Origin of the sequence: Bacillus sp. RHFS10 (assembly GCF_016757475.1) — a bacterium.
Taxonomy (GTDB): Bacteria; Bacillota; Bacilli; order Bacillales; family Bacillaceae; genus Bacillus; species Bacillus subtilis_G.
The window spans coordinates 518621-633963 of the sequence record NZ_JAESPO010000002.1 but is presented as its reverse complement, the minus strand read 5'-3'; the positions used below and the strand labels follow the sequence as shown (position 1 = coordinate 633963).

105 protein-coding genes and 1 pseudogene (2 of these 106 running past the window's edge) are annotated in these 115343 nt (G+C 42.1%); 32 read left to right on the top strand and 74 right to left on the bottom strand.

Going from position 1 to position 115343, the window contains the following annotated elements; genetic code table 11:
• A protein-coding gene (locus JMN17_RS09860) for an MFS transporter (RefSeq protein ID WP_087991521.1) crosses the window boundary here: on the top strand, window positions 1–508 show its final stretch. The gene continues 704 nt to the left of window position 1, outside the view; only the last 508 of its 1212 coding nucleotides appear in the window; its start codon lies beyond the left edge, outside the window; its stop codon occupies window positions 506–508.
• A 27-nt stretch (window positions 509–535) separates the two neighbouring features.
• Here JMN17_RS09860 and JMN17_RS09855 read toward each other — a convergent pair whose 3' ends face one another.
• From JMN17_RS09855 to JMN17_RS09840, 4 genes are read right to left on the bottom strand one after another with little or no spacing between them, the layout of a single operon-like run.
• On the bottom strand, window positions 536–895 hold the full coding sequence (locus JMN17_RS09855) for a phage holin family protein (protein WP_087991522.1): 360 nt from the start codon (window positions 893–895) through the stop codon (window positions 536–538).
• A gap of 1 nt (window position 896) precedes the next feature.
• Window positions 897–1094 carry a PspC domain-containing protein gene (locus JMN17_RS09850; RefSeq protein WP_087991524.1) on the bottom strand — a complete coding sequence of 66 codons (198 nt, stop codon included), beginning with the start codon at window positions 1092–1094 and terminating at the stop codon, window positions 897–899.
• Between the two features lie 4 nt (window positions 1095–1098).
• Window positions 1099–2196 carry a DUF4097 family beta strand repeat-containing protein gene (locus tag JMN17_RS09845; protein WP_087991525.1) on the bottom strand — a complete coding sequence of 366 codons (1098 nt, stop codon included), beginning with the start codon at window positions 2194–2196 and terminating at the stop codon, window positions 1099–1101.
• Window positions 2197–2220: 24 nt separating this feature from the next.
• Window positions 2221–2547 carry a hypothetical protein gene (locus JMN17_RS09840; RefSeq protein WP_202327965.1) on the bottom strand — a complete coding sequence of 109 codons (327 nt, stop codon included), beginning with the start codon at window positions 2545–2547 and terminating at the stop codon, window positions 2221–2223.
• 217 nt (window positions 2548–2764) lie between these two features.
• On the opposite strand from JMN17_RS09840, the gene JMN17_RS09835 reads away from it, so the two are divergent.
• Window positions 2765–2995 carry a hypothetical protein gene (locus JMN17_RS09835; protein ID WP_087991528.1) on the top strand — a complete coding sequence of 77 codons (231 nt, stop codon included), beginning with the start codon at window positions 2765–2767 and terminating at the stop codon, window positions 2993–2995.
• Window positions 2996–3183: 188 nt separating this feature from the next.
• On the opposite strand, the gene hag (JMN17_RS09830) is transcribed toward JMN17_RS09835, so the two are convergent.
• The 4 genes from hag (JMN17_RS09830) to JMN17_RS09815 all read right to left on the bottom strand — a co-directional run bounded on the left by hag (JMN17_RS09830) (window position 3184) and on the right by JMN17_RS09815 (window position 9650).
• Window positions 3184–4008 carry a flagellin Hag gene (hag, locus tag JMN17_RS09830; protein ID WP_202327964.1) on the bottom strand — a complete coding sequence of 275 codons (825 nt, stop codon included), beginning with the start codon at window positions 4006–4008 and terminating at the stop codon, window positions 3184–3186.
• Window positions 4009–4369: 361 nt separating this feature from the next.
• Complete coding sequence (gene uvrA, locus JMN17_RS09825) at window positions 4370–7243, bottom strand: excinuclease ABC subunit UvrA (protein ID WP_202327963.1); 2874 nt, start codon at window positions 7241–7243, stop codon at window positions 4370–4372.
• A gap of 7 nt (window positions 7244–7250) precedes the next feature.
• On the bottom strand, window positions 7251–9236 hold the full coding sequence (gene uvrB, locus JMN17_RS09820; RefSeq protein WP_202327962.1) for an excinuclease ABC subunit UvrB: 1986 nt from the start codon (window positions 9234–9236) through the stop codon (window positions 7251–7253).
• A gap of 183 nt (window positions 9237–9419) precedes the next feature.
• Entirely contained in the window at window positions 9420–9650 is a 231-nt protein-coding gene (locus JMN17_RS09815) for a CsbA family protein (RefSeq protein WP_087991534.1), read from the bottom strand.
• A 417-nt stretch (window positions 9651–10067) separates the two neighbouring features.
• Between JMN17_RS09815 and JMN17_RS09810 the strand changes: the two genes are divergently transcribed.
• From JMN17_RS09810 to JMN17_RS09800, 3 genes are all read left to right on the top strand, one after another.
• Entirely contained in the window at window positions 10068–12560 is a 2493-nt protein-coding gene (locus tag JMN17_RS09810; protein ID WP_202327961.1) for a PEP/pyruvate-binding domain-containing protein, read from the top strand.
• A gap of 77 nt (window positions 12561–12637) precedes the next feature.
• Window positions 12638–13204: a TetR/AcrR family transcriptional regulator gene (locus tag JMN17_RS09805; RefSeq protein ID WP_087991536.1), complete on the top strand. Its 567-nt coding sequence runs from the start codon at window positions 12638–12640 to the stop codon at window positions 13202–13204.
• Between the two features lie 31 nt (window positions 13205–13235).
• The gene (locus JMN17_RS09800; protein ID WP_087991537.1) at window positions 13236–14570 is read left to right on the top strand and encodes an MFS transporter; all 1335 of its coding nucleotides are present in this window, start codon (window positions 13236–13238) and stop codon (window positions 14568–14570) included.
• Window positions 14571–14617: 47 nt separating this feature from the next.
• On the opposite strand, the gene JMN17_RS09795 is transcribed toward JMN17_RS09800, so the two are convergent.
• From JMN17_RS09795 to degS, 30 genes are all read right to left on the bottom strand, one after another.
• Window positions 14618–15814 (bottom strand): S1C family serine protease, encoded by a 1197-nt coding sequence (locus JMN17_RS09795; RefSeq protein ID WP_087991538.1) that lies wholly within the window; start codon window positions 15812–15814, stop codon window positions 14618–14620.
• Between the two features lie 80 nt (window positions 15815–15894).
• Window positions 15895–16248, bottom strand: a complete 354-nt coding sequence (swrA, locus tag JMN17_RS09790) for a swarming motility protein SwrAA (protein WP_052331638.1) — start codon at window positions 16246–16248, stop codon at window positions 15895–15897.
• A gap of 383 nt (window positions 16249–16631) precedes the next feature.
• Window positions 16632–18074 (bottom strand): carboxy-terminal processing protease CtpB, encoded by a 1443-nt coding sequence (gene ctpB, locus JMN17_RS09785; protein ID WP_087991539.1) that lies wholly within the window; start codon window positions 18072–18074, stop codon window positions 16632–16634.
• 139 nt (window positions 18075–18213) lie between these two features.
• The gene (ftsX, locus tag JMN17_RS09780; protein WP_087991579.1) at window positions 18214–19104 is read right to left on the bottom strand and encodes a permease-like cell division protein FtsX; all 891 of its coding nucleotides are present in this window, start codon (window positions 19102–19104) and stop codon (window positions 18214–18216) included.
• Window positions 19097–19783, bottom strand: a complete 687-nt coding sequence (ftsE, locus tag JMN17_RS09775) for a cell division ATP-binding protein FtsE (RefSeq protein WP_087991540.1) — start codon at window positions 19781–19783, stop codon at window positions 19097–19099. Before ftsE ends, ftsX begins: the two co-directional genes overlap by 8 nt.
• 234 nt (window positions 19784–20017) lie before the next feature.
• Window positions 20018–20356, bottom strand: coding sequence for a cytochrome c551 (cccB, locus tag JMN17_RS09770; protein WP_087991541.1), 339 nt, complete (start codon window positions 20354–20356; stop codon window positions 20018–20020).
• 48 nt (window positions 20357–20404) lie between these two features.
• Entirely contained in the window at window positions 20405–21247 is an 843-nt protein-coding gene (locus JMN17_RS09765) for a YitT family protein (RefSeq protein ID WP_087991542.1), read from the bottom strand.
• Window positions 21248–21413: 166 nt separating this feature from the next.
• Window positions 21414–22515 (bottom strand): peptide chain release factor 2 gene (gene prfB, locus JMN17_RS09760; protein ID WP_141113398.1). Its coding sequence is split into 2 segments (ribosomal slippage): window positions 21414–22442 and window positions 22444–22515, totalling 1101 coding nucleotides; the frame shifts between segments, so codons are not numbered across the junction.
• Between the two features lie 69 nt (window positions 22516–22584).
• The gene (gene secA, locus JMN17_RS09755; RefSeq protein ID WP_087991543.1) at window positions 22585–25110 is read right to left on the bottom strand and encodes a preprotein translocase subunit SecA; all 2526 of its coding nucleotides are present in this window, start codon (window positions 25108–25110) and stop codon (window positions 22585–22587) included.
• Between the two features lie 168 nt (window positions 25111–25278).
• On the bottom strand, window positions 25279–25848 hold the full coding sequence (gene hpf, locus JMN17_RS09750; RefSeq protein ID WP_087991544.1) for a ribosome hibernation promotion factor: 570 nt from the start codon (window positions 25846–25848) through the stop codon (window positions 25279–25281).
• Window positions 25849–26038: 190 nt separating this feature from the next.
• Window positions 26039–26416 carry a hypothetical protein gene (locus JMN17_RS09745; RefSeq protein ID WP_087991545.1) on the bottom strand — a complete coding sequence of 126 codons (378 nt, stop codon included), beginning with the start codon at window positions 26414–26416 and terminating at the stop codon, window positions 26039–26041.
• 9 nt (window positions 26417–26425) lie between these two features.
• Window positions 26426–26767 (bottom strand): flagellar protein FliT, encoded by a 342-nt coding sequence (locus tag JMN17_RS09740; RefSeq protein WP_087991546.1) that lies wholly within the window; start codon window positions 26765–26767, stop codon window positions 26426–26428.
• On the bottom strand, window positions 26764–27165 hold the full coding sequence (gene fliS / locus JMN17_RS09735; protein WP_087991547.1) for a flagellar export chaperone FliS: 402 nt from the start codon (window positions 27163–27165) through the stop codon (window positions 26764–26766). Before fliS ends, JMN17_RS09740 begins: the two co-directional genes overlap by 4 nt.
• Window positions 27166–27186: 21 nt before the next feature.
• Window positions 27187–28683: a flagellar hook-associated protein 2 gene (locus JMN17_RS09730; protein ID WP_087991548.1), complete on the bottom strand. Its 1497-nt coding sequence runs from the start codon at window positions 28681–28683 to the stop codon at window positions 27187–27189.
• A 17-nt stretch (window positions 28684–28700) separates the two neighbouring features.
• Window positions 28701–29030, bottom strand: a complete 330-nt coding sequence (gene flaG, locus JMN17_RS09725; RefSeq protein ID WP_202327960.1) for a flagellar protein FlaG — start codon at window positions 29028–29030, stop codon at window positions 28701–28703.
• A gap of 233 nt (window positions 29031–29263) precedes the next feature.
• Window positions 29264–30103: a flagellin Hag gene (gene hag, locus JMN17_RS09720; protein ID WP_087991550.1), complete on the bottom strand. Its 840-nt coding sequence runs from the start codon at window positions 30101–30103 to the stop codon at window positions 29264–29266.
• Window positions 30104–30247: 144 nt separating this feature from the next.
• On the bottom strand, window positions 30248–30472 hold the full coding sequence (csrA, locus tag JMN17_RS09715; RefSeq protein WP_202327959.1) for a carbon storage regulator CsrA: 225 nt from the start codon (window positions 30470–30472) through the stop codon (window positions 30248–30250).
• Window positions 30466–30897 carry a flagellar assembly protein FliW gene (gene fliW / locus JMN17_RS09710; protein WP_087991552.1) on the bottom strand — a complete coding sequence of 144 codons (432 nt, stop codon included), beginning with the start codon at window positions 30895–30897 and terminating at the stop codon, window positions 30466–30468. The genes csrA and fliW overlap by 7 nt, the downstream gene beginning before the upstream one ends.
• Before the next feature lie 20 nt (window positions 30898–30917).
• Entirely contained in the window at window positions 30918–31493 is a 576-nt protein-coding gene (locus tag JMN17_RS09705; RefSeq protein ID WP_202327958.1) for a DUF6470 family protein, read from the bottom strand.
• Between the two features lie 46 nt (window positions 31494–31539).
• Entirely contained in the window at window positions 31540–32436 is an 897-nt protein-coding gene (gene flgL / locus JMN17_RS09700) for a flagellar hook-associated protein FlgL (protein ID WP_202327957.1), read from the bottom strand.
• A 9-nt stretch (window positions 32437–32445) separates the two neighbouring features.
• Window positions 32446–33969: a flagellar hook-associated protein FlgK gene (flgK, locus tag JMN17_RS09695; protein WP_087991555.1), complete on the bottom strand. Its 1524-nt coding sequence runs from the start codon at window positions 33967–33969 to the stop codon at window positions 32446–32448.
• A gap of 18 nt (window positions 33970–33987) precedes the next feature.
• Window positions 33988–34470, bottom strand: a complete 483-nt coding sequence (gene flgN / locus JMN17_RS09690) for a flagellar protein FlgN (RefSeq protein WP_087991556.1) — start codon at window positions 34468–34470, stop codon at window positions 33988–33990.
• Between the two features lie 14 nt (window positions 34471–34484).
• Window positions 34485–34751 (bottom strand): flagellar biosynthesis anti-sigma factor FlgM, encoded by a 267-nt coding sequence (gene flgM / locus JMN17_RS09685; protein ID WP_087991557.1) that lies wholly within the window; start codon window positions 34749–34751, stop codon window positions 34485–34487.
• Between the two features lie 79 nt (window positions 34752–34830).
• Window positions 34831–35250, bottom strand: coding sequence for a TIGR03826 family flagellar region protein (locus JMN17_RS09680; RefSeq protein WP_148962628.1), 420 nt, complete (start codon window positions 35248–35250; stop codon window positions 34831–34833).
• Window positions 35251–35319: 69 nt separating this feature from the next.
• Window positions 35320–36042: a double zinc ribbon domain-containing protein gene (locus tag JMN17_RS09675; protein ID WP_202327956.1), complete on the bottom strand. Its 723-nt coding sequence runs from the start codon at window positions 36040–36042 to the stop codon at window positions 35320–35322.
• Window positions 36006–36302: a late competence development ComFB family protein gene (locus tag JMN17_RS09670; RefSeq protein ID WP_087991559.1), complete on the bottom strand. Its 297-nt coding sequence runs from the start codon at window positions 36300–36302 to the stop codon at window positions 36006–36008. The genes JMN17_RS09675 and JMN17_RS09670 overlap by 37 nt, the downstream gene beginning before the upstream one ends.
• Before the next feature lie 59 nt (window positions 36303–36361).
• The gene (comFA, locus tag JMN17_RS09665) at window positions 36362–37756 is read right to left on the bottom strand and encodes an ATP-dependent helicase ComFA (RefSeq protein WP_445291676.1); all 1395 of its coding nucleotides are present in this window, start codon (window positions 37754–37756) and stop codon (window positions 36362–36364) included.
• 104 nt (window positions 37757–37860) lie between these two features.
• Window positions 37861–38706, bottom strand: coding sequence for a DegV family protein (locus JMN17_RS09660; protein ID WP_087991560.1), 846 nt, complete (start codon window positions 38704–38706; stop codon window positions 37861–37863).
• 97 nt (window positions 38707–38803) lie between these two features.
• Entirely contained in the window at window positions 38804–39493 is a 690-nt protein-coding gene (gene degU / locus JMN17_RS09655) for a two-component system response regulator DegU (RefSeq protein ID WP_003219701.1), read from the bottom strand.
• Window positions 39494–39575: 82 nt separating this feature from the next.
• Window positions 39576–40733: a two-component sensor histidine kinase DegS gene (gene degS / locus JMN17_RS09650; RefSeq protein WP_087991561.1), complete on the bottom strand. Its 1158-nt coding sequence runs from the start codon at window positions 40731–40733 to the stop codon at window positions 39576–39578.
• A gap of 216 nt (window positions 40734–40949) precedes the next feature.
• Here degS and JMN17_RS09645 point away from each other — a divergent pair, with 216 nt between their 5' ends.
• Both JMN17_RS09645 and JMN17_RS09640 read left to right on the top strand, forming a co-directional pair.
• Window positions 40950–41600, top strand: coding sequence for a YigZ family protein (locus JMN17_RS09645; RefSeq protein WP_087991562.1), 651 nt, complete (start codon window positions 40950–40952; stop codon window positions 41598–41600).
• Window positions 41601–41602: 2 nt separating this feature from the next.
• Complete coding sequence (locus JMN17_RS09640) at window positions 41603–42715, top strand: LCP family protein (protein ID WP_087991563.1); 1113 nt, start codon at window positions 41603–41605, stop codon at window positions 42713–42715.
• A gap of 73 nt (window positions 42716–42788) precedes the next feature.
• Here JMN17_RS09640 and JMN17_RS09635 read toward each other — a convergent pair whose 3' ends face one another.
• From JMN17_RS09635 to JMN17_RS09575, 13 genes are all read right to left on the bottom strand, one after another.
• Window positions 42789–43865, bottom strand: a complete 1077-nt coding sequence (locus JMN17_RS09635; protein ID WP_202327955.1) for an MraY family glycosyltransferase — start codon at window positions 43863–43865, stop codon at window positions 42789–42791.
• Window positions 43866–44009: 144 nt separating this feature from the next.
• Window positions 44010–45203, bottom strand: a complete 1194-nt coding sequence (gene tuaH, locus JMN17_RS09630) for a teichuronic acid biosynthesis protein TuaH (RefSeq protein WP_087991582.1) — start codon at window positions 45201–45203, stop codon at window positions 44010–44012.
• A 28-nt stretch (window positions 45204–45231) separates the two neighbouring features.
• Window positions 45232–45990, bottom strand: a complete 759-nt coding sequence (gene tuaG, locus JMN17_RS09625; RefSeq protein ID WP_202327954.1) for a teichuronic acid biosynthesis protein TuaG — start codon at window positions 45988–45990, stop codon at window positions 45232–45234.
• A gap of 24 nt (window positions 45991–46014) precedes the next feature.
• Window positions 46015–46695 carry a teichuronic acid biosynthesis protein TuaF gene (gene tuaF / locus JMN17_RS09620; RefSeq protein ID WP_087991566.1) on the bottom strand — a complete coding sequence of 227 codons (681 nt, stop codon included), beginning with the start codon at window positions 46693–46695 and terminating at the stop codon, window positions 46015–46017.
• A gap of 28 nt (window positions 46696–46723) precedes the next feature.
• Window positions 46724–48190 (bottom strand): teichuronic acid biosynthesis protein TuaE, encoded by a 1467-nt coding sequence (gene tuaE, locus JMN17_RS09615; RefSeq protein WP_202327953.1) that lies wholly within the window; start codon window positions 48188–48190, stop codon window positions 46724–46726.
• A gap of 86 nt (window positions 48191–48276) precedes the next feature.
• The gene (tuaD, locus tag JMN17_RS09610) at window positions 48277–49662 is read right to left on the bottom strand and encodes a UDP-glucose 6-dehydrogenase TuaD (protein WP_087991583.1); all 1386 of its coding nucleotides are present in this window, start codon (window positions 49660–49662) and stop codon (window positions 48277–48279) included.
• A gap of 61 nt (window positions 49663–49723) precedes the next feature.
• Window positions 49724–50893, bottom strand: a complete 1170-nt coding sequence (tuaC, locus tag JMN17_RS09605) for a teichuronic acid biosynthesis protein TuaC (RefSeq protein WP_202327952.1) — start codon at window positions 50891–50893, stop codon at window positions 49724–49726.
• Window positions 50890–52341: a teichuronic acid biosynthesis protein TuaB gene (gene tuaB, locus JMN17_RS09600; RefSeq protein WP_087991568.1), complete on the bottom strand. Its 1452-nt coding sequence runs from the start codon at window positions 52339–52341 to the stop codon at window positions 50890–50892. The genes tuaC and tuaB overlap by 4 nt, the downstream gene beginning before the upstream one ends.
• Window positions 52342–52396: 55 nt before the next feature.
• Window positions 52397–53056, bottom strand: coding sequence for an exopolysaccharide biosynthesis polyprenyl glycosylphosphotransferase (locus JMN17_RS09595; protein WP_202327951.1), 660 nt, complete (start codon window positions 53054–53056; stop codon window positions 52397–52399).
• 234 nt (window positions 53057–53290) lie between these two features.
• Window positions 53291–55198, bottom strand: a complete 1908-nt coding sequence (locus JMN17_RS09590; protein ID WP_087991570.1) for a glycosyltransferase family 2 protein — start codon at window positions 55196–55198, stop codon at window positions 53291–53293.
• Window positions 55199–55410: 212 nt separating this feature from the next.
• Entirely contained in the window at window positions 55411–56898 is a 1488-nt protein-coding gene (locus JMN17_RS09585; protein WP_202327950.1) for an N-acetylmuramoyl-L-alanine amidase, read from the bottom strand.
• Between the two features lie 91 nt (window positions 56899–56989).
• Window positions 56990–59143 (bottom strand): SpoIID/LytB domain-containing protein, encoded by a 2154-nt coding sequence (locus JMN17_RS09580; protein WP_087991572.1) that lies wholly within the window; start codon window positions 59141–59143, stop codon window positions 56990–56992.
• 27 nt (window positions 59144–59170) lie between these two features.
• On the bottom strand, window positions 59171–59494 hold the full coding sequence (locus JMN17_RS09575) for a hypothetical protein (protein WP_087991573.1): 324 nt from the start codon (window positions 59492–59494) through the stop codon (window positions 59171–59173).
• Between the two features lie 212 nt (window positions 59495–59706).
• Here JMN17_RS09575 and tagU point away from each other — a divergent pair, with 212 nt between their 5' ends.
• Entirely contained in the window at window positions 59707–60627 is a 921-nt protein-coding gene (gene tagU / locus JMN17_RS09570) for a polyisoprenyl-teichoic acid--peptidoglycan teichoic acid transferase TagU (protein ID WP_087991574.1), read from the top strand.
• 39 nt (window positions 60628–60666) lie between these two features.
• On the opposite strand, the gene wecB is transcribed toward tagU, so the two are convergent.
• Genes wecB through JMN17_RS09550 form a run of 4 tightly spaced genes read right to left on the bottom strand, consistent with a single transcriptional unit; the run spans window position 60667 to window position 66736 of the window.
• Window positions 60667–61809, bottom strand: a complete 1143-nt coding sequence (wecB, locus tag JMN17_RS09565) for a non-hydrolyzing UDP-N-acetylglucosamine 2-epimerase (RefSeq protein WP_087991575.1) — start codon at window positions 61807–61809, stop codon at window positions 60667–60669.
• Window positions 61810–61831: 22 nt separating this feature from the next.
• Window positions 61832–63787: a glycosyltransferase gene (locus JMN17_RS09560; RefSeq protein WP_202328232.1), complete on the bottom strand. Its 1956-nt coding sequence runs from the start codon at window positions 63785–63787 to the stop codon at window positions 61832–61834.
• A 29-nt stretch (window positions 63788–63816) separates the two neighbouring features.
• Window positions 63817–65337, bottom strand: a complete 1521-nt coding sequence (locus JMN17_RS09555) for a glycosyltransferase (protein WP_087991576.1) — start codon at window positions 65335–65337, stop codon at window positions 63817–63819.
• A 34-nt stretch (window positions 65338–65371) separates the two neighbouring features.
• Window positions 65372–66736, bottom strand: a complete 1365-nt coding sequence (locus JMN17_RS09550) for an alpha-glucosyltransferase N-terminal domain-containing protein (protein ID WP_087991577.1) — start codon at window positions 66734–66736, stop codon at window positions 65372–65374.
• Window positions 66737–67079: 343 nt separating this feature from the next.
• Between JMN17_RS09550 and galU the strand changes: the two genes are divergently transcribed.
• Window positions 67080–67958: a UTP--glucose-1-phosphate uridylyltransferase GalU gene (gene galU, locus JMN17_RS09545; protein WP_202327949.1), complete on the top strand. Its 879-nt coding sequence runs from the start codon at window positions 67080–67082 to the stop codon at window positions 67956–67958.
• 38 nt (window positions 67959–67996) lie between these two features.
• Here galU and tagH read toward each other — a convergent pair whose 3' ends face one another.
• The 6 genes from tagH to tagD all read right to left on the bottom strand — a co-directional run bounded on the left by tagH (window position 67997) and on the right by tagD (window position 76810).
• The gene (tagH, locus tag JMN17_RS09540; protein ID WP_202327948.1) at window positions 67997–69580 is read right to left on the bottom strand and encodes a teichoic acids export ABC transporter ATP-binding subunit TagH; all 1584 of its coding nucleotides are present in this window, start codon (window positions 69578–69580) and stop codon (window positions 67997–67999) included.
• Between the two features lie 19 nt (window positions 69581–69599).
• Window positions 69600–70427 (bottom strand): teichoic acids export ABC transporter permease subunit TagG, encoded by an 828-nt coding sequence (gene tagG / locus JMN17_RS09535; protein ID WP_010328803.1) that lies wholly within the window; start codon window positions 70425–70427, stop codon window positions 69600–69602.
• 214 nt (window positions 70428–70641) lie between these two features.
• Window positions 70642–71856, bottom strand: a complete 1215-nt coding sequence (locus tag JMN17_RS09530; RefSeq protein ID WP_202327947.1) for a glycosyltransferase family 4 protein — start codon at window positions 71854–71856, stop codon at window positions 70642–70644.
• Between the two features lie 17 nt (window positions 71857–71873).
• Window positions 71874–75098, bottom strand: a complete 3225-nt coding sequence (locus JMN17_RS09525) for a CDP-glycerol glycerophosphotransferase family protein (protein WP_202327946.1) — start codon at window positions 75096–75098, stop codon at window positions 71874–71876.
• A gap of 35 nt (window positions 75099–75133) precedes the next feature.
• Window positions 75134–76324: a CDP-glycerol glycerophosphotransferase family protein gene (locus JMN17_RS09520; RefSeq protein WP_087991718.1), complete on the bottom strand. Its 1191-nt coding sequence runs from the start codon at window positions 76322–76324 to the stop codon at window positions 75134–75136.
• A 96-nt stretch (window positions 76325–76420) separates the two neighbouring features.
• A complete protein-coding gene (gene tagD, locus JMN17_RS09515; RefSeq protein WP_087991719.1) occupies window positions 76421–76810 on the bottom strand; it encodes a glycerol-3-phosphate cytidylyltransferase in 390 nt (129 codons plus the stop codon).
• 508 nt (window positions 76811–77318) lie between these two features.
• Here tagD and JMN17_RS09510 point away from each other — a divergent pair.
• The 6 genes from JMN17_RS09510 to JMN17_RS09485 all read left to right on the top strand — a co-directional run bounded on the left by JMN17_RS09510 (window position 77319) and on the right by JMN17_RS09485 (window position 84213).
• The gene (locus JMN17_RS09510) at window positions 77319–78092 is read left to right on the top strand and encodes a WecB/TagA/CpsF family glycosyltransferase (RefSeq protein ID WP_087991720.1); all 774 of its coding nucleotides are present in this window, start codon (window positions 77319–77321) and stop codon (window positions 78090–78092) included.
• Between the two features lie 94 nt (window positions 78093–78186).
• Window positions 78187–79338 carry a CDP-glycerol glycerophosphotransferase family protein gene (locus JMN17_RS09505; protein WP_087991721.1) on the top strand — a complete coding sequence of 384 codons (1152 nt, stop codon included), beginning with the start codon at window positions 78187–78189 and terminating at the stop codon, window positions 79336–79338.
• Window positions 79339–79426: 88 nt separating this feature from the next.
• On the top strand, window positions 79427–80140 hold the full coding sequence (locus tag JMN17_RS09500; protein ID WP_087991722.1) for an IspD/TarI family cytidylyltransferase: 714 nt from the start codon (window positions 79427–79429) through the stop codon (window positions 80138–80140).
• Window positions 80137–81162: a ribitol-5-phosphate dehydrogenase gene (locus JMN17_RS09495; RefSeq protein WP_087991723.1), complete on the top strand. Its 1026-nt coding sequence runs from the start codon at window positions 80137–80139 to the stop codon at window positions 81160–81162. The genes JMN17_RS09500 and JMN17_RS09495 overlap by 4 nt, the downstream gene beginning before the upstream one ends.
• Window positions 81163–81165: 3 nt before the next feature.
• The gene (locus JMN17_RS09490; RefSeq protein WP_087991724.1) at window positions 81166–82335 is read left to right on the top strand and encodes a CDP-glycerol glycerophosphotransferase family protein; all 1170 of its coding nucleotides are present in this window, start codon (window positions 81166–81168) and stop codon (window positions 82333–82335) included.
• Window positions 82336–82353: 18 nt separating this feature from the next.
• Window positions 82354–84213 (top strand): CDP-glycerol glycerophosphotransferase family protein, encoded by a 1860-nt coding sequence (locus tag JMN17_RS09485; RefSeq protein ID WP_202328231.1) that lies wholly within the window; start codon window positions 82354–82356, stop codon window positions 84211–84213.
• 37 nt (window positions 84214–84250) lie between these two features.
• On the opposite strand, the pseudogene JMN17_RS09480 reads toward JMN17_RS09485, so the two are convergent.
• Together JMN17_RS09480 and manA are read right to left on the bottom strand one after the other, a co-directional pair.
• Window positions 84251–86894, bottom strand: a pseudogene (locus JMN17_RS09480) (SPOR domain-containing protein).
• Window positions 86895–87024: 130 nt separating this feature from the next.
• Window positions 87025–87975: a mannose-6-phosphate isomerase, class I gene (gene manA / locus JMN17_RS09475; protein WP_087991726.1), complete on the bottom strand. Its 951-nt coding sequence runs from the start codon at window positions 87973–87975 to the stop codon at window positions 87025–87027.
• A 263-nt stretch (window positions 87976–88238) separates the two neighbouring features.
• Between manA and JMN17_RS09470 the strand changes: the two genes are divergently transcribed.
• From JMN17_RS09470 to JMN17_RS09460, 3 genes are read left to right on the top strand one after another with little or no spacing between them, the layout of a single operon-like run.
• Entirely contained in the window at window positions 88239–89690 is a 1452-nt protein-coding gene (locus JMN17_RS09470) for a spore germination protein (RefSeq protein ID WP_087991727.1), read from the top strand.
• A 5-nt stretch (window positions 89691–89695) separates the two neighbouring features.
• The gene (locus JMN17_RS09465; RefSeq protein WP_087991728.1) at window positions 89696–90802 is read left to right on the top strand and encodes a spore germination protein; all 1107 of its coding nucleotides are present in this window, start codon (window positions 89696–89698) and stop codon (window positions 90800–90802) included.
• Window positions 90799–91923 (top strand): Ger(x)C family spore germination protein, encoded by a 1125-nt coding sequence (locus JMN17_RS09460; protein ID WP_087991729.1) that lies wholly within the window; start codon window positions 90799–90801, stop codon window positions 91921–91923. Before JMN17_RS09465 ends, JMN17_RS09460 begins: the two co-directional genes overlap by 4 nt.
• A gap of 36 nt (window positions 91924–91959) precedes the next feature.
• Here the strand turns inward: JMN17_RS09460 and JMN17_RS09455 are convergent, their stop codons facing one another.
• The gene (locus JMN17_RS09455) at window positions 91960–93342 is read right to left on the bottom strand and encodes a sugar porter family MFS transporter (RefSeq protein WP_301272163.1); all 1383 of its coding nucleotides are present in this window, start codon (window positions 93340–93342) and stop codon (window positions 91960–91962) included.
• Window positions 93343–93666: 324 nt separating this feature from the next.
• Between JMN17_RS09455 and JMN17_RS09450 the strand changes: the two genes are divergently transcribed.
• Window positions 93667–94635: an LCP family protein gene (locus JMN17_RS09450; protein ID WP_087991731.1), complete on the top strand. Its 969-nt coding sequence runs from the start codon at window positions 93667–93669 to the stop codon at window positions 94633–94635.
• Window positions 94636–94790: 155 nt separating this feature from the next.
• Window positions 94791–95651 carry a 5-amino-6-(5-phospho-D-ribitylamino)uracil phosphatase YwtE gene (ywtE, locus tag JMN17_RS09445; protein WP_148962597.1) on the top strand — a complete coding sequence of 287 codons (861 nt, stop codon included), beginning with the start codon at window positions 94791–94793 and terminating at the stop codon, window positions 95649–95651.
• A 36-nt stretch (window positions 95652–95687) separates the two neighbouring features.
• Here ywtE and JMN17_RS09440 read toward each other — a convergent pair whose 3' ends face one another.
• The 5 genes from JMN17_RS09440 to pgsB all read right to left on the bottom strand — a co-directional run bounded on the left by JMN17_RS09440 (window position 95688) and on the right by pgsB (window position 100058).
• Complete coding sequence (locus JMN17_RS09440; RefSeq protein WP_202327944.1) at window positions 95688–96929, bottom strand: C40 family peptidase; 1242 nt, start codon at window positions 96927–96929, stop codon at window positions 95688–95690.
• 140 nt (window positions 96930–97069) lie between these two features.
• Window positions 97070–97237, bottom strand: coding sequence for an extrachromosomal elements maintenance protein EdmS (gene edmS / locus JMN17_RS09435; protein WP_087991733.1), 168 nt, complete (start codon window positions 97235–97237; stop codon window positions 97070–97072).
• A gap of 14 nt (window positions 97238–97251) precedes the next feature.
• Entirely contained in the window at window positions 97252–98394 is a 1143-nt protein-coding gene (pgsA, locus tag JMN17_RS09430) for a capsular polyglutamate synthetase PgsA (RefSeq protein WP_202327943.1), read from the bottom strand.
• An 18-nt stretch (window positions 98395–98412) separates the two neighbouring features.
• Window positions 98413–98862: a poly-gamma-glutamate biosynthesis protein PgsC gene (pgsC, locus tag JMN17_RS09425; protein WP_003227889.1), complete on the bottom strand. Its 450-nt coding sequence runs from the start codon at window positions 98860–98862 to the stop codon at window positions 98413–98415.
• Window positions 98863–98876: 14 nt separating this feature from the next.
• A complete protein-coding gene (pgsB, locus tag JMN17_RS09420) occupies window positions 98877–100058 on the bottom strand; it encodes a poly-gamma-glutamate synthase PgsB (protein ID WP_087991735.1) in 1182 nt (393 codons plus the stop codon).
• A gap of 782 nt (window positions 100059–100840) precedes the next feature.
• Between pgsB and JMN17_RS09415 the strand changes: the two genes are divergently transcribed.
• From JMN17_RS09415 to JMN17_RS09380, 8 genes are all read left to right on the top strand, one after another.
• Window positions 100841–101830, top strand: a complete 990-nt coding sequence (locus JMN17_RS09415; RefSeq protein ID WP_202327942.1) for a LacI family DNA-binding transcriptional regulator — start codon at window positions 100841–100843, stop codon at window positions 101828–101830.
• Window positions 101823–102701 (top strand): ribokinase, encoded by an 879-nt coding sequence (gene rbsK, locus JMN17_RS09410; protein ID WP_087991737.1) that lies wholly within the window; start codon window positions 101823–101825, stop codon window positions 102699–102701. The genes JMN17_RS09415 and rbsK overlap by 8 nt, the downstream gene beginning before the upstream one ends.
• Complete coding sequence (gene rbsD / locus JMN17_RS09405; protein ID WP_087991738.1) at window positions 102698–103093, top strand: D-ribose pyranase; 396 nt, start codon at window positions 102698–102700, stop codon at window positions 103091–103093. The genes rbsK and rbsD overlap by 4 nt, the downstream gene beginning before the upstream one ends.
• A 15-nt stretch (window positions 103094–103108) precedes the next feature.
• The gene (rbsA, locus tag JMN17_RS09400) at window positions 103109–104590 is read left to right on the top strand and encodes a ribose ABC transporter ATP-binding protein RbsA (protein WP_202327941.1); all 1482 of its coding nucleotides are present in this window, start codon (window positions 103109–103111) and stop codon (window positions 104588–104590) included.
• Window position 104591: 1 nt separating this feature from the next.
• Window positions 104592–105560: a ribose ABC transporter permease RbsC gene (rbsC, locus tag JMN17_RS09395; RefSeq protein WP_087991740.1), complete on the top strand. Its 969-nt coding sequence runs from the start codon at window positions 104592–104594 to the stop codon at window positions 105558–105560.
• A gap of 13 nt (window positions 105561–105573) precedes the next feature.
• Window positions 105574–106491, top strand: a complete 918-nt coding sequence (gene rbsB / locus JMN17_RS09390) for a ribose ABC transporter substrate-binding protein RbsB (protein ID WP_087991741.1) — start codon at window positions 105574–105576, stop codon at window positions 106489–106491.
• 108 nt (window positions 106492–106599) lie between these two features.
• Window positions 106600–107136: an SH3 domain-containing protein gene (locus JMN17_RS09385; protein WP_202327940.1), complete on the top strand. Its 537-nt coding sequence runs from the start codon at window positions 106600–106602 to the stop codon at window positions 107134–107136.
• Window positions 107137–107302: 166 nt separating this feature from the next.
• Complete coding sequence (locus tag JMN17_RS09380) at window positions 107303–107602, top strand: DUF3892 domain-containing protein (protein ID WP_202327939.1); 300 nt, start codon at window positions 107303–107305, stop codon at window positions 107600–107602.
• 40 nt (window positions 107603–107642) lie between these two features.
• Here JMN17_RS09380 and JMN17_RS09375 read toward each other — a convergent pair whose 3' ends face one another.
• The 3 genes from JMN17_RS09375 to alsS all read right to left on the bottom strand — a co-directional run bounded on the left by JMN17_RS09375 (window position 107643) and on the right by alsS (window position 110808).
• Complete coding sequence (locus JMN17_RS09375; RefSeq protein WP_148962585.1) at window positions 107643–108170, bottom strand: NAD(P)H-dependent oxidoreductase; 528 nt, start codon at window positions 108168–108170, stop codon at window positions 107643–107645.
• Between the two features lie 98 nt (window positions 108171–108268).
• Entirely contained in the window at window positions 108269–109036 is a 768-nt protein-coding gene (budA, locus tag JMN17_RS09370) for an acetolactate decarboxylase (RefSeq protein ID WP_202327938.1), read from the bottom strand.
• A gap of 59 nt (window positions 109037–109095) precedes the next feature.
• Window positions 109096–110808 (bottom strand): acetolactate synthase AlsS, encoded by a 1713-nt coding sequence (gene alsS / locus JMN17_RS09365; RefSeq protein ID WP_087991746.1) that lies wholly within the window; start codon window positions 110806–110808, stop codon window positions 109096–109098.
• Between the two features lie 158 nt (window positions 110809–110966).
• Between alsS and alsR the strand changes: the two genes are divergently transcribed.
• Complete coding sequence (gene alsR / locus JMN17_RS09360) at window positions 110967–111854, top strand: acetoin biosynthesis transcriptional regulator AlsR (protein ID WP_087991747.1); 888 nt, start codon at window positions 110967–110969, stop codon at window positions 111852–111854.
• A gap of 39 nt (window positions 111855–111893) precedes the next feature.
• Here alsR and cotH read toward each other — a convergent pair whose 3' ends face one another.
• The gene (cotH, locus tag JMN17_RS09355; protein WP_087991748.1) at window positions 111894–112985 is read right to left on the bottom strand and encodes a spore coat protein CotH; all 1092 of its coding nucleotides are present in this window, start codon (window positions 112983–112985) and stop codon (window positions 111894–111896) included.
• A gap of 142 nt (window positions 112986–113127) precedes the next feature.
• On the opposite strand from cotH, the gene cotG reads away from it, so the two are divergent.
• The 3 genes from cotG to JMN17_RS09340 all read left to right on the top strand — a co-directional run bounded on the left by cotG (window position 113128) and on the right by JMN17_RS09340 (window position 115100).
• Entirely contained in the window at window positions 113128–113811 is a 684-nt protein-coding gene (gene cotG, locus JMN17_RS09350) for a spore coat protein CotG (RefSeq protein WP_202327937.1), read from the top strand.
• Window positions 113812–113983: 172 nt separating this feature from the next.
• A complete protein-coding gene (locus JMN17_RS09345; RefSeq protein ID WP_087991750.1) occupies window positions 113984–114601 on the top strand; it encodes a flavin reductase family protein in 618 nt (205 codons plus the stop codon).
• Between the two features lie 154 nt (window positions 114602–114755).
• Window positions 114756–115100, top strand: a complete 345-nt coding sequence (locus JMN17_RS09340) for a DUF4181 domain-containing protein (RefSeq protein ID WP_087991751.1) — start codon at window positions 114756–114758, stop codon at window positions 115098–115100.
• A 4-nt stretch (window positions 115101–115104) separates the two neighbouring features.
• Here JMN17_RS09340 and ggt read toward each other — a convergent pair whose 3' ends face one another.
• Window positions 115105–115343: the end of a gamma-glutamyltransferase gene (gene ggt, locus JMN17_RS09335; RefSeq protein ID WP_202327936.1), read on the bottom strand. It continues 1339 nt past the right edge of the window; the window shows 239 of its 1578 coding nt (coding positions 1340–1578); its start codon lies beyond the right edge, outside the window; the stop codon is at window positions 115105–115107.

Genomic DNA, 115343 nt, shown 5'->3' with positions numbered 1-115343 from the left:
CCCGATATTACTGACGGAGCATTATCATATTGATGTGAGCATTGCAGGGCTGTTGTATTTGCCACTGGCCTTAAGTACAATCGCAGGTACGTTTCTGTTTAAAAGAATACAGGCAAAAGTCGCGCTGAACACCTTGTTTATCGGCAGCAATGTGATAGCTGCCTGCAGTATCATTTTGTTCGCCGTTACACATTCTGTTTCTCTCATTCTCATGGCACTCACACTGGCATTGTTTGGCATCTCAATGGGGGTCATCCCTCCCTTGTACTCCACAATGATCACCAATGAATTTGAACACAACAGAGGGAGCGCCATCGGAATGTTTAACTTTATCAGATACACAGGCATGGCGGCAGGTCCGATGATATCTGCTTATCTGCTCACAATGATACCGTCTGCCATGTCGTTTGGCCTCTTAGGCCTTATATTTGCCGCATTGAGCTTTTGCCTTCTGCCGCAACTGTATCCGCCGCAGAAGCGCATGAAGCAAAAAAAACACCACATGTAAAAAGCTGCCCTTTGATGGCAGCTTTTTTTATTTCTTTTGCAGAGGTTCTAAAATCCCTTTTTGAATCAGCAAATGGAACACCGATAGGATAACGGATGCCCATATCGCTGTGCCGAAGCCGCCAATTTGAAAACTGTCACCCATAATGGACGCGGTCATCATAAGCGTAATGGCGTTAATCACAAACAAGAAGAGACCAAACGTCACCATGGTGACTGGCAGTGTGAAGATAATCAACAGCGGTTTAATCAGCACGTTTAAGATCGATAATATGAAGCTGGCGATAACCGCTGCCCCGATGCTGCTGACATGGATGGAGTCAATGTATCCATCAATGACGATTAATAACAATGCATTGACTAAAATGCTGACTGCCCATTTTATCATGTCATTTCATTTCCCTTTCTGACGGGACGATAAAAATCCAAATGATATATATCAGCAAAACAGGTAAAACACTTGTCATAACCGCTAAAATGACAGTTATGACTCTTAGGAGTGATGCGTCCCAATTGAAATATTCCGCGAGACCGCCGATGACACCGGCCATTTTTTTGTTTTTCTCTGAACGATAAAGCCTATTCATTCGATCACCTCTGTGAGTACTTTAGTTTGATGGCGCCTGTTAATGATTCTGAGAAGACGGTGATGTTTTGATCATGTGCCTGATTTGAAGTGAACATCATTTCTTTTTGAATGGTATCATTTTTTTCTTTCAGCATCTCAACATCCATTAATTCATGAGACAGCGAACCAAGATTGCTTTTCAGCTCTGCCTTCACGGCAAGATCGTCCGGAATCGCAAGCTCCACATTTCCAGTCGTCGTTTTTGCATAAATGGAGCGGCAATCCGATTCTGTTACGTTCATCGCAATATTTCCGTTAAAGCTTTGAACGTCAATCGATTCGCTTCTCCCGCGGAGATCGATCAATCCGTTAATGGTTTCCGCTTCTATCGTGCCGCAGTTGTGGCTTGCAAGCTTAATTTGCCCGTTGGCCGTTTCCGCTGTGGCTTTTTCAGCTGTTAAATGCGAGAACGACAGCACGCCGTTTGTCGTTTTCGCCGAGAACTCTTTTACATGTAAATGTTCCCCTCTGACAGGACCATTAAACAGCTTCACCCGAATCTTATCATACTCCTTCTGAGGAATATATAAAGTCACATTGGTTTTCATCGTTTTCTTCTCAGTACGGATAAAAAATTTATTACCTTTGATTTCACATTCAATATGCTGAAGAAATGCATGTCTCGCCGCATCCTGGCTGTCAACGCGATATACCTTCGCCTGACATTCCGCTCTGATATCCTCATCATCCCAAGGAACGATATTCACACTGCCATTGGCGATTTGCAAGTCAACACTGGAAAGGGCAGTATCTTTAAATTGAAAAATGTGCTGAACATCATACGCATGGCCAAAGTTCAAATCAAGGTCAACTTCCTTGACCTTTTTCACCGCAGAATCAATCCAGTCAAACAGCTTGGCTCCTAAAGACGGCTTGCCGCTTTCTTTTTTTGCTGCTGTAAACGGCTCTTCCTCATCATGTACATAAACTGAGAGCGCTGTGATTTTTTCTTCTTTTTCCTTGTAGTCGCTGTCAAGCTTTTCAATCAGTGTCAAAGCCTCTTGTGCTGTCAGTTTCCCTTCTTCCACAAGCTTAAGGATTCGTTCCTTTTCTTGCTTCATTGCGATCTCCTCCCCATTGTCTACTTATGCTGCGCGCAGCACCTTAATACCCTGAATCACATTCCAAATCATAATGCCAATGACAACTAAGAAATAAATAACCGCTCCACCAATCATCACAAATACAGGCAGCAGGCTGTCTCCATCAATTGCAATGGCTCCGTCCAGAAAAGCGATAAAAAGGACCAGCCAGCCAGCAAAAGGAACGATGTGAGAAATAAGAGAACGTATCGCATGACGTTTTGTTTCTCTCTCATCTACAACAAAATAAGCGACAATCGGCACAATGATCGGCGCGATGAACACACTGAAATAACAAAGTGATGCAATAATAGCTTGATTACGGTTCAATTCATTCCACACTCCTATAGTGAATTACCCATGACAAAAGGTCAGGGACGTTTTACTTATTCATACGTTTAAAACCTCTTCAGGTTTCACATTCATTCTTTAGACATGCTCCGATTTACGGAAATTGGATTTTAAAAAGTTTTAGAAGTAGAATCTTAGAGCTGTACCGATTACAATATGTAAAAAGCTTACGGCAATCAAGGAGGCTGGACAAGCAATGGATAAAGATCCCAGTGACTATACAGTAACACAAGAATCGGTGTTAAAGCTGATTCATGAACAAAAACGAATGAATCGTGAAATGATCGCTGAGCTTGAACAGATTCACGGACCCATTCCGATCTCTCACGATATTCAATATATAAAAGTGCTGCTCGACAGCAGTAATACGCATATTGTTCAAGATTTAATGAGTGTAAGCAAACAGTTGTATAAGAAGACGTTGTAATGGCAGAAAAAGCTGCAAATGATTATAACTGAAACAAAGAAAGGTTAGATGACAATATCTTGCCTTTTTTATTTTGAAGAAACAAGTGACACACAATGATTATAACAAAAAAAGCCTGCCGGCATATCCAAAGAATGGACACTGCCGGCAAGCTGTGACTACCAGAAAGAACGATAGCCGTTCAGAAATTAACGTAATAATTGAAGTACGTTTTGCGGCTGTTGGTTCGCTTGAGCAAGCATCGCTTGAGAAGCTTGAGAAAGAATGTTGTTCTTTGTGAACTCGCTCATCTCTTTCGCCATGTCAACGTCACGGATACGAGACTCAGCAGCTGTCAGGTTTTCACTAGAAGCGCCTAAGTTGTTGATTGTGTGCTCTAGACGGTTTTGTACCGCACCAAGTTTAGCACGTTGTTTAGATACGTTATTGATTGCAGTATCAATACTTTCAAGTTGAGTATCAAAAGGAGTAGTAGCAAAATCTTTTACATTAAGTGTGTCTACTCCTAAAGCATTTGCTGACATGCTGTCAATGTTAACTGTAAGCTGTTGGCTAGCATTTGCACCAATTTGGAAAGTGAAACCATCAGTTTCAGTTCCATCTAATAACTTTTTACCGTTGAATTCAGTACGGTTTGAAATGCCGTCAACTTCTTCAATAAGTGCATCCATTTCATCTTTAATCGCACCAAGATCTTCAGCTTGCTGTGTTCCTGTGTTTCCTGCTTGAACAGTAAGTTCACGCATACGTTGAAGGATTGCATGTGTTTCAGTCAATGCACCTTCAGCTGTTTGGATAAGAGAGATCCCGTCTTGAGAGTTTTTAGAAGCCATTTCAAGACCTCTGATTTGTCCTCTCATTTTTTCAGAGATCGCAAGACCTGCTGCGTCATCCCCCGCACGGTTGATACGAAGGCCTGAAGAAAGCTTCTCCATGTTCTTTTGGGCTGCATTGTTGTTTGAGCCTAAACGGTTTAATGTGTTAAGCGCTGCGATATTGTGGTTAATTCTCATGTGTAAAATACCTCCATGTATATATGTTTTTTGAAATCAAAGACTTCCTTTTCTTCGATTTCTGGCGCGTGATTCCAGTAAAGCGTCTGGCTGTTATATAGACCATCCATAAAGGATACCTTCAAATCCCTTCATATAAAGGACTTTTTTGTTTAATATGGAATACATTGTACGCCCTTCAATCCATATATCGGCAGTATTATGTAAATGTTTAGGCGTTTTCCCAAAGAAATTTTCCCCATTTGAAAAAATGCCTCTAAAGATCGCAAATTTTTTCTTTTCTCGTTATACCATAAAGTCAGCTTGCCCTGCTAAGTCCAATAATGGACTTGCTGACAAGCTTCCTCTGAAAAGAATATTGTTAAGATGTAGCCGTTTCTTTCGCTTCCAAGAGCGTTTTCATGCGTTTTTTGTCTCGCTCTATAACAGGCTTCAAATAGCGGCCTGTATATGATTCTTCGACTTCCGTGATTTCCTCAGGCGTTCCCGACGCAACAATGGTTCCGCCTCCGGCTCCGCCTTCCGGCCCCAGATCCACAATATAATCCGCCGTCTTAATGATATCAAGATTATGCTCAATGACGAGTACTGTATCTCCGTTGTCCACCAATCGCTGAAGCACGACAAGGAGTCTGGCGATATCGTCGACGTGTAAACCTGTCGTCGGCTCATCTAAAATGTAAAGCGTTCGCCCTGTGGACCGTTTGTGCAGCTCAGACGCAAGCTTCACGCGCTGCGCTTCTCCACCCGACAAGGTTGTTGCCGGCTGTCCGAGCGTAATGTAACCTAACCCAACATCATAGAGGGTTTGGAGCTTACGCTTGATTTTCGGGATATTTTCAAAGAAAGAAAGAGCGTCTTCAACCGTCATATCAAGCACATCAGAGATGCTTTTTCCTTTGTACGTCACTTCAAGCGTTTCCCGGTTGTAGCGTTTGCCGTGGCATACCTCGCATGGAACGTACACGTCAGGAAGGAAGTGCATTTCAATTTTAATAATTCCGTCGCCGCGGCACGCTTCACATCTGCCGCCCTTCACGTTAAAGCTGAAACGGCCTTTTTTATAGCCGCGGACCTTCGCTTCATTTGTCTGCGCGAATACATCGCGAATGTCGTCAAACACACCGGTGTATGTCGCGGGATTGGATCTCGGCGTTCTTCCGATTGGCGCCTGGTCAATGTCTATGACTTTGTCCAGGTGATCCAAGCCTTTAATCTCTTTATGGCTGCCAGGCTTCGCTTTTGCTTTATGGAGCTTTTGCGCCAGCGCCTTGTGCAAAATTTCATTGACGAGTGTGCTCTTTCCTGAGCCGGACACCCCTGTAACCGCTGTGAATGTTCCTAGCGGAAACTTGGCATTCGCCTTTTTCAGGTTGTTTTCTGTAGCGCCTTTAATCTCAATAAAACGTCCGTCCGGCTTTCTTCTTTCAGAAGGCAATGGGATGAACTTTTTCCCTGATAAATAGCTGCCCGTTAATGAGTTTGCATCTTCCATCACTTCATCCGGCGTACCCGCGGATGTCACCTGTCCGCCGTGGATGCCGGCGCCGGGTCCAATATCAATTAAATAATCCGCTGCCATCATCGTGTCCTCATCGTGTTCGACGACAATCAGCGTGTTCCCAAGGTCTCTCATATTTTTCAGGGCGCTGATCAAGCGGTCGTTATCACGCTGATGCAGGCCGATAGACGGCTCGTCTAAAATATAAAGCACACCCGATAAGCGCGAACCGATTTGAGTGGCCAACCTGATACGCTGCGCCTCTCCTCCGGACAATGTTCCCGCTGCCCTGCTCAGTGTCAGGTAATCAAGGCCGACTTTGTCCAGAAAGCTTAAACGCTCCACAATTTCACGCAAGATCAAATTGGCAATCTGCATATCTTTCTCAGAAAGGGTAAGGCCTTTGAAGAAATCAAGCGCGTCTCCTACAGACAGCTCGGTAATTTTGCCAATGTGGCGTCCGTCAATCAGCACGGCAAGCGCCTCTTTCTTTAACCGATAGCCTTTGCACGTCGGACAAGACTTCTGGGACATATACTGCTCCATTTGTTCACGAATGTAATCGGAGCTTGTCTCCTTATAGCGTCTTTCAATATTTCGCAATACGCCTTCAAATTGAATTTCGCCTTCACGTATTTGCCCAAAATCATTTTCATAACGGAAATAAATCAGGTCGTCTCCGCTGCCGTACAGCACTTTATCCAGCAGCTGCTTCGGCAGATCTTTTACAGGCACGTCCATATCAATGCCGTAGTGGGTGCAGACCGCCTCAAGCAGCTGCGGATAATATTGTGAGCTGATCGGTGTCCAAGGGGCGACCGCATTCTCCTTCAATGACAAATCTTGATTGGGGATGACGAGATCCGCATCCACTTCAAGCTTCATTCCGAGACCGTCACACGTCGGACAAGCTCCGAACGGGCTGTTGAATGAAAACAGCCGCGGCTCAAGCTCGCCGATTGAAAATCCGCAGTGCGGGCAGGCGTGATGCTCACTAAACATCAGCTCTTCCTCACCGATGACATCAATCATAACCCGTCCTTCACCTAAACGGAGCGCCGTTTCCAATGAATCTGACAGACGGGCCGCCACGCCTTCTTTCACCACAATCCGATCAATGACAACCTCAATCGAATGCTTTTTATTCTTTTCTAATTCAATATCATCAGAAAGCTCAGCCATTTCGCCGTCAATTCTGACTCTGACATAGCCTTGTTTTCTAATCTGTTCAAGCACTTTGACATGAGCGCCTTTCCGGCCAGAGACAATCGGGGCCAGCACCTGAAGCTTCGTCCGTTCCGGGTATTCCAGAATTCTGTCGACCATTTGCTCGATGGTTTGCGATGTAATCTCAATTCCGTGTTCCGGACAATGAGGCTTCCCTACTCTCGCATACAAAAGACGCAGATAATCATAAATCTCAGTTACCGTACCGACAGTTGACCTCGGGTTGCGGCTCGTTGTTTTCTGATCGATGCTGATGGCGGGAGACAGCCCCTCAATTGCATCAACATCCGGCTTATCCATTTGCCCTAAAAACTGGCGGGCATAGGCAGACAGCGACTCAACATACCGTCTCTGTCCTTCTGCATATATGGTGTCAAAGGCCAGAGAGGATTTCCCTGATCCGGACAAACCCGTAACAACGACAAGCTGATCTCTTGGAATCGTTACATCTATATTTTTCAGGTTATGCGCCCTGGCTCCCTTCACCTCTATCCGATCCATAGCCATGTGTTCATCATCCTTCCGCTTTTAGCTCTAAAAGTAAATCGCGAAGCTCCGCGGCTCTTTCAAAGTCAAGCGCCTTGGCGGCTTCTTTCATTTCGTGCTCCATCTGTTCAACGACTTTCTGGCGTTCTTTCTTCGTCATTTTCGACAGCTTCGGCGCGGCTTTTGTTTTGTATTCGGCTTTATCCTCAGCTGCTGCTGTGGCGCGAATGACATCGCGAATTTCTTTATTTATGGTTTTCGGCGTAATGCCGTGCTCTTCGTTAAACCGCTCCTGCTGCTCACGGCGGCGTTTTGTTTCATTCATCGCAATTTCCATAGACTTCGTCATTTTATCTGCGTACATAATGACGCGGCCTTCAGAGTTTCTCGCTGCCCGTCCGATGGTCTGAATCAGAGAACGCTCCGAACGAAGGAAGCCTTCCTTATCCGCATCCAAAATCGCAACGAGAGATACTTCGGGAATATCGAGGCCTTCCCTCAGCAGGTTGATGCCGACAAGCACATCATGCTTCCCAAGGCGCAGGTCGCGGATAATTTCAATCCGTTCAAGCGTCTTAATCTCCGAATGCAAATAGTTTATTTTAATGCCAATTTCCTTCAGATAATCCGTCAGGTCCTCTGACATTTTCTTCGTCAAGGTTGTCACGAGCACCCGTTCATCCCGTTCGACTCTTGCTTGAATTTCGCCGATCAAGTCATCAATCTGGCCTTCAATCGGACGCACATCAATAAGCGGGTCAAGAAGCCCCGTCGGACGGATGATCTGCTCGATCATTTCATCCGTATGCTCAATCTCATACGGTCCTGGCGTTGCTGATACATACACGATGTTGTGCATGTGCTTTTCAAACTCTTCAAAACGGAGCGGACGGTTATCAAGTGCTGACGGAAGACGGAAGCCGTGATCCACGAGCACCTGTTTCCGCGCCTGGTCCCCATTAAACATGCCGCGCACCTGAGGAATCGTCACATGCGACTCATCTACCACGATCATAAAATCGTCAGGGAAATAATCAAGAAGCGTATACGGCGTTGAACCCGGAGGCCGAAGCGTCAAATGTCTTGAATAGTTCTCAATGCCGGAGCAGAAACCCATTTCCCGCATCATCTCAAGATCATATCTTGTCCGCTGCTCTAAACGCTGCGCTTCAAGCAACTTGCCATTTTCGTGCATGACCTTCAGCTGCTCCTCAAGCTCCTTCTCGATATTTTGAATCGCTTTCTCCATTTTCTCGGCCCGCGTTACGAAGTGGGACGCCGGGAAAATCGCAACATGATCGCGGTCGCCGAGAATTTCTCCTGTCAGGGCGTCCACTTCCCGGATCCGTTCGATTTCATCACCGAAAAACTCGACTCTAATACAGTGTTCATCACGAGAGGCAGGGAAGATTTCCACTACATCTCCGCGCACACGAAATGTCCCGCGCTGAAAGTCGATATCATTGCGGGCATATTGGATGTCTACAAGTTTTCTGAGCAGCTCATTTCTCTCAATTTCCATTTCAGGCCGCAGTGACACGACCATTTCCCGGTATTCTTCAGGAGAACCGAGACCGTATATACAAGACACACTTGCGATAATAATGACATCTCTCCGCTCAAACAGAGACGATGTGGCAGAGTGTCTCAATTTATCAATTTCATCATTAATACTGGCGTCTTTTTCTATAAACGTATCCGTTTGAGGCACATACGCCTCCGGCTGATAATAATCATAATAACTGACAAAATACTCGACAGCGTTGTTCGGAAAAAACTCCTTGAACTCGCTGTAAAGCTGTCCGGCAAGGGTTTTGTTATGGGCAATCACGAGAGTCGGCTTATTGACTTCTTTAATCAAATTAGACACTGTAAATGTTTTACCCGTTCCTGTCGCACCCAGCAGAGTCTGATGCTTCTTGCCCTCCTGAATTCCTTTTACAAGTTTTTCAATGGCTTTCGGCTGATCTCCCTGGGGCTGGTATTTCGAGACTAACTCAAAGCGATCTTTCACAAAATAAGCCTCCGTTTCTTTAACGAAATCTTCCTATAGATATAGTAACACAATGGAATGTAAAATCACTAAAAATACGAACTAAAGTTCGGTGGTTTTTTATTTCCAGCTGTTTTCATGTATAAAAAACCTGCTTTTAAAACGTAAAAGCAGGAATTCGTCGTTATATTCATTATGTCCGTTTTACTCTTCTTTTTTCTCGGCAGTTTTTTTGGCCATGTACAGTCCGCCAGCCACAAGAGACACAACATCCAATCCTACAATAAAATACGTTTCTGTATAGCCTTTTAAATAAGAGGCAAACAGCAATGCAGCTGTCAGGGCGATCGCCACATAATGATTAAAAGTGACTCTTGAAAAAAGGACAACAAGCATAAAAGGGAAAAACAATGCAAAAACGGCTTTTGTAATCAACAAAAACCCTCCTCAGGGATTCTTCATCTGATCTGATTATAGTAAAAAATGAAGAATCGGACAATCGTGCAATCGTTCCCTCTTTCTACACCATACCCTTTTTCAGGCGACATCAATCACCATCTTTGCACTTTGCCCCGGCCGACAGAAGCATTTGCGGTACTTTTGTATGAAGGGCAGTAAGCCTTAGCTTGATATTGAAGCCCGCCGGCATAGAAGAGCGCCCCCGAGAATAAATAGGCGGACAGCACTAGTTAAGCTGCACTTTTGATGATATTTTATTTAGGACTTTCTGCTTTTGACATCATTTTCCTAAAAATCTACAATTGAGCGATAGTGTTCACTATCATTTTTTGACCACAGGCTCCGTCATAAAAGACTAGAGAGAAAAAAAGGAAGGAAAGAGGGGTTTCAAATATGTATTCTTTTTTATTTCGCCAAGCAGAAGCGTCCAGCCAGCTGGCTGGCGCAAAAGGCATGAATTTAATTAAACTGACCAAACACGGGCTTCCTGTTCCGGACGGCTTTATCATTCAGACGAATGCGCTCACCCGTTTTATGGAGGATAACCAACTTCATGAGACTAGCGAAAATATCGAAAACGAGATCATCGGCGGAACATTTTCTGAAGAACTGAAACATGAGCTGACAAGTTCCTTTTACAAGTTAAGAGAATCATATCGCTCCGTTGCCGTTCGCTCTTCGTCTGCCTCGGAAGATTTAGAAGGCGCTTCATTCGCGGGGCAATATGAAACCTATTTAAATATCAAAACAGAGGAAGAGTTTCTAGCTAAAGTGAAAGAATGCTGGGCTTCATTCTTCTCCGGCCGAGTCAGCAGTTATAAGAAAAAAATGAACAACCAGATCGCAGAGCCGTTAATGGGTGTTGTCGTTCAGGGCCTGATCGATTCAGACGTATCAGGTGTAATTTTCAGCCGCAATCCTGTTACCCACGATGATAGAGAGCTATTAATCAGCGCCAGCTATGGTTTGGGGGAAGCTGTTGTATCAGGAAGTGTTACCCCAGACACATTTATAGTCAATAAATCTTCGTTTGAGATTCAGAAAGAAATAGGTGCAAAAGAAATCTACATAGAGTCCGCGGCAGAAGGAATTGCTGAAAGAGAAACGAGCGAAGACATGCGCAGCCGTTTTTGCCTTACAGATGAACAAGTGTTTGAACTGACTGAAATCACAAAAAAAACCGAAGACCTGTACGGGTATCCAGTCGATCTAGAATTCGGAATCGCAGATCATCAAGTATACCTTCTGCAGGCTCGCCCGATTACAACGATTGAACAGGACAAAAAAGCGGCAGAGGAAGAACGCAGCTTCATGATTACCGACGCTGATATGAATGATTTTTGGCTCAACATGGAGTCAAATATTGAAGGTCCGGTGAGTCCGCTATTTTCTTCGATCATTGTACCGGCCATGGAATACGGCTTGAAGAAAAACATGCAAAAGTTTCCGATCGGGGCAGTTACAGAAGAAGTGAAGCTTTATCGCGGGCACATTTATTCCAAAAACCAAGGCGGGCAGCAGCCTGATGAGGACTGCGGCAAAGAGCTTTTTCCGATATTATCGGAGCGTATGTATGACATCATCAAACACACGTACCTTCCATTTTACGAGATACTGGATCAGCTCGCACAAACTGATCATACTGCTGAAAGCGCACTTGATGCTTTTCGGAAATTAAAAGCCTTTTATCTCACGGCTTATGATGAGCATTTCAATATTGTTTTCCCGCAAATGCTTCTGACAAACAAATTGCAAGCGATGTACCAGCACATTCAAGGCGAGTCCGAAACCGCTCATTTTTACGAGATGCTGACAGGCAAAATGAACAAATCACTGGAAACTGACCGCTGCCTGTGGCTCTATTCCGTTAAAGTGCAGGAAAACCCGAACCTGCTGTTCATTTTTGAAAACACTGAGCCGGAACAGCTTCAGGAAAAATTGGAACAAACTGATGAGGGCAGACACTTCCTGAGGAACATCCATGAATTTTTACAGGACTACGGGTGGAGGTCTGTAAAGAGCCATGATCTGATTGAACAGATCTGGGCAGAAAATCCGTATTTTGCTCTGGCCAATATTCAAAATTACGTCCGCAATGGCTATCATTTTGACAATGAATTTCAGAAAACGAAAGAAAAACGAGAGAAATTATACCATGACTTCTTGAAAAATATAGAGGATCCCAATTTACAAGAGGAATTCAACCGTTATTATCAGTGGACGCTGAACGCTGCAAATATAATGGATGACCACCACTTTTATATTGACGCCATGCTGGATGCCAAGGCGAGGGTCTTTTTGCTGAAGGTCGGTGAGTTACTGGCGGAAAACGGTGTCATTCAAGATCGTGAAGACCTTTGGTTCCTATATGATGATGAAGTGGAAAACGCGCTACTTCACCCTGTATCCCTGCAAGAAAAGGCTGAAAAACGCAGACAGGCCTTTCACGAGTATGAGCTTGCCAAAGCCCCTGCCTACCTCGGTACTCCGACAAAAGAACAGCTCGAAGTCGCTGAAGAAATTGTCGGCGCTGTGATAGAGGATGAAAAAAACACGGAGGATCATATCTTTGGCATTGCGGCATCAAGCGGCATGGCAACAGGTCCGGTGAAAATGATTCGGGACGCCAGTGAATTTTCTCAATTCGCTTCTGGTGAAGTGCTCGTTTGCAAAATGACCACACCGCTATGGACCAGCCTGTTTCAAGACGCCAAAGCGATTATTACAGATACAGGCGGCATATTGTCTCACGCTGCGATTATCGCTCGCGAATACGGCATTCCCGCCGTTCTCGGCACACGCACTGCAACAGAAAGACTTCGAGACGGAGACATCATCACTGTTGACGGGAGCAGCGGCAAAATCACAGTTGTCAGCCGGGCCTAACGCCTTCTCCCCCCTTTCTTATGCAAGCGGGGCAGGTGTATACTTGTCCTGCCAGTATATTCGCGAGGTGAAACGTATTGAGACCGACAAACAAGAGAATCCTTGACGCTGCCATGCAGCTGCTCGTCAAAAAAGGATATCGCGCAACGACTACAAAAGAAATCGCAGAAAAAGCAAATGTCAGTGAAGCGACGATTTTCAGGAATTTTAAAAACAAACAGGGGCTAGTCCAGGCTTTGCTTTCTCAGCCTTCTCCAAACAGGAGCCGCATTTTGGAGCAAACAGAAGGCGATTTGCACAAAGACCTGCTGCATATCGGAACCTGTCTCTTGGAGGAGCTCGAACATAGAAAAGATTTGATTAAAATCAGCTTTCGTGAACCGGCCATGTTTCAGGATGTCATCAACCACGTAACTGAATATCCCCAATCTATGAAACAGCTATTGGTTGATTATCTCAAAGAAATGGGTGAAAAAGGGGTTATTCAGACAGGAAATGAAGCGGAGCATGCGGACGTGTTCATGTCGCTCATTTTCGGTTATTTTATTCACCGCCTCCATTTAGGAGACCGGGTGATTTCAATGCCTCAGGAAAAAATGCTGGAGCATAGCACTGCTTTATTTGTCAAAGGAATCTCTCGATGAACTCCTTGGCATAACAAAAAGGAGGATCCCAATGAGTTCAAGAAAAGAATGGGCGCTGATCGTCTCGTTATTATTGGGGGCCATCCTGGTTCCCATTAACTCAACGATGATCGCGGTCGCGCTCTCATCTATATCCCATACGTATAACGAGTCCATCACAAGCATCACCTGGGTGGTTACCGTTTATTTAATCATAATGGCAGTCACACAGCCGATCGCTGGAAAACTCGGTGACATGTACGGCAACAAAACAATGTATTTATGGGGCGTCGGTCTATTTCTTATCGCATCTCTAGGCTGCGCCCTCTCACCGAGCCTGCTGCTGCTGATTGTCTTTCGGGCATTGCAGGCTGTCGGCGGCGCACTGCTTACGCCAAACAGCATTGCCATTATCCGTCACGTTGTTTCAGAAAAACGTCTTCCGAAAGTATTTGGATTTTTCGGGCTTGGCGCGGGACTTGGAGCAGCACTCGGGCCTTTCATCGGCTCTATGCTGATTGACAGCTTCAGCTGGCATTCGATTTTTTGGGTCAACATCCCGTTTCTCGCCATTGCTTTATTTACGGCATTAATCATGTTCCCTCAATATAAAGAAAATAAATCTGAAGCGCCGCTGGATATTATCGGGTCTGTCTTGCTTGCGGGCAGTATCGTTTCAATTATCCTGCTGACGAAAAATGAGGCTTCATGGGGCTATGCGGTATACAGTGTATTGATACTTCTTTTTGTTCCGCTTTTTTTCAGAAGAGAAAAACGCACACAGCACCCAATTATCGATTTTACACTGTTTAAAAGCTCAACCTTTACAAATGCCAATCTATCAGTCTTGTTGAGCAATCTAATGATGTATGCCATCTTATTGATTATGCCATTGTTCATGACGAACCAATTTGGGCTTAATACGTCTAACAGCGGCATGGCGCTTTCTGTATTTTCGATCTTTATGTCGGCGAGCAACTGGGCGGGCGCACAGCTCCATCACAAATGGGGAGCAAAGAAAATCATCTTTCTTTCATTTGCCATGATGGCTGCAGCCAATTTATTATTTATGCTGTTAAGCAGCTCGCATTCCGTCTTGTTCCTCATGCTCTCTCTTATCCTGGGCGGGCTGGCGTCCGGAGTCGGACTGACCAGCATGCAGGTGTCATCGCTTGCCACAGTAGATCCTGACATGTCAGGAGCGGCGTCCGGAATTTTCTCGACCTTCCGTTATTTCGGAAGCATCATTTCATCAGCCTTAATAGGCCTGGTATCGGGATATCACACCCTATTTATCATTCTCTTTGCTGTGTCCATCATTGGCGTTTTTGTTTCATTAGGCATCAAATCTGATGAAACGGCACGGTTGGAGAAAAACTCAGCGTAATTCAAAACAGCCCGGCACCGCATCTTCTTGCGGTGCCGGGCTGTCTTTTACGATCCAGACAAAGCGGCTGCTTCGTCTTCACGTTCATCCTTTACGAAAAGGATACCTAATTCATGATGTTCTCCCTCATAAGAAGCTCGCTGATCAAAACGAATTTCCCCGTTCAAACCGATAATTTCAAGCTTCACATACGCACGGTTATGCTGGAGCGCTTCATAAAAATCGGATACATTCTTAACGGGTGTGCCATTAACTTTCGTAATGATTTCACCAATTTTCAATTCCAGATCCTCAGCTGGCGTATTTGGTATAATACCAAGCACCATTAAGCCTTGATCACGTTTTGAGAAATAAAACGGTGCCGCGTTATCGTTCGCTCTTTGCTTAATAGACAGAAAGATACGTCCTAACAAAGCTGCACAGACGGCTGCTCCCGCAAGCGGCGCCCACAGTAAGCTCGCTGCACCGAGAGCTGTGACGGCAAGGCCCAGAATACAAATGCGTTTCGCTGTGATCCTTATGCTCGTTTCAGGCAGCGACCCCTGCACCCGTTGCCCAAACCCGACAAAATAAGGAATCCATAGAAAATGGAATGACCCGCCGGGAACAGTAAACACCGGCCACCAGCTGAGATGCGATTCTAATCCGTTCCCGGGCACGAGAAGGAACAGCGGCAAGAGCCATATCCGGTTTGCCAGCTGCTGGCCGATAGGCAAACCGCGGCTGCTCACGACAAGTGCCGGTGATGTTCTCACGTGTGCAGATCGATAAGCTACTACTCCTTCAATGATAACCAACAAGCCCAAAAACACAGCCATAGCCGGCCAAACGACCGCAAACCCTTGCGGAAATCTCTCTAGAAAAGGTTCCGCTTGATTCATTTGCAGTCCAAAACCTATCAGCATACTCATACTGACGATATATGCAGCAGACATCCAGTTGGCGCGAAGAGTGAGCGCTGCCGCCGCAGTGATAACGGCAATAATTGCAAGTACACCGAGAGGAATCGAGATGCCGAGTACGCCTAAAACAACTGACAAAAGGAGTCCGGGAATCAATCCCTTTGTATAAGTGAATTTTAGATCATCATAAATATCCGCTATTTTTGTATGAAAGGTTCTTCGTTCCCGTTTGATTCTCACATAGCCGAAAGCAAGGCTTATGATGATAAAAAACCAGAAAAGCGGGTGTAAGAAGAACAGGCCCGCACTTTTTAACAGTTCAAATCCCCATTGAACAGACACTATCTTTTTCACCGCCTCAAGCCAAACATATTACTCATATTCTATCAAATATTAAATGACTTGGATATCCTCAGGATGGTTTATCCCTCCTGCGTCATCCACAGCGTGACATTCGATAGTGAAAAATCCTTTAAATAATGGTTCACATCCACATCCAATAAACCGCTGATCAGGTGCATCGACCTTTTGATATCTGTCAGATTGATTCCTAATCGCTTATGATTTTTCATTAAATAATTAAAATAATGTTTGGCACACTCTTCATCGATTTCATTTACTGTTTCGACATTGGTGTAATTGACCAAATACCTGCTGAACAGCATAAGAAGACTTAGTGCTTTTGTAGCCGAAAATGTTACATCTTGTGTTCTGTCTTTTAATTGTTCCACTAATTCATAATATTTTTTTTCACGCACAATACTTGCCCTCTTCAATTGTGAACCCCCATTTTCTTTATACAGATAAGCACGGGCCAGTATAAGCAGCAGTACTGGAGTGCTAACAAGCATTCTCGCTAACGTTACTCTTTAAATACCTGTCGTTCAGCTGCCTTAAACCTGATTACTGTTCTTTTTAGAACCTTCTTATATTGTATGAAGTAAACAAAGACTAGGCAACTTGCAAAAGTTTCATTTTAAATACATATTATCTCGTTAGAAAGTCTCTCTCTTCTATTGATATCGGGTAATACAAGTCCTTTATAAATGTTTATTTGTGAAAATTTTTTTAATTTCTTGTTAAAAACTCATTTTTTATGTGACTTATGATTCACTTTCTCGTTAAGTATAAAGAAATAGGAGATGGAACACCATCTCCTTTAATTGACAAATAATGATTTCAGCGCTGTTTGGAGCTGCAAATCATTTTTTTCATCGGATTTTTTCTTTTCTATCTGCTGATTTAATGACTCTGCAGTGCGCGTGTCGATTACGCCCGTTTTAACCAGCTTATTTTGTTCCTGAAAGGCCATAACCGCTTTTTTCATATCTTTGCTGAAATAGCCATCTTCACGTCCCGGATCAAAGCTGAGACCTTTTAATAAAACCTGAGCATGCTTGACATCCTCATTGTTCATATCCGCTTTAAGCGGCTCCTTCAGCTGCAAGGGGCCAGCGGAAAAATAATCAGGCTGCTTAATGGCAATGGTCGGCTCAATTCCTTTCTTATGAATCCAATTTCCCTTTGGCGTCAGCCACTTGTAAAGGGTTAATTTAATGTTGCTGCCGTCTCCCATCGGAACAGCCTGCTGAACCGTTCCCTTACCAAAAGACGTATCGCCTACAACATCATAATGGGCCGCTTCTTTTAATGCGCCGGCAAGAATTTCTGATGCGGAGGCGCTCCCTTTATCCGTGATCACATTGACAGGATACGCTTTTTTACGGGTCAATGTTGAAAAATAACGTTTTTTATCTCCATTACGTTCAGCAATCTGAATATACGGCTGATCCTTTGTGACGAAGTGTTTAAGAATTTCTTCTACACTTTGCAGATAACCGCCCGGGTTGCCGCGTACATCAATGACAAGCCCTTCAATTCCTTTTTTCTCAAGGTCGCCCAGCGCTTTTGCGAAGTCCTCCGCGGTATGCTCTGAAAAAGTAGAGATGGCGATATGGCCGACAGTATGCCCTTGCACTTTTTTCTCTGAAACAAAAACCGTTTCGAGCGGAATTTCAGCTCTCTTGATCCGGAATGACAGCTGCTTCTTCGTCCCCGGCCGCTGAATCTTCATTGAAACACTGGAGCCTTTCTTTCCTCTTATTTTTAGTACAGCTTGGTTTAAATCCTTACCGGCCATTGATTCTCCATTGATGCTGATAATTTCATCATTGGGCTTGAGTCCGGCTTTCTCCGCCGGCGATTGCTTAAATGGAGAAACAATAATAATTTTGCCGTCTTCCATACCAACTTCAGCTCCGATGCCTTCAAACGAGGAATCAAGAGAATCAGAAAATTGCTTAGCCGTCTGCTTGTCCATGTAGACAGAATAAGGATCATTTAGCGTTGACAGCATTCCTTGGATGGCTCCCTCGAGCAGCTTTTCTCTATCAACTTTTTCTACGTACTCATTCGAAATTAACTCATACGCTTTTTCGATTTTTTCCATGGCCTTATCCCGTTCAGAGTCAGCTTGTGCGGTCGCAGGAACAGCTGCAGTCTGGGGCTTATCCATCTCAAGCAGGTTCATTCCCGCATATACACCGGCGCCTCCGAAGAGCATGCTCCCCGCTGCTATCACAGCCATTATTTTTTGATTCATCCTATACTCCTCCTGTATGCCAGACTGTCTTTATCAAAACCTAGAGATAGTATATGTAAAGGATGGAGATTTCATGTAATCATAGAAGAAAAAGAAGGCAAAAGAAAAGCCGCCCCGGAAGCGGGACAGCTTTTTTTCTTTATACTCGCAGAAACTTGCGGATGGAAGTCAGACTTCCCCATACCCCAATCACTGCGCCGATTGCAACCAGCACTAACGAAACTTGGAATACAAATGGGTTATAAGGAAGAAGAGAGACAAATGATCCTTGAACTTTCGGAACGACCCATCCGATGACGTATTGATAAGTGCTCAGCACCAGTGCGATCGGAATCACTGAGCCGAATACACCAAGCAGCAATCCTTCAAGGAAAAACGGCCAGCGGATAAACCAGTTCGTCGCGCCGACAAGCTTCATGATTTCAATTTCTTTTCTTCTTGCGAAAATTGTAATTTTAATGGTATTGGAAATTAAGAACATCGCCGTAAATACCAAGCCGATAATTAAAGCGATTCCGATGTTGCGGGAAACGCCAACCACTTTAAACAAACGGCTGACCTCTTCTTTTCCGTAAGTGACTTTATAGACATGATCCATTTTTTCAATCTTTTTAGCCACGTTCGGCGTATCATGCGGATCTGTCGTTTTGATGACAAACGCATCATTAAGCGGGTTTTCCTGATCCTGCATTGTCAGGGATTCTCCGCTGTCACCAAAGCTGTCAACCAGCTGGTCAAGCTCTTTTTCTTTTGATGAAAAATTGACGCTCTGAATGCCCTTTAGTTCTTTAATATCGTTCTGCAGCTTGTCCTGCGCCTTCTGATCTGCAGTCAGATCAACCAAAACTTTGATTTCGACTTGTTTTTCAGCATTCGAAGCCATGTTATTCAAATTCAGCATAATCACTAAAAACACGCCGACTAAAATCAGCGTAACGGTTACAGCACTAATGGATGCAAACGTCATCCATGTGTTTCTCCCGAGAGATTTAAAACTCTCACGCAAGTGGCGCCCGAGAATTTTAATCATATGAACCATACTCCCCTCTTGACTCATCACGCACAATGATACCATCTTCGATTGCAATGACACGTTTCTTAATGGTGTTTACGATTTCTTTATTATGTGTCGCCATCACGACTGTTGTCCCGCGGTTATTAATTTCCTCGAGCGTCTTCATGACTTCCCAGGACGTATCCGGATCAAGGTTTCCTGTAGGTTCATCAGCAATGACAACATCAGGGTTGTTCACAATTGATCTGGCAATAGAAACACGCTGCTGCTCCCCGCCTGAAAGCTGGTCAGGAAATTGTCTCGCTTTATGTTTCAGCTGAACAAGATCAAGCACTTCAAGCACCCGTTTCTTAATGACAGACGGCTGTTCTCCAATTACTTCAAGGGCAAACGCCACATTTTCAAAAACAGTAAGTTTCGGCAGAAGCTTAAAATCTTGGAAGACAACACCTATTTTACGGCGCACGAAAGGAATCTCTTTTTCTTTAATGGTAGCAAGATCTTTATGATTAATTAAAATCTGTCCTTTTGTCGGTTTTTCTTCTCTGTATATCATTTTAATAAAAGTAGATTTACCCGCTCCGCTCGGACCGACAACATAAACAAACTCGCCCGGATGAATGGCAACAGACACACCATTGAGCGCTTTTACGCCATTCTGATAGGCTTTGTATACTTCCTTCATTTCTATCATGAAATCACCTAATCTTTTATATCATTTTATCTATCACACGGTCATACTCTTCGAATGCATTCGACAATTTATGACTCATTCATTTGTAAAAAGACGAAAAATCTGAAAGTTTCATTTTTCAACACACTTCATTATACGTCAAATTTAGACATAATACTATTACAGTTTCTTTTCATTCAAATTGTCATGGCATAAAAAAATCCTTGCCTGCACTGAGGCAAAGATTTTCTCAACTTACTTTTTTTCTGACAGCCATTTGGCAATAACAGCGGCTTCGTTATCATCTACAAGCCCTTTCGGCATATTGCCGCGTCCGTTTTTAATAATGCTTTCAATTTTGTCTTCGTCATATTTGCCTCCTACCTCTTGGAGATTAGGCCCTGACATACCTTCTAAATCCTTGCCGTGGCAGCCTACGCAACTTTGCTGATATAATTCTTCCCCTTCAGATGCAGAGGCTTCAGTCTTGCTGCCGGTGTCTGTCTTCTCTTCTTTTGCATCATTTGAACCGCAGGCAGCCAACAGAACAGAAAGCGCAAATACAAGCATTAGTATCGATAACTTTGATTTCATGTTGAGAAGCACAACTCCTTTACGATCTCTTCCATATTATAACCTCGTTTAAGCGCGTTTGAAACCCTCGCCCAGTACCTCACTTGCATCCGCCACAATCACAAAAGCTGACTCATCAATCTGTTTGACGATTTGTTTCAATTTGGTGAATTCAGTTTGCCCAACAACGCACATTAAAATCGGACGGTCATCGTCAGTATATCCGCCGACCGCGGAAATTCTCGTCACGCCTCTGTCAATCTTCTGTAAAACGGCTTCCTTGACCGCCTGCTCCTGCTTTGTAATAATGAGCGCCATTTTTGAACGATTAAAGCCGACTTGAACAACATCAATAGTTTTGCTGGATACAAAGACGCCAAGCATAGCATATAAGCCTTGCTCAATATTAAATACGATCATAGCCGTAACGACAATCAAGCCGTCAATGATGGCAAGGCACGTTCCCAATGACAGACCGGAGTACTTATGAATGATCTGCGCAGCCAAGGCCGTTCCTCCCGTCGACCCTTTCCCTAAATACACAATGCCAATTCCGACACCGATACCGACGCCGCCAAAAATCGCCGCTAAGAGCTCATGATGGGTGACCGGCTGAATATCTCTTGTCAAAAACACAACAAGCGGCAAAAAAACAGAACCCGCAAGTGTCTTAAGCCCAAATTTTCCGCCGAGTAAAATGATACCGGCAATAAATAAAGGAATATTAATAATCCACTGTACATAAGCTGCTTCAAAACCATATGACTGCAAAATCGTGCTGATTCCGCTGACACCGCCGGCAGCAATCTTGTTTGGAAGCAAAAATATATTAAAGGACACACCTGTAATCGCTGCTCCTATCAGTATGTATACATAATCCCGTAAAACCCGAAGTGTTTGATTCCGATCCATTGTATATCCTCCGTTTCTTCCAATGCTCTCCGATAGCATTTTAATCCTTCCCTGACCAGATGTAAATAACACCAAAATACAGTGGTAATATGCTAAAGCATCAGTGGAATCAAGGATATGAAAGAATGAAAAAACACACCTGCGTACATCAGGTGTGTTTTTCTGCTTATGAAAGCTTAGAACGCAGGTAGGCATCAATAAATGTATCAATGTCTCCGTCCATTACCGCTTGAACGTTCCCCATTTCTGTATTGGTGCGATGGTCTTTTACCATAGAATACGGATGGAATACGTAAGAGCGGATTTGGCTGCCCCAGCCGATTTCTTTTTGTTCACCGCGAATTTCATCCAGCTCTGCCTGCTGTTCTTCAATTCTGCGCTGATACAGCTTGGCCTTCAGCATTTTCATGGCTCTTTCACGGTTTTTAATTTGTGAGCGCTCCGTTTGGCACGTCACAACCACATTCGTCGGCAAGTGAGTAATCCGAACGGCTGAATCGGTCGTATTGACGTGCTGTCCGCCCGCTCCGCTTGCGCGATACGTATCAACTTTAATATCCTCCGTACGAATATCAATATCAATCTCATCGTTAAATTCAGGCATGATTTCACATGAAACGAAAGACGTGTGGCGGCGGCCTGATGAATCAAACGGCGAAATCCGCACGAGACGATGGACACCTTTTTCTGCTTTGAGATAACCGTAAGCGTTGTGTCCTTTAATCAGTAATGTGACTGATTTAATTCCAGCCTCATCACCTGGAAGGTAATCGAGCGTTTCCACCTTAAAGCCGCGGCGCTCTCCCCATCTGGTATACATTCTAAGAAGCATAGAGCCCCAGTCCTGTGACTCTGTACCGCCAGCACCAGGGTGCAATTCTAAAATCGCGTTATTTTTATCATACGGCTCACTGAGAAGAAGCTGAAGCTCAAACTCATTGAACTCTTTTGTTAATGATTTTAGTTCTTTTTCAAGCTCAAGGTGCAGGTCTGGATCCGGCTCTTCTTTCAAAAGATCATGAGTCATTTGCAATTCCTCATGGGAGTCACTCAATTTTTTATATGAATTGACATAATCCTTTAAACCGTTTGCTTCATTTATGACTGTTTGGGCTTTCTGCTGATCATTCCAGAATTCCGGATCAGACATCTGTTCATCTAGCTCAGCAATGCGGTCCTCCTTTGATTCGAGGTCAAAGAGACCCCCTAAAGTCCGCTAAACGAGAAGCCATATTTTCGAGCTCTGCTCTGATTTCTGATAATTCCATTCCATTCACCTCATTAAAAGATCCGCAGGCGCCTGCTGGCGCCGCGGTCAGTAACCTTGCCCGAACGAACTATTCAGCCCGGCCGCAGCAATTTTTATATTTTTTCCCGCTTCCGCAGTGGCATGGGGCATTTCGGCCGATATCAACCACTTTGCGAACCGGTGCTTTTTTTGCTTTTTTGTTATCGTCGCCTTCTTGCTGCTGATGAGCCGTTGTCTGGCCCTGTACAACCTCTTCACGCTCCAGATTGTTTTCAATCTCAGCTTTCATCACAAATTTTGCAACCTCGTCCTCGATCGATTCAATCATATGCTCAAACATCGCAAAGCCTTCCATTTGATACTCACGAAGCGGATTTGTCTGCGCGTAAGCTCGAAGGTGAATCCCTTGGCGAAGCTGATCCATTGCGTCGATGTGATCCATCCATTTTGAATCAACGGCGCGAAGGACGATGACTTTTTCGAATTCACGCATTTGCTCTTCGCCGAATTTCTCTTCTTTTTCATTATATTTGGTCATGATGCGATCCATAATGAGCTCATGCATTTCATCCGGCTCTTTCCCGAAGATATCGCTCTTCTCAAGCTTGCCTTCATCAAGATAAGTCGTGTTGACAAGCTCAACAAGACCGTCAAGCTTCCACTCCTCAGGAAGCTCTTCTCTTGGCGTATAGGCTGCAATTGCACGTTCGAGAGAAGACTTGATCATATTCTCAACGATTTCACGCAGGTTTTCAGAGTCAATGACTTCAAAGCGTTGCTTATAAATGACCTCACGCTGCTGGCGGAGAACGTCATCGTATTGCAGAAGCTGTTTACGTGAATCGAAGTTATTGCCTTCGACGCGTTTTTGTGACGATTCAACCGCGCGGGATACCATTTTACTTTGAATTGGAGTAGAGTCGTCCATGCCGAAACGGTCAAGCATCGCCATTGTCCGCTCAGCTCCGAATCTGCGCATCAATTCATCTTCCATAGAAAGATAAAATTGGGTAATCCCCGGGTCTCCCTGACGTCCAGAACGCCCTCGCAGCTGATTGTCAATCCGGCGAGATTCATGTCGTTCAGTTCCGACAACAGCAAGGCCGCCAAGCTCTTTTACGCCTTCGCCAAGCTTAATGTCCGTTCCGCGCCCCGCCATGTTTGTCGCAATTGTAATTGCTCCTTTTTGGCCGGCCTCTTCAATAATCTGCGCTTCACGTTCATGGTTTTTGGCGTTTAACACTTGATGCGGGATTCCTTTGTTTTTGAGCAGCTTAGAAATCAGTTCAGACGTTTCAACCGCAACCGTACCGACAAGAACAGGCTGTCCCGTCATGTAACGCTGTGCGACATCCTCTGCAACCGCCTTAAACTTCCCTTCCATCGAACGGTAAATTAAATCCGGACGGTCGTCACGGACAACAGGCTTGTTAGTAGGGATCGTGACAACCTGCATGTTATAGATGTTGCGGAATTCTTCTTCCTCTGTCTTAGCCGTACCTGTCATACCGGCAAGTTTCTCATACATCCGGAAGTAGTTTTGGAACGTAATTGTCGCCAAGGTCATGCTTTCGTTCTGAATTTCAAGCCCTTCCTTCGCTTCAATCGCTTGGTGAAGACCTTCGCTGTAGCGGCGGCCTTTCATCAGGCGCCCCGTAAACGAATCAACAATAACAACCTGATCGTCTTCCACAACATAGTCAACGTCCTTCTGCATCGCAGCGTGTGCTTTTAGAGACTGGTTGATATGGTGGTTAAGCGCGACATGTTTCACATCAAACAGGTTATCAATGCCGAACGCTTTTTCCGCCTTCGTCATTCCTTCCTCAGTCAGCTGTACACCTTTTGTTTTGATATCATACGTATAATCCTTCTCTGCTTTTAACGTGCGGACAAAAGCATTTGCCTGTACGTACAGCTTAGTGGATTTTGCAGCTTGTCCAGAAATGATAAGCGGCGTTCTCGCTTCATCAATTAAAATAGAGTCAACTTCATCTATTACCGCAAAATGAAGCGGGCGCTGAACCATCTGCTCTTTATAAAGAACCATATTGTCACGCAAATAGTCGAAGCCAAGCTCGTTGTTTGTGGAGTAAGTAATGTCTGCGGCATAAGCTTCCCGCTTTTCGTCTTTTGACAATGAGTTTAAATTCAATCCGACGGTCAAACCGAGAAACTCGAAAATTTCCCCCATTTGCTCAGCATCACGGCTCGCCAAGTATTCGTTGACAGTCACGATGTGCACGCCTTTACCTGTTAACGCATTTAAATAAACAGGCAGAGTAGACGTTAACGTTTTCCCTTCCCCTGTTTTCATTTCCGCGATATTTCCGTCATGAAGCGCCACGCCCCCCATGAGCTGGACTTTGAACGGAAACATGCCGGTTACGCGGCGCGAAGCTTCCCGAACAACGGCAAATGCTTCAACAAGAAGATCATCGGTTGTCGCCCCTTTTTCAAGGCGCTCTTTAAATTCAATCGTTTTATGTTTCAGATCATCGTCAGAGAGATTTTCATAGTCTCCGCGAATCGCATCAATATCGTTAGCTACTTTTTCGTATCTATTCAGCGTACGTTTTGTTGGATCAAACATTTTATTTAAAATTCCAAGCATTTATAACGCTCCTCTATCTTCACATGCCTGATTTGCAGGCATGTATAAATAATTTACTAGCCCATGTATACCTCTCATTATCATATCATACCTTGTGTTATTTCCAAAGAATTTGCAAATAAGAAAAAACAAAAACCTTCCGTGTAGATCACGGAAGGCTGCGCTTCATTATTCAGTCGGTTCAATCAAGCCATATTTCCCATCATTTCTGCGGTATACGACATTTGTAAGGTTTGTTTCTGCATTGGTGAAAACAAAGAAATTATGGCCGAGCATATTCATTTGCAAGATCGCTTCTTCACTATCCATCGGCTTTAAATTAAAGCGTTTCTGACGGACAATGTCCAAGCTATCCTCATCTTCTATTTCATCCTGAACCGCAATATCTGTATCAGAGCCGAGACCATTCGCTAATAGATATTTCGGAGAGCCCTGCTCACGGAATTTGCGGTTTACTTTCGTTTTATGCTTACGGATTTGACGTTCCAGTTTGTTTGTTGCGAGATCAATTGCGTTGTACATATCCTCGTTATGCACCTCGGACCGAAGCGCCAGATCTGTCATCGGAATCGTAACCTCAACTTTAGACTCCTTGTCATTGTAAAACTTCAAGTTGACGTTCACATCGGCATTCACGTTATGGTCAAAATAACGCTCCAGCTTGCCGATCTTCTTCTCGACATGATCCTTCAACGCGGGTGTCACTTCAATATTTTCTCCTCTGATGTTATAGTTCATCAAAGAACGCCTCCCTTTTATTAAGGATATGTATCTATTTCTCCTTTACCCTTCACAATTCCTGCTGAAACGTAAACTTTTTGTGAAAATTCAGTGAACTTTGTCGAATTGTGTTTTATATGCTGTTGTTATTGGCGGTTCGGAGGTATATGTATATGCCGATTGTAAGAAACAAATACCTCACCCTCGCCTAATTGATTACAAAGGGCTCCATACATTGATGAATGGACTGCATCCATTTTCTATAATGAATCAGAAAATGTTCTTTTAAATACTCGCAAAACTCTTGAGAGGGAAAAGAGAAAGAAACCAATTGGTCAAACTCCGCAAAAATTTCGTCAAATGCTTTAATACACAATTCAGCACACCCGGTATTCATAATAAAAAGAAGTGTTGAATGTGTTGAATCCAAATAAAAAAAGGCTTGGATCAGATCTTGGTAGATCCGATCCCCTTCTGTTTTTGATAAATTTTGTTCAGCCTCTATCAAATAACACAGCCCTTCCTCAATGGTAAAAAGAAGATGATAATAAGCTGATAAAAGCGTATAATCTTCAATGCTCTTCACGGCACTCACCTATTTACGCTTGTCATAATATCTGCCGTCAATCGTGATGTTGTTATAAGGGTTTAAATACGTCGTATGCATCGCGCGTTTTCTTTTTACCTGCTGAAGCTCGCCTGCAATTGACTGCTTCAGTCTTTCCATTTCCTTCACAATAAGCTGATCCCATGTCAGGACAAGCCTCATCTGCTTTTGTTCCTCTTCTGAAAGCGGCAGAGATATCTTCTGAATAAGTTCAGACCGTTTAGCCACAAAGTCTTCAATTTGCGCTAAAAGTTCATCGCTTTCCGGTGTATCTTGTATGTGTGACAGCATACTCTTCGTCTCAGTGTATAGTCGATCTATGTTATTCATGCCATCCCGCCTGATCCGTGCCGATCCTTCCGTTCAGTTTGAATGGCTTGTTTCCATGCATCGCGAAAATCTGTTACATAGCCTTCAACCTCAGCCAGCATACTCGTATCACTTTTGATATTTGCCTGCACCAATCTTCGATACATATAGTCGTACATCGCACCCATGGAATTGGAAAGCTCAATGTTACGGTTCAGTGTAAAATTTAATTCCTGAATGATATTTTGCGCCTTAATCAAATTTTCATTTTTACGTTCCATATCATCATTCTCAATGGCCTGGGATGCAAGTCTTATAAATTTCAAACAGCCATTATACAGCATAAGCGTCAGTTCACCAGGTGTAGCGGTATTCACTGAATTTTGCTGATAAGCTGTATAAGGATTTTGGATCGCCATGTGTCATCCTCCAAATTACTTTTATTGTACAAGAAGCTGTGATAAATAGGACGATTGTTCGTTCATTTTTTGAATCGCAGACTCCATTGCACTGAATTTTTTATAGTAGCGGTTTTCAACTGTATTCAATCGGTCCTGCATTTTAGTGATATCAGTGTTGATCGTGTTTAAATTTTTACCGATTGAGTAGTTATCAGTTCCCATTGTCGAGTTGCCGGCTTTTGCTTCTATGCTTTTCACTGTGCTTTTCAGTGTATCACCGATGCGTTTCATAATCCCTTTTTCACTATAAGGGCTGCTGTTCGTTCCGTTTGTGAATAGAGCGGCAACACTTTGCGGATCTTCTTGTATTTTCGCTTTCAGTTTATCTTCATTAATCTCTAAATGTCCCCGTAATTGGTAAGCGCTTGAGGTTGTGATGCCAAATTCAGTTAACTGATGATTTTTCCCATCAACTGTTACTTGAGAGTAAAAATCAGTTCTCATTTGGTTCGTACCCGTGCTGATACTGGTATCATTTCTCAGCAAACCGCTTTTCGCCTTCTCTTCCCAGAGTTCTACCTCTTTATCGGACATTGCTTCTTTTTGTTCACTTGTCAGCGGCGTATAGTCTCTGTATTTTTCTTCCTGAAGCTTTTCATTCAGGCTGTCAACCAATTCATTGTATTTATCTACAAACTCTTTAATTTGGTTATAAATTCCGTCAACATCAGTAGAAACAGATGTGGTAACAGGGCCTGTGGTTGCTGTTGTATTTTTGAGCGAGTAGGTAACGCCATTCACGGTAAAGTTGTTTGTCAGCTTCTCCATTTCAAAGCCATTAATTGTGACTTTTGCATTGGTTCCTTCTTTGTAAGCAGTAAGCTTATTGTCTGCGTCTAAAGAAAAACCAAGCTGGCCGGACACAAAGTCGGCAGTAGCAGAATCCGCTGCCTGAATGCTGCCTCCTGAGCCTGTTGCTTTAGAAGAAAACGCAATCGTTTCTACATACTCGGTACCATTCCAAATTTTATCTTTAAATGCTGATACTCCGAGATCGGAGGTGTTAATTTTAGAAATCACATTATCAATCGTCTCAGCGCTCGTCACACTAATGTTGACGGTTTTTGCCGTTGTCTCGCCAGGCGCCACAACGTTAAACGCCAAATTATAGTCGCCTTGTGTGTATCCCGCATAATTATCGGCCTTATACGTTGCCGCCGTTGCCAAGCTTGCTACTTCAATCGTAGAAGAAGAGTTTGGCGCAGTTGAGCTTCCTGTAGCAGTTAACACAGACTCATTGGAGCTTGTCACTGTTTTGCTCTGATACGTACTTGGATATGTCAGCGTATTTTTAGACATAAAATCTTGCAATTCTTTTATTTTTGAGTTTGCTTCACGATAGCTGTCACGCTGCCATTCAAGTGTCTGCTTTCTTTGCGTCAGCTTGTCAAGCGGGGCTTTTTCTGTCTGCATCAGTTTTGAGACAATATCATCTATATCCATTCCTGACGCTAAACCTGTTATTCTCATGACCATTTCAAACCACTCCTCATCTACTTTTTTTCATCTACAAATAACCCAAGAAATTCAGTCATAGCCGCATAAAAATCAAGCCACTGCTTCGGCGGAATTTCACGAATGACTTCATTTGTAGAGTCCTCTATTACCTTTACATAGTATTCATTTAACTTTTCATGGAGCTCAAACTTCAGGTGAACTTGCGAAGGTTCCAAACGCTTGTTCATTTCCCCTACCATTTCAGCGAGATGGGCAGATGAAACCTGCTGAACAGGCACCTCACCCTCATGATCTTTTTGATTATGTATTTGAGTCTCATAACGATCCCAAACAGGTTGTAACGTAGTGAGCCTTTCAATGTTCAATTGATCATCCCCTATGCCCCAATCTAAAGTTTATATCGACTGAGTAGAGAGAAGATTACACATATTTTTTGGAAAAAAAATCATTCGTTTTATATTTCTTATTTAGATATACTTTCACCAAGTTAACGGAGAATCCGATTATTATATCATGAGTTAACGATATATAGCAGGGGAATCATTCGGAGTTAAACATATAAAAAAAGGACCCGGCAACGCCAAGGTCCTTTTTAAAATTAACGTAACAATTGAAGTACGTTTTGCGGCTGTTGGTTCGCTTGAGCAAGCATCGCTTGAGAAGCTTGAGAAAGAATGTTGTTCTTTGTGAACTCGCTCATCTCTTTCGCCATGTCAACGTCACGGATACGAGACTCAGCAGCAGTTAAGTTTTCAGAAGAAGCACCAAGGTTATTGATTGTGTGCTCTAGACGGTTTTGTACCGCACCAAGTTTACCACGCTCAGAAGATACTTTGTTAATGGCAGAATCAACTTTGTCTAAAAGTGCATCTGTGTTAGCTGCTGTAGCTGTTGTAACAACGTAATCTGCTTTTAACATATCAAGGCCTGTAGCAGCAGTACTCATATCACCAATGTTAACTGTTAGTTGTTGAGTTTTGTTGGCACCAATTTGGAAAGTGAATCCCGCTGTTTCAGTTCCATCAAGAAGTTTTTTACCGTTAAACGCTGTACGTTGAGAAATTCCATCTACCTCATCAAGAAGGTTGTTAATTTCATCTTGAATTGCTACAAGGTCTGTCGTTGCGTCTTGAGTACCAGTGTTACCCGCTTGAACAGTTAACTCACGAACACGTTGAAGGATTGAGTGAGTTTCAGTCAATGCACCCTCAGCTGTTTGGATAAGAGAGATTCCGTCTTGAGAGTTTTTAGAAGCCATTTCTAAACCTCTGATTTGCCCTCTCATTTTTTCAGAAATCGCAAGACCTGCTGCGTCATCTCCCGCACGGTTAATACGAAGACCTGAAGAAAGCTTTTCCATGTTCTTTTGGCTCGCACTGTTGTTTGAAGACAAACGGTTCAGTGTGTTAAGCGCTGCGATATTGTGGTTAATTCTCATTGTTTTGTTCCTCCCTGAATATGTTTTTGGCACGTCCTTGTGCCTCACTTTTTTTATAGCTGGAGGAGTCTTTACGCCTCCTCCCGGCTACATCATTAATATCGGATTGTCTCTGATTTTGTTAATAGAAAAACAAAAAAATCCTCACTTTTTTTGTGAGGATAATGCGGAGATCACATCGCTGGATAACGCTGCCGCACGGTTGTTTTCTTCCTGAATGATCAAGTATATTTCTTTTCGGTGAATATCAATATGCTTTGGGGCGTCAATTCCCAGTTTCACTTGATCACCTTCAACCGAAATGACTTTCACTTCAATATCAGCACCTATTTGAATCGCTTCGTTTATTTTCCGCGATAAAACTAGCATGATTCTCCTCCAATCGGATGCTTTGTCGTATATGAGGAGTCGTGTAAAACGACTTGCTTTGCCTTCATGTTCTTGCGATTCACAATAATGGGAGCCAATAAATTGGCAGTCGATTTTTCGAACGGCTCCGCCATGGTCAATATGGTCATGACTTCCACATCTTCAATATTATCGATATCCAAAAGTTCAGCTGTTGATTCATCAAGGTCAAATTCATAATTCTTAAAAAAGATGAACGGACTGACAACAATGAACGCAAGATTTTCTGTAGTGACGGACTGCAGCGCCACGAATGGAGAATCCTCTGAAAGCGGAAGAATGACGAACTGTTTTTCTTCTAAAAAGCCTGGAATCCCGTTATCAAAAAGAATAATTTGTTCTTCTTTTACGTTCATTTGGCCATGGTACTTCGTATGAATGATCATTGTTCACGATCCTTTTCTGTTTACTTTTCGGATGATTCTTTCGGGTATTCTACATCTATTTTTAAATCAGGATATTGCAGCATGTCAACCTTAACGTTCCCCGGCGTATATTGAACAATTGGCTTATTCGGTTCAGCCTGAATGACAGGCTTTTGCGGCGTAATCTGAATATCAAGCTCTGACGGGGTGTATTGTATTTTCACTCTTGAAAGAGACGGAGCATAATGTTCACCTAATTGAATTTGTTGCATTTCAGAGTTCCTCTTTGCTTGTGAAGCAATTGGATTCCCTTTATTTTCAATCCTCATAAGCTCGTCTCCTTCTTCTACAGTTCGGGCTATCCCCTCCATTACATCCTCATGCCCTTGTTGGGCGGCTTCTTCAATTCTCTTGAAAACATGTTTTCTGTCTAATTCTTCCCATGCTTGCGTTTGGTCAATCGTGAGTTTTCCGTTAATTACCGATATTTCCATTTCCGCGCTTGGCTGTTCAATTTCTAGATCGGCTTGCGGCTGCTCCATTTTTAGGGTGGCGGGCGTCGTCGTTAAACCGATTTTCCCTTGAACACTGTGCATAGTCAATCTGGGAATTTGCATCACTCTACCTCCTAAACTATAAAAAAAGCGAACTCCTGAGAGCCGCTTACTTTAAAAAGTCAATCAATGTAGGCTGAACAATTTGCGCATTTACAGCAAGAGTAGCCCTATGCACGCTTTGCTGCGCAATAAATTCTGTTATTACTTTTTCCAGTTCTACATCTTCATTGTCAGACAACACTTTTGTAGATGTTTCTTCTTGAGCTGAAAGCCTAGTATTAATCAGTTCAAGACGATTATATCTTGCACCGAGATCAGAACGTTCAGCGCTCATGCCGTTAGAAAATTGATCAATATCCTCTAAAAGATTGTCCATGCCATCGAGTGAGTCGGAACTAAGTGCTTGCTCAAATGAGTCAAGCATTTCAAATACATTTTGTCCGCTTTCAGACGTACCCCCAAAGGCTGACTTTGGATCTGAATTCACTTTTAAGTTCATATTATTTGATATATTGACCACAACATCAGCAGTATCGGAAATGGTATAAGTTCCGTCTCCGTTATCAGTAACCGGAGGCGTGTCTGAATTCGTTCCATTAAAGATATATCTGCCGTTCACTTGTGTATTCGCAATTTTTAAAAGCTGATCCTTTAACTGCTTTACTTCTACGCCAATCGCTTGCCGCTCATCTTCACCATTTGTATCATTTTCAGCCTTAATAGCTAAATCTTTGACTTTCGCTAAAATGTCAATTCCTTCAGTAATGTTTGTTTCTGTATTTTCAAGCCAGGTAAAAGCTTGAGAAGCATTACTTTGATATTGCTGAACCTGAGATAATTGCGTATGGTATTTTAAGCTCTTCATAGCTACGACAGGATCGTCAGAAGCTTTTGAGATTTTTTTCCCTGAAGAAATCTGTGATTGAAGTTTATCCAGCTTCGAGTAGCTTGAACCGATATATCTCAATGAGTTTTGCTGAATCATGCCTTGTGTTACTCTCATTTGATCTACCTACCTTCCTCCGACACCCATGCCATTGATCACTTTATCGAGTATTTCGTCTTGTAAAGTCACCATTCTCGCAGCAGCATTGTATGCGTGTTGGAATTGAATCATATTCGTCATTTCTTCGTCTAAAGAAACTGCGCTCATTTGCTGACGGTTGATGTCGGCGTCATTAAGCTGTGTTTCAGTATTAGACGCGAGCCGATTCGCTTCTTGTGCATTAATTCCAAGCTCGCCAATCAGTCCTGCATAGTAATCTAGCACACTTGTATTTTTTCCATTAATGGTGATATCGCCGGTTAAAACATTCGCTAGCTTTGTTGCATTTGCATTATCATTGGCTGCGCCAGTCAGTGAGAAAGCAATGTTCGCGCCTTTTGAATCTAAGATGCTGTCAGCAATTTTAATCTTGCCTGCTGCTCCTTTTGCCGGCTCCGTTTCACCGCCGGTAAAATCAAAAAAGTCCCCGCCTTGCTCGCCGCTTTTGGTCAAACCATTTCTATGCACTTCATTGAAAGCTTTTGCGAATTCAAGCACCATATCATCAAGGTCAGAAAGCATATCAGGGTATGCGCCCTTTTCTTCGCCGCCTGCTGTTACATATCCGTAAGACTCTATAAATCCTAAAAGGGATCCCTTACTGCTGAATGACTCAGCCTGTACAGCAGCGCCTCCGATTGAAATACTTGATACTAAACCCGTTTCATTATCATAATTGGCTGCAAGTTCTGAAACCTCATAATTCTTACCGTCCAAAACAGTTCCCAGCGACTGTTTATTTTTATCGAGGATATCAATTGATACAGTTCCTTCAGCAGAAGCAAGTGCATTCCCGCCTGATTTGTTATAGCTGAGTTTGATATCAACCATTGAGGATAATTTATCGATCAGCAAATCCCGCTGGTCATATAAACCATTCGGAAGAAGCCCGACCGGCTCTACTTGCGCAATTTGCTTATTTAAACTGTTTAATTGAGAAAGCAGAGAATTGACATCTAATACAGTAGTATCTAGCTCCGCTTTTAAGTTTGATTGAACATTTGTTAGTGATTCAGAAAGATAATTAAACGTTTCTGCTAAAGCTTTTCCTTTTTCAGCAACAACAGAACGCGCGCTGTCTTCGTTTGTATTGTTTGATAACTCCTGAAGGGAATTCCAAAACGAATTGAGCACACTGTTTAAGCCGCTTTCATCCGTCTCATTTAAGATGCCTTCCATTTGGGACAAAGCTTTGGCTTTGGTGTCGTAGTAACCCGCACTGTTGTTTTGAAGACGGTATTGGTAGTCAAGAAAGATATCTCTTATTCTCTCAACTGACTTGCCTTGAACACCCGTTCCCATTTGTCCCGCGGTTTTTTCTGCGTTTTTTGATACAGCAGGAAAATAGTCAGTTGCTTCCAATGAGACCCGCTGTCTTGTATAACCGTCTGTATTGGCATTTGCCACGTTATTTGCGGTAGTGCTTAACGCTGCCTGCTGAGCGCTTAACGCCCGCCTTGCAGTTTCAAGCCCCATAAAGGTAGATGTCATATTCTGAATTCCTTTCTGCTAAGCTTTTGAATCAAATAGTTTCATTCGGCTGCTCTTCGGGAGCTCAGCTTTAATTGATTTGCTGTAATTGAAGTTATTTTCCTTAGGAACCAGCATATCGTACGAAATTGAAATGAATTGCAGCGCGTCTCTCGTCAGCTGCCTATTCATCTCATTCACTTCCTTCAGACGTCCGATAGCGTTAGAAAGAGACTCATATAGTTGTTCCAGCGCTTCCTTTTCACTGCCTGAAGTTTTGGCGATACATGCGGAAATGGTGTTGTTTTCACTGTATCCGAGAAAGGCGGAAGTTGCTTTGATCCGGTCATCTTCTGTCTGTCCGATTGCTTGTATATATTTTTGCTCTTTTGTCAAAATGTTAGAAAGCTCTTTTGTTTTGCCGGCCTTGAGCGCTTCCGTCTTTTCCTGAGACAGCGTGAGCAGGTGCTCATGCAGAACGCAAAGTCGCTTCAATTGGTCAATAATTGGCTTTGCTGACATGGGCTTTCTCCTTTTTATTGCTTTTTATAAAAATTAACAATATTTTTCGCTATATGATTTGCGTCCACTTTGTATGACCCGTTTTCAATTTGCGCTTTAAGCTGCGCAATTTTTTCCTGGCGTGAACCAGTGACTGCATCAGATGCATTTTGCATTTCTTTAGCCTGTGATGAAATTTCAATTTTATCTTTAGGCTGTGCAGCAGTTTTTTGCACCGCTTGCTTTTCATAATTTTTTTGGTATGGATTAACGGATTGTGTTCCAAATTGATTGATTTTCATAGGATTCCTCTCGCTTTCCGTTGCAGTCTTTAAACAATCTAACCCTTTTATCGACTGCGGTTTCAGTTAGTTTAGGGAATCAGCTGTTTTTGGTATTATAGGCATAGTACGTGTCTTTTTTACTATTTTCCCTCTCGGTTTTCAAGGTATCCTCATGGTCCAAATGATCCATTTGAGCCTTTATATCTGACTGACAAGCCTTGCAGAATTTGCCTTCCCGAATCGATGTCCCGCACCTCTCACATGGGTATGCCAAATTAGGAAGATGAGTGATTTGAATCCGTTTCTGACTGATGAATTTTAATATCAGCTCTTCTTCTACACCTGTTTCCTCTGTTATGTGGTTCAAAGTTGATTGCCGGTTTTCCTGTTTCCTTAAAAACTTATATACAATCTCAAATGATTTTTCTTCTTCCTTAATACACGCCTGACATATGGTTTGCAGCTTTGTTTTTAAAAATAAAGCATTGCATTTCGGACAATTAGCCAGTTCTCCCATCTTTTTTCTCCTTCTCGATAATATATCTGTTAATTTCTAGTGATTATATCGGCATAAAAACAGAATCATTTAGCTTCTGATCAAGGTAAAAGATGCCACTGAACCGGCTTTTCCTTTCTCTAATAAACAGCGGGCTGCAAAATGCAAGGTAGCGCCTGTTGTATAAAGATCGTCTATTAAAATGATATTCATACCTTCAACTGAGTTATTTTTTGTATCAAAAATACGCTCTGAAAGAAGGCGTTCTTTTTTCTTTTTCTTAGACTGTTTCTCATTATTCAAGCGAACGAGGGCATGGCGGATAGGCTGGTCTAAGCATTCTGCGAGGAGCTGTGCCTGGTTAAATCCACGCTCTTTTTCCCGTTCCTTGCTCAGCGGAATAGGAACGAGAACAACATGCTTATCGGGGTAAACCTCTGAGAAAGTTGAAGAGAAATCACTTTTAAACGCATTTATGATTTCTGCATCTCCTCTAAATTTAAAACGGGAGAGTGTTTCTTTCATCATTTCATTATATGTGTAAACTGAACGGTTTTGGCGCAGCAGCAAGCTGTCACTGACCCTTGATTTCCACGCCTCGCAATCCCTGCATAGCGCATGAATGGATTGAGGCCTGCCGCACAGCGAGCAGATATGTCCTGTGATTTTCTTTAATTTGCTTCTGCAGGAATGACAGACCTTTTCGTCAGTCTTTAATAAAAAAAGAGCTTTCCATGTAACAGCTTGAGAAAATTGCGAATCGCATAATAGACAGATCAGTTTATGAATTCCTCCTCCTGCTTCGTTTGGCATAAATCGTTTGGACTTTCTGATACCACAGCAGCAGATTCAGCCAAAATCACAAGCATAGCCGTGTTTTTTTGTTTATCTACCAGCTCAGCTTTCGTATATGCGATCTTTTTAAGATCAGTGACATAGGATGGTCTTACTTTATTTAAAGAAAGTGCCAACACATCGTTTTTGCATACTTGGCAAGTACAGGTCATATGAAGCTGGTCCATATATCGGTCGAGCAGTTCTTTCATTACGATTTCTTTGGAATTGACAAGCATTTTTACAGCTCCTCATCATCGGTTATATGAGTATACTGTACCATGTTTTCAAATAATAACTAGTCTGTTCTTTCATTTTTTGCCGCCAATGCATTCATTTCTTTTATATGCTTTTTTGCATCCAGCATGCTCTTTGTTTTTCCGTAGTGAAAGAAAATAACATCGCCGTTCGCGTATTCTTTATGCCGGCCGGTTCTTCCTGCGATTTGCACAAGTGCGCTTTCCGTAAAGATAGGCGATTCGGCCCCTAATATCCCTGTTTGTACCTTGGGGACAGTGACACCTCTCTCTAATATTGTTGTTGTGATTAAAAGATCAAACTGACCGTCTCTAAATTGCTTTACTTTTTCTTTTCTGTCCTTATCTTCCGCATGAACAGACGCTGTTCGGCAATGAACATCTTTAAAGCAGGCAGCTGCCTTTTCCAAAACAGAAACGGAGGGAACAAATAAAAACACAGACCTCCCTTCTTTCACATGAAACGCTATCCATCTTTTTACCGCTGGCGGAATTTTGTTTCCGTTTAATTTCTTTTTCCAATTTCCGCACCATAGAAAGCGCGGTTCTGGCAAAGGTTTCTGGTGGTGTCTTGCTGGAATGCGAACTGAATGCAGCTGTCCGTTCAGTGTTTTTCTTTTTAATTCTTTAGAGGGTGTTGCACTTAAATAAACAAGGGTGCTGTTTTTCTTTTTAGCTTTTTGAACAGCGAATTGAAGAGTTTGATCAGCGGAATACGGAAAAGCATCAACTTCATCAACGATGATAACATCGAACGCGTCTTTATATCGCAAAAGCTGATGTGTGGTGGAAATCATAAGCGGAGATAAACACCCTTTGTCCTCGCCGCCTCCGTAAAGTGCCGCAATGTCAGCGCCCTGAAAGGCGGCCTTGAGTCTCGGAGCAAGCTCTAATACAACATCGGTGCGGGGTGTTGCAATACATACTCGCAATCCTTCGTTTAACGCTGATTCTATACCGGGAAATAACATCTCTGTTTTGCCAGCGCCGCAAACCGCCCAGATGAGAAGCTCTTCTTTTTTTGATATTGCTTCAATTAAGACATTGGCAGCTTTTTGCTGTCCGCTTGAGAGCTTGCCATTCCAAGTCAGCTTGATAGGCTTCCAACGAGATTCATCTTCCTCTTTCCATGAATATAAAAGCACATCCTCGCTCACTCTGCCCATCATGACACAGGAACGGCAATACAGCTGCTTCTTTCTAGATAAGTAATAAAAAGAAAAATACCGCTGATCATTTTGGCCGCACCTATTACACCTATACTCCCGTTTATTTTTGGATATAGAGTATTGAGCGCAGATATAGCCGTTCTTGATATGCCATTCAATCATCTCATCGGAAAAGGGGAGTTCAGTTCTGAGCAAATGACGGCCTTGGAGCGTCTGCTGTAATTCTTTTGAGAAAGTAATGTTCTTTTCATCTGGCTCAACCAGCATAGCACCGCCTCCTTTCGAGACAGTATGCCTGAATGGAAATTTTCTGTCCAGCGGTGAAAATAAGAATATAAAAAAATCTCCGCTGCTAAAACGGAGATTTTACGTTATTGAAAACACCAGCAAATTCCCAGCGCGCCCTCACCCAAATGAGTGCCGATTACCGCGCCAAAATAACTGTTATAAAATTCAACATGAGGGTATTTCGCAGAAAGCTCTTCAATGATTTTCGCTGCTTCTTCTTCTCGATTAGCGTGGATAACCGCAGCACGCATAGGCAATCTTTTACTCGCATCTTCGTCTAAAAGCTCATAAATTCGTGAAATTGCTTTTTTACGTGTGCGAATCTTCTCAAAAGGCACAATTACCTCATTGTCAAAGTGAAGAATAGGCTTTACCTTTAGAAGACTCCCAATAAAGGCTTGGGCGCTGCTTAATCGTCCGCCCCGCTGAAGATGCGCTAAATCATCTACCATAAAATACGCCCGAACTGTCTTTTTCATTTCTTCTAGTTCTTTTATGATATCTTCCGGTGATGAGGCTCCATTTTTGATTAATTCAGCAGCTTTAAGAGCATAAAAGCCTTGAGCCAAACAGCTGATCTCTGAATCAAATGGATACACTTCAACATTGTCAACCATTGCGTCAGCCGCTGCCGCACTGCTGAATGTTCCGCTGATCCCACTGGAAAGATGGATACTGATAACCGCATCATAAGACTTGCCAAGCTCTTCATACAAAGCAGCCAGCTCGCCGATTGGCGGCTGAGAAGTCGTCGGAAGCTCAGTATGTTTCTTTACTTCCTCGTAAAAGCTTTTCCAGTCCAATTCGATTTCTTCACGATAAGTTTCCTCCCCAAACACAACCTGGAGTGGGATCATATGTATTTGATGTTGTTCACGTATTTCTTTCGGGATATATGCTGTGCTGTCTGTTACGACTGCAATATTCATAGCTTCGATACCTGCCTTATTGCTTTATAACTCTATTGTAAGCGAAACGGCAGCCTAAAAAAAGACCTGCCTAATAAAAGGCAAGTCTCGTATTATACTATCTCATTTCTACCCAGCCATTTTTAATGGCGACCACAACGGCTTGCGTCCGGTCGTTTACATTCATTTTTTGCAAAATATTGCTCACATGGTTTTTGACGGTTTTCTCACTGATAAACAATGATTCACCGATACCGCGGTTGCTTTTTCCGTCTGCAAGCATCTGCAGCACTTCACATTCCCGTCTAGTTAAGATATGTAATGGTCTGCGGATTTCAGGGTAGACCTCATGCTGAGGGTGTGCAGAAACTCCGCTTGTTGCAAGACGACGGAATTCGTTAACGAGATTGTGAGTAACCTTCGGATGAAGGTAAGAACCTCCCTCGGCAACTACTTTAACCGCTTCAATTAATGTATCAGCATCCATCTCTTTCAGCAGATAACCTCTCGCGCCGGTTTTCAGGGCATGTGTTACATAATTTTCATCATCGTGAATTGATAGAATAATTACTTTAGATTCAGGATACAGCTCTACAAGCTGTTTTGTAGCTTCCACGCCATTTACGTTTGGCATATTGATATCCATGATCACAACATCAGGATGATAGTGCTCGACAATACGAGCCGCTTCATCTCCGTCGTCCCCTTCGGCTACCACTTCAAAGGTAGGTTCAAAATCCAATATTCGTTTAACACCTTCACGAAATAACTGATGGTCGTCGATAATAACAATGTTTACTTTAGTCACAAGCCACGCCTCCTTGTATTATTGTTCTATATACTCTAGCTTTCGGTCAATATGCCTTTTGGCTCTATTTTACAAATCATAGTCAAAGAGATAACGGAACCTTGATCATAATAAATGTCCCAAGACCTATTTTCGAATCTATTGTTATGGTTCCTTCCAATAAATCTACTCTTTCTTTCATGCCCAGCAAGCCGAATGATTTGTTTTTCTTCTCTTTCGCTTCCTTCAGGTCAAACCCTTTGCCGTTATCTTTTATCATTAAAATCACAAAGTCCTTTGTGATTTCAACTTTGACAGTAATTTCTTCAGATTCGGAATGCTTTAGCGCATTAGACACAGCTTCCTGTGCGAGCCTGAAGAGCGCCACTTCAAACTGGGGCGCAAGCCGCCTATCCTCTGTGTCACCGATACACTGAAAATGTATTTTGACATTACCGTTATATTCCTCTGTTGTATATAGATATTTTCTCAAAGTTGGAATCAGGCCTAGGTCATCAAGGGCCATCGGTCTTAAATCATATATAATCCTTCTCACTTCGTAAAGGGCATTCCGCACATTTTGACGGAGATTTTTAATTTCTTGGAAACCGTCCTCAGTGCCGCGGTCACGGAAAATCCGCTCGATTAATTCCGATCTCATCATCACATTTGCCAGCATTTGAGCAGGTCCGTCATGAATTTCTCTGGAGACCCTTTTTCTTTCTTCTTCCTGCGCCTCAATAATTCTTAAGCCAAAATCCTGTTTTGCCTGAGCATCAGCAAGAAGCATTCCGACTTCGCGCAAATCTTGATTCAAGTAGTTGAGCACAACTGTAATTTGGCTTACTAATGATTCAGACCGTTCAATGATTTCCTGAAGGCCTAACAATCTGCGCTCTAAATCATCCCGGCGTTCGCGCAGCTGCTTCTCACGCTGCTGGATCATCGTCAATTCTACCTGCAGCTTATGGGCTTTTTCGTAAGCATTGCGAATTTCTTCTTCACTGAATCTATGAAAATTGCGGCTGACCTCGGATAAACGGTTTCTCGCATGACGGGTTTGCACTTCAAGTTTATCGCCAAGCTCGATGACTTCATAAACCTGCTGTTTAATTTGTTTCAGTTCTTCAACCAGCTGTTCATACTGCTGGCGTGACTGTTCCCCGATTTGAAAAACCTCATCCTTGCTCCCGTCAACGGTTTTCAGCATCTTCATCAAAATAGAATCCAGAACTTTGGAATCCATCTTTGTTTTATTCATAATTTCCCTCCGTCACGGCGTTGTTATATATTTTTATTATAAATGTAATTGATCTGCAATTTATGTCGAATTATAATGAAAGAATGCGTATATTCTAGAAAAAAACAATTTTATATACCTTCTATTCTTTATGATACCAAAATACGCACAAAAATTCTAAAGACTGTACGAATTTGTATAGGCAGTCTTTTATGCTTAGCAGGAGGGTCAGCAAGCATGCTGCACAGCTATTTTACTGTGAAAGAAACAGGAGAACACGAGATTGTTATAGAAAAATCGCGTTTTATCTGTCATTTAAGCCGTGTTTCTACTGAACAAGAGGCACAGGAATTTATACAGAAAATAAAGAAACAGCACTGGAATGCGACTCATAATTGCTCGGCTTACGTCATTGGCGAGAACGATCATATCCAAAAAGCCAATGATGATGGAGAACCAAGCGGTACAGCGGGAGTGCCGATGCTTGAGGTATTAAAAAAACGCGGCCTTAAGGATACTTGCGCCGTCGTTACACGATATTTCGGAGGCATTAAACTTGGGGCCGGCGGATTAATTCGCGCTTATGGAAAATCAGTGTCTGAAGGATTAAATCATATAGGTGTTGTAGAACGAAAGCTTATGCGCGTCATGCACACTTCCGCGGATTACACGTGGCTTGGCAAGATTGAAAATGAACTAAGAGAATCACAATTTCTGTTAAAGGAAATCCATTATGCCGAAAATGTTGTATTCGAAACATACGTCGAAGAAAAAGAAACAAACGCATTTTCTGAGTGGATGACAGAACTGACAAATGGAAAGAGTGATATTAAAGAGGGAGAGTTGACGTATCTTGAAAAAGCCGTCAATCACATAAAGGAGACTTAATAATGGCTGAACGCGTTAGAGTGCGTGTGCGAAAAAAGAAAAAGAGCAAACGCAGGAAAATTTTAAAAAGAATGATGTTATTGTTCGCCCTTGCATTATTGGTGGTCGTAGGGCTTGGAGGATATAAACTTTATAAAACCATTAGCGCTGCGGATGATTCATATGATGCTCTTTCCCGCGGAAATAAATCAAATCTTCGCAGCGAAGTTGTAGATATGAAGAAAAAACCGTTTTCTATTTTATTTATGGGAATAGAGGATTACGCGACCAAAGGACAAAAAGGGAGATCAGACTCTCTTATTGTCGTTACCCTTGATCCCAAAAATAAAACCATGAAAATGCTGAGCATTCCGCGTGATACACGAGTGCAGTTAGCCAGTGACACAACCGGAAGCAAAACAAAGATTAATGCTGCTTACAGCAAAGGCGGAAAAGATGAGACAGTTGAAACTGTTGAAAACTTCTTGCAAATCCCGATCGATAAATATGTCACAGTTGATTTTGACGGTTTTAAAGATGTCATTAATGAAGTCGGCGGCATTGATGTAGATGTGCCTTTCGATTTTGATGAAAAAAGTGATGTAAACGAAAGCAAACGGATTTACTTCAAAAAAGGCGAGATGCATTTAAACGGCGAAGAAGCCTTGGCGTATGCCCGTATGAGAAAACAGGATAAACGCGGAGACTTTGGCCGTAATGACAGACAGAAACAAATCTTAAATGCGCTGATTGACCAAATGTCAAGCGCAAGCAACATTGCTAAGATTGATAAAATCGCAGAAAAAGCAAGCGAAAACGTTGAAACCAATATTCGCATTACTGAAGGTTTAGCGCTGCAGCAGATTTACAGCGGCTTTACCAGCAAGAAAATCGACACGTTGAGCATTACAGGATCCGATTTATATTTAGGGGCGAACAACACGTATTATTTTGAACCAGATGCCACAAATCTGGAGACTGTCCGAAAAACGCTCCAAGAGCATTTAGATTATTCTTCAGATACAAGCAGCACCGGCACAGATGAAAGCACAACAACTGACGGTACAACGTATTCGAATGACAGCAGCACAAGCTCAAACAGTACAACGAATTCAACAACTGATTCATCCTATTAAAAAAATGCCCGGTCCTATAAAGATCGGGCATTTTTGCGCAGAAAAAAAACTCCGGCGTCTTCAGCCGGAGTTTTTAATTTCTCTTCACCAGCCGTTTATAAAATTTCGTAAACGGCTTAAATTTTTCATTCACGAGTCCTGTCACTTCTGCTATGATTTGCATAAAAATAATTAAAACGAAGATAATAAACAAAGAGAGCCAAATTGTGGCACTTTTAAGCACGATTGCACTGATGCTGAAAATGAATCCAATGAGATAAATCACAATGACCGACATCCGGTGTGATAGGCCAAAGGCCATCAGTCTGTGGTGGATATGGGACTTATCGGGTGCCGAAATCGGCTGTTTGTTTAAAATTCTTCTGACGATAGCAAATGTTGTGTCAAAAATCGGCACGCCTAATATAATAACCGGGATAACGATACTGAACAATGTTACGCTTTTATACAGGCCTAATAATGAAAGAATCGAAATACAATACCCTAAAAAAAGTGATCCTGTATCACCCATAAAGATTTTGGCCGGATGAAAGTTATGGAACAAAAATCCAAGCGTACTGGCGATAACCACCAGTGAGAGTGACAGAATGAGTACTTTTCCGCCGGATAGCGCCATAACGGCGATCGTTGACAGGCCGATAACAGAGAGACCGGCAGCAAGGCCATCCAATCCGTCAATCAGGTTAATCGCGTTTGTGATACCGACAATCCATAATACTGTCAGCGGATAAGCCAGCCAGCCTAACTCAAATCGTTCTGCTAAAAAAGGCACTGAGAAAAAGTCCATTTTTAAACCGGTGCTTACAATCATAATGGCTACACCTAATTGAATCAAAAACTTAATTTTTGCACTTAATTGATATTTATCGTCAAGAATACCTAACACAATAATGATGAATGCTCCGACTGTAATAGCCGTCATTTTTGTTTCTGTGTAAATACCGGATGCAAGCACGCCTGCAACCACTCCGATAAATATGGCCAGCCCGCCCATCCGGGGCATGATTTTGTCATGTACTTTTCGGTTGCTGGGCTGGTCAACTGCACCTATTTTAATCGCAATCCTTTTTACGATTGGGGTTATGATTAAAACTGTCAGCAGCGAGACAATAAACGCAACAACAATGCGAATCATGCGTTCGTCAAGCATAAAGAAGTCTCCTTTGGGATTAAATAAAGTCTTTATTTATATAGAGAACCGTTCCTTCCATTATACCTTCTCCCTAGTTATTATAACAAGCTTCATCAAAAAGAAACACGTATAATCAAAAAACGCGCATCCCAATTTATAGGACTACGCATGTTTTTGAATCCCTGTATATTTCATGATTTTTTTAAATAAGCAATTCCAATCTTTTGCGCGGGCGATGTTTCGGCGCATTTCTTTATACGTTTCATCCCCGTGTTGGCCAAGCACTTTTTCGCACGCGGCGATAAAATCAAGCGGATGATCGCCTTCTACATATTCGTATACATAAGGCTTCTGCATTTTTGAAGTCGATGGAAGATTAGAGCCGACGACAGGCTTTCCAGCCGCTAAAAATTCAAATAGTTTTAACGGAAAAACGGCTTGATTATACGATGAGTTTTTATATGGCATAATGCCGATGTCGATAAGCTCCATATAATGCGGAACTTCTTTTGGCTCCGCCGGACCGGTCCATATCACATTGGGAAGCCTCAGCAGCTCTTGAAACGAGTCATCGCCATTAGTGGCATCAGGACCAACCCATAAAAATGTCCAATCAGGCTTTTGGAGCGCTGCTTCTTCAATCATTTTAAAATCCAGTTTAGGTTTAATTCCGCCGATAAAACCTAATACGATTCCTTCTCTTCCCTGCAATATGCTCCGATCGGGAGCCGCTTTATTCTCAGAAAACAGCTCATATTCCACACCGTTTTCAACAGTATGCACCTTTTCTCGTCCCGCAGTCAGTTTTTTGTCTACTTCTTGGTGGAGATAATCCGATGAACAGGTTATGGAATCTGCACGATGTATAATTCTCAGCTCTGCCGATTTAATGACTTTTCGCCGGAGTTCAGACAGCAGATTTGAACGTCCGCTGATCGGCGCCGCCCATAAGTCACTGCAATCATAAATCACTTGATCCCAAGAATACAGCGAAGACAGCAGCGGGAAACCGGGAAACGTGTACCATAAACAGCAGCGTTCACCGTTTGCAGAAGCAGAAGTCAGCTTATCAAGTAATGGTGATAGCTTATGTCTGTAAAAAACATCTGTATATCGTCCGAAACGAAACATTTTTTTCTGGAGCAAGTCTTTAACAGCGAATTGCCTGATGCCTGAATGAACTTGCTGAAATTCATTCCCTTGGGTTCGCGGAGCCGGACAAACCCAAATGACTTCCTTCGTTTCCTCCTGAGCAGCTAAAAATTCCGCCAGCCGGTGCCGCCTGTATCTCAATTGGTCTTTTCCCCATTCAGCAGTGGCAACGATGACATGAATGATTGCTTCTTTTGTTTCCACCTTCATCACCTTTTCTCTCTGTTTGCGGCTATAATCTTTTTTTCACCGCGTTTTTTGCATATTGAACAAAACACCATGTTGCTTTGATGAGATGAAGCCGTTCGATCTCTCTATAGACAAACCACGTTTTTTTCGCAGCCTTCCATTTGTTGCTGGATATCGAGTTATTTACAAGCCGATATTCAGCCAGGCATTCATTCATCCCATAAGCGGTAAACCCTTTTTTTAAAAGAGACAGCCATGTGGCCAAGTCCTGCCGCGTTCTGATATTCGGCATTTGGATTTGTCCCGTTTGTTCCCTGTCAATCATGACCGTCAAGCAGCCGATAATCGTATTTTTCAAGGCGTCATCGTACGTCAGCCTTTCCGGGGCATCAATATATTTATCGAGCGGGGTTCCGTCCTGCGCCATTAAGCTGTAGCCTGTGAAAGAAAACGCACAGGAGCGCTCCATCATAAAATCAAGCTGCTTTTCGAGTTTGTCTTTTTTCCATGTGTCATCACTGTCCAAAAATGCTACAAATCGTCCTTGAGCACGCTCCAATGCTTTGTTGCGGGCAACCGCAGCTCCGCTGTTCTCTTCCAGATACACCACATGAATTCTTTCATCTCTTTCTTCATACTGCTTCAAAATGCCGCGTGTCCCATCCGTTGAGCAATCATCCACGATAATCATTTCCCAATGGGAGTGGCTCTGATCTAACACTGAATGAATCGCGTCTTCAATATAGTCACGCGCATTATAAGAAGGTGTAATGACAGATACAAGAGGTTTCCAATAAGTCATGATCACATCTCCATCGGTATGATTTTAAAAGGACTCTCTAAAAAATTCAGGAATGACAACGAACATAAAGGCAATTGTGAGACCGATCATAACGCCAAGAACCGCTTTCTTTTTCGGGGACATTCCGCCGCCAGCCGCCTCACTTACGGTTTCAGAATCAGTGACACTGGCCGCTTTCAGATTAAGCTGCGTATTTTGCAGCTCATACAAAAATCTCTCTTTATCCACTTTGGAATCCTCACTCACCGTCTCGCCTTCGAGCGCGTCTATACTGCGGCGGATGACGGCTTCTCTTTCTGCGTACAGTTTTTGATCGTTTTTGAGAAAGGTGGAGGAAATGGCGTTTAAGACGGATTCCGTTTTACCCTTATCCTCGTCGCTATAGCCCAAGGTCAGTAAAGATTTGGATTCGGCTTTGATGGTAAGCTTCTCCTTAATCTCAGCCAAATCTTCAGCCTTTTCATCAGGAAGGGCCTCCTTCAAAAAAGAGTCGCTCTTGAGCAAAAGGGGAATCTCCTCTATGTTGTTATAAACCGGATGATCATAACTCCCCACAGCTAAAGTGTCTTCAGCTGTATAGCGCTTTTGGTCAGCGATCTGGGACGGCAGGATATACCCCGCCGCACCTAATATAATTGGCACCGCTATGATCCAAATGATATTTTTTTTCATCCGACGGGCTATTTTTATCAATATATCGTTCATATAAGTCTCCCTGCTTTTTGTAGTCTGTTTATCTGTACACCGGTTCAGGCATCTGTCTGGATCGTCTTAACACATTCACAGCGGCGATGACGAGGGCCAGAAACACCCAATGGAAAAATAAATTTGAAACAGAGCTTGGGCTGATACTTGATGCCAAGAAACTGACCAGAGCAGTAATAAGCCCTTCTATGATCAGTTTTGACTGCTTTTCTAATTTTCTTTCATAAAATTTATAAAGCACCCATATAAGGTAGGCATAAACGGCGAGATATCCCAGCATAATGAACAAGCCAAAGTTAGCAAGGATTTCAACGAGCCAGTTGTGCACCTCTGTCACATCGTCAGTATCATATAAAGCATAGTGCTCAAGATAATAGGATACATTCCCTGCTCCGACTCCGAATCCGTATGAATCAAGGAAAAAATGCCACGCGTTTTTCAGCAGATTGGCCCGGCCCACATTGGATGGAAGCCTGTCATGAAATGAATGCAGCGTCTGCGGAGCCATAAACAGCTCCCAAAACTTTGAATAAATCCGGCTGGCGAATAGAACTGCAAAAATGGCAGCCCCTGCCGCTGACACCCATATGGCCATTTTCTTGAGAACAGGCGGCAAAACAATGAAAATGTAGACAGCAATGCCTGCAAAAATGCCGAGAAGGCTTGCCCTTGAACCGGTAGCAAAAATTAAATACAGCGCACAGAGCGAGAGCACAAGGCCAATCGCCTTGAGGTATCCATTCTTTATGTTTTTCATCATCGTGATGTAAAAAAAGAAACTGATCGATAAAAAGGTCGCAAAGTCATTTTGATTAAAAAAGACAGATGTCGGATAATGCTGCTTATATTCCGGTCCGCTGTACAGTGTTGAACTCGGGAGATGGTGATGGGTCATGTGATTGTAAAAACCGATGATCATCAGAAACACTGTCATGACAAGCCATATCCAATAAACCATCATCAGCTGCTCCATTTTTTGCACGTACATGACAATGAGGTAAATGAAGAAGATACCCATAGCCAATAAAGCCAAATATTTGATGCCGGCTGTCACCGACTTGGCCCACAGCAGGGAAACAAGGCCGTATATAAACCAAAAGGCGAAAAAGAGCAAGATCCCTTTCACTTGCAGTCCGTTCCATTTTTCAATATGTGTCCGGTTCCGAATCATACCGATCACATGGAGGCATCCCGCTGCAAGGAGCAGAAGCCTGTAAAGGAACAAACTGAAAAAACCAAGATGAATCGCGAAAAATGCATTATTTAAAAAAGTGCAGGCGATCAAAATATAGATGACAGCCATAAAGAGCCGTTCTTTTGTTGTAAATGCGGTTGCAAGCGCTAGCGCAAACAGCCCGATCACCAGTACCGCGAGCACGGCAGCCATCTGCATGAAACCTGTATGTGTGCGATTGGCTCCCAGCAATAGGATGATCCCAAATATAGCAGCGGCCAATAATGTAAGCGTATGGACCGCTGAACGTTTGATACTCACATGTTTAACCCCTTTCCTGATGTTTCAGGAGCCGGCGGCCGAGCCTAAGCAGCCGACAGTTTCAACCCAAGTAACACTTTTTCTTTTTATAAATTGACACTCCCAAAGTCTTTAGCCAATTCCTCGAGCGACAAGCCCGGAAAATACCTGTCAGAAGGTTCCGTTCCCCGAACAGCGGGACGGCCGATGGAGTGGTAAATGTATCCGGCTGCCTGCATCTCCTCAAGTGAGAATAAATTTCTCCCATCGATGATGATTGGCTGTTTTAAGATAGTTTTCACTTTTACGAGCTCCATTTCTTTTACTTCCGGCCAATCCGTTAAAACCAGGCATGCATCTGTGTCCTCAATCGCATCATACACATCTGTGTAATACTCGACCTGTTCGCCAAGGATTGCTGAAGCTTCAGGAATCGCAATCGGGTCGTATGCTTTTACATGTGCGCCCAGCTGCTGCAGCATCGGGATAATATCTAGAGCAGGAGCAGATCTCACATCATTTGTATTCGGCTTGAAGGCCAATCCGAGGACGGAAATGGTTCTTCCTTTGATGCTTCCCATAACAGTTAAGAGTTTATCTACAATATGAACGCGCTGCTTTTCGTTCGTTTCAATGACAGCTTCAATGAGCTTGAATGGATAGCCAGCTGATTTTGCGATTTGAAGCAGTGCGGTTGTATCCTTTGGAAAACACGAGCCGCCAAATCCAATACCTGCTTTTAGGAACTTCTTGCCGATACGGCTGTCAAGCCCTACGCCATCAGCAACTTTCGAAACATCTGCGCCGACTCGCTCACAAATGTTTGCGATATCGTTGATAAAGGAAATCTTTGTCGCCAGAAACGCATTTGCGGCGTATTTAATCATTTCTGCACTTTCTAAGTTTGTTTTAATGACAGGAGTGTGGAAAGGCTTGTGCAGATCCTCAATAATGGCAGAGGCTTTATGGCTTGTTGAGCCAATCACGGCACGCTCCATATTCATCGTGTCATGAATCGCTGAGCCCTCCCGAAGGAATTCAGGGTTAGATACAACATCAAAGGAGTATCTTCCTTTTGAAGCTTTTTGAACGATAGATTGAACCAGTTTTCCTGTGCCAACCGGGACTGTGCTTTTATTTACGATAACTTTATAGCCGTTCAGGTGCTCACCGATCGTTTTCGCCGCCGCTTTGACGTATGTTAGATCAGCTTCACCTGTTTTGGACATTGGGGTTCCGACTGCAATATAAATAATGTCAGATGCCCGAATGGCGGACGGGATATCGTTAGTAAAGGACAGACGCTGATCCAGCACATTTTTTTCAACTAAGTCCGCAAGCCCTGGCTCATAGATCGGGATTACCCCATTTTTCAGACTTCTGATTTTTGATTCATCTATATCACAGCAAGCAACTTTATTGCCGATCTCCGCAAAGCAAGTGCCTGATACGAGTCCTACATAACCTGTTCCAATGACAGCTATTCTTTTCACAGCGATCATCCCTCTCCTGTAAAATGATTGTCCTCTTTATATTGGTCGCAGTTTCTTACGATTAAACGGACGTTTTCGCGACCGTCTGATACTGATGATGCAAGGCCTTGGCATTTTTTCCGGCGTCAAATTGTGCCTGCACGATTTCATACAAATCATCTGCTATTTCCGGTTTCCACATTTGCTCATGTTCATACAGAGCGATCGCTTCCGCCAAGGCTTGAGCAGACCTCGGTTTAATCAGCAAATGCCGATGCTTACCGAATAACGATGCAACTCCGCCAACATCCGTACAGATGACAGGAACCCTTAGCGCGAGCGCCTCAATCACGACAGTCGGCATCCCTTCACTGTAAGAAGGAAGCACGAACATGTCTGCGGCAAGCAAATAGTCTCTCACCTTATGATTCGGCACTTGGCCTGTGACGATATGGCCCTTTTGCATCAACATGGACTTTGCAGGACCGTCCCCGACAAAGACTGCCTTAGGAGGTTGCTTCAATGACTCGATGGCGTCAGACAGTTCAAAAATGCCTTTCTCCCTGACGAGCCGGCCCACATAGATGGCCAGACGCTGATCGAGCGGGAGCCCGAGTTTTTTTCTGGTTTCTTCTTTTGTCTGCTCATTCTCCTGAAAGCGGCTGAGCTGTATGCCGATCGGCAGAACCGAGCTGTCAAAGCCGGAAAGCTTTTTGGTTTCTTCCTGAAGCTTGTGGCTGACTGCTAAAACAGCTGACGCGGAACCTACCGCATGATTGAAGGCTTTAAACGCCCCTTTGCTGTAATGCGGATAGACATTCACATCACTGCCGTGCAAGGTCAGGACATAAGGAATTCGCTCTGACTCCGACACGACTGCCGCAGCCCCGCCCGATGGCATGGCAAAGTGCGCATGAATCAGATCCGGATGTAAGTCGCGCTGTTTCATCATTTTTAAAACGGCTGTTGCGATTCTCCGATGAGGCTGCGCCCACTTCAGCTGGCCGGGAACCGCTCGATAGAAAGGCCGATAAACCGGTATCCCCTTCCTAATCTCATACTCCGGTCTGGCATCCTTTTTTCGATATGTCTTTTTCAACATGCGGACAGGCGCGGAATGAAAAGGCCGCGGGCATATCACGGTGATATCAAGCCCAAGTTTTTGCAGCTCTTGGACCTGTGTCTCATGAAACACACCCTCACCGGGTTTCAGACTGCTCGGATATACGCTTGTGATCCACAAAATCTTCATGACAAACGTCCTTTTCTTAGTAGTTTACTTTTCATTTGAGGGTACGCTTTTACCAAAAGAAAAAGATAGCACAGCGCCCCGGCCGCCACTGAAATGGCCAGCCGCATTTCTGCCTGCAGACTGAAGTGTTCCGTACCTAGGCTTACACCAAACGCGATGATAGCCATCACGACTGTGATCAGAAACGGCTTTATAATCGACTGGAAGTAGGCCGAAAGATTAAGCTTGATGACATATGCCAGCAGCCAGCGGCCGATCAGGAAATTGAAAACACTGATGATGGCATATACCCATGCGACAGTCAGCAGACTTCCCGTCTGAACGGCTGCAAACAGTGACAATCCGTACAGCAGCAGCACACCGGAATCCCAATAAAATGCTAAGTCCGCTCTTCCTTTAGCAAGCAGCACAGATCCATTTGGATTCATGAGCACTCTTAGTATCCCGACAATGGCCAGAACATTGAGAACCGGTACAGCAGCGAGCCATTTTTCTCCGAAAACCGCTGCGATAAAGGCGTCTGACACAGACACGAGCCCGATTAACAGCGGAAACGAAACAATCGCCAGCATCTTTGTCATATTCAGAAAGCCTTCTCTGATCACGCTGTTTTCATATTTGTTTTTTGCGAAAACAGGGAATGCCACCCGTGTCACAATCGGATTGATTTTCAATACCGGAATGGTGACAATCTGGTAAGCAAGGTTATAAATCCCCAACGCTTCAGCACCGATAAACCGTCCGATCAAAATCATATCGATATTCGCTCCCAGCCTGTTCACAAGACGGGATGAAAGCTGAAAAGCTCCAAAGGAAAAGAAGGCCTTCATTCCCCTTAAGTCAAAAACAAAAGCGGGGTGCCATTTTTTTCGGTATACGGCCCAATACAAAATCCCTTTACTGGACTGCAGCAGCACTTGAGAAATGACGTACGCTAAAATCGCGTCCATCATAAAAACCGCAATCGCTAAATATCCGAAGGACAATGTGTTTGAAAAAATCTCAATTTTGCTTAACGTATTAAAATGCAGCTGCTTTTGCAGCATATACTGGTACTGCTGTCCGATTGGCGCAATCAAAAACATAATCGCTAAAATCCGAATCAGAAACACCAGCTCTTCTCTTTGATAAAATCCCGCAATGGCGGGACTGCTCACATATAAAAGAACAAACAGCAAAACGCCGGTCATAATGTTAAGCCAATACAAGGTTGACAGCTGGCGCTCTGTTGCGTCATCCCTTTGAATTAACGCCGCGCCAAATCCCATATCAAGCACAATCTGGGCGAACACTGTAACCGTTGTGATCATGCCTACGAGTCCAAATTCCGTTAAGGTCATCATATTTCCTAGCAGGGCAAACTGAACAATTTGTATGACTGTAATGCACATCGTCGAAATACTTGTCCACTTTGCGCCGCTTATGATCTGTTTTGTAATACTTGGCATCATATTCCCTACTTCGTTTTAAGCTCAGGTTGATGGTAAATGCAGGTGTTCAGTTTTATCTTGCACCATCACCTGTCCACACTACTTTACAAGTTTTTAACATAATTTTTAATTCTAAAGTGAAAGTCAGGTTGCGAATGTAATATAAATCAAATATCAGTTTTTCCTTCGGCGTCATATCATAACCGCCGTTCACCTGAGCCCAGCCGCTCAATCCCGGTTTAACAGCCAAACGCTGTGTAAAGTCTGGAATCTCATTCTGAAACTTTTCTGTAAACACTGGACGTTCCGGACGAGGGCCTATCATACTCATATCGCCTTTCAGCACATTAAATAGCTGAGGCAGCTCGTCAATTCTCGTTCTTCTGATAAAAGCTCCGATCCTTGTCACCCGCGGATCTTGCTTCTGCGCCCAAACAGCCCCAGACTTCTCGGCATCTATTTTCATGGAACGAAGCTTATAAAGCTTAAATCGTTTCCCGCCTTTCCCTACGCGTTCCTGCGTATAAATGGCAGGCCCCGGCGTCTCCAAACAAATCAGTATTGAAAATACCGCAATCATTGGCAGCGCCATCGCCAATCCAATGAGCGCAAACCAAATATCCATTACGCGCTTTACTGCTAAATAACGAGCCGTCTTTTCAGATAATGTAAAAGAATGTATTTGCTGAACTGAGAATTCACGACTCACATTCATGCTTTTCTCTGCACTCACTGACACACACCTCACGATTTGTTTGGGATGTTATGATGACCTATGCCAGTCAGTTTAGCAGACGGATGTTAATTGGATGTAAATGGTATGTTAAGAAGTGTGAATTTGTTATTTTTTCTGACATTTAACTGTGAACTTTTTATTGTTTTAGACACTTTTTTTAAAAATTAAGCATATTGTATAAAAAAAGAGACAAACCATTTTTCAGATTTGTCTCTTTTCTCTGCGAAGCATTTAATATTGAAAATAAAATTTTGATTTAGAGGTTAACAGCTTATATTGAACCTCAACTGTTTTACGAAAGACTAACATGGATTTTCGTTCCACGTTCTTTGAGTCGAGGATAATTTCTTGGTTATCCACTTTTGCACTGATTTTATTTTGAGAAGTGTTTATCGCAAAATCAATTAATCGATGTTCTTTCTGGACATGAGCTAGCTGCTCAAGCAAACTCTGCACGTTAACCGTCAATTTCGTACAATTAGGCTCTAAATCAATACGTTTTACCGGCAATGAAATTTCAGCCTGACCGGTATTGACAATGATTTTTGAATGATTTGGCAACCAGATTTGCTTATCTTTAAAAAGAAATGATAAATCTTTTGATCCTGTATCATAGGAAAGTTCAGCTTCTGTATATGCATGTTTCTTGATATCAATCGAAAGATTATCATAGTTCATTGTGAAGTATGGTCTGGCGCTGTAGACAAACAAAGCGTTATGACCTAAATACATCGTTTTCGTAGAATACTTGTACGCTGCACGCTTGTTTCCTATTCTTGCCCTTAATTTGTAGCCATCTATTGACGATTCAATAAAGAAATCCCAAACGCCTAAATCTTCTTCAGCAGATGCCAGTTCATCAAACTTACACTCAAATGTAAACGCGGAATTTTCATTTAAAGCCGGCGAAATGTATTTTTCCGCCTTTGTATCACGATGAACAAACACTCCTGTCAGGGATTGATTATTATTCGTTTCATCATCCAACAATTTGTGTTTCATGGTTCCTTGAATGCTGAGGCTGCGATCATTAAATTCAATATTCTGCAGATAATGTTCAAGTTTATTTTTATAATTTACTTTTAGTAGTTCTTCAGAAACGGGATACCGCTCTAAGCTCGGATAACGCGCAATTAACTCCCCGTTATGTACAGTACAGAACTTTTTAATGTCTTGTTCTTCCCGCTCATACTGGGTTAATCCTTTCAAATCATTATTGCGAATAAACAGCAGCCGCAATTTGATATGCGGAAGCAAAAATTGATCCGCCTCTTCAGGCACTGCATGAATAAACGATGACAAATATTTAAACCATTCAGCTCTTTCTTCATCGGTTTTCATTTTTATTGTGACATTTTTTGTCCGTGAAAAATCAAAATGCCTGTTTAAAAATACTGCCATCAACTTAATTTTTCTGGCTTCTTCCAGGTCACTTGCCTTAATGGCGGAGACAATATCTTCCATCGCTCCATAAAAGTTCTCTGGGGGAACATAAGCAACACTCATATGTTCGCCGTCTCTTTTGACCAAATAGTAATAATCATAGTCAGCTGAAACAGAAATCTTCTTTGCTTTCAAATAAGCATTCATTGTAAAGACTTGATCTTCCGCTGCTTTGATGTGAGTAGGGAAGGTTATTTGATTTTCTTTTAAAAGTGAGGCTTTAAACAGTTTTTGAGGTCCCAATGTAAAAACAATTTTGGAATCAACTAAATCAACATCCAGGTTCGTTTCTTTAAACATCGATTTGGGAACGCCTCTGCCGTTTACCCCTTTTAATTTCCCTAAAGTAATATCTGATTGATTCTCTTTTGAAAAATTATACCATCTCAACAATGCTTCATTTCCTAGATAATCATCGGAATCAACAAACAGGATATATTCACCTTTGGAAATTTTTATTGCATCATTGCGCGGAGCACCTGGACCGCCTGAATTTTCCGTTCTTTCAATAACAACAATATTTTCATACTTCTTTTTATATTGCTTCAAAATGTCTAAAGATGAATCCGTAGATTTATCATCGACACATATAATCTCATAATCCTCTGTTGGCATTGTTTGATTAACTAAGCTGTCAAGACATTCGGAAATAAGATCTTCTGAATTATATACAGGGATAACAATGCTTATCTTCATCGATTACCTCACTACCCTAATGGATCGGTTATATTTTTGCCTGATCATTATATCAAAAACATCTGTCAATAAGAATAGGCCTAATCTTAATTTTTGCTAAACTTTTACATAGCATGTATACTTTTTAAATTTTACTCATTTTATCGTATAAAAAACTTGCCGGCAATTCCTGATAGGTTTTGCCGGCAAGCTGCTTTCAATATATACAAATCCTAATAATAGCCTATGATTCCTTCATATATTGATTGAGCTGCTTTTTCTTGGTACAAAGCACTCTTTAACTTACTTGCATCGTTCGCATTTGAAATAAATGCCAGTTCCACTAAACTGCTCGGCATCGTTGATTCTCTGATCACATGGAAATTACCGATTTTCACGCCGCGGTTTTGAGTATTGAGCGCTTTGTAGAGCCTGTTTTGGATTTCTGTCGCGAGACGTTTGCTGTTTGCTGACTCATACTTTGTATAATAGTATGTTTCGGTACCGGTTGCAGAAGAGGTTGCTGAGTTGGCATGAATACTTACAAACAGATTTGCACGATTGCTTTTGGCTTTTGCAACCCGCTCAGAAAGCTCTAAGAAGAAATCTGTAGATCTAGCCATAACCGGAACAGCCCCGCCCTTAGACAGTTTGCTGTTTACAAGCTTTGCTACGGCAAGGTTCACGTCTTTCTCCTTTAAACCATTACCGACCGCTCCGCTGTCGTATCCCCCGTGTCCGGCGTCCACAAAAATCTTTTTGCCTACAATGACATTTTTCAGCTGGTTCGTGACATTGCCTGTAACTGAAATGGTTCCTCCAAGTACAGTGAATGTGTTCTTGCTATTTGATCCGATGACTGTTCTTGTGGCAGTTGGCAGTGAACGGGCATCCGTAAACAGCATTGGACGATTTTGCTTCGCAGCCAGCACAGAGCCCGATAAGGCATCGGCATATTTATAGCCATTGCTGACAAATGCAGCCTTTGATGAAGAATAGTACTTCTTCGCTATGTTCGCAGCCACTTCAAAACGGCTGTTTCCGCCGATTCTTGTTGGTGAAGGAAGCTGGCTGTAAACACTTTTAGAAACACTGATTTCTCCTCCGACCACGATCGTCGATGTTGTTCTTTTTCCGCTCATCGCATTTTTTGTCGGTGTGGGAACTGAGCTTGCCGTTGTTAACAGAATCGGAATACCGTTGCGAGCGGCATAAGAACCGATCGCCAGACTGTCAGCATATGCCGTTCCATTTGCGATGACCGCTCTTGAATTCGAAGACAATTTTTTTGAAATATTTTGGGCAACTTCGTAGCGGCTTCTTCCGCCGATCCGTTCCACAGTGGAAACACCCAATTTTTTAATGTCACTTACAACGTTGCTGGAAACACTGATTGTTCCGCCAATGACGATGACCTTGCTCGGTTTGAGCTGGCTGATTCTGTCTTTGGTCGGTGTTGTCAGCTTAGATGATTCCGTCAATAGAATTGGAGCATTGTATTTATAAGCCAGAGGAGCAGCTGTTAATACATCGGCATATGCTGTTCCATTCGCCACAATAACTGTGCTCGCACTGCTCCAGCCTTGTTTTGAAACATTCACAGCAACCTCATATCTGCTTGCTCCATCCAGCCTTGTGACAGAGTTGGCTGCAAAAGCATTTGGTACAAACAACACGACTCCCAATATCAGAATTGGTAAGCTTTTAAGAAAGATCCGCAAAGATAGTCCCTCCAAAGATTGATAATGATTCATAAATCAAATAACGAACGAAGGAGGCAGAACTGCGCCTCCCTGAACTTCTACCAATCTTTTAATAGCTTGATAGAGTCGTTCCCGGATAATAAAAACTTAATATTGTTGTATATGACTGCCCGGCAGCCGCTCTGGCATTCGCTCCATATTGGCTCATGCCTATGCCGTGCCCATATCCCTTACCGCTTATGATAAAGGCGTTTGTATTGCTGGAGACAGAAGCGTATGCACTCTTCATATTTGAAGCGCCAAGCATCGTTCTCAGCTGTGTCGCAGGTACAGAAATTGTTGCTGTTTTTTCACTCAGGCTGCCATTTGAAAGAATGTAGCCATTTGATTTTTCCTTCACGAAATAAGAGAATGTCACACTTGCTGTTTCCGGCCGCTGACCGGCAGTTTTTGCCGTGCTGAATTTCACACTGGATATTTTCGTGATTTTGATAGACTCGGCAGTGCTGTATTTATTTTTGATAAACCAGCTTTTCAAACCGTTCAAATATACGGAGTTGATTTCATTTTTAGTGCTCCACCAAGATCCCGGACTTTTGAGATTCAAGCTGCTTTTATCGAGCTGGGTTTTATTTAATGACAGAGACCAGCTTCTCTGCGGGTCATAGGAGTCTTTTTTTGCGATTAAATAAGGAAGCTGGCTGCTCCATACCTCACCGCTCGCTTCCGTGTAGCCGCCGTTACTTGAGGAATATGTAGCTGAAATCAAATTGCCATTGTATTTTAAAACTTTTCCTTTTGTGGCTTCTACAACCTCTGAAGTTCTCGAATTCCAGTCATATCCGCCATATACCTGAAAAGCGGTGGTGTCTTGTACTTCTTTTCCGGCCGATCTGATGGAATAAGTTCTGGCAGCGACAGCTTGAGCTTTAAGCGCTTCTTTTTGCCAGCTAGCCGGCATCTCATGGGGTACAACACCCTTCAAATAATCTTCAAAAGGGATATCCACATTAATCGGACGAACATATTTGCCTGACTCAATCGTGAATTTCATATTTCCAAGATACGGCGTTCCATTGAGACTGATAGAATTTGTCGTTGCATATTTTTTAGGATTTGCTGTGAAAGAAGTTCCAAGCGTCTTGATAGCAGTGCTGTTTTTATAAAGCACCAGGTTTCCGCCGGATAACTTAACTGAATAGCCAGATCCTGAAAAAGTATCTGCCAGTTTGTTCTTTAGCGTATCACTCACGGAGATGCTTCCTCCAAGCAGTGCAAATGACTGAGTTCCTTTTGATGTCACCACATCAGCGACTGGTGACGGGAGGCTGTCGGATTCAACCAACAGTAAAGGACTTCCCTGCTTCGCTGCAAGAACAGATCCTGTCAAAGCATCCGCAAAGGTTTTGCCATTTGACATGAAGACCTTTGTCGCTTTCATATTTAATTGTTTGACGATGTTGGCAGATACCTCATACCGGGAAACCCCGCCAATCCGTTTTACAACTGCCTGCTTTTTTAAAGTGGCTTCTACACCAGTGCTGACACTCAACGGACCTCCGACAATTGTAACGTTGCTCGGAATTCTGTAATCGCTGCGGATGTTATTGTCTCCCGCAAGTAAAATCGGATAACCGTTCATTGCAGCATATGGCGCGATTGACAGGGCATCTGTAAAGACCATGCCTGTAGCCACTACTGCCTGGCTGTAATTCCCCATTCGGTCGGCTATGTTTTTGGAAACCTCGTAACGGGTTGCACCGCCAATCCGATCGATAGAACCATATTTTTTCAATGTATTTTCTACATTTTTAGAAACACTGATCGTTCCGCCAATAATGAGAATATTGTCAGGATTTAGTTTTGCTATTTCACTTTCTGTTTTTGGTGTTAGCGAACCTGCGTCTGTTAATAAAATCGGTGCGTCGTATTTTTTGGCAAGCGGTGTTGCTGAGAGCGCATCTGCAAAAGCGTCTCGATTCACAATGACCACAGTCGTTGGATTTGTCCAGCCGGCTGAAGCTACATTATTGGCAACATCAAAACGGGTTGCCCCTCCGTATCGCTCTGTATCCGCAATTCTTGAACCCGGAATTTCATAGCCGCCTGTAATATCGACATTCAAGCTTGATTTGTTGCCTACATAATTGCTCAGCTTCACCGAAATGGTTTTATCAGCGGCTTTCGCAGACTGCATAAACGCCGGGCATGCAAGAGCCGCCGCAGTGACTGACGTAAGAAGCAAGAGCTTCATTTTTTTCAAAACATAGAACCCCCTAAGAAGTTTTTATTACTTCGTCTCAAGATTCTTTAGCGTTAAGACGCCATTTGAATCTTTTGTGTATTCAACAACCACTTTTTGTCCTTCTGAAATGCTGTTCATTTTGTCCTGAAGGTCTGAACCAACCTGAATCATAGTCTCGTCACCATCAATATCGACGGCAATCGTATGGCTGTCCGCCAAACCGGCAAACGTGCCTTCCTTCGTTACACTCTCTTCAGCAGCAGCATCCTGGCTGTCTGTATTTGTTTCTGAACCTGATGAGTTCTCAGCTGTGCCGCATGCAGATAAAAGTAGCAGCATTGAGAACATTAGAATAGCAAGTTTTTTCATTCCTATATCACCTCTCCTGTTTTTATCGACAATTTTAAGCTTATTTTAAGATTTCTATCAAAACAACGAAAAGTTTTTGCGGATTTTCTTAAAATACCGAAACATTTGTTACAAGCAGCCGTCTATTGTAAAGAATCAGACAAATTTTAGTTGTTTTCAAATATTAAGAAACTTATAATCGTACTAGATTACAAAAAAGCGAGGACTTTATTATGAGAGCTGAAAAAAGAAAGAAAAAAAGAAAGGCATTACTTGTCATTTTAGCCATTGTGGCCGTTTTAGTGCTCGGAACAGGCGGCTATGCCTACTACTTATGGCATAAAGCTGCTTCAACTGTGGCAAGTATTCATGAGAGTATTGATAAATCTAAAAAAAGGGATAAAGAGGTCAACATCAATAAAAAAGATCCGTTTTCCGTCTTAATTATGGGTGTGGATGAACGCGACGGAGATGTAGGCCGTGCCGATACGCTCATTTATATGACCGTTAACCCAAAAACGAATACAACTGACATGGTCAGCATTCCGCGAGACACATATACAAAAATTATCGGAAAAGGCACAATGGATAAAATCAACCATTCATACGCATACGGCGGTACGCAGATGACAGTTGATACGGTTGAAAACTTCCTCGATGTTCCGGTTGATTATTTCATAAAAGTGAACATGGAAAGCTTTAGAGACGTTGTTGACACACTTGGCGGCATAACAGTTAACAGCACATTCGCGTTCAGCTATGACGGTTATTCATTCGGAAAAGGTGAAATCACGCTGAACGGCAAAGAGGCGCTCGCCTATAGCCGGATGAGAAAAGAAGATCCAAGAGGCGATTTTGGCCGTCAGGACCGCCAGCGCCAAGTCATCCAAGGAATCATTAATAAAGGCGCGAATATCTCTTCCATTACGAAATTTGGAGATATGTTCAAAGTGGTTGAAGATAATGTGAAAACGAACTTGACCTTTGATGACATGTGGGATATTCAGTCCGACTACAAGGGCGCGCGTAAAAAAATTGAGCAGCACGAACTGAAAGGTCAAGGCACAAAAATCAATGGAATCTACTACTACCAAGCTGATGAAACTGCCCTTTCCAATATCACAAAAGAGCTGAAGGAAAACCTCGATAGCTAAAACAAAAAGAAGCTTCGCACAGTGTGCAAAGCTTCTTTTTTATTTGCCTGTAAATGAATCCGGTTGCTCTTTCCGGTATCCGTAATGAAACAGCAATTCTTCCACAATCCGGCGGGAAGCCTCTCCATCGCCATACGGATTAGAAGCGTAGGACATTTTCTTGTACTCATCATCATCAGTTAACAGCTGTTTTGCCAGCTGATAAATGTTTTCTTCATCCGTCCCTGCAAGTTTCAGCGTTCCTGCTTCCACTCCTTCAGGGCGTTCCGTCGTATCGCGCAGCACAAGCACCGGTTTCCCGAGAGAAGGTGCTTCCTCCTGAACGCCGCCCGAATCTGTCAAAAAGAAATGTGATTTTGCCGCAAAGTTATGGAAATCAATGACTTCTAAAGGGTCAATCAGATGTACTCTGTCAGAATCGCCAAAATGCTTCTGAGCCGCTTCCCTGACAACAGGATTCAGGTGCACAGGGTAAACGACTTGTACATTTTTAAATTCCTCAACAATTCTGCGGATAGCCTTGAACATGTTTTCCATTGGCTCGCCCAGATTTTCCCGGCGATGCGCGGTCAGCAGAATCATTTTATCCTCGCCCACCTGATCGAGGACAGGATGTGAATAACCGTCCCTCACCGTTGTGCGAAGTGCGTCAATCGCTGTATTGCCCGTTACAAAAATCGCGTCTGCATTTTTATTTTCTTTTAATAAATTCTCTTTCGCCCGGCATGTCGGCGCAAAATGCAAATCAGCAATCGCCCCTGTCATCTGGCGGTTGAGCTCTTCCGGAAACGGGGAATACTTATTCCCTGTACGGAGCCCGGCCTCCACATGGCCGACAGCAATTTGATGATAAAAAGCGGCAAGGCTTCCGGCAAAGGTCGTTGTCGTATCACCATGGACAAGCACAATATCAGGCTTGATGTCTTTGAACAGTTCATCCAATTTCACAAGCGCGTTGGACGTAATCTCTGCCAGTGTCTGCCGCTCCTTCATGATGTTCAAATCGAAATCAGGCTTGATGTGAAACGCATCTAAAACCTGATCGAGCATCTGTCTATGCTGGGCAGTGACCGTCACATAGGAGTCTATTTCAGGATATTTTCTCAATTCAAGTACAAGCGGTGCCATCTTTATCGCTTCAGGCCTGGTCCCGAAGACGGTCATGACTTTTAGTTTTTTCATATTTGTCACCTTGTTTCTTTGTTTAACGGGCTGTCAGATAAAATTTTGATTGGTCTGATTGTATATATAGATCTACTTTCTTCTTTATTTTAAAGCACCATAGCTTTTTTTCAATATTTTTACTGCAAAAGTATACGCTGACATCCTTTTTTGGAACCAATGTCGTCTTATATGAGTTAATGGATAAAACGATATTGGTGTTGTGTAAATGAGCAGGGGCAAATTTTTGTTCAACAAGATTCCGGTCTACCTGGATCACTGTTCCATCAGCGGAACTGATTTGTTTTTTAATTGGAATTAAAAACTCTTGGTTATTGAATTCCAGCAATAATAAAGACTGATTTGGGAAAAACAATTGGCTTCCAGGGAATACGAGCGTTAGATCCCCATCAGAATCACTCGTTCTGATTTCGACTTTCAAATCTTCCTGTTCTCTGATATCGACTGACAGATTATCGTATGTTTTTGTAAAATAAGGCCTTGCGCTAAAAGCATATTTTCCGTTATTCCCAATATATTTAGCATGCTTTGGATAGGGATACTTTTCTCTGTTGCTGCCAATTCGGGCGCGTTTTTTATATCCGTCAATCTCTGATTCAATAAAGAAGTCCCAAACACCCATATCTTCTTCATGAACTGCCAAATCAGTAAACTTCGTGAGAAATTCAAATTCGCCGTCCTTAGCATACAACGGAGAAATGATTTTTTCAGTTTTTCTAGCACGATGCACCCAGATGCCAGATAAAGTTTGCATATCTTGATGCTCTTGTTTTAAAGCCGAGTGGGTAACCGTTCCTTTTAATAATAAAGTGTTGTTCTTCATTTGAAATTCGCTCACGTAATGACTGATTTTATTTCTGTCATCAATGATCCGTTCGTTCTCTGTTAAATGATACCGTATAAGGCTTGGGTAGTTTGCTATGATATGACCATTTTGAACAGACGTAAATTGAGTCATATTTTCTTTATCAGCTTCAAATTGCTTCAAACCCTTTAGATCATTACGACGTACAAAATATAATTTTAGCCGTGTATGAGAATGAACAAGTCTGTCAATTTCGAGCGGAATATTTCGTTCTACAAAATGATGAAGCTCTGTCATCCAATCTTGTTGTTCCTGCTCATCTTCTATTGTTACGGTAAAGTCCGTTGTTCTGGAAAAGTCAAAATGGCGATTTAAAAACTTGGCCATAAACTGCTTTTTGCCGGTATGGGATAGACGGCTCTCACAAATCATATCTATGATTACCTTCATAGCACCGTAGTAGCTTTGGGGCGCCACATATGCAAATGTCATGTGCTCGCCGTCATGCTGTACAGCGTAGTAATAATCATAGTCGGCCAAGACAGAAATTTTGTCCGCTTCTAAATAAGCTTTCATGACAAACACCTGGTCCTCTGTGGCCTGTATATTTGAAGGAAAATATATGTCATGTTTTCTAAGCAGTGAAACTTTAAAAAGTTTTGTCGGGCCAATTGAGTAGACAAGCGGAGATTTAACAAGATCGGCCTCAGGTTTTGTTTCTTTAAAAATAGCTTGCGGAACCGCTCTGCCGTTTACACCGACCATTTTCCCAAGCACAATATCTGAATCGTGCTGCTGTGCAAATTGATACATTCTCTCAAACGCTTCAATTCCTAAATAATCATCGGAATCAATAAAAAAAATGTATTCACCATGAGCAGCACATATGGCTTGGTTTCTTGGTTCGCCTGGCCCTCCCGAGTTTTTCTTGCGTTCAATAACCGTTATATTAGAATACTGTTCACTGTATTTTTTCAATATGGAAACCGTGGCATCCTGAGAACAATCATCTACACAAATAATTTCGTACTCATGATTCGGCATGGTTTGTTGAACCAGACTATCCAGACAGCGGGAGATAAACTGTTCTGAGTTGTATGTGGGTACTGCTGCCGTAATTTTCAACCTGACACCTCTATCCTTATCCGCTTCTATTTTTTCACAAAAGCTCATATAATGAACAAACATGGTATAAAAATGTACTATTTCGTCATTTCAAATACTTCTTCCCATCTTTCAAACAATCGGTCTTCACTATATTCTGTATTCATTAAGTTCTTTGCATTTTTTCCATATTGAATGGCTTTCTCAGGGTTGTCGTACAAATAAATGATACTCTCAGCAAGCATTTCAATATGATCAGGCTCTACAAGCATGCCCGTTTCGTGTTCTTTTATGAGCTCTCTTGGGCTGTATTTCACATCAAAACTGATAACCGGGGTTGCGCATGAAAACGATTCACAAATAGCAAGGCTGAACCCCTCAAATTTTGATGTTAATAACGTCGCAAGCGCCTGCTGATAAAACGGAGCAGGATTTGCGATATAACCTTTTAAATGTACATTATCCAGCTTAAGATCATTGATCAATTGCTGGTATTGCTCGTGGCCGGGACCGCTGCCATAAATATTAAGGACAATTTCAGGGCGCGATTTTTTTACAATTTCCATTGCTTTTATAACCTTATCGATCCCTTTTTCCTCATGATATCTGGCCACCATGACAAATTCGTTTTTCTTTTTTTCATACGTTTTTAGCTTTTCAAGCCTTCTTGGAGCATGGGGAATAACAAAAATATTTTGATCCGACTCAAAATCCTTCATAATATCTTCTTTTTGTTCATTCGTTAATACGATCAGCCCGTCATAATCTTTAATATGCTCCATCGCGTATTGATGATTTTTCCGGACATTGCTGCCTAACATGTAGGGATAATCTAAATGATTTGAATGAACACAGTAATATCGTTTTGCCAATCCACCACGCATTTCATTCACTTTTGAAGCACTTCCGACACCATCACAGATGATAATCGGGGCCATTTCTTTTTCACATAGCTTCTCAAGCCAATGTGTATGAAACTTGTGCCTGTTTTTGAAAAAGACAGCTTCTTTTTCCTCTCGTTCAAACAGCATAACTCCCTGACTGGCTCCCGTATTAAAATGGTACCATTCTGTTAAATAACAAAAACCGTCCGGTGCTGTGTAGTGAATTTGATTGATTTTTCCGCTTCTCGTATCGAATAACACCGTTTTATTTACATAATCGCCATGAAAGAATTCACGCTTTGTCATCTGCATATTTTCATTGAAATGATCTACATATAAAAGGTTACTCGATTCATCCCACTTCTTCTTTTTCATATATAAACCATTCTTGAAGTATTCGGTTTCTAATTTTTCCTCATTATGATAAACAGCATATGGTTCTTCAAAGCGATTGCGATTTTGTTCATAATAGCTTTGCTGTGTATCCCCGACTTTTATATGATTATGCTGGTTTTTATAGTCGTCATAAATATTGAGGATATTTACATCAGCATGCAGTCTTCCAGCGTTCTTCAGCTCTTTCTCAATCTGATCATAATTCTCTTTATAATCAAGTGTGACCAAATCGATTTTATGGCCGCGCTCCGCAAATGTAAAAGATCTTGACATCATAGAACTTGTAATGCCGCCTTTTTCAATGTCTATTTCATATATTAGTGAAAAGATCCTTCTCATTTTCAAGCTCCTTCTTCTGGTAAAACTTTCTCGCCTATTTTTTCACAAACAGCCGCTTCATTAATTTTCTCCGAAATCCCTCGGCTGTATGAACACACAAATGATTTTTTTCTTCTTCCAATTTCAATCGCCAGCCTGAAATGCTTTGTTCTGCTGCTGGAAGTTTCTTCGGATCGGTTACTTCTACACTCGATGCAAAGAAGCTATTATCCCACTCGCAACAGAGATACAACTCTAACGCTGATAGCTGATCTACTACAGAAAGCACATGGAGCGTACCGTTTACAGTAAATATCAGCTCTTCCTCGCTGTTTACATTTGCGTTAAACGTAATTTCAGTGCCGCTCTTCTTATTTTTTAATTTCCAATACATTTTATGACGGCCAACAGAATGGGCAGGAACTTCGCCTTTACATTCGACCTTGGCTGACAAATATAAGTCGGATTTTGATTGCCACTCTGCAGCTAACAGCTTAACATGCATATCTTTCAATTGATTATGAAAAGGCACCTGATCAATAAGTTTGTCCACAAAGCCTTTCCAAGTAAATGAGCCTTCAGAAACGTTATAAATAGTTGTGCGAGGCCCCGTTTTTTCAATTGTGTCATGATACCTCTTCAAAGAAGGAACCACGAAAGCATGAAGGCAGCTTATTTCCTTTTCAGGATTGTCCAATACCTCATTCGTCTCTATAAAACCTAAATACATGGAAGAATATTCAGCAGAAATAGACTTCAATGTTTTATATACGCCCACTTCTGAGGTTAAGAATAAATATTCCGTCTCTTTTATCAAGCGGCTCAAAAATTCATAATAGAGTTCATTTTCTGAGTACAATACTTTGACTATATTGTCTTTTTCGTCAAAAATAATAATTTTTTCAGTTGTTCCGTTATTCTTATACCATTTGGTCATATAACAGGTGCCGTCTTTTCTTAAATAAAGATGCTGTTTCGGTTTGTTCGTTTCCAGATCCATGTATATTAAGCTGTGTACATAGCCGAATAAATCGTATTCTTCCCTTTTAAACCTTTGCCTGTTTTCATTAAAGTAATCAATGACAGCAAGTTCTCCTGTTGCTGTAAACCTTTGATATTTGATATAACGTCCATTGTCGTAATAGCGGTAAATGGGCTTGTTCGGTTCTTGAATATATGTGAAACCTTCTTGTTCTATCGGATGCTTTATTTTAACTTTCTCAGGTTCTGGTCCTTTAAAGTAGCTGTACAAATTAATAACAGCAGCATCTTTAAAAGAAGAAGGCCCATTAGGATCATGATGCAAAGTGACAATTTCCATTGGACAATTCCAATCAATTGTATTGATATTGAACTTTTTTGCAGTATGAAGTCCTGAACAAACATATGCTAATTGTGGGGTAGAAACCTTAATCGTCATCTCTATTATTACCTTTCGAAAAAATTCGTACAGTTACAATTTCAGAACTACATTATATCATTTTTGCTGAGCAGGCTCTAGAGATGGAGAAGCTGTTATATTTCTTGACTTATTCGGATCAGCGTAAACTGTTTTATCTACCAATTAATGTTATTTTTTGTATTTATTTGACCTCAAAGTCACTGAATTGACTCTTGTTTAATATTGGTTTTTCTTATATGATTAAATGTGTTTAACAGAATGAAAATAGGGTATTCATGAGAAAAGAAACTCAAACCTTTTAAATACTCAGCATTCAAAAAAGCTGAACCCTAAATCTGTTCTTAAGGAAGGTGCTTTGAAATTGAAAAAAGTACGTAAAGCCATCATCCCTGCCGCGGGTCTCGGAACGAGATTCTTGCCGGCTACGAAAGCAATGCCGAAAGAAATGCTTCCTATCGTTGATAAGCCTACCATTCAATATATAATTGAAGAAGCTGTTGAAGCCGGTATTGAGGATATTATTATCGTAACAGGAAAAAGCAAGCGTGCGATTGAGGATCATTTTGATTACTCTCCTGAGCTCGAAAGAAACCTGGAAGAAAAAGGAAAAACGGAACTCCTTGAAAAAGTGAAAAAAGCTACTAATCTGGCTGATATCCACTATATCCGCCAAAAAGAGCCTAAAGGACTCGGACACGCTGTATGGTGCGCGCGCAACTTTATCGGCGATGAGCCGTTTGCGGTCCTACTCGGAGACGATATTGTTCAGGCAGAAACACCAGGATTGCGTCAGTTAATGGACGAATACGATAAGACACTTTCTTCTATTATCGGTGTTCAGCAGGTGCCTGAAGAAGAAACACACCGCTACGGCATTATCGACCCGCTGACAAGCGAAGGCCGCCGTTATCAGGTGAAAAACTTCGTTGAGAAGCCGCCTAAAGGCACAGCACCTTCTAACCTTGCCATCTTAGGCCGTTACGTATTCACACCTGAGATTTTCATGTACTTAGAAGAGCAGCAAGTTGGTGCCGGCGGAGAAATCCAGCTGACAGACGCCATTCAAAAACTGAATGAAATTCAAAGAGTGTTTGCTTACGATTTTGAAGGCAAGCGTTATGATGTTGGTGAAAAGCTTGGCTTTATCACAACAACTCTTGAGTTTGCGATGCAGGATAAAGAGCTTCGCGATCAGCTCGTTCCATTTATGGAAGGTTTATTAAACAAAGAAGAAATTTAAGCAAAAAGGCTATTGGACATTCATCCAATAGCCTTTTTTCATTTCGACATCAGTGTCAGCGTACGCTCTTCGTTATCAACTGCAAAAACCTGGTCATCTGTATTCACAAGAAAACGATTTTTGCTGCTGTCATACAATACATCACTGTCACTTAAAGATAGTGACGCCGGAGTAACAGGAGAAATGTTGTGAAAGATAAGCTCAGATGCTTTATCATTCTCCAGCACATAGCTGATTTTTTCATAATCAAAATCCAGCGTCTTTCTGCCGTCAGCCGTATCTCCTACAGTATATCCATTCAATTTCGATTGGATGTTGGTGCTGCTGTCTCCCAGGAATTTCAGGAAGTATTCATAGGAAGAAGCCGCATTTTGCGGAACATAAGGCGTAAAGGCCGCTGCCTGCAACTCAGCATGTTTTACGTTTGTTGCAACAGCGCTCTGCTTTACAAAATAAGGCTGCCCGTTAAACTTTATTTTCACTGCTTGTTTTCCTTTTGCAGCTACCTTCACCTCGGTACCGAATGGCAGTGTAATGTCAGCCTTCTGTTTCAAAGGTTGATCCTTATAAACCGACGCTTTTTCATCTGCAATAAACCCTTGTTTATTGACTGCGGTTAATTGTTTCTCTGTCTTGCCCTTTGCATCACCATGATGGTTCTTCACTTCGTTTTGCGGAATAGCGCCAAACGAAGCAATGGTACGAAGCGGGGTGTTAAAAAACATTGTTCCTGCAGTAAAGACCGTCAAGATAGACAAAATAGCAATTTGAATTGCATTACCCAGTGATTTCGGCTTTTTCTTCTTTTTGCGGAAACGGGCAAACGCTTCAGGATCTTCTTTCTTCCGCTCTTCCGTTTGCTCTTTTTTATATGTTTCTTTTTCTTTTTTCGACAGCTTATTAAACCAGTCAATAAACGCTTTATACTCTTTGACAACCGTTTTTGTCTCATCAAACATACGAAGCTCGCCGTAGTGCATCCAAGCGACGCGGTCACACATCTTTTCAATCTGGCCGATGGAATGGCTGACAAAGAAAATGGTTTTTCCTTGCTTTTTAAACTCATTGATTCGATCTACACACTTCTGATAAAACGTTTGGTCCCCTACGGAGAGCGCTTCGTCAATAATTAAAATGTCAGGGTCGATATGCACGGAGATCGCGAAACCAAGACGCGATTTCATACCGCTGGAATAGTTTTTAACCGGCTGATTAATAAAATCGCCAATCTCGGCAAATTCCACAATACTGTCATACATATCATCAATTTCTTTATTGGTTAACCCCATCATCAAACACTTGAGCCGGACATTATCCCGGCCCGTCAATTGATTATTTAAACCGGCCGCAATCGCAATCAGCGACGGTTGGCCGTTCATTTCAATTTCACCGCTGGTCGGCGGAATAATTTTAGCCAGCAGGTTAGACATGGTCGATTTTCCTGACCCGTTTATCCCTACAAAGCCGATTGTCTCTCCCTCATACACGTCAAAGGAGACATTCCGCACAGCAAAAAAACCATTATCCTTAGCCGGAAAAAACAATCCTTTTATCTTGTCCGATTGTTTTTTATATAAATGATACTGCTTTGAAACATTTCGAAACGAAACTTTTAGTTTCATCGTACAATCTCCTTACGTATTAAAGAAAGTCAACAAACTTGTCTCTGAATTTCATATGCAGGATAGAACCTACTAACAATAAAAGGAAGGTGAACAGCCAGAAATAAAGTGTGTATTTCATGTCTTGGAAGAACCATTGCCCGTCTAAAAATGTATTCCGGAACCCTTCTATCAGATAATAAATCGGGTTCAGCTTAAGCACTGGCAGAAGGTTCGGGTGATTTTTCCCAAGCTGCTCCGAGATATTCCAAAAAACCGGAAGTAAAAAGAACAACAATCTTGTTACGGATTGCAGCAAAAATTGGTAGTCGCGTACCAGTACACTTATCGTCGAGTTAAACAAACTGAATGAAAACATAAAAATGATCATACAGGCTAAGTAGTAAATATATTGTATCCAATGTAAACTTGGATAAATTCCGTTAGTCAAAAGTACGATCAAAAAGATGCCCATCATCACAAAATAACTAAATAAATTTGAAGCAATCACAACAGAAGGCAGTGAACTGATCGGAAAATTCATCTTCGCGACCATATTAATCCGTTTAAACACACTGTTTGATCCATCAAGTATAGTTGGGCTAATAAAAAACCATGGAATCAAACCAGCCAGCATCCAAACAATAAAAGGCACTTCTCCGACACCCGTTAAAATTGGCTTACTGTTGCGAATCCCCATACCAAATACAAACCAGTACGCCAGCATTTGAATGAGAGGATTTAAAAACTGCCATAATACACCAAGATAATTCATCTGATACTGAGACTTTGTCTCATACGAAGCCAGGCGCAAAATTAAAGGAAACGATGTCACTTGCTCTTTTACGATTCTTACTAATGCATTCATTATTTATCTTCCTTAGACTTAAATGATTTTTTGGATCTTTCGGTTAAAGAAATTTGAAAGCACCGGTGAATATTGTAACAGATAATAAGTTTTTTTTCACATCATAGCAGGTTTAAGGTCAGTAAAAAAATTCACATTTCATTTTCATTTAATTATAGCTATAGTAAACAAAAAAGTATTTCGAGATATTTGTCTCGAAATACTAACTACTGCTTTATTGTACCTCAATTTGAGAATAGACCTTTTTTAAAGGAGTTTTGTTTTTTTTAAATTCTTGCTCATGCAAAAGATTTTCCCACTTTGATCCTACAACTTCAAATGAGTATCTTTTCACATTTTCCTTAGCATTCCTGCCCATTGATTTCCTCAAACTATCTTCTTTTATTATAGTAGTTAAAGATTCGGCTAGCTTGTCTACATCGTTTCTTTTGACTAATACCCCATCTTCACCATCTTTGATAATTTCAGCAGGACCAATACAAGAATAACTAACACAAGGAACCCCTACCGACATAGCTTCAATGATAACCATCCCAAATGATTCATTTCTTGAACTCAATGCATATATTGAGGAATTGGACATCTCCTTGATAATATTATCTGTTTTTGGCATTAAAAAAACATTATTATACAACTTCTTATCAAATATCATTTGACGTAATGAATCCTTCTCCACACCATCACCAAAAATCTTTAATTTCCATTCTGGATATTCTTGGGCCACTTTTTCAAATGCTTCAATCAATAGGTCAAACCCTTTTTCATGAACAAATCTCCCAGCAGCAATGACTGTTTTTTCGACAAGGTTTGAGCTCTCTTTTGGCATGTGTGTTGCATTCTCTATTTTATATAAATCTGTGGAATGGTTATTTAGAAGGCGCTTATAATCATTAATCTCTGCATCAGTTAAACATGTTAGAGCATCCAGCTGTTTATAATACTTTCTGATTTTCGTTTGAATTGACTTTTCATACCCGCCAAAGTACTTATGCTCTTGGCCAATTTTAATGACATTACGATTAACAAATTTAGCAGCCAAGAAATTAAAAGATGGAATAGTCGTTATAAGTACACCTTGATTAATTTCTGAAAGTTTTTTTAGAATTTTAAGATCTACAAATAAATTAAACATATGATATAGATCTTCATTTTTATCAATAAACACACTTGGTATCTTCATTAAAATTCTTTTAATGATTTTCTTGTATAAAGGAGTGTTTTTACCAAAGAGCTTTCCTCTTCTAGCATCAAATATTGGGTTTAGTTTAATCCTCTTGTCTATATCAAACATAGGTTTACCCCTAGTTCTTCTAACACTTATAATTTCAACATCATAGTTTTGGGCAGCTAAATAATTAGCTGTGTTGGCAACAGTCCTCACTGTACCACCCATGCCATAAATATTGTAAACCAAAAAAGTAATTTTCACTATATTTTCCTCCTTTCCTATTTAAGCATTTTTATTTGGTTATAAATACGTTCTGAATTTTGTTTATCCTGATACTTATAGAATTTCTTTGATTTCACTTTATATTTTTTCTCATACTTAAAATCATTTTCAATTTGCTTTTGAACGATTTCCAATAAGCTTTCATCTGTATAAGCTGTTTGACCGAATAGATCTGTTTTTAAATTGACATAAGACCCTCTGTAATGTAAATAGTCAGGTAAATCAAATTGATAGAAGACAACAGGCTTTTCCAGATAATTAAAATCAAAAGCTACGCTTGAATAATCCGTTATCATTAAAGAGCTTTCACTTACAAGACTTTTAACGCTCTCTTCTCCGACTTTTACTAATTTTATGTTTTTATGCAGATCTTTAAAATAATTACTATATTTTTTCTGCAGTTCTATATGCATAAAAAACTTCAATATAATATTCTTGTCTTCTAAAAGTTTATGCAATTTCTTATTATTTAAAAATCCACTGTAATTGAGATAGAATTCGGAACTTGTAAAGTCATCAATCCACTCTCTCCAAGTCGGAATAAGGAGTATTTGTTTGGAATTCACCATTTTACTGTTGTCAATCAATGTATCAAATCTCGATAGTCCTGTAACCATTATTTGATCTTTTTTAAAATTCATTTCCTTTACTAAAATGTGCTTTTCGTGATCAGATGAAACGACAAACTTTCTAATTTTACTGTTATATGATTTTCTATTAAAGCTCAATTTTTTCATTGCAATTATGCCATGCTGCAAATAGATGACTTCTTTTGGGTTTTCACTCATTTTATTATGAATGACACTGGGAATAACATCTCTTATACCATGACTTACAATTAAATATTTACTTAAATGATAAAATACGAGATGTTTAAAGCTGTCATAGGTTAAAATGTTTTTCGGATATTTCGAAATGTTATCAGGATTTTTATTATCTTTCTTACTTACATAATAGTATTTTTCTTGATTTTTATTTCGAACACAGTATTCAAAAAATGCAAACCCATTATCCTGCGCGACTTCTCCTAAATTCTCTCCAACAAACCACACTGGTTTATTAACAAAAGGTTTTAAAACTTTTGCAATTAGTCCTGCAATTAGAAACCTTATTTTTTCCGATTTCTTTTCAGTAGCCTTTATATCTCTCATTTCTAGCTTTAAAAGAGCGTTTCTTTTATCAATAAAAGCAGACAAAAAGAGAGACTTATTAATTTTAATTGCACCAGATTTAAATGTTGACTTACTATTTATTAGTTTTAAATCTTTTATTTTTATTGATGACTCAACATACTTATTATTAATTAATAAACACAGACCGATATCGTATTGCATTTGTTTTTCCAAGCCATAACTTTCAACTTCGTTTTCACTTAATAAAAACACAAATTCTTTATAGTCTTGCTGCTCCCGTTTTAACGAAGGTTCAAGCAGAACAGAGCGGCTATTCTTATCTTTTAACTTCAAATATATTTTTTCGTATATCAAATTCTTTTTTTCAATAGCCAAATGAATTTCTATTTCTTTATTTTTGCTGATTATATCTGTGCATTCAGCGTTAATATATGAAGAAAAAACAAATGATAATTCATTTAATTGATTAAATTTGGGCTGTATTGAGAACGGTTTTATATCTTTAATTACAAACTCCGGATAAACATGAGATTGTGATTTGTCTAAAATATCGTCTAAGTTCGACTTCAGTTTTACAGCATATTCTTGATCCTTTACAAGAATTGAAATATAAAAATCAAAAATAAAATAATGATTCATTGCCTCTATATCTGTTTTCTTTATGTTAAGCCTGCTCTCAAAATGCCAACAAGAAGAAGTTTTTTCTAGGTTATTAATAAAATGAATTTTCTGCTCACTTTCATTAGCTAAAAAAACGTTTTTAATTTCAAATTCCTTATCTAAAACCTCTATAGAACCTTTAACTATTAAATCAACACCATCATGATGTATATAAGATATTTCTCCATAAATTGCTGAATCTTTTATTAGAACCGCTAAGTTGTTATCTAAAGTAGCATACATACGTGCTCTTTTTATGAATCCATTAGAATTGTAAATGGTTTTTGGCAGACTGATAAATTTACCCGTAGATTTATCAATTTCTGAATCAAATGATAATCTTTGACTTACTGTTAATCCATTTGTATCGAACTCTAGATAAACATCCCATATTCCATCAGTTTCAAAAAAGCGTTGTGTTAATAAAGGAACACTTACCTGTAAAAAGCCGTTATTATAATCTTTTTCCTGCAGACGAATTATGTGCTTATCTTCAGTTTTTCTATTGAGAAAAACTAACTGTTTAATAAAAATCTGTTCGTCTTCATTTGGGGTAATCTTACAATTTAAATGAAGATCATTATTATCGATGCTTAAATGATGAATTTTAGTCTGAATTAACTGTTCATCAAATTGAGAAATGTGAATTAGCAATTCTTTATTTTGAGTCTGGAAAACATTATGAACAAAGAGTTGGCCATTTTCAGTAAACATCTCTTTTGTTTGTAATGCAGTATTAATATCAGTTTTTATTTTAACTGCAAACTGATATTTACCTACCTTAACTTCAGTATAAAAATACCAATTCCCTTGATATAAAGGATAATCCTTCAGTGTTAAGGATATTTCAAAACTTGAGTCTTCTGAAAGTACTAAAGAGCTCTTCGGTATTATTAATTGTTCTTTTGTTGCTTCGTTTTCTAAATAACAATTTATGGATTTGACTGTGCTATTTAAAAACAAAAATGTATGAGATCCAATAAAAGTCGTGCAATTTGCTGACATTTCGACATTTTCTATTACAAAAGCCGATTCGGAAAGGCTTGTTTTATTTACGATTAAATTTCCATCCACTTGAGGAGCCAACTCTAGCACAGACCCGTCAATAACCAGTTTAAAAGTATCATTTAACTGATTTAGGATATCAATAAAAATTTCATCTCTATCTAAAATAAGTTTTAATTTAAAAACTGTTTTATCAGAACAAGACTTAAGCTCATCTAATGGGATAACAACTTTCATAATGCCTTCATCGCTAAGTAAAGAGATGTTCGATAAGAGATCTATATGCCTGTTAGAAGTTGCAAGAACAACATTCTCTATCCTACTGAAAAAGTGATCATAAAAATCTTTTTTTTCACACTTCAGATCAAATAAGATATTTTCATTTTCAACTTTCACCTTTATTAAATATATGCCGTAGTCCATTAAGTCTCGCCTTTCTGTGCTTGCTGAATTATCTTTTATCCAAAAAGCGTTTTTACAACTCTCTTTGTTGACTCGCCTGCTTCTAAATAACAAAACTTGCTATGAAATTTCTGATATTTATCGTTAGTACTGTAAGCGAAATTTCCCACATCATCAACAGATTTAATAACTTCCTCTGTGGTCATCAATAACGGTCCAGGAGCTTCACTTTCAAAATTATAATAAAACCCTCTTAATTTATCTCTGTATATATCAATATCGGGAACAAAAAAGATAATAGGTTTCTTAAGTGACCCAAAATCAAAAAATACAGAAGAGTAATCAGTAATTAAGATATCTGAAACAAAATATAGTTCACGGATATCCTTATACATAGACAGGTCATATGCAAAGTTTTCTAAGCCCTCTAAGTCAATAACATCAGCTACTAAATAATGCATTCGAAGTATGACAACATATTCTTCACCTAGATGTTCTTTTAGTTTTTTCAAATTCAAATGTATATCGAACTTATAAGCGCCTTTTTTATGATATAAATTATCCCGCCAAGTAGGCGCATATAAAATAACTTTTTTATTTATATCCATACCAAGCTTTTGTTTTATATCATTTTTCTCGTCATTTGTTTTTGGCGAAAATAAATAATCATTTCTCGGATAACCAGTTTCTAAGATTTGTTTTTTAAATTGAAATGCTCGTTTAAAAATTTCAGTCGAATAGGCATTAGGAGAAATTAAAAAATCCCATTTATTTGCTTCCTGCAGAAAATTCTGTTTATACTTTTCAGTTGTCGTTCCGGGCATGTGCACTTCGTCCATATCATTGGCAAGTTTTTTTAACGGAGTGCCGTGCCACGTTTGTATATACAGTGTGTTTTTGGGTTTTGGAATCCATAAAGGAAGCCGGCTGTTTGTAATCCAATATTTCGCTGTAGCCATGTACCAAGTCCACTTAAGAGAAAACCTTTTGATATATGGAGCATCAACGCCGTCTAATGCCGATAAATACCGTTTATCAATACTCCATATCAATTTATAATCATATTGATCTTTATTTTCCTGTAAATATTCGTAGATTGCTCGGGGGTTGCAGCTAAACTGTTTTCCAGAATAGCTTTCAAATAAAATGAGTTTGTTGTTTCTTGGCAGAAGAGCAAAAATCTTAAAAAGGACTGAATAGACCCTAATTAATGAACTTCTGCATTTTTTTAAAATAAAAGATTTCATCATGAACTCCTTAAAGAGTGAAAAATTTATCCTTTGCGCAAACAAGAAAAAAAGAAGCAACTGAAATTTACTTCAAGCCTCTTTTAGTTAGTACTTCTATAAACTAGCCATGTCTTTTTTGATCTGGGTAGTTGAAATGCCTTCTGTTCTTGGAAGGTAAACGACCTCACAATATTCCTTTAAGAAGTCAAACTTCCCTTCCCAGTCATCGCCGATGACAAATGTGTCGATTTTATACTTTTGGATATCTGAGATTTTTTGTTCCCAGTTTTTTTCGGGAATGACTTCGTTAACAAAATCGATCGTTTCTAAAATGAACTTTCGATGTTCAAATGAATGATGCGATTTTTTTTGTTTTTGAAGATTAAATTCATCTGTAGATAATCCTACAATTAAATAGTCACCCAGATCTCTTGCTCTTTCCAGCAGCTTCATATGTCCGTAGTGAAATAAATCAAATGTTCCGTACGTTATCACTTTCTTCATTAGATAACATCACCTTCCAAGCGTTTTCAACTGAGAGTAACAGAAAAAAACCAAAACCTTTAACAGATTGTTTATAATTTCGACATAATTTTCACGTACCTTTAATATTGAACAATAATAGCATAAGTTCCTATAAAAGTTAAGGCACTTTAAAAATGTCAATCACCAGCATTTTTTGGTATTACCGTTGTATTGATGTATAAAATTCACAGGACTATTGTCTCAACTATCCCCATTATAACAAGTTTTCTTTTGCGGAAAAATTGATTCTTTTGTCACGTTTTTAAACGAAACGATTTTCTTTCTGCTGCGTCATTTATTCTGTACGCCCTCCTCATATTAATTCATCGTCAAAACGTGAAGGAATTGTAATGTGAATGTTAAAAGTTCCTAAAGATTTTTGTGGTAAGATAGAGTAAGATGTTTTCAGGCAAAGAGGCTTTAATGAAACTATACGAATGGCACGTGTTTTTTATAGACATATAGATGAAAAGGAGGGTTGGTTACGATGCAAACAAAACCCATTAATCAATTAGATTTTGTAGACGGTGAACTAACTTCATTTGTATCACATTTAGAAACGTCATATTTGGACCAAAATAGAGGTGCGTTCATCGTAACAGCGAATCCTGAAATCGGATTTGAAGCGATGCAGAATCCGCGTTATGAAGCGGTTCTTTCGTCTGCTGATTTTATTTTGCCGGATGGCATTGGTGTTGTGATGGTTTCGAAGTTAATCGGGAAGCCGCTTCAATCCAGAATTGCCGGTTATGATTTGTTTACGTCGCTGTTGGATAAAGCAAATCAAAAGAAAAAGCGGGTTTTCTTTTACGGTGCGGCTAAGCATGTCATTGCACAGACAATTGAGCGCGTCGAACGTGATTATCCAGGGATTGAAATTGCCGGATACTCTGACGGCTATGTGAAGGATCAACGTGAGGTGGCGGACCAGATTGCGGCCGCAAATCCAGATATGGTATTTGTTGCGTTAGGTTATCCTAATCAGGAGTTCTTTATCCATCAATACCGCCATTTATTCCCTCAGGCTGTTGCTGCAGGGCTGGGCGGAAGCTTTGATGTGTTCAGCGGCAATGTCAAAAGAGCGCCGTCATTTTTTATCCGTTTCCATCTTGAATGGATGTACAGGCTGATCACCAATCCTGCGCGCTGGAGAAGAATGCTGAGCATTCCTAAGTATGTTACAGCCGTGCTGAAGCATGAACGAGCTGCAGCAAAGCCGCAATATACGGGGCAGGTCAAAGATCAGTCACGCCATCTGTAATCGGCTTAAAGGAGCTATGGTATGTAATGAAATGCATGAATCTTTCGCTGAGCTCGAGGACAATCTGTGACAGCCCTTTTGAAGTGATGACAGATTGAAATCCTGGATTGCGTTATTTTATTATTTGTTCATCAAAACCATTGGCACATTGCTGTTTTGGGTCAAACCGGGCAATGAAGTGACGCTTCTGGTTTCCTTTCCTGATAATGCCCGTGCACTATTAAAGGAATACCAGAAGGGACACTTTTCATTTCCCATTCATGTGCTGCTGACCCAGCATGCCAAGTCGCTGGAAAAAGAATTTCCTTCACTTACTGTTTCGGTTATTAACGAAAAACACCCGCTTCATATATGTAAAGCGGTCTTTTCTATGCTGAGCAGTAAGACTGTGATTGTTGATAACTATTTTATTTTGACGACCGTTCTGGCCAGCAGGTCTGAGATCGAGTGTATCCAAGTTTGGCATGCAAACGGGGCATTTAAGAGATTTGGGTTAAAGGACATCAACACACAGAACCGTTCGCGGTCTGATATAAGCCGCTTTCGCAAAGTGTATGCTTCATTTGACCGGATTGTCGTCGGTTCTGAACATATGGCTGACATATTCAAGGAATCTTTCGACATAAAAGGTGATCCATTTCTTCGGTTTGGTGTGCCTTTAACTGATGCTTACAATGAGACGCGGGAAAGCAGCAATGATCTTAAAAGCAAATATCATCTGCCGGCGGAGAAAAAAATTATACTGTATGCGCCGACCTTTAGGGACCGACAGTTCGAAAGCTTTTCTCTGCCGTTTTCAGAAAAGCAGCTGCAGCATGAATTAAAAGAAGAATATTTACTTGCGGTAAAACTTCATCCTGTTATGAAGCAATCTGCTGAATTACCTGAAGATAGTGCGTGGATAAAAGATGTGTCAGCTCTCCCTCTTGCAGACCTTTTGAAAATGAGCGATCTGTTAATATCGGATTATTCTTCTGTCCCTTTTGAATTCGCATTGCTGGACAAACCCATTTTGTTTTATACGTATGATTTGGAGGATTACAACAGAACCCGCGGTTTAATTCGGAATTATGCAGAGGTGATCCCCGGGGTTCCTTGCTGTGATTCTGGAATGCTCTTGGACCAGCTGAAAGATATGGACAAGCTCCAATCAGAAGTAGAGCGCTTTTCACGTGAATGGAATGAATACTCTAGAGGGAATGCCAGTAAACAGCTTTTAAGCTATATAAACGAGAAATTATACTGATCCCTATATATAATAGAGATCGGTATTGCAAATAATATGAAAACCTTTTATAAAACATTATGAGTTGTAGTAAGGAAGGAGTCATTTTATGATTTATGCTGAGATTCTAGCCGGTGGAAAAGGTTCCCGCATGGGGAACGTCAATATGCCAAAACAGTTTTTGCCGTTAAATAAACGCCCTATTATCATTCATACGGTTGAAAAGTTTTTATTAAATGACCGTTTTGATAAGATTTTAATCGTTTCACCTAAAGAGTGGATTAACCATACAAAAGACATTTTAAAAAAATTCATGGGGCCTAATGATCGCCTGGTTGTCGTTGAAGGCGGCAGCGACCGTAATGAGTCTATTATGAGCGGCATCCGCTATATTGAAAAAGAATTCGGCATTCAGGATGATGACGTGATCATTACTCATGATTCTGTGCGTCCATTTCTGACTCATCGCATTATTGATGAAAATATTGATGCGGTTCTTCAATACGGTGCGGTGGATACTGTGATCTCTGCCATTGATACGATTATTGCTTCAGAAGACCAGGAATTCATTTCTGATATCCCTGTCCGCGATAACATGTACCAAGGGCAAACCCCGCAAAGCTTTCGGATCAGCAAATTGGTCGAGCTTTATAACAAGCTGTCAGATGAACAAAAAGCTGTCCTGACTGACGCATGTAAGATCTGTTCGTTAGCAGGTGAAAAAGTGAAGCTGGTCCGCGGTGAAGTCTTTAATATTAAAGTAACGACACCATATGACTTAAAAGTGGCTAATGCCATTTTACAGGAGCGAATTTCACAATGATTAATCAAACGTATCGTTTAGTTTCTGCCCGACAATTTGAAGTGACGTATAAAGATAAAGTTGTCCACTCAGATAAGGTCGTCATCCGGCCCACCCATTTATCCATCTGTGCTGCCGACCAGCGCTATTATACTGGTTCACGCGGCAAAGAAGCCATGGATAAAAAATTGCCGATGGCTCTCATCCATGAAGGAATCGGAAAAGTCATGTTTGATCCGACAGGCACATTTAAAGTCGGAACCCGGGTTGTTATGGTGCCGAATACACCGGTTGAAGAGCATGAGGTCATTGCGGAGAATTACCTGCGTTCCAGCAGGTTCCGTTCAAGCGGCTATGATGGATTTATGCAGGATTATATGTTCATGGCGCCGGATCGGCTCGTTGAACTTCCGGACAGCATTAATCCGCATGTCGCAGCTTTTACTGAGCTTATTACGATTGCAGTTCATGCGCTTTCCCGATTTGAGCGTATGGCGCATAAGAAGCGTGACACATTCGGTGTATGGGGAGACGGAAATCTCGGATTTATCATGACGCTTCTTCTGAAGAAGAAATATCCAGACAGCAAAGTGTTTATTTTCGGAAAAACGCCTTACAAGCTTGATCATTTTTCTTTTGTTGACGCAGCATATCAAATTAACGACATTCCTGAGGATGTCAAAATCGACCATGCCTTTGAATGTGTAGGCGGACGCGGCAGTGAAAGCGCAATTGATCAGATCATTGCCCAAGTTCATCCCGAAGCGTGTGTAGCGCTCTTAGGCGTGTCAGAATACCCTGTTGAAATTGAAACGAGAATGGTGCTTGAAAAAGGAATTACGCTGATCGGCAGCAGCCGCAGCGGACGCGAGGATTTTGCCCGTACTGTCGACTTTTTAGCTCAATACCCTGAAGTCGTTGATTATTTAGAAACATTAGTAGGCGGACGCTTCCCAGTACGCAGTATTGAGGAAATTACTAACGCGTTTGAAGCAGATTTGACTTCATCTTGGGGAAAAACTGTTATTGAATGGGACATTTAAACAGTGAAAACATTCCTTACACGAATCGTAAAAGGAGTATTCAGTACCTCTTATAAACTATTGAGCGCCTTATTGCCAGTACAGCACAACAAAGTTGTCATCGCTTCCTATCGTGAAGATCATTTAAGTGATAATTTTAAAGGTGTTTATGAAAAGCTGAAGCAAGATCCGTCTCTTCGCATCACCCTGCTTTTACGCAAGATGGATAAGGGGCTGATCGGACGAGCTGCATATTTGCTTCATCTTTTCAGCTCGTTATATCACCTTGCCACATGTCGTGTGCTTTTGTTAGATGATTATTATTTTCCTTTGTATGTTGTGCCAAAACGAAAGGAAACTGTCGCCATCCAGCTTTGGCATGCTTGCGGCGCGTTTAAAAAATTCGGCTACAGCATTGTGGACAAGCCGTTTGGTCCTTCTTCTGATTACCTGAAGATTGTTCCCGTGCATTCTAACTATGATTATGCTGTTGTCAGTGCACCTGATGCCGTGCCGCATTTTGCCGAAGCTTTTCAAATGGAGCAAAAGCAGATTTTGCCGCTTGGCATTCCAAGAACGGATTATTTTTATCATAAGGATCATATTCGCCATGTACTGGATGAGTTTCATCGGGTTTATCCGGAACTTAAGCATAAGAAAAAGCTTTTGTATGCTCCTACTTTTAGAGGCAGCGGACATCATCAAGAGGGTGACGCTACCCCGCTTGATCTGCTACAATTAAAATCGGCGCTAAACCATAAAGATTATGTCGTGATGCTCCATCTTCATCCGTATATGCGCAAGCATGCGCACACGGAAGAGGATGATTTTGTGCTGGATTTAACCGATTCGTACTCTTTGTACGATTTGATGGCAATCTCCGATGGGCTGATAACCGATTATTCTTCAGTCATTTTCGAATACAGCCTGCTGAAACGTCCGATGTATTTTTACTGCCCGGATTTAGAAGACTACTTGGAAGAACGTGATTTCTACTATCCGTTTGAATCGTTTGTTCCCGGGCCGATTTCGAAAGATGTTCCATCGCTTGTACACGATATCGAGAGTGATCACGAGGCTGATACGAAGCGGATTGAGGCTTTTTCGCAAACATTTATTACCCATCAGGACGGCAAATCTTCAGAGCGAGTAGCCGATTTTATTTCATCATTTTTAACATCTGGTGCCGATTAGGAGAAAGTGAGGTACAAAGTGAAGCTGGCCAGAAAGATTAAGAACAGACTTTTCAGATCAAAAAAGAGAACGAAAACAGAAGATACATCTGTCATTGTCCATTCGACAGATAACAGGGTTTTTTCTCTTTTCGATAAAACCAAGCGAATTGAAGAAAACCAGCAAGTCCCTGTCAGAAAAATTTCTGAGTTTTCTTGGAATGGATCAATTCTTAAAATTGCGGGTTATATGTACATCAAGGGCCTGCCTCTTCAAAAAGAGGATCAGGTTCGAAAACGTTTATTATTGGTGAACAACGGTGTTTTATTTACAGCTGTTTCACTGCGGGATGTTCCGGTAGATCAGCTGTCGATTGATACTTCAAATGTGCCTGGGGGCTATAAGTGGGCAGGATTTTCACAGCAGATTAACTTTTCTAAGCTGATGAATGACAAGCCGCTTCCGCAGGGCGAGTATAAGCTGTTTCTGGAAATTGAAGCTGTAGATGACCAAAATGTAAAACACCAGGAAGTGCATACGGTCGGAAACGTCAGCAATTTCCTCTCTAATGATGTATATGCCACAAAAATGGAATTTCATTCTGCTAAAAAGCTGATGAAATTCAATTTAATTGTTAACTATGATGAGGGCGAAAAGACGATTAACTTGTCTTGCAACAAGCTGCAGGAAATTGATCCGAGCCTTTTGGAGCTGGATACTGGAAAAGAAGCGAACCGATTTTTACGCAAGCTGAATACGAGCTTATTTCATTTTGCTTATGATGTGTTCCGCCTGCTGCCGATTAAGTCCAATAAGATCGTCTTTGCTTCTGACAGCCGGCTTGATTTGACAGGCAACTTCGAATTTGTTTATGAAGAACTGCTAAAGCGCGAAGAAAATTTTGATTTCAAATTTTTCTTAAAGAGCAGCATTCGAGACAGAAAAAGCCTGTCTGAATTAATGTCAATGGCCTATCATTTTGCGACAAGCAAAATCATTTTTATAGATGATTTTTATCCGATTATTTATCCGCTAAAAATCCGTAAAAATGCGGATCTTGTCCAGCTATGGCATGCTGTCGGCGCCTTTAAGACATTCGGCTACAGCCGAATCGGGTTGCCAGGAGGACCGTCGCCGCATTCGAAAAACCATAGAAACTACACCAAGGTGATTGTCAGCTCTGAGAATATACGAAAACATTATGCAGAGGGCTTCGGCGTAGATATAGAGAACGTCATCGCTACAGGCGTACCGCGAACAGACTTTTTCTTTGATGAAGCGAAGAAGGCATTTGTAAAAGAACGTCTTTATACGGAATATCCGTTTCTGAAGGACAAGAAGGTCATTCTTTTTGCACCAACCTTCCGCGGAAACGGTCAGCAATCCGCTCATTATCCTTTTGAAGTGCTTGATTTTGACCGTCTGTATCATGAGTTAAAGGATGAGTATATCTTCTTATTTAAGATTCATCCATTCGTTCGAAACGATGCCAATATTCCTTATCAGTACAGTGATTTCTTTTATGATTTCTCTTCGTTTAGGGAAATCAATGAGCTATTGCTCGTAACAGATGTTCTGATTACAGATTACTCTTCTGTGTGCTTTGAGTATGCTTTATTAAATAAACCGATGATCTTCTTTAGCTATGATGTAGATGATTATATTCGCAAACGTGATTTCTATTACGATTACTTTGACTTTATTCCTGGTCCGCTTGCGAAAACGTCTGATCAAATGATTTCGATCATAAAGGAAGAGAAGTATAACTTTGAGCAAATTGATTCATTTGTTCATTATTTCTTCGACGATCTTGACGGAAAAGCAAGTGAACGTGTGATCGATCAAATTGTCTTTCCTCAGGAAGAGGAGCCATTAGACGATAAAGTCCTTAAAAGATAAGCAAAACCACCTTTTGCAAACGCAAAAGGTGGTTTTTTTATTGGTATTCCGGAACATCAAAGTAAAGCGTATAACCGTCCAGCAATGAATACAGGCTGTACATGCGGTTTACTTGTTTGTACGCCCAGCCGATGTCGGTTGCGTATTGGTGTGCCGCTGTGGCTGACCATCTCATTTTGTATAGCGTCCTGGTTGTAGGCTGTGTTGTGAATATATGAAGAGCCTATGAATTTGGCCCCGCCGATAATGGCCGCTTCTGGTGTGAACCAGCCTTGTTCGTACGCGTATTTAGCGCCGTAGTAATTCGGATTTCTGTCGTATGCGCCTATTCCGTACATGTTATATACAGTTTTTCCGTTATAGGTTAAGCCGTTGGCTAAATCGGATGTTCCGTTTCCTGTTTCAAGAAGAGCGTGTGAGATTAAATAGAGCTCGTTGATGCCGTATTGTTTGGCGGCATCGATAAATGCCTTTGCTTTCCCTGTCAGAACGCCTTTACCCGCAAGCACTTTCTGATTGACTTCAGTGATGCTGAGCCCGGCTGCCTGTGACAGCTTGAGAAATTGGAAATAGTATTTGCTGTCTCTGGAAAATTTATTCGGATCCACGTATTGAACCACTTCATCACTGCTTGCGTTTCGCCAGCCCAAATTGATTTTGGCCCAGCCGTTTGTCTGGCCGATGATTTTCACCTTATCGCCTTTTTTAAATTGGCCAATTACGTTCGTCGGGATGACTGCCGGCGTTGACCGGATATTCAGTACGTCAGCTGTGACTGTTGAAGTTGCTGTATGAATATAAGTGAGCGATACGTAAGCCGCCCCGTCTGTTTGCGGGCTTACTGTCATTTGTTTTTGGACCATATCACGAAGCGAGAGATTGTAATTTGTTTTCATGATTTGCGGCCCGTTTTTGATTTTTACGATAGATGATGTCCATCCGTATAATTGTTTCAGCTTCGCTGCTGCCGCAGCAGCTGCATCGTTACCTGTGAACGGTTCGTTTAAGCTGATTTTATAAAGGCGATTGGTCTTGGTTGTGTAACTCGGGCTTAAGCTTTGGGCTTTCAGATAGGTTACCCCATTGTTTAATGCTGTTTTGCTGCTGATCTGGGCTGTTACGATTTTGTATTGTGTATATGCCGTCTCGCCTGTTTTAGCTGTTGTGCCGGCGGCATTATTTTGTTTGAAAAACGCTAAAACACGGTCAATATCTTCTTGGCTGATGATGGCTTCAGTTATCATTTGATAGCTGCTCGCTGTGGTCTGACCGGTTTTCTGGCTTGTTGCTGATATGTGATTCGATTGAAAGAATGTAAGTGCTTGATTGGCTTTGGCTGTACCAAGCAGAGATTCAGTTGTGATTGTAAACGTGTTAGCGATTTGTTTTTTGATTGTTTTCGCAGATACACTCAGCTGATGTTTTTTTAATATGTTCAAGCCCTTTGTCACTTTTACTTGATCTGATGTTTCTTCTGAGATGAGCTGATATTGGTTTTCTGCTGTTGTTCCAGTTGCTTTTTTCGCTGCCTTTACTTTTTTCTGAACAAAAAAGGCTGCGGCTTTGTTTGCCTGCTTCTCGCCTAAAATTTTTGCTGTCGTTATTTGATAGGCTGTAGATGTTGTCGTTTTTTTGATGCTGGATGATGTACAGCGCCACTTTTTCTTTTTAAAGAAGGTGTCCACTTTTTGCAGCTGCTGTTTCGTTAAACCCTTCATATTCACAATATATGATGTGCTTGTGCCAACCTTTTGATAACTGCCGGATACGCCGGTGTTTTTCTTGATTTGGCTGATGGCGTCCTTGACTGTATTCAGCCCTTTGAAATAAGCTGATTGGACATTATATGTCTCAGCAGTTGTTTTTTGATTGATTGGCTTGTAGCTTCCTGTAATACCGGTGGTTTGTTTCAATTGAGTTAATAGATTCTTGGCATTCGCTTCGCCTGATACGGCGGCTGTAGTGAATGTATAATAGGCTTGTCCTTTCACCGTTTCTTTTAATGAAGCCTTAAGCCCCGATTCCTTTTGGAAGGCATTTTTGATCTGCTCTGCTTTGCTGTCTCCAACGATTGCGCCTGACTGAATGGTTGTGACAGACACCGTATGTGAGACGGGCTGATACGAGCTTTTAATTCCCGTTTGCTTAGCCAGACTCTGGATAAGCGCCTTCACTTTTGTCTCATCAGGGATTTCTGATGTTATGACGTTCACATAGGGCTGGGCTGTTCCGGATGCTTTTACAGTGCCAGACACTCCCGTCTCTTGTTTAAGCTTGGCCAGCAATGTGTTTGCCTGCTTTTCACCCGAAATGGCGCCTGAGGTGATGGTGACATACGGCTGTTTGCTTCCGACAGGACTTGACTTGCCTGAAATCGCTGTCTGTTTGGCGAGTCCGCTCAGTATTGCTTTCGCTTCTGCTTCGCTATGAATGCCAGCAGTGGAAATTTGGTAGGTCGTTGTTGTGCCCGAAGCCTGATAAGAAGCATCCCAGCCAGTGTCTTTTTCCAGCTTGGCGGCTGCCTGTGCGGCTTGGCTTTCTGTACTGAACGTTTTAGCCGGTTCTATCTCATATATCGAGTAGTCCTTATAGGCTGCAGCCTGTGCGGCAGAACCGGATATGGAAAAAAAGGCAAGGGACGCGGCGGACAGAAGCATCGGTGCGATTAATCTCTTTTTCATTCCTTCTCCTCTTTCATATTCAATGAGTATATAAAACTAGTTTATTTATCGGCACGCGTACACTTCATTTACAGGTGAATCCCTTCCATTTTTTCATAAAAAAAAACTTAATCTCGAAGTGAGATTAAGTTTACATATGAGACACGATCAGTGTACAAGTTCCTTTAATCGTAAAATCGGGCATTTGAGCGGGCAAGATCAAGTGATTGCCTTTTTTGAGCGGACATGTTTCGTCTTCATACATCAGTGAACCGCTTCCTTCAATCACGCTGCAAAGCAAGAAGGCTTCATCCTGAGACAGCTCAGCCTCGCCATTTATGTCCCATTTATATACCGAAAAATATTCCCCTTGGACAAACGTTTTAATGGTAATTCCTTTTCTTGATTCGGTCGATTCATCTATATACCCGTCCACGTGAGGAACTGTGGCCGCATTGACCGCTTTGGCAAAATGAAGCTCTCTCTGACTCCCGTTGTGATCAAGCCGGTCATAGTCGTACACCCGGTATGTGGCATCTGAATTTTGCTGTGTTTCTAACACCAGTGCCCCTTTACACAATGCGTGCAGCGTTCCGCTCGGCACATAATAGAAATCACCAGGTTTAATTTTGATTCTTCGCAGCAGGCCTTCCCAGTCACCGCTGTTGATCATTGTGACAAGTTCTGTTTTTGAGCGGGCTGTATGCCCATAAATAATCTCCGCGTTTTCTTTACAGTCAATGATGTACCAGCATTCCGTCTTGCCGAGTTCTCCCTCTTCGTTTTCTCCGGCATAATAATCATCAGGGTGAACTTTTATCGACATATCTTCCTTCACGTCCAGGAGTTTTGTCAGAAGCGGAAATCGGTCCCCCGCCACGCCGCCGAATACTTCACGGTGCTCTTCCCAAAGCTCGATCAATGTCTTTCCTCTATACGGGCCATTCACTACAGTGCTCGGTCCTTTTGGATGACCGGAAATGGCCCAGCATTCCCCCGTCGTTTCGGAAGGAATACCGTATCCAAATATATCTCGTAAAGCGGTGCCGCCCCAGATTTTTTCTTTAAAAACAGGCGTTAGAAAAATCGGTGATTGCGTCATGATCCGTACCCCTCCCCTGTAAATAGCTGATCATTATTTTCCCGGTGCGCCCCCCTTACAAACGCCCGTATAAGCTGTCTTATTCCTAAGACAACATATGTATAAAGCATCATCTTTTGACAACCCCTTTAAGAAAACGCTTCCTTTATATTATATCACGTCGAAAAGAAGCTTTGTTTCAGCCTTTTCCTTGAGAAGAATAATTCTCCTTTTTTGATACAAATTAATAAAAACCGTCAATCTGTTTACGAAGGAGAAAAACTATGCACATCGACTCTGATCTCCAGAACAACTTAGATGCATTAAAAAAAAAATGGGGACAAAACGACGATATGATGTTTTATTCATTTGCTTTTGGAGACAGCAGACGGAAGGCGTGTTTACTGTATATTGACGGTCTGACAGAGAATAAAATGCTGGCGCAATACGTCATTTCTCCTTTACAAAGAGAGGCGTTAGCCCATAAGGAAGGCTCGATTGAAGACTTATCCGCCTTTTTTTTCGGTTTTCACCATAGCGTTGTCTCTGAAATGAAAGAAATAGAACAGCTCGTTTTTACAGGGCATGCCGTTTTGCTCGCTGATGGCTATCGCGAAGGATTAGCTTTTGACACGAAAACATTAAAAACACGCAGTCTTGAAGAGCCCTCCTCCGAAATCGTGGAACGCGGTGCGAAAATAGGATTTATTGAAAAGCTGCGGACAAACACAGCGCTTTTGCGTGAACGGACAAGTGATCCTAACCTCGTCATAAAGGAAATGATACTCGGAAAAAGGACGAAAAAGAAAATCGCTGTCGCTTATATTCAAGATATTGCTCCTGATTATGTCGTCAAGGAAGTGTTTAAAAGGCTGAACTCAGTCAAAATCGATGATCTGCCGGAATCGGGTACACTTGAACAGCTGATTGAAGATGAACCGTTTTCGATCTTTCCCACGATATTAAGCACTGAACGGCCTGATCGGACAGAAGCTTCTCTATTAGAAGGACGGGTAGCCATATTGGTAGATGGCACCCCGTTCGCTTTGATTGTGCCGGCTACGGTTGATGAATTCATTCATTCGCCCGATGATTACAGCCAGCGCTGGATTCCGATGTCACTTATACGCCTTCTTCGGTATTCCAGCGTTCTGATCACCATTTATTTGCCCGGTCTGTATATTTCTCTCGTTTCTTTCCACACTGGGCTGTTGCCGACCCGAATGGCGATCTCCATTGCAGGCAGCAGGCTTAATGTGCCATTCCCGCCTTTTGTAGAAGCTTTTTTTATGATCTTTACGATCGAGCTGATCAGAGAAGCCGGGTTGAGACTGCCAAAGCCGATCGGTCAGACCATTGGCCTTATCGGCGGAGTTGTCATCGGACAGGCGGCTGTTCAGGCGCAAATTGTCAGCGCCCTTATGGTCATTGTCGTTTCTGTCACAGCACTGGCGTCTTTTACCGTTCCTTCATACGCCTATAACTTTCCCCTGCGGCTGATACGCATTGCTGCAATGATAAGTGCAGCAGTACTTGGTATGTATGGCGTCGTTATGGTTTTCCTGTTTGTGATCGGCCACTTGATGCGCCTGAAAAGCTTCGGGCAAGATTACATCATTCCGATCATGGCACAGCCCGGACAGGATTTGAAGGACACCGTCATCCGTATTCCCACGAAGTTTTTTAAAAGAAGACCGACACGAAACGATCCCGAAGATAACATCAGACAAAGGTGATGGCTATGAAAAAATCAGAGCATAAACTGACTTTTATGCAGACGCTTATTATGATAAGCAGCACACTGATCGGTGCCGGGGTCCTAACCCTTCCCCGCTCAGCTGCTGAAACCGGCAGTCCAAGCGGATGGATTATGATCCTGCTGCAGGGCGTTATTTTTATTATGATCGCTCTGCTTTTTTTGCCTTTCCTTCAAAAAAACAGCGGAAAAACTCTTTTCAAGCTCAACAGCATCACGGCTGGAAAATTCATCGGCCCACTATTGAATTTGTTTATCTGTCTATATTTCATGGGAGTTGTTTGCTATCAAGCACGGATTTTGGGAGAGGTCGTCGGATTCTTTCTGTTGAAAAATACGCCAATGTCAGTTGTCGTTTTTATATTTCTCGCAGTTGCCATCTATCATGTGGGCGGAGGCGTTTATCCCATTGCAAAGGTATACGCTTATATTTTTCCTATGACTCTTATTATTTTTATGATGCTCCTGTTGTTCAGCTTTCGCTTATTTCAGCTTGATTTTCTCCGGCCTGTTTTTGAAGGAGGCTATCAAAGTTTTTTCTCTTTATTCCCAAAGACGCTTTTATATTTCTCAGGATTTGAAATCATATTTTATCTCGTCCCTTTTATGAGAGATCCGAAGCAAGCGAAAAAGGCTGTTGCTTTGGGCATCGCGACTTCCACAGTGTTTTACAGCATTACGTTGTTCATTGTGATTGGCTGTATGACTGTGGCAGAGGCAAAAACAGTGACTTGGCCGACCATTTCCCTCATTCACGCATTAGAGGTTCCGGGTATTTTTATTGAACGATTCGATCTGTTTTTACAGCTGACCTGGACAGCCCAGCAATTTGCCTGTATGCTCGGGTCCTTCAAAGGCGCCCATATTGGATTAACAGAAATTTTTCATCTAAAAAATAAAAACAATCCATGGCTCTTGGCTGCAATGCTGGCTGGGACGTTTTTCGTAACGATGTATCCCAAGGACCTGAATGAGGTATTTTATTATGGAACACTTCTCGGATATGTATTTTTATTTGTGATTGCAATCCCATTCTTTACCTGGTTTTTAAGCTGGGTACAGAAAAAACTGGGGAGGGGGCAGCTTGGATGAAGATCATAACAAAACTCGCAGTTATGTTTCTGATGCTGCAGGTTCTCTCGGGATGTTGGGATGTCAAAAATATTGAGAAATTATCCTTCGCAAGAGGACTGGCAATCGATGAGACAGATGATCATCAGTATAAATTAACATACCAAAACCTTCTTCCCCAAAGTGAAGACAGCCAAGCATCCGGAAAACCCGAATTTGTTCATGTGACATCCCACGGGAAAACCATTCTGGAAGCAGTCAGTGATGTATCTGTCAAGGACCCTCCTATTTATAGCGATCATTTAAAAGTGATTCTTTTGGGAGAAAAACTGATGAGGAATCAAAACATAGATCAAGTCTTTAACCATTTTATTCGGGATGACGAGCTGCGGCGCAGCAGCTTTTTGATGGCAGCCAGAGGGAAAGCGGCTGATATCTTTACAAAAGGAAGCCCCAGCCAGCAGCAGCCGATGCCCACCGAAAAACTGATTGATTTGACAACTCATAGAGGATATAACGGTAAGATTATGAGGCCGCTTCGCATCGGCAGGGCTTCTATCTATTGCCAAAATGGCTACAGCTTTCTCATTCAAGCCGTGAAAAACCAAAAGGGAAAAGCAACGTATGACGGGGCGGGCATTATCAAAAGCGGGAGCAATAAACTCGTTGGATTTCTTTCACCAAATGAAACACAAACGCTGACATGGGTCGTGGGGACGATCCAAGGAGGCGTGATGCCGACGACAGATAAAGGACATCCGATTACGTTTGAGATTAAAAAGTCAAAAACGAAAATTAAGCCGTCCATTGAAAACGGAAAACCTGTCTTTCGAATTTCTGTCAAAACAAAGGGCTTCTTGACAGAAGACCAAAATCCGAATGAAAACTCCTTTAGTAAGAGCTATTTGAGCAGGCTGGAGAACATTTTTGAGAAAAAGCTTGAACGCGATATAAAGAAGGTCATGGATAAACTGCAGCATGATTATAAAACCGATCCGGTCTTTTTATCCGAACACATTCGGGTTCAATACCCAGAATATTGGCATAAAGTAAAAGGACATTGGGATGACCTATTTTCAGAGGCTGATTTCACATACGATATTTCTTTCAAAATCATTAACTTCGGCACAGTAGGAAAGTGAGCAATCAAAAGGGTGCGCATGATCGCGCACCCTTTTTTATGTTGTTTCGGTCGTCTGCTGTTTCCCAGCCGATCCCCCCTGTCCGTTTTTATCCCGTAAATCCTGCTCAATTTCTTCAAGGCTTTTCCCCTTCGTCTCTGTCACTTTAAACCGGACAAACAAGAACGCCATGATGCCGATCGCGGCATAGATCAGGAATAAATAACTGATGCCGATTGCCTCCATTAATATTGGATAGGTTAGTGAAACAATCAGTGTCCCAACGTGCAGCATCAAGGTCGATACCCCAGTGCCGATTCCTCTGACATGGAGCGGAAACAATTCAGGAAGCATCACCCAGACAACCGGTCCCCAGCTGACCGCAAAAACAACGATGAACACGCCTAAGCAAATGACTGTCGTCCATGAGGCAGCCGCGGTGTTATCGAAAAAGAGATTCACCAGAGCGAGAACGATCAAGCTGATCACCATCCCGGCATTCCCGAATAACAATAGCGGCTTTCTCCCGATCTTGTCGATAATTTTTATCGCTACTAATGTCATGAGCACATTAACTGTGCCGATTCCGACCGTTCCTAAAATCGAAGCGGAGTTTCCAAATCCGACGTTTGTAAAGGTCTTTGGCGCATAATAGATGATCGTATTCGTTCCGATAAATTGCTGTAAAAACGCCAGTCCCAAGCCGGCAATCAGGGCGGGGCGAACCCATGGATCGAACAGCTCCTTCAGACCGCCTTCATCCTGCTTTTCCGCCTCTTGAATATCATGTATTTCCTGATCAATATCTTTTGTGCCACGCAATTTTTCAAGAATCTTTTTCGCTTTGCCTTCTTCGCCATTCGTAAACAGCCAGCGCGGGCTCTCCGGCATGAACAAAATGCCAATAAGCAGGAGCAGAGACGGCACAGCAGCCAATCCAAGCATCCAGCGCCACGCTTCGGCATCAGCAAATATGTAATTGACAATGTAAGAAAGCAGAATGCCGACCGTGATCATCAGCTGATTCAGCGATGACAGCGCCCCCCGCTTATGCTTTGGCGCCAGTTCAGATAAATAGAGCGGCACGATCGTCGTCGAAGTCCCCACTGCAAGTCCTAATATAATGCGAAACAGCACCATGACTCCCGTATTCGGGGCGAGTGCCACACCCAGACCGCCTATACAAAATAGCAGCGCGGCCGCCATAATCGCTTTTTTTCTTCCGAAACGGTCGGTCAGCTTACCGGCCGTTCCTGAACCTAATATCGCCCCAACCAATAAAGAGCTGACAACAAGTCCTTCTGTAAACGCATTCAATCCTAAATCCTTTTTCATAAATAAAATAGCGCCGGAAATCACTCCGGTGTCATAACCGTATAACGCGCCTCCAAGAGCGCCGAAAAAATAAAGCCATATATTCGACTGCTTTTTCATAACAATGACTCCCTTTCTCCATTCAGCTTCAATGACATTGTTGCGAAGTTTATTAGAAATCTTTTAGCCTCTTTTTCCGGCCATTAAACCTTTTCGTTCTTGCAGCCCCTAAGTTTCCAATCATTTACTTGCATTTTTTTCAACGTCACCGAAACATTTTATCTGCTAGAGCGTCCAATATAAGGTGATTCATCACATTTAAAATATCAACTTTCAAGAACAGGAACTTATAAATATAGGAATATTTATCGAAAAATGTCTTTTGAAGAGTTGTCCCATGGCAAAATAAATGGTACTCTTCAAATATTAAAGAAACGAGAGGGTATTGATATGGAAGAACGAACGCACCGCAGAAAGAAAAAGAGACGACTTAGAAAATGGGTGAAAATCGTTGCCGGTTTGATGGCTTTTCTAGTCATTGCGGCAGGATCTGTCGGCGCCTATGCTTATGTCAAGCTGAGCAATGCTTCTAAAGAAGCTCATGTCAGCCTTGCGCGCGGAGAACAATCAGTAAAACGGATTAAAGAATTTAATCCCGGAAAAGATTCTTTCTCTGTATTGCTCTTGGGAATTGATGCCAGAGAAGAAAACGGCGAGACTGTCGACCAGGCAAGAAGTGACGCGAATGTTCTGGTTACATTTAACCGGAAAGAAAAAACAGCTAAAATGCTGAGCATTCCGCGTGACGCCTATGTAAATATCCCAGGCCATGGCTATGATAAGTTTACACATGCTCATGCCTACGGCGGCGTTGACCTCACTGTGAAAACAGTTGAGGAGATGCTGGATATTCCCGTCGATTATGTCGTCGAAAGCAATTTCACAGCTTTTGAAGACGTCGTGAACCAGCTGAATGGCGTCAAAGTAACAGTAAAAAGCGATAAAGTCATTAAGCAAATCAAAAAAGATACAAAGGGAAAAGTCGTTCTTCAAGAGGGAACTCATACGCTTGATGGAGAAGAAGCACTCGCTTACGTAAGAACACGTAAAGCGGACAGTGATCTTTTGCGGGGACAAAGACAAATGGAAGTGCTGAGCGCTATTTTGGAAAAGTCAAAATCACTGAGCTCAATCCCGGCTTATGATGACATTGTGGATACGATGGGGAAAAATCTGAAAATGAACTTATCACTTAAAGATGCCATCGGCCTGTTCCCGTTTCTCACTTCATTGAAATCGGTTGATTCTATTCAGCTGACGGGTTATGATTATAAACCTGCCGGAGTATATTATTTAAAATTGAATCAGCAAAAACTGCAGGAAGTCAAAGAAGAGCTGCAAAACGATTTAGGTGTATAAAAAACGGGATGGCGTAATTGCCATCCCGTTTTTTACATATTTCCTTGTTGAAAATTTTCAAAGTAACGTTTAGCCTGATAGATATGATTAATGTTTCGCAGGAAAGCTGAACATACTACTCGAAGCAGCTTCATTTTTAAGGAGGTACCCTACATATGAAATGTATTGCGATTGATTTAGACGGAACATTACTGAATAAGGAAAGCGTCATTTCTGCTGAAAACAGAGCGGCGATCAAGCGGGCCATTGATGCCGGCATCCTCGTCACCATTTGCACGGGAAGAGCAACGTTTGATGTAAAAGCGCTGCTGGAAGATCTGGATATCCCTATCATTGCGGCAAATGGCGGTACGGTTCATGACAAAGGCTACCGCCTGATCAGCCGGACATTAATGGATCAGGAGGCTGGCAAGGCGATCGCTGATTACTTGCTGTCAAAAAACATTTACTTTGAGGTATATACAGATGACCATCTGCTTTCTCCTTTTGACGGCGAGGATAAGCTGCATGCGGAGCTTGATATTCTAAAGAGCGCAAATCCAAGCGAAAAGACCGATGAATTGTGGCAAGGAGCCATGACTCAGTTCAAGCAGTTTGGCATTAAACGGATCCCTCATATCGAATCGGTTTTTGACGGCAGCGAAAACATTTATAAGCTTCTTTGCTTCTCCTTTGATATGGACAAGCTGAAACAAGCGAAGGAAGAGCTGAAGCATCATAAAAAACTGGCACAAACCTCTTCTGGAAAACATATTATCGAAATCCTGCCGGCCTCTTCAGGAAAAGGACGCGCGCTGACAGAGCTGGCTGAAATATACGGAATTGAAACACAGGATATCTATGCGATCGGCGACAGTCCGAACGATTTGTCCATGTTTGAAGTCGCCGGACACCGTATCGCTATGGAAAACGCGATCGATGAATTAAAAGAAAAAAGCACCTTCGTCACAAAAAGCAATGACGAAAATGGTGTGGCTTACTTTATTGACCAGCTTCTTTCCGGCCAATATGCATAAAGAAAAGACTCCAGAGATTCTGGAGTCTTTGTCCTTTTATTGCACCCGTATGCTTCCCGCATATTTATCTTTCCAATACGTGCTCGTGTTCATATTGGTGATAGTCACGCCGTTTGATAATGTGACATGAACAACTTGTCCGTTTCCGATATAGATGGCGGGATTTAAGCTTGTTGATTGGAAGAACACAATGTCTCCCGGTTTCAGATCCGCCTTCTCAATCATACTTCCGGCTTTGAACTGGCTTGTTGCGTATCGAGGCAGGGAAATACCGGCTGCTTTCTGGTATACATACTGGACAAATCCGGCTGTATCAAATCCTGTCTCTGGAGCAACTCCGCCCTTTTTGTAGGGAACTTCTCCGACATAAAGCGTTGCCTCGGACACAATCGGATTTTCTTTCGTGATTGCCAGATTGTCAAATCGGCGAATGCCTGTCATCTTCGATATCCAATAATCCTCTGACAAGTAGGAAATGGTTACTTTTTCTGACCGGCTTGCCTGAATAAATCTTCCTCTGCCAGCATAAATGCCTGCATGTGAAATTCCCGTTTTATACGTATTGCTGAAATAGACGACATCACCCGGCTGTATGTTCTGAGGGGCTACCTTCTCGCCCACTGCCCACTGCTGTTCGGCTGATCGCGGCAGATAAATGCCGAGTGCCTGTTGAAACACATATTGCACGAGTCCTGAGCAATCAAAGCCCTCTGACGGTGTGCTTCCGCCAAATACATATGGAATGCCGATATATTTCTCGGCCTCCTGAACAACAGGGACATCAGCAGTTGCCGGATCGGCTGCGATTCGTTTCGCCCCGATATAAGATCCGCTCCAATAGCTGCTCGTTTTGTAATTGGTGATGATAACCCCTTTTGATTGCGTACTGTGAATCATTTGGCCGTCTCCAATGTAAAGAGCAACGTGTGTCGGAGCAGTCCCGCTGCTTCCCTCTTTCTTGAAAAACAAAACATCGCCCGGCTGCAGATTTTCCGGTTTTACGGCCGTTCCGACTTTATACTGGTCGTTCACAGATCTCGGCAGATGAATATCAGCCTTACTGAAAACATATTGAATCAATCCCGAAGGATCGAATCCCTCTTCCGGCGTTTCACCGCCGTATTTATACTGATATCCAAGCAGTTTTTTCGCTTCGCTGATCATCAGTTCAGATGACGTATCAGCCTCCGCAATCCCCGCTTTTGTGATAATTGAACCCAAAAAACAAATGATAACCGCCACAAGCAAAAACTTCTTCCAGTTTGCCAGTGTGTTCACTTTTATTATCTCCTCCTCTTTTTGCAGTTTTATCATCGGTAATTTTTTCAATATGTTAAGAGACTTTTTGATATTTTTACAGAATGAATATGCTGGGCAAATAAAAAGAGAATGCCTCATGAGACACTCTCTTTTTTGAATTATTTATTGGCGTTTGCCGGTTCTTCCTGCTGTTGGATTTTGTGCATTTCCGTATCAATTTTCTGCTTTTCCTGATCTGTCAGATGATCATTGAATTTAAACGCTGACATAAACATGAATACGATAGCTACGGCAACAAACGGCCAGATAACTTTGACAAATTTCATTTTTATCACTCCTATTATTTAGATTTTAGTTTGTCGCTATGATCAACATCAAACGTCAATTTTCCATCTTCTACTTTCCATGCGAAATTAGAATCTTTCGTGAGTTCGCGAATAATCGTTTTTTGTTTAAGGCTTCCTTTTTTCACCGGCGCAGGCGTCGCTTCATGGATATCAATCGGCATCACTTCAAATCGGCCTGTTCCGTTTTTCTTCAGGTGATACTGAACCAATGCGCTGTCTCTCGTTCTCGTCCAGCCCTGATCAAAGACAAAGTTTCCGAGGCTGTAGAAAATCACGGTTCCGTTATAAACTTCTATCGGTTCTAGGACGTGCGGGTGATGTCCTACAATGATATCAGCTCCCGCATCAGACATAGCTCTTGCAAGCTGGCGCTGACGGTCGTTTGGATCGTTGTCATACTCTTGTCCCCAGTGTGACTGCACAACAACGATGTCTGCATGTTTTTTCGCTTCTGAAATCATAGGGATAAAGATTTCAGGATCTGCGGGCAGTACGCCCGGCGTATTCTTTTTAGCCGCGAAGCCTTTTCCAGACACGTCGGTAAAGCCAAGCGTCGCAATGGTTACTCCATTGACTTCCTGGTACGAGATATTCTTCTTCGCATCGCTAAAGCTGTATCCCGCTCCAACGATATCAAGGTTTTGCTTCGCAAATTCTCCTAGTGTATCTTTCATGCCCTGAGCGCCGTAATCCATTGCGTGGTTGTTTGCGCTGTTGAGAACCGTAAAGTTCATATCCTTCAAGACTTTCACTGATTCCCTATTCGTCTGCAAATGAATTTCTTTTTCTGCTTGTTTATAATTCTTTTCATAGGTTACCGGATTTTCAAAGTTTCCGGCTACATAATCAGAGGCTTTAAAGAGCGGTTCAACATACTGAAAAATACTGTCTGCCCCTTTTTGATCCGTTACTTTTTCAACATAGCGCCCCATCATAATATCCCCGACAAATGAGGCTGTGAGAACGTCGTCAGAATACGTTTTGACTTTCGGCGTTTCTGCTTTTCCCGCCCACATAAACGCGAACATAAGTACAAAAACGATCGGAATGGCAATAAATACGTGCTTATTGGTTTTCTTTTTTTGCTGTTTTGTCAGCTTCAGCAGCTTTTCATGAAAGCTCAGTTCTTTTTTCATCGTTTGACACACCTTACATTAAATTAAGTAGTAAACAAACATGATAGCAAAGGTCGCTCCGCTCAATAGCAGCGTGCTTCCGAACGTAATCGTTAATCCTTGTTTCTGAATGGTATTGGCAATTAAACCTGGCACGATGATGCCGATTCCTCGAAATTCCGCGATTTCAAATGGTACAATCGGGTATAGAAAATCAAACGCGATTTTCAGGACGATCCCTGTTATCAGCATGGCAGCGAATTTTCTGCGTCCGTACAAAATCATAAATTTCGATAAACCGTATTTCACAATCACATAAGTGAGCAGGCTCACTAGCAAAACAAGTAATATAAAGACCGGCTGATTAAACACAAGTCCTAAATATCCCGGTACAACAAGTCCTGCCGGCACAATCCCTGTTTTTTCCGCAAAAATTAAACTGAGTAGTACACCTAAAATGAGTGCGATGTATAAATCTGATCCGAACATGTCTGCATTTCCTCCTAGCTTACGAGCTGCTTAACCTTGTATTCGTGGATTTTTTCAATTAAAGGCTCTGCGGCGCCATGAATATTGCCGACGCCATATATGACACGGTTGTGCATTCTTTTCTTTAACAATTCCATAATTTCTTCTGTAGACTTGTACTCTAAATCATGCAATTTGTCTGCAGGAATTTTGCCTTCTTCATAGGCTTTTACGATTGGCTCTGTTGTTTCACCGATTAAGATCAGTTCACTTGCTTCAATATAAGGCAATACGTCATTTGCGAATTGCTGTGTCCGATCGACACGGTCTGCCCGGCAGTTCATAATAATGATTGGATCATCAGTTGGGTAACCGATTTCTTTTACACGTTTCCATATATTCAAAGTAGAAGAAGCGTCGTTTGCGGCAAACCCATTAACAAAGTGCCCAGGCTTGCTCGGACTGATCAGCGGGAGAATTCTCATTGCTCCCGGATCTGGCGGCGCATTCAGCATTCCTTTAAACGCTGTTTCTTCGTCAATGCCGAGTGCTTGAGCCACACCCAGTGCCAGTGAAGCATTATCAGGAAATACCATGTATTCAAATTTACGCAAATATTCATCTGTAATTTTTGAGTTATCAGCAATGATGACTTTTGTGTTTCGTTCTTTTGCTTTTTGTTTAAAGAACTCGGTATATTCACTATCTGTAATGACAAGATGGCCATTATAAGGAATAGTAGCAGTAAACGCTTCCGCAATTTCATCGAGCGTTGGCCCCATGACATCCATATGGTCTTCTAAAACGTTGACAATCACGCCGATATTGGCTTGCAGCAGTTCGTCCTGAAAGATAATCTGATAATCCGGGTTAACCGCCATGCATTCACTGACAATAGCGTTGGCCCCTCTTTCTACTGTTTCTTTCATGACTTCTTTTTGTTCACCGATATTCGGCCCCTGAGGTTTCCGTTTGATCGGCTTTTCCTCCGGAGTATCCCAGTAAATCATTCTTGCGTCCGTTCCTGTCGTTTTCCCGACAGTTTTGTAACCGGCTTCTATTAATATTCCGGTTGTCAGCCTTGTCACAGTGGACTTTCCTCTGATGCCGTTAATATTCACTCGAACAGGGAGGGCATCAATGTTTTTCTGATGTCGTCGTTTTTCTAATATTCCGATGACCAGTATGACAGCACAGGCTATAATGAGTAACCACATTGCTTTTCGACATCTCCTTCTATATTGTTGTAAATTCATTCATCAGTATATAGAATCACTATGAATTCTCAATCGGCATTATGTAGCATAATCTTCCCTAACCCACTAAGCCAAACTTCTCTTTTGAAAGAGATTTTGTACCTACAAACTGCTTTCTAAATTTGGAAAACGGCAGGACTTACATCTTATCTCTTTTTTTAAAAATCAAAAGGAATGCGCTTTCATTTTCCTCCTGATATCCTTATGGACGTATAGTCACCCCCCGCTGTTCGCATTTAATATGTATTTCAAATCAATCTTTTTTTCAGCGTGTGATATCAAGCTTTTCCTGTTATCATGCGTATTTCCGGTTCTTATGAACACAAAATGGTTTTATTCTATTTCTTAAGGATAAGGCCATCATGTCATCCTTTCTGCATGGAAGAGGCAATATGAGGCCTATTCCAAAAAGACTATTGGGGTCATCAATGAAAATGTTAAATATACGGGTCTGAATTCTCTAACATTATTAAACATTTTCTGGGCGGATAGTCTATTCTCTTTCTTCTCATTTACAGGTCTAAACGCATGACTTTGAAACATTTTTAATAAAACTTAATATTTGTTCAAGAAAACTTCATCCAGATTTGTGAAGACTTTGTCAAAAAAAGAGTGAAAACCTTAAATTTCACAATTATATATACAATTTACAATAGATTTCTTTTGATATTTTTATTGCCAACCTCGGACGGCTCATGATAATCTATCTATGTAAACGGTTACACAAACAAGGAGGAGCTGTTTTGGCTACAATTAAAGATGTTGCCGGAGCGGCGGGCGTTTCTGTTGCAACGGTTTCCCGCGTCCTAAATGACAGCGGCTATGTACACGAAGAAACGCGAACGCGTGTCATAGCGGCGATGGAGCGGCTGAACTATTACCCAAATGAAGTCGCCCGATCTCTTTACAAAAGAGAATCCCGGCTGATCGGGCTTTTGCTCCCGGATATCACAAACCCTTTCTTCCCCCAGCTTGCCCGCGGTGCTGAGGATGAATTGAACGGGGAAGGCTATCGCCTTATTTTCGGTAACAGTGACGAGGAATTGAAAAAAGAACTTGAGTACCTTCAAACCTTTAAGCAAAATCATGTCGCAGGCATTATTGCCGCAACGAATTACCCGGACCTTGAGGAATACAACGGCATGAATCACCCAGTCGTTTTTCTGGACAGAACACCTGAAGGCGCTCCTTCTGTGTCCAGTGACGGCCGCACTGGGGGAAAATTAGCGGCCGAAGCCATCATTCACGGAAAAAGCCAGCGCATTACGCTCTTGAGAGGCCCCGCTCACCTGCCGACCGCTCAAGATCGCTTTCACGGCGCTTTAGAGATCTTAAATCAGGCTGCAGTTGATTTTCAGGTCATCGAGACGGCTTCATTTTCTTTCAAGGATGCGCAATCGATGGCGAAGGAGCTGTTTGCCGCTTATCCAGAGACAGACGGTGTGATAGCGAGTAATGATATTCAAGCCGCTGCGGTTTTACATGAAGCTTTGCGGCGCGGAAGAAAGGTGCCGGAGGATATTCAAATTATCGGCTATGATGACATTCCGCAAAGCGAGCTGCTGTTCCCGCCCCTGTCTACAATTAAACAGCCCGCATATGATATGGGAAAAGAAGCGGCCAAACTGCTTTTGCGTATCATCAAAAAACAGCCCCTGACAGAAACGGCAATTCAAATGTCCGTCACCTATATAAGAAGAAAGACGACAAGAAAGGAAGATCACGATGCGTAATATTTGTGTAATTGGTAGCTGTTCTATGGATTTAGTGGTCACCTCGGACAAACGCCCAAAAGCCGGTGAAACAGTACTTGGCACGTCGTTTCAGACTGTGCCGGGCGGTAAAGGAGCCAATCAGGCCGTTGCTGCTGCCAGACTTGGGGCTCACGTGTTTATGGTCGGTAAGGTCGGAGATGATCATTATGGCACAGCCATTTTGGATAATTTAAAAGCAAACGGCGTTCGCACCGACTATATGGAACCGGTTACACACAAAGATAGCGGAACCGCCCACATAGTGCTTGCCGAAGGTGATAACAGCATTGTTGTCGTCAAAGGTGCGAATGATGATATCACTCCATCGTATGCGATAGACGCCCTTGAACAAATTGAAGCTGATATGGTCCTGATTCAGCAGGAAATCCCCGAGGAAACAGTTGATGAGGTGTGCAGATACTGCCATTCTCTCGATATCCCGATTATGCTCAATCCCGCACCGTCCCGACCGCTGAGACAGGAAACAATTGACCACGCCACCTATCTCACGCCAAATGAACACGAGGCGTCAATATTATTCCCCGGGCTTACCGTTTCTGAAGCCTTGGCGCTGTATCCGGCAAAGCTCTTTATTACGGAAGGAAAACAGGGCGTCCGTTATTCAGCCGGAAGTAAAGAACGGCTTATCCCTTCCTTCCCCGTTGAGCCCGTTGATACAACCGGAGCCGGTGATACGTTTAACGCAGCCTTCGCCGTGGCTCTGGCAGAGGGAAAAGACATTGAAGCCGCATTGCGGTTTGCCAATCGCGCCGCTTCCCTTTCTGTCTGTTCCTTCGGTGCCCAAGGCGGAATGCCGACAAGAAAAGAAGTAGAGGAGCTGTTGTCATGAAAAAACACGGAATACTGAACAGCCATCTTGCCAAGCTTTTAGCCGACCTTGGCCACACTGATAAAATTGTCATTGCAGATGCGGGGCTGCCTGTTCCTGACGGCGTTTTGAAAATTGATCTTTCACTGAAGCCGGGTCTTCCGGCTTTTCAAGATACCGCGACGGTGCTCGCAGAAGAAATGGCGGTCGAAAAAGTCATTGCTGCATCTGAAATAAAAACTGCTAATCAGGAGAATGCCAGATTTCTAGAGAACCTTTTTTCTGAACAGGAGATTGAATACCTTTCTCACGAGGAATTTAAGCAGCTGACAAAAGAAGCAAAAGCCATTATAAGAACAGGCGAATTCACACCATATGCCAACTGCATCCTGCAGGCGGGTGTGCTTTTCTAGAAAGGAGGATGGAACATGCAGATTGAAATGAAAGACATTCATAAAGCATTCGGAAAAAACCAAGTACTGTCAGGCGTTTCCTTTCAGCTCGTGCCTGGCGAGGTTCACGCATTAATGGGAGAGAACGGCGCCGGCAAGTCCACGCTTATGAACATTCTGACAGGCCTGCATAGATCGGATCAAGGGCAAATCCGCATAAACGGAAACGAAATGTATTTTTCCAATCCGAAAGAAGCGGAACAGCATGGAATAGCCTTTATCCATCAGGAATTGAATATCTGGCCGGAAATGACCGTTCTTGAGAATTTATTTATCGGGAAAGAGATAGCCTCCAAGCTGGGCGTTTTACAAACAAGAAAAATGAAAGCGCTAGCAAAAGAGCAATTTGACAAACTGTCTGTCTCTCTTTCTCTTGATCAAGAAGCTGGCGAGTGTTCCGTCGGACAGCAGCAAATGGTCGAAATCGCAAAAGCGCTCATGACAAATGCCGAGGTGATCATTATGGATGAGCCTACCGCTGCTTTGACGGAACGGGAAATCAGCAAACTCTTTGAGGTCATTACAGCGTTAAAAAAGAACGGCGTATCCATCGTATACATTTCACATCGCATGGAAGAAATCTTTGCGATTTGCGACAGAATCACCATCATGCGTGACGGAAAAACGGTAGATACAACAAACATCTCTGAAACCGATTTTGATGAAGTCGTCAAAAAAATGGTTGGACGCGAGCTGACTGAACGATATCCAAAACGGGCTCCTTCACTCGGTGACAATATATTCGAGGTGAAAAACGCCTCCGTAAAAGGACGTTTTGAAGATGTCAGCTTTTATGTTCGTTCCGGTGAGATCGTCGGTATTTCCGGATTGATGGGGGCCGGCCGGACAGAAATCATGAGAGCGCTATTCGGCGTTGACAGGCTGGACTCGGGTGAGATATGGATCGCTGGAAAAAAGACGGTCATTAAGAACCCGCAGGATGCGGTGAAAAAAGGGCTCGGCTTTATTACAGAGAACCGCAAAGATGAAGGGCTGCTGCTCGACACTTCAATTCGCGAGAATATCGCCCTGCCCAATCTGTCCAGTTTTTCTCCTAAAGGCCTCATTGATCACAAGCGGGAAGCTGAATTTGTCGATCTTTTAATCAAACGCCTGACCATCAAAACGGCATCACCGGAAACGCACGCACGTCATTTATCAGGAGGCAACCAGCAAAAAGTTGTGATTGCCAAGTGGATCGGGATCGGACCGAAAGTGCTCATCTTGGATGAGCCGACCAGAGGTGTGGATGTTGGCGCGAAACGGGAGATTTATTCGCTGATGAATGAGCTGACTGAGCGCGGCGTCGCCATCATTATGGTGTCATCAGAGCTGCCGGAAATTCTCGGGATGAGCGATCGCGTTATCGTTGTCCATGAAGGCAGAATAAGCGGAGAAATCGACGCGCAGGAAGCAACACAAGAACGAATTATGACACTTGCCACGGGAGGGCGGTAATATGAAAATGGAACAGCTGCAAACAGAACAAAAACGGATTCACTTCGACGGAGTCATGCAAAAACTCGGCCCGTTTCTCGGTTTATTTATTCTCGTTATCATTGTATCTATTTTAAATCCCAGCTTTCTTGAACCGCTGAATATTTTAAACCTGCTTCGCCAGGTCGCCATTAACGGATTAATCGCGTTCGGCATGACTTTTGTGATTTTAACAGGCGGCATTGATCTTTCTGTCGGCGCTATTCTTGCCCTGTCCAGCGCTTTAGTCGCAGGGATGATTGTATCCGGTGTCGATCCGGTTCTTGCGATCATTCTCGGCTGTATCATTGGTGCCGTACTCGGCATGATCAACGGACTATTGATCACAAAAGGAAAAATGGCGCCCTTTATCGCCACGCTTGCGACCATGACTGTGTTTCGCGGGCTGACGCTTGTGTATACAGACGGAAACCCGATAACCGGACTTGGCACAAACTACGCTTTTCAGCTGTTCGGACGCGGTTATTTTTTAGGCATCCCTGTACCGGCCATTACAATGGTTCTCGCCTTTGTCATCCTTTGGGTTCTTCTTCATAAAACACCGTTCGGACGCCGAACGTACGCAATTGGAGGCAATGAAAAAGCCGCGCTCATTTCGGGCATTAAAGTAACACGCGTGAAAGTACTGATCTATTCATTAGCCGGGCTTTTATCCGCCCTTGCCGGCGCCATATTGACCTCCCGTCTGCATTCAGCACAGCCGACTGCCGGAGAATCGTATGAACTGGATGCAATCGCGGCGGTCGTCTTAGGCGGGACCAGCCTCTCCGGCGGCCGCGGGCGCATTATCGGCACATTCATCGGAGTGCTGATTATCGGCACACTGAATAACGGGCTCAACCTGCTTGGTGTCTCATCGTTTTATCAGCTGGTTGTCAAAGGGATTGTCATCTTAATTGCGGTATTATTAGACCGCAAGAAGTCAGCATAGGAGGGTTTTTTATATGAAAAAGGCTGTATCCGTCATTTTAACGTTATCATTGTTTTTATTAACTGCCTGTTCGCTTGAACCTCCCCATTGGGCAAAGCCGGCAAACTCGGGGAACAAAAAGGAATTCACCATCGGTTTATCCGTCTCAACGCTTAATAATCCCTTTTTTGTCTCATTAAAAAAGGGCATCGAAAAAGAAGCTGAAAAACGGGAAATGAAAATCATCATTGTCGATGCACAAAATGATTCATCGAAACAGACGAGTGATGTGGAAGATTTAATTCAGCAAGGTGTCGATGCATTGTTAATCAATCCGACTGATTCTTCGGCGATCTCAACGGCAGTAGAATATGCAAATTCAGTCGATGTACCCGTCGTAACAATCGATCGTTCCGCGGAACAAGGAAAAGTAGAAACCCTCGTTGCTTCCGATAATGTAAAAGGCGGTGAAATGGCCGCGGAATTTATCGCCGACAAGCTTGGAAAAGGTGCAAAGGTGGCAGAACTTGAAGGCGTGCCCGGCGCTTCTGCCACGCGGGAACGCGGTTCAGGATTTCATAACATTGCAGATCAAAAGCTCGACATTGTCACAAAACAATCAGCTGACTTTGACCGCACCAAAGGCCTGACTGTCATGGAAAACCTGCTGCAGGGACATCCGGAAATCCAAGCTGTTTTTGCTCACAATGATGAAATGGCGCTCGGGGCTCTCGAGGCAATTAACAGCTCGGGAAAAGATATTGTAGTGATCGGTTTTGACGGCAATAAAGATGCACTCGCTTCGATTAAAGATGGAAAGCTCTCAGCCACTGTCGCTCAGCAGCCTGACTTGATCGGTAAACTGGCTACAGAAGCGGCAGATGATATTTTACACGGAAAAAAGGTGGAAAAAATGATATCCGCGCCTCTCAAACTTGAAACACAAAAATAATTGCCGCGGACCAGATCTTTATCTGGTCCTTTTTCATGTTTAGGAATCTGTGAAAACGTGAATAGCGAAATAGAATGAATTATTTCTCTACGTGAGGAGAGGAACGAAATGAACAAAACGACAAAAGTATTATCAACTCTCGCACTTGCAGCTGGAATGACTGCGGCTTCTGCAGGGAGCGCAAGCACGATCCATGCACAACAGCCAGAAACAACTGTAAGCATTGATGATTTATACAGCTATCCGATTGATTCTTATTTGGTGTCAACAGAGGCTCTAAATGTCAGAACGAAGCCTTCCGCATCAAGCCATAAAGCAGCCATACTGCACTTGGGCGACAGCTTAAAGCTGATTTCCTTCGCAAACGCTGACTGGGCAAAGGTTCATTATAAAAACGGCAAAACAGGCTTTGTTTCCACTCATTACATTGTAAAAGCAGCTACAACAGTAAAAACGGAAACAAAAACGAAAGTATATACATCCGCTGAAGGAAAAAGCATCAAGACTCTTCCGGCAGACACAAGCGTTTCTTTTTTAGGGTGGAGTAAAACGAAAAAAGGCGGTTTTGATTTTAATTGGGTATTCGTTGATTACGGCGGTGCGACAGGCTATATGAAAACAAAGGATTTACACATGACAAAATAACTGAAAGGGATTCCGTTTTTCATGCGGAATCCCTTTTTTCTTCGCAGATCAAGGATAGATTTGTCACATTCCCAAGATATTTCTCAGGAAATATTGTCGTATGCCGTATCGAAATCATACATGATCACCGGTATTTTTGTTCACGCTAAAAGATGGAGGTGTAAGTATGGATCAATTTAAAGCAGCATATGAAACGTATAAAGACCGGCAAACAACCGCGGAGCAGCAAGCTGTTCCATCTGGAAAAGAAGAAATTATTGCAGTCAGAAGAAATGAGGAAGACAATATAATCGCAGTAAAAACGAACACAGGAAGAGAGCTCGACTATCCCTCTGCACTGTCAGAAGCAAAAGCGGGAAAAAAACTCGCTCATGTTGATGTTTTCCATAAATACGGACGAGACATATTGCGAAGTGAACCGGACGGTATAAGAGAAAACAACCTGTCCGAGCTGCCGGATTTTTAATTTTAAAAGAGCCCTGTCGCACGCTGGACAGGGCTTTCTTTTAAGCAAAAGGCTGCTGGATGTATTCGGCTAACCGTTTTGCACTGAGGGAAATATCCTCTCCGTTTGCATATTTCACGCCATAGAACACATATGGCGGCAGATATTTCATGCCGATTAGATTGCTTGTGGCCTGAAACGGTTTCAATAGCTCACTGATTGAGTAATGATTTGCTCCGCCCGCTTGATATTTTTCCGCTTCGCTCCCCGTTGATACAGCTAGCATCAGCTCTTTGCCATGCAGGGCTTTTCCTTCTGAACCAAAGGCCCAGCCGAAAGTCAGCACAAGATCCTGCCATTTTTTTAAGAGCGGCGGAGAGCTGTACCAATAAAGCGGAAATTGGAAGACAATCCGATCGTATTCCTCGCACATCTGCTGCTCCTTCGCAACATCTATCGCTTCATCCGGGTATTCCTTATAAAGCTCCCGTACTGTGATATTGTCATGTTTACTCAATTCCTCTGCCCATGCCTTATTAACAACCGAGGTTTCCATATGAGGATGAACTGCCAAAACCAATATTTTCATTAGACCACACCTTTACCGTTTTGACGTTATTTTATCTAAAATCAGGAAAAGAGCCAAATAAAAAGAAAGCCCTGTACAAAGAGGCTTTCTTTTTTCTGTTATTCCGGGCTTCCTTCAGTTGTTTCAATATCTTTAGCAAAATCAGGGTTATCCAGATTCGCATTAAAGAAATCCGCTGTATTCGGAAGTCTCAGGTTCATGTTCATTTTTTGTGAAATCGTAACCGTGCAATCCTCAAGCACATAGTCAAAAACGTGTCCGCCTGAATTTCGTCCTTCGTCAATGAAGTGCAGGTGATAGCCAGAAACGGCGATTCCATTTGCATAAGCTGGTGTCAGGAAACCTACGATTGTTCCTCTTACATTGTCGAAGTTGAAAATCGGCTGTGTTTTGACCGCTTCAACCATCGGCACGTAAGGTTTTTCTTGCAATTCTACCGTTCTTGTCTGCACTTTTTTAAACAATCCGTCAATGCGGATCGCATAAAATAAGTTTTTGCTTGGCAGAATGCTGTTGATCTCTTTTTCAAATTCTTCACGTGTCATTTTCGCATCAATTTTGTGCGTTATGTCCGGTGTAAAGAACGTAAATGAACAGAACGGAGAACGGTCCCCGTTTTGGACCGGTGTCGCAGTTCCGTCTGAACGGAGACGGTAAAATTCGCCGTCAAACCCAATCAGCTCTCCGTCAAGCTTGTTAAAGGTTCCGATACCGAAGTCTCCGTATTTTGGGATCTCTGACAGTTCAAAATCCCCGTCATATACCCCGTCTAATAGAGAAGTCATTGTTGATACTTGATAAATCTGGCTCACAGGCTGCTCTTTTTGGCCGCGGCTGAGCACTTGTATGTTGCTTTCGCGTTTCATAATTCCCTTCACTCCTTTTGTTTAGTGCTGTATCAAACAGTGTCGTGATGCGCAGAGTGCTAGAGAGCTTTCATTTTCAAGAGTTCCCCGAATTCTTTCGGAAGCTTGTCACTTGCTAAATTAATGTTATCACTGTAGTCAACCGGGACATCAATGATGACAGGACCCTCTGCGTTCATACCTTGACGCAGAACATCTGCCAGCTGGTCTGGTGATTCTACGCGCAAGCCGGTTGCTCCGAAGCTTTCCGCATATTTCACGATATCGATATTTCCGAAATCGACCGCAGATGTACGGTTATATTTTTTCAATTGCTGGAATGCAACCATGTCATATGTGCTGTCGTTCCATACAATGTGTACAATTGGCGCTTTTAAACGAACTGCTGTCTCTAATTCCATCGCTGAGAATAAGAAACCGCCGTCACCAGAGACGGATACCACTTTTTCTCCCGGTTTCACCAATGAGGCGCCGATTGCCCAAGGAAGTGCAACGCCGAGTGTTTGCATACCGTTACTGATCATTAATGTTAACGGCTCGTAGCTGCGGAAATAACGTGACATCCAAATCGCGTGTGAACCAATATCGCAAGTCACTGTCACATGATCATCGACTGCGTTTCGCAATTCTTTTACGATTTCAAGAGGATGCACTCTGTCTGATTTCCAATCTGCAGGAACCTGCTCACCCTCATGCATATATTGTTTTAAATCAGACAGGATTTTCTGCTCACGTTCAGCAAACTCCACTTTCACAGCATCGTGTTCGATGTGATTGATTGTAGATGGAATATCTCCGATCAATTCAAGCTCCGGCTGGTAAGCATGATCAATGTCAGCCAGTATTTCATCTAAATGGATAATCGTCCGGTCACCATTGACATTCCAGAATTTCGGATCGTATTCAATTGGGTCATAACCGATTGTCAGAACAACATCAGCCTGTTCAATCAGTAAATCGCCAGGCTGGTTGTGGAACAAACCGATACGGCCAAAATACTGATCCTCTAAGTCTCTTGTAAGAGTCCCGGCTGCTTGATATGTTTCGACGAATGGAAGCTGAACTTTTTTCAAAAGCTTGCGGACTGCTTTAATCGCTTCCGGTCTTCCGCCCTTCATGCCGACTAAAACGACAGGAAGTTTCGCTGTTTGTATTTTTGCAATGGCCGCACTGATTGCATCATCTGCTGCAGGACCAAGTTTTGGCGCTGCGACAGCACGCACGCTTTTTGTGTTTGTGACTTCATTCACAACATCTTGCGGAAAGCTCACAAAAGCGGCTCCAGCCTGACCTGCTGACGCTATCCTAAATGCATTTGTAACAGCTTCCGGTATATTTTTCACATCTTGAACTTCTACACTGTATTTTGTAATCGGCTGAAACAACGCCGCATTATCCAAAGATTGATGTGTCCGTTTTAAACGATCGGCACGGATCACGTTCCCAGCAAGCGCAACGACAGGGTCACCTTCAGTGTTGGCTGTCAGCAGTCCTGTTGCCAAGTTAGAAGCGCCTGGTCCTGATGTGACTAACACAACTCCCGGTTTTCCAGTTAAACGGCCGACTGCTTGCGCCATAAATGCTGCATTTTGTTCGTGCCGCGCAACGATAATTTCTGGCCCTTTATCTTGTAAAGCGTCAAATACCGCATCAATTTTTGCACCTGGAATGCCAAATACATGTGTGACACCTTGCTCCGCTAAGCAATCAACAACAAGCTCCGCCCCTCTGTTTTTCACAAGGGATTTTTGTTCTTTTGTTGCTTTTGTCAACACCCTCACTCCTTATTATGCATTTTAAACATTAAATTTTAAATATTTCTTGTGATACGTTTCACTATACACTCTTTGGAAATTGACCTCCAATATCGATTCGCCTTATGATTAATATGTATTGCGAATTATTAACCTAAGGAAAGGAATGCATATGAATGGAGCTTCGCCATCTTCAATACTTTATCGCAGTAGCCGAAGAGCTTCATTTCGGAAAAGCTGCGCTTCGGCTGAACATGACACAGCCTCCTCTCAGCCAGCAGATCAAACAGCTGGAAAAAGAAGTCGGGGTGACGCTTCTCAAGAGGACAAAAAGATTTGTGGAGCTTACCGCAGCAGGAGAAATATTTTTAAATCACTGCCGTACTGCATTGATGCAAATTGATCAAGCGATTGAACTGGCCCAGCGAACGGCTCGCGGCGAGCACGGCCATCTCGTCATTGGTTTTGTCGGATCAGCTACATATGAATTTTTGCCGCCGATCATCCGGGAATACCGTAAAAAATTCCCCTCTGTGAAAATTGAACTGAAAGAGATCGCTTCTTACAGGCAGCAGGAGGAATTGCTCAAGGGACATATCGACATCGGGATTCTCCATCCGCCGTTAGAGCATCCGGAGCTGCAAATTGAGACAACCCAAAGCAGTCCATGCATCCTCGCATTGCCAAAACAGCATCCGCTTGCATTAAAAGAATCAATCGACATTACAGACTTGGAAAACGAACCGATCATCACCCTTTCCAAAGAAGCGTGGCCAACGTTATATACCGACTTTATTCAGCTCTGTGAAAACGCGGGTTTTGTGCCGAATATCGTTCAGGAAGCGACAGAATATCAAATGGTGATCGGACTGGTGACAGCGGGCATCGGCATTACCATTGTCCCATCCTCGGCCAGACGGCTGTTTAACCTTGACGTCACATATCGAAGCGTTGATCATTTTCAGCTTAAAGCAGAATGGATCATCGCATATCGCAAAGACAGTCAAAACCCTGTACTGGGACAATTTGTGGATATATGCAAATCGTTAAATAAACGGAAATAAAAAAAGGCGCTCCGTTCTCCGGAATCCGCCCGTTTATCGTCAGGATAAAAAATCAAGCTCACTTTTGAGGTAATCAGCTCGTTTTATAATATATTCACATATCACATTTGGCTCTCGGTCAAAACGTTCAATATCGTTCTTTTTATATGGGTCCATCAGGACAAACGGCCTAATCTGTTCATACATCTCCATTATTTTCGGTTTCATATACTCTATTGTAAAAAGAGAGTGGAGCGTTTTTTCTAACAAGTGCTTGTAGGACCTGCGAAAATCGGGTTCATCCAAAATCCGGGCGGTTAGTGTATTAAATCCTTGAATTCTTACGTAATCGGCAGCCATCCGCTCTCCATGGATATCCCTGCCCCAGGTCGCATCATAATCCCAAGGAATCACCTCAAATAATCCGGTTTCACTGTTTCTGTACAACGAGTAGTTGTGGACAAACCCGTCATAGTTTGAGGTGAATACAATGCCGGCGAGCCAGCGCAAATACTTATCGATATCCACATGCCTTGTCACTTCTGATTTAAATTGAGCTTTAGGGACAGTATTAATTTTAAAGATCATATCCTGCAAATAAAAGTCGTCTTCCTCAGTCCCTGTCTTCTTTTCATACCCATGTTCAAGTGACGTCTTCGTTTCCCTTTCCAAATCGCTCATCAACGAGAAATTAGCGTCATCATCAACCGCGTAAAAAACCGCCCCGTCCGCCAGCTTCCTTTTCGCTAAATAAAACTCATCGACGGATTCAAGTTCAAGATAAACCCCTTCATTTTTCCCATTCACTTTTAAAAACACAAACTCTGCCTTTGGTGACAGCGTCCCAAGCTCTGAGAAAAAATCCAGAGACAATTTGTTTCTCATCATGGAAGGATCTTTATACTCCGCATTCAAATGAATCTCTCGTGCACCGCGGAATGTTTTCGGCTGATAAAAAGAAACATGGTATGACTTCTTTTTGAAGTCTCTGATATGTGATCCCCGGTAAGCAATGTCAATATCCAGCCTTTTTTGATTGACTTTCATGACAGCCGGCACCGGTTCATCGTCCCATATATCTTTTTTTAATTCACGCAAATCTTTTGGATGAACAAACAGCTGATAAAGCGGTAAATGAGATTGGTTCTTCATCCATAATCCCCCTTACAAATTTTAGGCTTTTATTTTTGTGAGATCTCAGCGGAACACTTATACACTTTTTAAACCCGTGCGTATTATGTGGGTAGTAAGGATCTTCATCCTTAACATCATTTTTAAAAAGGAGGATTTCGAATTGGGCCACTATTCCCATTCTGACATCAAAGAAGCGGTGAAATCCGCAAAAAAAGAAGGTTTAAAAGACTATTTATACCAAGAGCCTCATGGAAAAAAGCGCAGCCATAAAAAGTCGTGCCGCTCTCACAAAAAATCTCGCAGCCACAAAAAATCGTATTGTTCTCACAAGAAATCTCGCAGCCACAAAAAATCGTATTGCTCTCACAAGAAATCTCGCAGCCACAAAAAATCGTATTGCTCTCATAAGAGATCACGCAGCCACAAAAAATCGTACTGCTCTCACAAGAAATCTCGCAGCCACAAAAAATCGTATTGTTCTCACAAGAGATCACGCAGCCATAAAAAATCGTACTGCTCTCACAAGAGATCACGCAGCTACAAAAAGTCATACTGTTCTCACAAAAGAAAATCTCGCAGCTACAAAAAGTCATACTGTTCTCACAAAAGAAAATCTCGCAGCTACAAAAAGTCATACTGTTCTCACAAAAGAAAATCTCGCAGCTACAAAAAGTCACATCGGACACACAAAAAACCATATTGTTCCGATAAGAAAAAATCTCACAAAAAGCACTACAAAAAACCGCACCACCACCATCGCCACAAAAAAGACGATGATTATCACAGCAAAAAAGAATTCTGGAAAGACGGCAATTGCTGGGTAGTCAAAAAGAAATACAAATAAATTTAAAATTTCATCAATCCATAGGCTGCCGGCAGACGTACGGAGCCTATTTTTCGATTTCCCCTGTATTAGATATATGTCATGACATAAGATATGCAACCCTCATCATTTGGTTTCTTTGAAACCATTTCGTTATAATCAAAGTATCCTAACGATAAAGGAAGTTGTTGCTATGTACATATTTCAAGCTGATCAACTTAGTGCCAAAGACACATACAAGCTATTGTCAGGTACCGTCATCCCCCGCCCCATCGCCTTTGTAACCACACTTTCTTCAAGCGGAGCGATAAATGCCGCGCCTTTTAGTTTTTATAACGTTGTCAGCTCAGATCCTCCGCTTCTCAGTATTTCTGTTAACCGAGCGGGAGGACGCCAAAAAGATACAGCCCGAAACGCGGTGGAGAACGGAGAATTTGTCGTACATGTCAGTGATGAAGCCATCATTGAAGACATCAATGAAACGGCGGCAAGCTTAGGGCCGGACGAAAGCGAACTCACCCGCACCTCGCTTCATCCTGTCGAAAGCAAATCTGTTTCGGTTCCAGGCATTAAGGAAGCCCGCATTCGCTTTGAATGCACATTAGAGCAGCATATGACGTTCGACAATGATCAAGGCGTGACCACAGCTGATCTGCTCATTGGCAGAGTCATCTGCTTCCACCTCGATGAAAAGGTGTATGATGCAGAAAAAGGATATGTTTTAACAGATGAATTAAAGCCTGCCTCAAGATTGGCGGGCAACCACTATGCGAAGCTCGGCGAAGAATTTACGCTGGTTCGTCCCAGTTGAACAAAAGGACTATTTAAATAGAAGAAACTAGTCAAAAAGACCTCGTGATCACAAAGAGTTGCCTATGAAAAGAACACCCGGAGAAAACCGGGTGTTCTTTTATGGAACATTTTTCCTTTCTCTTCGTATAAAAGGTTGATTAGGAGGGATTTATATGTCAGGCACTCATTTTTTGATTGTGATACTGGTCGCAGCTTTTATCAATACTGTTTTTTATGTCTATGCCCGAAAAAAACTAGGCATCTCTAAACCGCCTTGGTGGTATAAACCTGTAAATAGCACACAAGGGCTGGTGGAAGTCGTCTTGCTCATTTTATTAGGGTTTTCTTTATTACGCTTTCCTCCAGAGATTATGCTTATTTTCTATCTATTCGTGATAAATGGTTTCCGTACATTTATGGAATGGAAATATGAGCGTGAAAATAAACAATACGTACACTACTTATTTAGTACTTTCCTTTCTCTAGTCATTTTTATTTATATTTGTATTTTCATCTAATACCTCAAACCCCCACAGCCGCCCCATCCCCCCGCGGGTCGGCTCCGCCTTGGAGGAAGCCTTCCTCATCCACTTTGATTGCTGCCGCATGCCCCATCAGCGGATCATAGTCACCGACAACCTCCACGAGATGCCCGCTGTCTTTCAGCTTTTCGATGGTTTCCTCTGAGAATCTGCCCTCGACTCTGAGACCTTCATATTCCTCTCCCCACGTTCTGCCCCATACCCAGCGCGGTTCGCTTA

Bases quoted from the DNA above. Each gene is read 5' to 3' on its own strand.
- JMN17_RS09855 (WP_087991522.1), bottom strand. From the start codon at position 895: ATGATAAAATGGGCAGTCAGCATTTTAGTCAATGCATTGTTATTAATC.
- JMN17_RS09850 (WP_087991524.1), bottom strand. From the start codon at position 1,094: ATGAATAGGCTTTATCGTTCAGAGAAAAACAAAAAAATGGCCGGTGTC.
- JMN17_RS09845 (WP_087991525.1), bottom strand. From the start codon at position 2,196: ATGAAGCAAGAAAAGGAACGAATCCTTAAGCTTGTGGAAGAAGGGAAA.
- JMN17_RS09835 (WP_087991528.1), top strand. From the start codon at position 2,765: ATGGATAAAGATCCCAGTGACTATACAGTAACACAAGAATCGGTGTTA.
- hag (WP_202327964.1), bottom strand. From the start codon at position 4,008: ATGAGAATTAACCACAATATCGCAGCGCTTAACACATTAAACCGTTTA.
- uvrA (WP_202327963.1), bottom strand. From the start codon at position 7,243: ATGGCTATGGATCGGATAGAGGTGAAGGGAGCCAGGGCGCATAACCTG.
- JMN17_RS09810 (WP_202327961.1), top strand. From the start codon at position 10,068: ATGTATTCTTTTTTATTTCGCCAAGCAGAAGCGTCCAGCCAGCTGGCT.
- JMN17_RS09800 (WP_087991537.1), top strand. From the start codon at position 13,236: ATGAGTTCAAGAAAAGAATGGGCGCTGATCGTCTCGTTATTATTGGGG.
- ctpB (WP_087991539.1), bottom strand. From the start codon at position 18,074: ATGAATCAAAAAATAATGGCTGTGATAGCAGCGGGGAGCATGCTCTTC.
- ftsX (WP_087991579.1), bottom strand. From the start codon at position 19,104: ATGATTAAAATTCTCGGGCGCCACTTGCGTGAGAGTTTTAAATCTCTC.
- ftsE (WP_087991540.1), bottom strand. From the start codon at position 19,783: ATGATAGAAATGAAGGAAGTATACAAAGCCTATCAGAATGGCGTAAAA.
- cccB (WP_087991541.1), bottom strand. From the start codon at position 20,356: ATGAAATCAAAGTTATCGATACTAATGCTTGTATTTGCGCTTTCTGTT.
- JMN17_RS09765 (WP_087991542.1), bottom strand. From the start codon at position 21,247: ATGGATCGGAATCAAACACTTCGGGTTTTACGGGATTATGTATACATA.
- secA (WP_087991543.1), bottom strand. From the start codon at position 25,110: ATGCTTGGAATTTTAAATAAAATGTTTGATCCAACAAAACGTACGCTG.
- hpf (WP_087991544.1), bottom strand. From the start codon at position 25,848: ATGAACTATAACATCAGAGGAGAAAATATTGAAGTGACACCCGCGTTG.
- JMN17_RS09740 (WP_087991546.1), bottom strand. From the start codon at position 26,767: ATGAATAACATAGATCGACTATACACTGAGACGAAGAGTATGCTGTCA.
- fliS (WP_087991547.1), bottom strand. From the start codon at position 27,165: ATGGCGATCCAAAATCCTTATACAGCTTATCAGCAAAATTCAGTGAAT.
- JMN17_RS09730 (WP_087991548.1), bottom strand. From the start codon at position 28,683: ATGGTCATGAGAATAACAGGTTTAGCGTCAGGAATGGATATAGATGAT.
- hag (WP_087991550.1), bottom strand. From the start codon at position 30,103: ATGAGAATTAACCACAATATCGCAGCGCTTAACACACTGAACCGTTTG.
- csrA (WP_202327959.1), bottom strand. From the start codon at position 30,472: ATGCTAGTTTTATCGCGGAAAATAAACGAAGCGATTCAAATAGGTGCT.
- fliW (WP_087991552.1), bottom strand. From the start codon at position 30,897: ATGATCATTCATACGAAGTACCATGGCCAAATGAACGTAAAAGAAGAA.
- JMN17_RS09705 (WP_202327958.1), bottom strand. From the start codon at position 31,493: ATGCAAATTCCCAGATTGACTATGCACAGTGTTCAAGGGAAAATCGGT.
- flgL (WP_202327957.1), bottom strand. From the start codon at position 32,436: ATGAGAGTAACACAAGGCATGATTCAGCAAAACTCATTGAGATATATC.
- flgK (WP_087991555.1), bottom strand. From the start codon at position 33,969: ATGACATCTACCTTTATGGGGCTTGAAACTGCAAGGCGGGCGTTAAGC.
- flgN (WP_087991556.1), bottom strand. From the start codon at position 34,470: ATGTCAGCAAAGCCAATTATTGACCAATTGAAGCGACTTTGCGTTCTG.
- flgM (WP_087991557.1), bottom strand. From the start codon at position 34,751: ATGAAAATCAATCAATTTGGAACACAATCCGTTAATCCATACCAAAAA.
- JMN17_RS09680 (WP_148962628.1), bottom strand. From the start codon at position 35,250: ATGGGAGAACTGGCTAATTGTCCGAAATGCAATGCTTTATTTTTAAAA.
- JMN17_RS09675 (WP_202327956.1), bottom strand. From the start codon at position 36,042: ATGCCAAACGAAGCAGGAGGAGGAATTCATAAACTGATCTGTCTATTA.
- JMN17_RS09670 (WP_087991559.1), bottom strand. From the start codon at position 36,302: ATGCTTGTCAATTCCAAAGAAATCGTAATGAAAGAACTGCTCGACCGA.
- comFA (WP_445291676.1), bottom strand. From the start codon at position 37,756: ATGCTGGTTGAGCCAGATGAAAAGAACATTACTTTCTCAAAAGAATTA.
- JMN17_RS09660 (WP_087991560.1), bottom strand. From the start codon at position 38,706: ATGAATATTGCAGTCGTAACAGACAGCACAGCATATATCCCGAAAGAA.
- degS (WP_087991561.1), bottom strand. From the start codon at position 40,733: ATGAATAAAACAAAGATGGATTCCAAAGTTCTGGATTCTATTTTGATG.
- JMN17_RS09645 (WP_087991562.1), top strand. From the start codon at position 40,950: ATGCTGCACAGCTATTTTACTGTGAAAGAAACAGGAGAACACGAGATT.
- JMN17_RS09640 (WP_087991563.1), top strand. From the start codon at position 41,603: ATGGCTGAACGCGTTAGAGTGCGTGTGCGAAAAAAGAAAAAGAGCAAA.
- JMN17_RS09635 (WP_202327955.1), bottom strand. From the start codon at position 43,865: ATGCTTGACGAACGCATGATTCGCATTGTTGTTGCGTTTATTGTCTCG.
- tuaG (WP_202327954.1), bottom strand. From the start codon at position 45,990: ATGACTTATTGGAAACCTCTTGTATCTGTCATTACACCTTCTTATAAT.
- tuaF (WP_087991566.1), bottom strand. From the start codon at position 46,695: ATGAACGATATATTGATAAAAATAGCCCGTCGGATGAAAAAAAATATC.
- tuaC (WP_202327952.1), bottom strand. From the start codon at position 50,893: ATGAAGATTTTGTGGATCACAAGCGTATATCCGAGCAGTCTGAAACCC.
- tuaB (WP_087991568.1), bottom strand. From the start codon at position 52,341: ATGCCAAGTATTACAAAACAGATCATAAGCGGCGCAAAGTGGACAAGT.
- JMN17_RS09590 (WP_087991570.1), bottom strand. From the start codon at position 55,198: ATGAAGATAAGCATTGTTATCCCTGTATATAATTCAGAAGATCTTATT.
- JMN17_RS09575 (WP_087991573.1), bottom strand. From the start codon at position 59,494: ATGAAAAAACTTGCTATTCTAATGTTCTCAATGCTGCTACTTTTATCT.
- tagU (WP_087991574.1), top strand. From the start codon at position 59,707: ATGAGAGCTGAAAAAAGAAAGAAAAAAAGAAAGGCATTACTTGTCATT.
- wecB (WP_087991575.1), bottom strand. From the start codon at position 61,809: ATGAAAAAACTAAAAGTCATGACCGTCTTCGGGACCAGGCCTGAAGCG.
- JMN17_RS09560 (WP_202328232.1), bottom strand. From the start codon at position 63,787: ATGAGCTTTTGTGAAAAAATAGAAGCGGATAAGGATAGAGGTGTCAGG.
- JMN17_RS09555 (WP_087991576.1), bottom strand. From the start codon at position 65,337: ATGAGAAGGATCTTTTCACTAATATATGAAATAGACATTGAAAAAGGC.
- JMN17_RS09550 (WP_087991577.1), bottom strand. From the start codon at position 66,736: ATGACGATTAAGGTTTCTACCCCACAATTAGCATATGTTTGTTCAGGA.
- tagH (WP_202327948.1), bottom strand. From the start codon at position 69,580: ATGAAACTAAAAGTTTCGTTTCGAAATGTTTCAAAGCAGTATCATTTA.
- tagG (WP_010328803.1), bottom strand. From the start codon at position 70,427: ATGAATGCATTAGTAAGAATCGTAAAAGAGCAAGTGACATCGTTTCCT.
- JMN17_RS09525 (WP_202327946.1), bottom strand. From the start codon at position 75,098: ATGGACTACGGCATATATTTAATAAAGGTGAAAGTTGAAAATGAAAAT.
- JMN17_RS09520 (WP_087991718.1), bottom strand. From the start codon at position 76,324: ATGAAATCTTTTATTTTAAAAAAATGCAGAAGTTCATTAATTAGGGTC.
- tagD (WP_087991719.1), bottom strand. From the start codon at position 76,810: ATGAAGAAAGTGATAACGTACGGAACATTTGATTTATTTCACTACGGA.
- JMN17_RS09510 (WP_087991720.1), top strand. From the start codon at position 77,319: ATGCAAACAAAACCCATTAATCAATTAGATTTTGTAGACGGTGAACTA.
- JMN17_RS09500 (WP_087991722.1), top strand. From the start codon at position 79,427: ATGATTTATGCTGAGATTCTAGCCGGTGGAAAAGGTTCCCGCATGGGG.
- JMN17_RS09495 (WP_087991723.1), top strand. From the start codon at position 80,137: ATGATTAATCAAACGTATCGTTTAGTTTCTGCCCGACAATTTGAAGTG.
- manA (WP_087991726.1), bottom strand. From the start codon at position 87,975: ATGACGCAATCACCGATTTTTCTAACGCCTGTTTTTAAAGAAAAAATC.
- JMN17_RS09470 (WP_087991727.1), top strand. From the start codon at position 88,239: ATGCACATCGACTCTGATCTCCAGAACAACTTAGATGCATTAAAAAAA.
- JMN17_RS09465 (WP_087991728.1), top strand. From the start codon at position 89,696: ATGAAAAAATCAGAGCATAAACTGACTTTTATGCAGACGCTTATTATG.
- JMN17_RS09460 (WP_087991729.1), top strand. From the start codon at position 90,799: ATGAAGATCATAACAAAACTCGCAGTTATGTTTCTGATGCTGCAGGTT.
- JMN17_RS09450 (WP_087991731.1), top strand. From the start codon at position 93,667: ATGGAAGAACGAACGCACCGCAGAAAGAAAAAGAGACGACTTAGAAAA.
- ywtE (WP_148962597.1), top strand. From the start codon at position 94,791: ATGAAATGTATTGCGATTGATTTAGACGGAACATTACTGAATAAGGAA.
- edmS (WP_087991733.1), bottom strand. From the start codon at position 97,237: ATGAAATTTGTCAAAGTTATCTGGCCGTTTGTTGCCGTAGCTATCGTA.
- pgsA (WP_202327943.1), bottom strand. From the start codon at position 98,394: ATGAAAAAAGAACTGAGCTTTCATGAAAAGCTGCTGAAGCTGACAAAA.
- pgsC (WP_003227889.1), bottom strand. From the start codon at position 98,862: ATGTTCGGATCAGATTTATACATCGCACTCATTTTAGGTGTACTACTC.
- pgsB (WP_087991735.1), bottom strand. From the start codon at position 100,058: ATGTGGTTACTCATTATAGCCTGTGCTGTCATACTGGTCATCGGAATA.
- rbsK (WP_087991737.1), top strand. From the start codon at position 101,823: ATGCGTAATATTTGTGTAATTGGTAGCTGTTCTATGGATTTAGTGGTC.
- rbsD (WP_087991738.1), top strand. From the start codon at position 102,698: ATGAAAAAACACGGAATACTGAACAGCCATCTTGCCAAGCTTTTAGCC.
- rbsA (WP_202327941.1), top strand. From the start codon at position 103,109: ATGCAGATTGAAATGAAAGACATTCATAAAGCATTCGGAAAAAACCAA.
- rbsC (WP_087991740.1), top strand. From the start codon at position 104,592: ATGAAAATGGAACAGCTGCAAACAGAACAAAAACGGATTCACTTCGAC.
- rbsB (WP_087991741.1), top strand. From the start codon at position 105,574: ATGAAAAAGGCTGTATCCGTCATTTTAACGTTATCATTGTTTTTATTA.
- JMN17_RS09385 (WP_202327940.1), top strand. From the start codon at position 106,600: ATGAACAAAACGACAAAAGTATTATCAACTCTCGCACTTGCAGCTGGA.
- JMN17_RS09380 (WP_202327939.1), top strand. From the start codon at position 107,303: ATGGATCAATTTAAAGCAGCATATGAAACGTATAAAGACCGGCAAACA.
- JMN17_RS09375 (WP_148962585.1), bottom strand. From the start codon at position 108,170: ATGAAAATATTGGTTTTGGCAGTTCATCCTCATATGGAAACCTCGGTT.
- budA (WP_202327938.1), bottom strand. From the start codon at position 109,036: ATGAAACGCGAAAGCAACATACAAGTGCTCAGCCGCGGCCAAAAAGAG.
- alsR (WP_087991747.1), top strand. From the start codon at position 110,967: ATGGAGCTTCGCCATCTTCAATACTTTATCGCAGTAGCCGAAGAGCTT.
- cotH (WP_087991748.1), bottom strand. From the start codon at position 112,985: ATGAAGAACCAATCTCATTTACCGCTTTATCAGCTGTTTGTTCATCCA.
- JMN17_RS09345 (WP_087991750.1), top strand. From the start codon at position 113,984: ATGTACATATTTCAAGCTGATCAACTTAGTGCCAAAGACACATACAAG.
- JMN17_RS09340 (WP_087991751.1), top strand. From the start codon at position 114,756: ATGTCAGGCACTCATTTTTTGATTGTGATACTGGTCGCAGCTTTTATC.